Below are 111,890 nucleotides of genomic sequence, written 5' to 3'. Positions count from 1 at the left end.
CTGCGCGCGCAGGTCGTCGTATCCACCATCCGATCGCTGATATCCCAAGGAAGTCTCCATGAAGACCGACATCCACCCCGAGTACAACGCCATCGTCTTCCGCGACCTCGCTTCGGGTGCCACGTTCCTGACCCGCTCGACCGCGACGAGCGACAAGACGATCGAGCTCGACGGTGAGACCTACCCGGTCATCGACGTCGAGATCTCGTCCGAGTCGCACCCGTTCTACACGGGCAAGCAGCGCATCATGGACTCGGCCGGCCGCGTCGAGAAGTTCAACCAGCGCTTCAAGAACTTCGGCAAGTAGTTCCTGCCACACGGAGGGCGGGCGACTTCGGTCGCCCGCCCTTCGTTGCGTCCGCAGTACATGACCACCTTGCCCCTGGGGCGCTCCTCTGCGTTGGGGTGCCCCCAAAGTTCGCGTGTCGATCGCGAACACGGTGGCGTGGGCGGGGCAGAGCGGATGCCGCGAACTGCGGGTCGAGTCAGCGCACGGGCCAGGCGCCCGAGGTCGTGAACTCGGGCTCGCCGTTGGCGCGGCGCCACGCCTGGTAGCTCTCGGCCTGCTCGCGGCACCAGTCGACCTGGCGTGCATGCAGGTCGGCGACGGCGATGGCCGCGAGCTGGGGATGGGCGCGCGCGATGGCCTGCGCGACGCGACCCGCCGCGACCGCATCGGCGCCGGCATCGTGCGCGTTGGGCAGTGCCACGCCGTAGTGCTCGGCAGTCGCGGTGAGGGTGCGCTTGCCGCGCCGGTAGCGATCGACGGCCTTGTCGATGACGAGCGGGTCGATGACCGGCCCGGGGCCGGGCAGCGGAGCGATGCTGTAGCGGACGGCCTCGCGTTCGAGCAGGGTGAGGTCGTATGACGCGTTGTACGCGACGATCGGCAGGCCCCGCATCGCGACGTCGGCGAGCGCGGCGACGATCTCGGCCACCGCCGTCGGCGCCGGTTGCCCCTCGAGGCGGGCGCGCTCGGTGGTGATGCCATGGATGAGCGACGCGGCGGTGGGAATCTCGACGCCGGGGTCGACGATCCATTCTCTTCGCTCGAGCACCTCGCCCGAGGCACCCAACACCCCGACGTGGGCGGTGACGATGCGACACGAGTCGACATCGATTCCGGTGGTCTCGAGGTCGAAGACGGCGAGGGTGTCGGCCCAGCGGGCGGCGTTCGTGTCATCCATGGCGTCAGGCTACGGTCGCCCACCGTCATGGCCCCGGCGCAGGCACGCGTGTCCGGGGCATCCGTTCGCGAACGCACGCAGGAACCGCCCAAGGCGCGCCCGTAGAATGGCTGGGATGATCGCCTCCCCGTACGCCGAGCAGCTCGCTCGCATCCCCGTTCGGGCGCACCGTGTCGACGTCGAGGGCACCGAGACCGCGTGGTGGGAGTACGGCGAGGCCGACGCCCCGGCGCTCGTGCTGGTGCACGGCTTCCGCGGCGACCACCACGGACTCGAGCCGGTCGTGGCCCAGCTGCCCGGCTACCGCATCATCTCGCCCGACCTGCCGGGCTTCGGCGAATCCGCGACCTTCGCCGCGCGGCCCCACGACATCGACGCCTATGCCGACTGGCTGGCCGCGTTCATCAGCGCCATCGGCCTCGACGGCCACTATGACCTGCTCGGCCACTCGTTCGGGTCGATCGTGTCATCGGCCGCGGTCGCTCGCGGCCTCGCTCCCGAGCGGCTCGTGCTCGTGAACCCCATCGGCGCTCCCGCGCTCGAGGGCCCCCGCGGCATCATGACCCGGCTCGCGGTGCTCTACTACCGCACCGCCGCGGCCCTGCCCGAGCGTGCCGGCTACGCGCTGCTCGCCAACGGTGCGATCGTGCGCGTCATGAGCGTCACGATGGCCAAGACCCGACAGAAATCACTGCGCCGCTGGATCCACGACCAGCACGACCGCTACTTCTCGGCGTTCGGCGACCGCGACGCCGTGCTCGAGGCGTTCCGCGCCTCGGTCAGCCACGACGTCAGCGAGTACGCCGCCGACATCCACGTACCCACGCTGCTCGTCGCCGCCGAGCGCGACGACGTCACCCCGCTCGATGCGCAGCACCGGCTGGCGACCCGGTTCCCCGACGCGAAGCTCGAGGTCATCCCAGAGGTCGGCCACCTCATCCACTACGAGACGCCCGGCGACGCGGCCGCCCGCATCCTGCGGTTCCTGCGCGAAGAGGCGCCCGCGTGAGGATCGTCGTCGACTGCCGCTACACCCGCATCGGGCAGCACGACGGCATCAGCCGATTCACCGCGGGCATCGTCGCCGAGCTCGCGAAGCGGCATCCGCTCACCATGCTCGTCAGCGACCACCGCCAGCTCGACATGCTTCCGCCCTTGCCGTGGCAGCTCGTGACCGGGCCGACGAGCATCCGTGAGCCGCTCGTCGCGCTGCAGGTCAAGAAGCTGCGGCCCGACATCGTGTTCACGCCGATGCAGACCATGGGGTCGTGGGGTCGCGACTACAAGCTGCTACTGACCCTGCACGACCTCATCTACTACGAGAACCGCACTCCACCGCGTGACCTGCCGGCACCGGTGCGACTGCTCTGGCGGCTCTACCACCTCGCCTGGTGGCCCCAGCGGATGCTCCTGAATCGGGCCGACGCCGTCGTCACGGTCTCGCAGACGACCGCCGGGCTCATTCGCGAACACCACCTCACCGACCGGCCGGTGATCGTCGTGCCGAACGCGGCGGACGACCTCGGTGTGGCCGCCCTGCCGCGCGTGCGACCCGCCGGCAACCGGCTCGTGTACATGGGTTCGTACATGCCCTACAAGAACGTCGATACGCTCGTGCGAGCCGTCGCCGCCTTGCCGGACCACGAACTGCACCTGCTGAGTCGCATCGGTCAGGCCGAGCGCGAGCGCCTCACGCGACTCGCACCGCAGGCGCGGCTCGTCTTCCATGACGGCGTGACCGATTCCGCCTACGCCGAGCTGCTCGCCGGTGCCACGGCCCTCGTGCACGCGTCGAAGGCCGAGGGCTTCGGCATCCCGCTCGTCGAGGCGATGCGCCTCGGAACGCCGGTGGTTGTCAGCGACATCCCGATCTTCCGCGAGATCGGCGGGCGTGCGGCGCTGTACTTCGATCCCGACAGCCCCGATTCGCTCGTCTCGGCGCTGGGGTCGCTCGAGCGCGAGGGCGAGTGGGAGCGGCGGTCGGTCGCGTCGGTCGAGACGGCGGCCACGTACAACTGGTCCGCGTCGGCCGACCGCCTGTTCGCGCTCATGCGCGACACCGTGGCCGCGCGCGGGCGTCGAGGCAGCGGGCGACCGTGAGCGGGATCAGGCGGCGCCGCTCACGTGCGGCTGCCTTCGGGCGTGCCGGTGCCGGTGCCGGCCGGGGCGGTGCTCCCGGCCAGCGCGTCGGCGAATGCGATGAGGGTCTGGCTCGCGCCCGCGTCGATCTTCACCGCCGCACGACTGTCGCCCTTGGTGACGCCGCGGTTCACGACGATGATCGGAAGCCTGCGACGCCGCGCCCGCTCGATGAGGCGCATGCCCGAGTTCACGACGAGCGACGAGCCGGCGACGAGCAGCACATCCGACGACGTCACCAGCGCCTCGGCGGCCTGGAACGTCGTCACGGGTACGAACTCCCCGAAGAACACGACATCGGGTTTCAGCACGCCACCGCACACCGTGCACGCGGGAATTTCCATCGCATCGACGTCGTCGACCTCGACATCGCCGTCGGGCGCGGGGCGGATCGCCGTGTCGAGATCGATCGACGGATTGAGCAGCTCGAGCTGCTCGGCGATCGCCTGCCGGGCGTAGCGCTGTCCGCACTGCAGGCACACCACGCGATCCATGCTGCCGTGCAGCTCGACCACGTGACGGCCGCCGGCACGGCGGTGCAGGCCGTCGACGTTCTGCGTGACCACGCCCGCGACGCTGCCCGCCGCTTCGAGCTGTGCGAGCGCCAGATGACCGCGGTTGGGCTGCGCGGCCCCGAAGTTGCGCCAGCCGAGGTGGCTGCCGGCCCAGTAGCGCTTGCGCGCCCGATCGGATGCGAGGAAGGTCTGCACGGTCATGGGCGTGCGCACGGGCGCACCCTCGCCGCGATAGTCGGGGATGCCCGAGTCGGTGCTGACGCCGGCGCCCGTGAGCACCGCGACGCGGGCGTCGCGCATGAGGGCGATCGCCTCGTCGACCAGCGCATCGGTCGCCGTCGGCACCTCGAGTCCGATGTCCACGGTGGTCTCCCTTCGACCGGTACGGCTGAGTCTAGACGCGTCGGTTTTCCGGTTTGTTTCGTCGACTGGCACCCTTGAGAGGAGGAGACCCATGCACATCGAACGAGTCCGCGACGCGGCATCCGATTCCGTCGCCGACTACGCTCGGCTGACCGACGTGGCGCTGCGCAGCGCGCACGAGCCCGAGCGGGGGCTCTACATCGCCGAATCGGCGAAGGTCATCCGCCGCGCGATCGCCGCCGGGCACCGACCGCGGTCGGTGCTGATGGAGGAGAAGTGGCTGACGGGCCTCGAATCGGCGCTCTCGCCGTTCGACGTCCCCGTGCATCTCGCCGACGCCGACCAGCTCGAGGCGATCACCGGATACCGCGTGCATCGGGGTGCCCTCGCCGCGTTCGAGCGGCCCGCTCTGCCCGACCCGGTCGAGCTGCTGACAGGCGCGCGCCGGGTCGTCGTGCTCGAGGACATCGTCGACCACACCAACGTCGGGGCGATCTTCCGTTCGGTCGCGGCGCTCGGCGCCGACGCGGTGCTCGTGAGCCCACGCTGCGCCGACCCCCTCTACCGACGCAGCGTGCGCGTGAGCATGGGCACCGTCTTCCAGGTTCCATGGACGCGGCTTCCGGAATGGCCCGAAGCGCAGCGGATGCTCCGTGGTGCCGGGTTCGACGTTGCAGCGCTCGCTCTCGCCGAGGGCGCGATCTCGTTGCGCGAGCTCGCCGCCGCCCCGCCCGAGCGGCTCGCGCTCGTGTTCGGAGCCGAGGGCGACGGCCTGAGCACGCACGCGCTCGACGCCGCCGACCGCGTGGTGACGATCCCGATGCGACACGGCGTCGACTCCCTCAACGTCGCGGCCGCCGCGGCAGTCGTGCTCTACGCCCTCGCGGTCGAGGCGGAGGACGGCGCATGACCGATCGATCCACGCCCGACGCGCGCAGGCGCGTCTACCAGCGCCGCCGGATCGTGGTGTTCGGTGCCCTCGCCCTCGTCCTCGCGCTGCTCGTGGGGGGCGGCGTGTACACCGCGAATGCGCTGGGCGCGCCGATCCCTGCCGCTGCTCCTGAAGTTTCCGCACCCGAACCTCTGGCCGCCGAGCCGCAGGCACTCGTGCTGCCGGGCTTCGGCGGCTACGCCGTCGGCGCGGTCGGGTTCGATGGGCTGCTCGCCGCGGGCGAGGCCGACCGACCGATGCCGAGTGCGAGCATCACCAAGGTCATCACCGCGCTCGTCATCCTCGACGCCCACGCGATCCCGCCGGGTGAAGCCGGCCCCGAGATCGCCTACACCGAGGCCGACATCGACATCTACTGGGACATGGTCGCCCAGAACGGTTCCGTCGCACCCGTCGCGGCGGGCTCGTCGCTCACGCTTCGCGAGAGTCTCGAGGCGATGCTGCTGCCCTCGGGCAACAACTACGCCATCTCACTCGCCAACTGGGCCTTCGGCTCGGGCGACGAATTCCTCGCCGTGGCCCGTGCGTGGCTCGACGAGCACGGTCTCGTGAATACGCGCATCGCCGATTCGAGCGGGCTCTCGCTCGACAACGTCAGCACGCCGACCGACCTCATCGCGCTCGGCAAGCTCGCCCTGGCCGAGCCCACCCTCGCCGAGATCGTCGCGACGCAGCGCGTCGTCGTACCCGAGCTCGGCCCGCTCGAGAACTCGAACAAGCTCCTCGGCACGCACGGTGTCGACGGCATCAAGACGGGCACGACCGACGACGCGGCGAACCTGCTCTTCTCCGCCGACTTCGCCGTTGGCTCGTCGACCGTGACGATCGTCGGCGTGCTGCTCGGCGGCGAGAACCACGCCGTGCTGCGCAGCGCGATCGCGGCACTGCTCGACAGTGTCGCGCCAGGATTCCACGAGGTCGCGCCGCTCGAAGCCGGGCAGCAGCTCGCCGAGTACGACACGCCATGGGGTGATTCGGCACGGGCGAGAGCCGCCGACGGGGCATCCGTCATCGTCTGGAGCGACACTCCGGTCGAAGTCGAGGTGCACGCCGAACCCGTGGCGCTCGCGTCGAGCGGCGAGCAGGTCGGCACCGCGATCGTGCGTGCGGGCACTCAGGAGCTCACCGTGCCGTTGGTGCTCGACGCCGACATCGACGACCCCGGCACGTGGTGGCGCCTCACGAACCCCGGTGCACTCGACGCCGCTGCGCCTCAGTCGGTGGACGACAGGTAGGGTGCCGCATCGGGTCGCTTCGCGGTGACGAAGTCGCCCGACGACTGGTGGCGGATGCGCCGCAGCACCCACGGCACGAGGTACTCGCGCGCCCAGTTGAGGTCTTCGACGCGTGCCTGCCGCCAGGTGCCGTGGGGGAGTGGCTCGGGCTTCATCGGCTCGAGTGAGTTCTCGACGTTGAGTGCCGCCAGCACCATGCGTGCGACGGTGTGATGGCCGAGCGAATTCAGGTGCAGGCGGTCGGGCGACCACATGCGCTGGTCCTGCACGTCGGTGAGCGCCCACTGGTCGGCCACGATGCAGTCGTAGTTCTGCGCGATCGTGCGCAGGTTCTCGTTGTAGATCGCGACCTTGCCGCGGATACCGCGGAACACCGGCGAGAAGCCCACGTCGACGCCGGTGAAGATCACGATGGTCGCGTGGTCGCGCGAGAGCCGCTCGATCGCGTACTCGAAGCGCGCCGAGATCTCGTCAGGATCGGTGCCGGGCCGGATCACGTCGTTGCCGCCGGCCGAGATCGTGATGAGGTCGGGGCGCAGGGCCAGGGCGGGCTCGAGCTGCTCGTCGATGATCTGCTGGATGAGCTTGCCGCGCACGGCGAGGTTCGCATAGGCGAAGTCCTCGGTGCCCTGCGAGAGCACCTCGGCGACGCGGTCGGCCCAGCCGCGGTGGCCGCCGGGCACCGTGGGCTCGGGGTCGCCGATGCCCTCGGTGAACGAGTCGCCGAGCGCGACGTAGCGAGACCAGGGATGCTGCTGCGCGACCATCCCCCCATTGTGCCAAGGTCATCGATCCGAGGTGGGCGATCGAGGCCGCGGTTCGGGGATGTCGCACGCCTCCGCTACCCTCGAATCCAGTGAGCACCTCGACCCCCTTCGGCCCCCAACCGGGCACGTCGGCAGCCGAACACCTCTCCCCGTCCTTCCCCGAGCGGGCCGCATGGGGCACCGCGTCGAAGCTCCGGGCCTGGCAGGCCGAGGCGCTCGAGCAATACCTCGCCGAGTTGCCGCGCGACTTCCTCGCCGCGGCGACGCCCGGCGCCGGCAAGACGACGTTCGCCCTGCGGCTCGCCTCCGAGCTGCGCGCGCGGCGCATCATCGACCGCATCACCGTCGTCGCACCCACCGACCACTTGAAGCGGCAGTGGGCCGATGCCGCGGCCCGCGCGGGCATTCGACTCGATCCGGGCTTCCGCAACGCCCACGGCCGCAGCGCCCGGCACTTCCACGGGGTCGCGGTCACCTACGCGCAGGTCGCGATGCGCCCCGCGCTGCACCGCGAACTCACCCTGTCGGGCCGCACGCTCGTCATCCTCGACGAGGTGCACCACGGCGGCGACACCCTGTCGTGGGGCGACGCGATCCGCGAGGCGTTCGAGCCGGCCGAGAAGCGGCTCTCGCTCACGGGCACGCCGTTCCGCTCCGATACCGCGCCGATCCCGTTCGTACACTACGAGCCCGACGCGCAGGGTGTGCGTCTCTCGAAGACCGACTACGACTACGGCTACGGCCGGGCGCTGGCCGACGGCGTCGTGCGCCCCGTGATCTTCATGGTCTACGCGGGCCACATGCGCTGGCGCACGAAGGCCGGCGACGAGATGGAAGCCCGGCTCGGCGAAGACAACACGAAAGACATCACCTCATCGGCGTGGCGCACGGCGCTCGAACCCACGGGTGAGTGGATCCCTGCGGTGCTCCGCGCCGCCGACCGGCGCCTCACCGAGGTGCGGCACGGCATCCCCGACGCCGGCGGGCTCGTCATCGCCACCGACCAGTCGATGGCGCGCGCCTACGCGAAGATCCTCGAAGAGGTCAGCGGCGACCCGGTCACCGTCGTGCTCTCCGACGAGAAGGAGGCGAGCTCGCGCATCGAGGAGTTCTCGGCGAACACCCGCCGCTGGATGGTCGCGGTGCGCATGGTCTCCGAAGGTGTCGACGTGCCGCGGCTCGCGGTCGGCGTCTACGCCACGAGCGCGTCGACGCCGCTCTTCTTCGCGCAGGCCATCGGCCGTTTCGTGCGGGCACGGCGCCGGGGCGAGACGGCCTCGGTATTCCTGCCCAACGTGCCCGTGCTCATGAGCCTCGGCTCGCAGCTCGAACTCGAGCGCGATCATGCCCTCGACCGCCGTGGCGGCGATGCCGACGACGACGCGCTCGACGACAGCCTGCTCGAGTCGGCGAATCGTGAGGAACGCGCGTCCGAAGAGCTCGAGCTCGGCACCTGGGAGGCGATCGGTTCCGACGCCTCGTTCGACCGGGTGCTCTACGACGGCACCGAGTTCGGCACGCTCGCCGAGCCCGGAAGCGACGAGGAGTACGACTTCATCGGCATACCCGGCCTGCTCGAGCCCGAGCAGGTGTCAGAGCTGCTGCGACATCGCCAGGCGCGGCAGGCGCGCCGGGCCGGCGATCGACGTCGGCACGCGGCCGAGACCGAGGCCCCCGAGCCGGTGGCCCTCTATCGCACCCTCAAAGAGCAGCGGGCATTGCTCAACAGTCTCGTCGGGCTGTGGGCACGGCACACCGGCGAGGCGCACTCGCAGGTGCACGCTGAACTGCGCCGCGTGTGCGGCGGCCCCGCGGTGGCGCAGGCAACCGTGACCCAGCTGCAGTCCCGCATCGAGTTGCTCAGGCGGCGGCTCGGCAGCAGGTGAGGGTGTCGCGCGCCACGGAGTGCGGCTGAGGCCCGATTTGGATTCGGTTTCTACGGCGTGGAGAAATGGAGCGGATCTGGCGAATCGGATACCAGTAGACGCTCTGAGGAGAAACGTCTACGAGCACCTCTTCGCCGCCATCGCCGAAGACCTGGGCGACGCGGTCACCCCCGAGGTCGCCGAGGCTGGCGGCGTAGGTCGGAGTCCATCGAGGGCGGTGTCGGCGGTGCCGGCGCCGCCCTCGACGCCTGTCGCGTTGCTCTCGCACGCGTCTCAGGCGTCGCACGCGTCTCAGGCGGCGAGAGTCGAGGCCGTGCCGTCCGCAGGCGGCATCGTCATGACGGCGTCGAGCGCTTCCATCATGTCGGCAGTCAGATCGTCGACGTGCTCGAGCCCGATGGCGAGCCGCACGACGCCGGCGCCCGGCTTGGCTTCGCCGGCGACTGGCCGGTGCGTCAGCGATGCCGGGTGCTGCACGAGCGAGTCGACACCGCCGAGTGACACGGCGTGCGTGATGAGCTCGCACGACTCCGTGAACCGGGCGGCTGCGCCGTAGCCGCCGGCGAGCTCGATCGCGATGATCGAACCGGCGCCCTCCATCTGCCGGCCGATGAGGCCTGCAGGATCCTGACCGGGCAGCCCGGGGTAGTGCACGCGGGCGACCGCTGGGTGCGTGAGCAGTCGCTCGGCGATGATCTGTGCGCTCGACTGCTGTGCCCGCACGCGAAGCGGCAGGGTGCGAAGCCCGCGGTGCAGCAGGTACGCGGCCATGGGGTGCAGGAGTCCGCCGGTGAGGGCCCGCACCTGGCGCAGTCGTTCGATCCATTCGCGGTCGGCGGCGACGACCCCGCCCATGACGTCCCCGTGGCCGCCCAGGTACTTCGTGGCGCTGTGCAGCACGAGCGTCGCGCCGTGCTCGACGGGGCGCTGCAGCACGGGCGTGGCGAAGGTGTTGTCGACGAGCAGCGGCACGTCACCCGCCGCATCGGCGATCTCGCGCAGGTCGACGAGTTCGAGCGTGGGGTTCGCGGGCGTCTCGACGATGACGAGACCCGTGTCGGCGCGGATCGCGTTGCGGATCTCCGAGACTTCCGCCCAGGTCACCTCGGTGCCGAGCAGTCCGCTCGCGAGCACGTGGTCGGTGCCACCGTAGAGCGGACGCACCGCGACGATGTGGGGGCGACCGGCCGAGGCGGTCGCGATGAGCGTCGCGGCGAGCGCCGCCATCCCGGAGCCGAAGGCGACCGCGCCCTCGGTGCCCTCGAGTCCGGCGAGCGATTCCTCGAAGCGAGCGACGCCGGGCTGCCAGAGTCGCTGGTACACCGCCGAGCGGCCGTCGCCGAGGTCATGCCCGGTCGCGAGCTCCTCGTAGGAGAGACCGCCGGTCTCGACGGAGCCGAGGGGGTTCGTGGTGGAGAAGTCGATGACGGGCACGTGGGATCCGCTCTCTCGGACTCCGGTCATTCCGCCGTGGACGGCGCGGGTCTCGAGGTGCGACGACGATGTCTGCATGCCTCGAATGAAGCAGATTCTTGCGATCGAAGCAAATGCCCGTGCAGGATCGATGCGATATGATCGAAATCCCGAATGTTCTGCAGAATGAACGCCGAAGGAGCCAGCCCATGGCGCAGAAACCCGAACTCGACCGCGTCGACCGTGCGCTGCTGGCCGCGCTCTCGACGAACGCACGCGCATCGGGTGCCGCCCTCGCCGCCGAGGTCGGCGTCGCCGAGTCGACCGTCTCGTTGAGACTACGCCGACTGCAGTCGCTCGGCACCGTACGCGGCTATCGCGTCGACGTCGATCTCGCTTCGCTCGGAGTCTCGCTGCAGGCGCTCATCGCGATTCGGCTCGTGAAGCACGATCGCGGCGAGATCGACGCATTCCGTGCCGCCGTGCCGCATCTGCCCGGCGTGCTCGGCGTATTCCACATGGCGGGCGCCGAAGACTACTTGCTGCATGTCGCCGCGCGCGACGCCGAAGAGCTTCGCGAGTTCGTGCTCGCCCATCTCACGGGACATCCGGCCGTTGCGCATACCGAGACCAACCTCATCTTCGAGCACGTCGACGGCGACGGATGGAACAAGCTCGTCGGCTGAGGCCGGTCGGTCGCCGCCGGCCGTCGAGCCGGGAACCGAACCGATCAGGCGAGCGTCGTGCCGAAGGCGAGGCCGAGCAGGTACGTCACGGCGGCAGCGCCGAGGCCGATCGCGAGCTGGCGCACCGCACGCTTCAGCGGTGACGCACCCGAGAGCAGGCCGACGATCGCACCGGTCGCGAGCAGGGCGATGCTCACCAGTACCGTTGCGGTGACAACCGCGGCGATGCCGCTCATGCCGAACAGGTAGGGCAGCACGGGGATGAGCGCGCCCGACGCGAAGAAGAAGAAGCTCGAGATCGCCGCGTTGAGTCCGGTGCCGACCGCGTCGTCGTCGTGCTCGGCCACGGTCAGCGCATCGGTGGGCGCGGTGCCGCGCCCGGCGGCCTGCACCCTGGCGACGACGAGGGCTGCGTGCTCGGCGGCATCCTGCTCATTCATGCCGCGCGCGCGATAGACGAGGGCGAGCTCGTTGGCGTCGACGTCGAGGTCGACGAGCGCCTCGCGAGCGGTCGGGTCGGGCGCCGACGCCTCGAGCAACTCGCGTTGCGATCGCACCGACACGTACTCGCCGGCACCCATCGACAGGGCACCCGCGAGGAGGCCTGCGATGCCCGTGAACAACACGACCCCGCTCGAGACGCCGGTCGCGCCGATGCCGAGCACGAGCGCGAGGTTCGAGACCAGGCCGTCGTTGGCGCCGAACACCGCCGCACGGAACGTGCCGGCCAGACGCCGCCGTCCGCGCGCGGCGAGTCCGCGCACCACTTCACCGTGAATGCGCTCATCGGCCGCCATGGCGGGCGTGGCGTCGGGGTCGGTGGCATACGGTGATCGCGCCTCGGCGCGCTGGGCGAGGGCGAGCACGAAGATCGAGCCGAAGCGGCGTGCGAGCGCGCCGAGAATGCGGGTGCGGATGTCGGCACGCGGGGTTCCCGCGCCGTCACCGTCGAGCAGGCGCAGCCAGTGCGCCTCATGGCGCCCCTCGGCTGCGGCGAGCGCCAGCAGGATCTCGCGCTCCTCACCCTCACGGCGTGCGGCGAGCTCGCGGTACACCGCGGCTTCGGCACGCTCGTCGGCGAGATAGCGGCGCCACTTGGCGCGGTCTGCCGCGGTGGCCGTCGGCTCGGTCAAGGTGCTCCATTCGCGAGCGCGCGGCCGGGCGGTGCGCCCGGGGCCTCGCGCTCCGTCACGTCTCCGCCGCATTCGCGGCCGTCAGCCACCATAACCGGCGGTAGTGCGTAGATCGGCGGAATCGCACGGATTTGCAGCATTTCGGAACGCCGAACCGGCGTACTGCGGTCGCCTCCGACGCGGCGCCCCGATCACGTTGCGGGCGTCGTCACGAAGTCGATGAGCTCCTCGACTCGGCCGAGCAGCGCGGGCTCGAGATCGCCGTACCCGCGCACCTGCCCGAGGATGTGCTGCCACGCCCTCGCGATGTCTGCCTGTTCGGCGTGCGGCCAGCCGAACGCCTCGCACACCCCGTGCTTCCATTCGGTGCCGCGCGGGATGACCGGCCAGGCCGACTTTCCGAGTCGTGCGGGCTTCACCGACTGCCAGATGTCGATGAACGGATGTCCCACCACGAGCACGTGCGCGCGGTGAGGGCCGCGGGCCACGGCGTCGGCGATGCGCTGTTCCTTCGACCCCGGAACGAGGTGGTCGACGAGCACGCCCGCCTTGCGCCCGGGACCGGGACGGAATTCGGCGAGCACATCGCCGAGCACGTCGACGCCCTGCAAGTACTCGACCACGACGCCTTCGATGCGCAGGTCGGCGCCCCACACCTTCTCGACCAGCTCGGCGTCGTGCCGTCCCTCGACGAAGATGCGGCTCGGCAACGTGACCCGAGCCGGACTTCGGTCGACGGCGAACGACCCCGAGGCGGTACGCAGTCGACCCTGCGTCGCCCTGGGCTTGGGGGCGACGAGTTGCACGGCCTCGCCGTCGACGAGGAAACCGTGGCCGAGGGGGAACATGCGCTTCGCGCCGAAGCGGTCTTCGAGGGTGACGACGCCCTTCTCGAGACCGACGATCGCACCGCAGAAGCCGCTCTCCGCGAGCTCGACGACGAGGTCGCGTTCGGCGTCGACCGCGGGGATCGCCTTGCGCGTTCGGGCTTTCCAGTCGCCGGCGAGCACATCGCTGCCGTACCGATCGGGGCCGAAGCTGTCATTGGATGTCGCGGGCACCGGTCGAGGTTAACGGATGCGCCGGCTCTGCCGGGCGACGACACGGCTGCTGCACCAGGAGACCACCACTTGTCAGCCCTCAGCACATGCCTCGATCAGTCGTCCCGCTTCTTCAGCTCTCCGGCTTCGTCAGTTCTTCGGCGAGCATCACGAGGATTCCGCTGGGACCGCGGACGTAGGTGAGCTTGTAGACGTCCTGGTAGTTCGCCACGCCGCGCAGCGGGAAGCAGCCATGCTTCGCGGCGATCTCCAGCGCTTCGTCGATGTCGTCGACTGAGAAGGCGACGCGGTCCATGCCGATCTCGTTGGGACGAGTGGGTTCCGATTCGATCGCGTCAGGATGGATGTACTCGAAGAGTTCGAGTCGACCACGACCGTCTGGTGTCTGCAGCATCGCAATGTTGGCGTGATTGCCAGTGAGGCCGACCGCAGTGTCGGTCCACTCCCCACTGACCGTGTCACGGCCGATGACGGCGAGGCCGAGGTCGGTGAAGAAGGCGATTGCTTCCTCGAGGTCGCGAACGGCGATGCCAACGTTCTCAAGAGTGATTGCCATGCGGTGCATGCTAGCGAGGCTGGCCGGTCAGCTCCATCAGCAGAGAGGTCCCAGGCAGAGCATGGACGGATCCTTATCCGCTTGATGACCTACCGGATGGAGGCTCGCCTACCGGGCCGCCGTTCCGCGGTGAGGTTCCGCGAAGGGCCGTTTGAATCTCCCGAATGATCGACCCGAGCATGCCCGACGCGAGAAGTCCTGAGCCGAGAGGACCCGCGGAGTCCTCACCAACCAGCGGCAGCTGCCGAAGCGCGGACCTCGTCTGGTCGGTCATGCGCTCGAGCTGCCAGGAGATCTCGTCGTGGACGGCCTGGTGCCGATCCGGAGCGGCAAGCCCGGCCGCCTTCGCAGCGTAGGCGGCTGCGCCGAGCGCGTGTGCGCCCATGTGAGCGACGCCCGCGGCTTGTGCGGCAGCCCGGGCAGCAGCCACGGCCGCGGGAGAGCTCACTGCGTGCGCGGCCCGACCAGCAACGAATCGTCGGCGTATCTCTCCGGCAGCGTCGAGTTCACCGCGAGCGAATGCCCGCGTTCGAGCGATGGCGTCACGTGGTCGACCATCGGCCGGAGCCTCCGCTTCGAACAAGACCAAGACTCGCTCAGCACACTCTGCCGCCCACCCTGCGACTTGGCGGCGATCGGATTCGCTGAGCGACTGCGGGGAAGGCATATCAGCAGCCTCGCACAACGGCCCGCAGGCCGATCCGTTAAGCGGACCAACCCGCAGAACCTTGTCGCGCGGCACGCGGTCCAGATTCTGTCCCGCACGGCTCACCTCATCGTCACTATCGTGTGAATGACGAAGGCGAGACGATGATGATCATGTCCAAGCAGAACGTTCCAGTCGTTCGCATTGCGTTGGGCGTATTGTTCTTCGTCGCACTGCTGATGCAGTTCTGGCTCGTTCCGACCGCTGCGGCAGAGTATGCAGCCCGATACCCCGAATATGCGGACCTGGCGCGTCCCTACGTCATCGTCATCGGGGTCGCGATCGGACTGTTTGAGCTGGCCCTGCTGGCCGGGTGGCAGGTGCTCTCGGCCGCGGGCGGGAACACCCGAACCCGGCGAAAGAGGTGGTGGGCGATCGCCCTACTTGTGGCTCTCGGTTCGTCGGGCGCAATGTTCGTCGGTGTCTTCGTACATGCCGGATCCGTCGCAGGCGTCGGCGGACCACCGATGCTCTTCGGTCTCCTCGTCTCCCTCGCGGTCGTCATCTGCGCGATCGTCCTGAGACGCAAGGCGTTGGAATTCACACTTGAAGATGGCAACGATTGGGCGCCGCGACCTGCCAATGCTCGGCAATAGCCCCGGCGCTCTCAAGCTCGCCCAATCTTGGCGAGGCCAAGTACGAAGACTGCTACCCCGACGATCGTCGCAAGAATTGCGATCGTCATCACGACTGCATCCAGCGGCAACATCGCACAGGCAGTGGGGGAGTCCTCTCCGGGACAGGTGCGCCACGGCTGTAACAGATAGACGAGAGACACGATTCCACCTACCAGGGCGACGATGCCACCGACCATGCCCAAGTGGGTTGTCTGGCGCTGGCTCATTGGCCCAAGTTACCCCGCCGCCCCAGATCCTCGATCTACCGATCGGGGCTATGGCAACCTGATAGCGAGTCCCTGAGCGCGACAGGTGAGTCGCGTAGGCGGATCGGAAGCCGTCTTGACGGTTCTCTTGGGTTCAGCGTGACCGCGCCGATGAAGTGTTCGAGGAACTGAGTCGCGTACTAGATCGACAGGGCGGGCAGCGCTACCGGTGGACACAACGCCGCCATGGCCGCGCTCGAACTGCTCGCCCGCTGAGGTCGCTCGTGATGCGGGAACCGAGAAGACGCGCGGGCCCGTCTACGGCGCCGGGTAGAGCTCGTCGATGACGGCCTGCGAGAGCACAGCGCCTGTCAGTCGACCGTCGGGACCAGATATCATGTTCGCCCAGGCGATCACGGTGATGTCGCGTTCGGGGTCATACCCCATGAAGCTGTTGTAGCCCGGGACTTCGCCCGTGTGTCCATACAGCTGGCCGTATTTGACGATCGCAAGTCCGTAGGCGGGGCTGTCGGGGTTGTCTGGATCGATCGGTCGGACGCTGTCGAGGCGCAGCTGCTGCATCTCTTCGCTCAGCAGGTCGCCGCCCACGAGAGCCTTCACATAGCGGGCGAGTTCGTCCGTGGTAGAGATCCCGGCAGCGGCGGCCCATCCCGACGACGGGTTGATATCGGTGACGTCGTTGGGGACGAGCGTGCCGGCGCGGGCCTCGGCCACCTGCTCCGGTGAAAGCACGTCGCCGCCTGCCACGAATTCGGCCACTGACCCGAACAGGTAACCACGGGCATGCTGCTCGGGGATGGTGCTCATAGTCGGAGGGGCCAGCAGGGTGCGATCGAGCCCGAGCGAGCCGAAGATCCGCGCCTCGAACGCATCCTCCAGTGACCCGTCGGTGAGGTCCTCGATGATCAGTCCCAACAGCACAGTGTTGGCGTTCGAGTAGAGGAACCCCTCCCCCGGGGGAAAAGCGGGCGGTTGCCCGAACGAGAGCGCAAGGATCTCGTCGGGCGTCCACACTCGATCCGGCGTCTCATCCATCGACTGCGCGAACTCGGGCAGAAAGCTGAAGTCGGCGAGGCCGCTCCGCATGCTCAGCAACTGCTCGATGGTGATGTTCTCGCCGTTGGGAACGTCGTCGCGATACATCGAGACCGGATCGTCGAGGCGAAGCTTGCCTTCCTGCACGAGTTGCAAGATGACCGTCCCGGTCATCGTCTTGGTGTTGCTGGCGATCCGGAACTGGTCGTCGAGGCCGATGGGTTGCTGTTCGTCGAGGCTGCGGGTGCCGAACGAGAGGAAGCAGTCGCCCAGGTCCGGCGAGCGCACGAGCACGACCGCCCCCGGCACGAGCATCCCATCGACCAGATCAGCCAGCGTGGGCTCCATCTCCCGGCAGTAGGCAGGGGCGGTGTCGGCCGAGGGTGTGACCTGGGTCGATTCGGTCGCGTCGGTGACCGCGCATCCCGTCGCGACGATCATCGCGAGCGCGACAACGAACCCCATCCTCGCCGTGCGTAACCTGCTGGGCATGCGTCACCCCGATTCGAGTTGGAGTGTAGTCCTCTGGCGGACCGAGCGACAGCACGAGGGGCGCTGCTTCCAGTGGGCGTCGCCCACCAGGGGGATGCGCGCCACTGCCTCGATGTGCCGTTCTGGTTCGACCACCTGGACGCGGTCGGCGTCCACGTGATCGCCGGGGAGACCGCGGTGTCCTTTTGCGGCGCGAGCGCGCGGGCGGAGTCAGGCGTCGTCGGCCACACGCATTGACGCGGACGGGTAGTCGCTGTAGAAAGACCATTGAAGCGGCAGCAATATGACCGAGACCATCCGCCCAACACGGAACGCCCCAACGACGTACCGACTCGGTCGGTACGTCCGCCGTTCCGTCGTCGCTCTGATCGTTGTCGGCTCACTGGCCCTCTCGGCCTGCGCACCGAGTGGTGACACTGCGACTCCGAGCGGCGGCGCTGCGACGTCGTCACCGAGCGGCACGGCCGACGGGCCGCTCGAGCCGACGACGCTGGCCAAGGTCGAACAGACCGTTCAGACGTTCCAGGAGGTGACTCACACTCCGGGAGTGCTGATCGGCATCTGGAGCCCCAAGGGAACCTTCGTCAGCGCAACCGGCGTCGCCGACCTCGAGACCGGGGCGCCGCTCAGCACCGACATGCAGTTCAAGGTCGGCAGCCAGACCAAGGCCTTCGTCGCCAACCTCGTCCTTCAGCTCGTGGGCGAGGGCGAGGTGTCCCTCGACGACCACATCTCCAAGTGGGTGGCCGATGTTCCCAACGGCGACGCGATCACCATCCGACAGCTGCTGAGCATGAAGAGCGGTCTCGGCGCCGGCTTCCTGGCCCAGGAGGCCAACGCGAACAAGCTGGTCACATCAGGATGCACCGAGGCCGACCGTCTCGCGGCCGGCGCAGCTGAGCCGGCGCTCGCCCCCCCGGGCACCGAGTGGATCTACAGCAACTACGGCTACGACCTGCTCGGACGGGTCGTGGAGCTGGTCACGGGGCAGGACGTGAGCACGGCCATCCACGAGCGCATCGCCGAACCCCTCGGCCTGGACCGCACCCTGCTGCCCACCTCGGGCAACGGCCTGAGCGAGCCCTTCACCCATGGGTACGGCACGGGGGACGTGAAGCCCGCCGAGGCAGCCCAGTCACCAGGTGTCGCCGCGGAGGACGTCACCGCCTTCCACCAGTCGTGCCTCGGGGCAGAGGGAGGCATGGTCTCGACGATGGCAGACCTGCACGTCTGGTCTCGAGCGTTGGCGACTGGTGCACTGCTCGAGCCGTCGGTGTGGGAAGAGGCGCAGGAGGGCGCGTTCCCCTACGCCTTCTCCGACGACTACAACGGTCCCGGCCGCTGGCTCCAGGGACTGGGCTTCGTCGAGTCCGGTGGGTTCATCGGGAAGGAAGGCAGCTTCGCCGGCTACGAGTCGATCACCATGTACTCGCCGACGCTCGACACGACGATCGAGGTCGTGTCCACCAAGCAGCCGAATGCCATCACGCCCACGCGGATGTTCCAGGCCCTCGCCATGGATCTCTACGGCACCGACGTCGACTTCGGGCTCACCCACGAAGAAGCCCTCGCACCCAGCTACACCGGGCTGCCACCCGAGGATTGAGAGCAATGGTCACCGAACCCTCGCCGCCCTCGTCCCGGAAGTGCATGTCGAGTTCCACGTCGTCGCCGGAAACCGGCAAGTTCCACGGCGAGTGCAGTGTCATTCGAGCCTGCTCCGCGCCCGAACCCGATCTACGGCACCGGCACCGACTTCGACCTCGGTCCCGAATTCGCGTACGGCTATCTCACCGTCCCTGAGGATCGTGCCGACCCCGACGGTCCCACCATCAGGCTCGCCATCGCCACGCGCCCGGCAACCTCACCGGACCCCAAGCCCGATCCCATCGTGTTCCTCTCCGGTGGGCCAGGAGGGAGCGGGATCGCAGAAGGGCCGGGGGTCGCGGCGGCGTGGCATCCGGACCGCGACGTGATCTTCGTCGACCAGCGCGGCGCGCTCAAGTCGGAGCCGTTCCTCGCGTGCCCCGAGATCGACGAGTTCATGAGGTCGACCGAAGGGCTGTCGTGGAGCGATCACGCGACCGCCGACCAGAGCGCCGCGGTCCTGAGCGAATGCCGTGACCGCCTGACCGCAGAAGGGTGGAACCTGGGCGCCTCTACGACGCGTGCGCGGCCCAACCGGAATGCCTCGCGGCGTTCCCCGAGGGCATCGACGAGTACGTCCAGGTGGTGAACGACCTCGCCGCGAACCCGCGCACCATTCGCGTCACCGATCCCGGTTCCGGCGAGGACATCGACGTGATCGTCGACGCGTACAAGCTCACCTACACCGTCGGGTTCGCTACTCTCCTCGGCTCAACGCCGAAAGTCCCGTCGATGATCCACAACCTCGCCGTCGGCGACGGCAGCGAGGCCGCCCTTGAGGTGCTCGCCGGACGCTTCCCGCCATCGTTCAACAGCTATGGGCTGCAGTGGGGCGTCGTGTGCAGCGAGATGATCGGGCGCGGCGACCTGGACGTCCTCCAGGAGAACGGCGAGATCGCGTGGCCGGGCTTTCCCACCGCGGTCACCGACATGCCCGCGATGTTCCCCTGGGCCTTCACCGACTGCGCGGCGTGGGACGTGCCCGCCGCTCCTGCGCAGGCGGCGGTAGCCGCCACGAGCGACATACCCGTGCTCCTGACAAGCGGCGCGTTCGACGCGACCGCTCCACCCAGCTACGCCACCCACGCCACCCAGACCCTGTCGAACTCGCAGAACCTCGTGTTCGCCGGCGTCGGCCACTCCACGTCACGCTGGGCGCCGGAGTGCTTCGCGACCGTCATAGCGGAATTCCTCGACAACCCCCTCGACGCCGTCGACCAGAGCTGCGTCGACGCCCTCACCGTCGCCCCGTTCGTCGTCCCCTGAGGGGCTTGGGAGCCGGTTCATCGATCCTGTTGACACGCAGAAGACCGGCCTTGACGGACTATGAGCGGATTTCACACGCTGTGGGCGCAACGGCTGCTGAGGCGCTCATACGGCACCGGATCTACGTGGCCTGGTCCGGACAAGCGGGAGACGGATCGCGATGACCTCCTTGGCTCATTATCTGGCAAGCAGCTCACATGATCGGCCCGGGGCGGAGAGAGGGTCACCGCGGCCGCCCGATGACGGGTCCATCAACGCGCTCAGCACAAGAGTGCGTGAGATCATGACGCCGTGATCGAACCAGTCAGAATCATCGTTGATGGTGAATCGTTTGACGCGGTCAGGCAGGGCAGCTCGATCCAGTGCACATGGGTTAGCGGTCCGGATCCGAGATACGGATTCTCAGTAGGTCGATCGGGAGCGATACCTCTCACCGACGAAGAGGTCCGCTCCGAGATACGAGCGTTTCTGTCTCTGATCGACCCGCGTACCGGCTACCTAGCCGAATGACGGTCCGCCGACGGACGTCCGCAGGCGGATCGGCGGATTCTGGCGGTCATCGCAACAGTAGGTCGCCGATCAATTCGATCGGTTTCTTGAACGCTAGTCGTTTGCGGGGTCGGTCGTTGAGTGCTTGGGCGACCCAGTCGAGGTCTGCGGCGCTGTGGATCGATAGGTCGGTGCCCTTGGGGAAGTACTGGCGGAGCAGGCCGTTGGTGTTCTCGTTCGTGCCTCGCTGCCAGGGTCGGGTTTTGTAGCCGTCGGGCAGGGGCAGCAGCATGCGTACCGATCCTAGAATCGCCACCCAAGCAGGTTCCAGGAGTGGAGGAACCAGACGAACGCGATGGCCGCAAGCGTTACTACGGTGTAGTAAGCGCGGGCGGCAATGCCCCAGTACCTGTTCTTCCACGCGATCGCCGTGAAGCCGGTCGCGCCGATCGTGAGCGCTGCGGACACGACGCCCAGTCCAAGCACGATCTTGAACATGAGGGACACCCCGAACATGGGCCGCGGGTCGCCCCATTGCCAAGTGCCGACAACGAACAGCAAATTCAGGACACTGATCCCAACGAGGGTCCAGAGGGCCGCGCGCGCACCGCCAGGTTGCCTGTGGTGCTCACCGGTCCGTCGGCGGTTGCGGATGGCTCGGATCGACACCATGGGGATCACCGACAGGAATGCCACGACGCACGTCACGAGCAACACGGTGTTGAAACCGGGCTCCTCATACCAACTCAGCTTCTCGAACGCCATCATCGGGGTGTAGTCGGTGAACATGTGGGTGACCCGTCCCTGGTCGTCCTCGCGAAAGGCGATACCGAACGGAGCGTCCACCTGACGGAAATACAGCGGCTCCACTTCGATGAACTGCCACTCCCCCCACGGCGTCGCCAGGATCAACGTGCCGTCGCCGGGATCGCTCACTGCGACAGCGGAACCCATGAGGACGGTGACCTTCTCTTGAGTTGTGTATGAACCGCGGGTCATCTTGTAGGTTCCGGCAAATCGACCCGCCCTCTCCTCGAATCCCGCCGGAGGCATGATGGGGTCGAGGGCTGGCGCGGGAAAGCAGTGGTCGAAGAACGCTCTCTGGAACCCGAGATGCTGGTTGGTCAGGTCCGAACCACCCGAACTGTTGTAGACAACGAAGACTCCAAGCTTCTGTTCGGGTACCAGGAGCAGCAGGCTGCTGATCGGGTCCGCCTCGCCGCTGTGGCCGATCGTTCGTTGCCCGTTCTCGGTGAACTCGAAGAAGCCGTGGGCGGTCCCCAGTAGGCGCGGGTGGTGGGTGAACAACTGACCGTGCATCCGCTGCGTCGTGGATTCCCCCAGGATGCGGGTCTCCGGAGCGTCCGCATCCGAGTAGCGGCCACCCTCGAGGTGCGCGATCATGAAGTGAGAGATGTCCGTTGCGCTGGCAAGCATCCCGCCGGCCGGGGCCATCCCGGGTTGACCCAGATAGTCGGGGAATTCCTTGAACGCCCCGTCCACGTACGTGTACCCGACGGTTTGATTCGCGCGCACGTCCGATGACGCCACAGGCTGCACGGTCGAGTGCGTCATGCCGAGCGGATCCAGAATGCGTTCCTGCACGTATTCGCCGTATGGCTTCCCCGATACGCGAGCAACGATGTAGCCGGCCAGCGACGTACCGTAATTGGAGTAGGCCGCGACATCGCCAGGGGGGCGGACCCGAGCCGGCATGTGCGAGATCAACCAGTCACGCGGGGGCGCCATGTCCTCCGCCGTCAGCACCAGCACCTCCAAGAGCCGTTCTTCGAACCCGTCCGTATGGGTCAAGAGGTTCTTCAGGGTTATGGGTTGTGGGTACGTGTCCGGGACAGGGAAGTCGAGGTACGTGTTGATGTCGGCGTCCAGGTCCAGCTTCCCCTCCTCGACGAGCTGCATTACCGCCGTCCATGTGAAGAGCTTCGTGATGGATGCGATGCGGAAAAGCGTCCGTTCAGGGTCGACGGGGATGCCCTTCTCCAAGTCTGCGTAACCGTAGCCCTTGGCGAGAAGCACCTGACCATCGCTCACCACGGAGACTGCTGCTCCCGCGATGTGCTGCTCGCTCATCTGCGTCGCCAGCAGCCCGTCGAGGAAAGTCTCCAACGCTGCGGAATCGGCCGCGCACTGAGGTGGGAGCGCCACCGCAGACCTGTCGCTGGACTGGGCGCCTTCGGTCTCATCCGCGAAGGTCGGCGTGGCGGCAGGAAGCAGAAGGACCAGGATGATGACCGCTGTGGCGAGTCGCGCCAAGGACCTTGTGATCATTGGAATCACCTTCAAGCCTGCCGAGTGAAGGGTCCGGGACGGTCACACGGTAGCGGAAATGGCGACGCCAGCCAGGGACCTTGGTCCCATCAGCAAGGCCATGACTCGAGGGGATCGCCCATCTCGGAAATGTCAAAGTCCGTAGTCGAGTGCATGAGCCCGGCCCGTGTTGCGCAGGAGGACGGTTCGCTCGGGGTGTACTCGACGAGGGCGCGGCGACACGGGCTTGTCGGATGGTCGTGGCTAGCCGGCTGTGATGGTGATGTCCTTGAGGGTGCCGGTGAATCGGAATGGCGGTTCGTAGGCGGAGGAGAGGGCGGTGCCCCAGTCTTCGCCGACGTCGAAGGTGTCGTCGGTCGAGAAGTAGATCGGCACGGTCTTCTCGATCCGGCCTTCGGCGACCGGCCTGCCGTTGATGGACAGCGTGCCGGTGCCGCCCTTGCCCATGCCTCCGCCGTCGTAGGCGAAATCGAAGCGGATCGTGCTCTCGCCGGCCGGCAACGGCTCGGTGGACGTGATCGTGTACTCCTCCAAGCTGACCCAGTTGTATTGGAAGGTGGGTTTGCCGTCGCGGACGAAGAATGCGAATCCGCCGGTCTCCCCGCCGAGGGTGGCGAGCATGCCTTCGGCGTCCCCGTTCGGGTTGTCGATCTTGGCGATCACGGCGAACGAGCGGTTCTTGATGTCGACGACGGCGTCCTCGGGGAGCCGGATCGTGCCCGGGAGGTAGGTCGCCTCGTCGCCGTCGATGAGTCGCGGTCGTTGGGCGGTGAGCAGTTCGAACGAGTTGTTCACCATGGGGTAGACGTTGTTCGCGCGTGCCTCGCGGTCGAAGAAGGCCTGCATCTCGGCGAGTTTCTCGGGGTGCGTGGCTGCGAGGTCGTTCGCGAGTCCGAAGTCGTTGCGGAGGTCGTAGAGCTCCCAGCGGTCCTGATCGAACGGGACGATCTCCTTGGTGGTCGCCGTCACGCCGTCGAGCCCATGCCGAGTGCCCGCCCACCAGCCGTCGTGGTAGATGGCTCGGCTGCCGGTCAGCTCGAAGTACTGCGTTGTGCGTCGATCCGCAGCGGCGGCGTCATCGAAGGTGTAGGCCATGCTCACCCCGTCCATCGCCTGCTGGTCGATGCCGTTCACGCGCGTCGGCTCGGGCACGCCGACGCTCTCCAGAATGGTCGGCACGACGTCAATGAGGTGGTGGAATTGTCGCCGCATACCGCCTTGGTCGGTGATGCCTGCCGGCCAGCTGACGACGGCCGCGGTGCTGCATCCGCCGCCCGAGGTGACCATCTTGCCGTAGGCGTATGGCGTCGAGGTGGCGTAGGCCCACGCGGCCGGGTAGCAGCCGTGCGAGGTCGGTCCGCCGAACTCGTCCATGCGCGCGGCGAGGTCTTCGAGCGACTCGGTGAGGCCGTTGTAGTAGCTCAGCTTGTTCATGATGCCGTGCAGCCCGCCCTCGGGCGTCGGCCCGTTGTCGCCGGCGAGGTAGACGATCAGGGTGTTCTCCAGCTCACCCATCTCACTGACGGCGTCGATGAGTCGGCCGACCTGGTAGTCGGTGTGCTCGACGGCGCCGCAGAACACTTCCATCCAGCGGGCGCCGACCTTCTTGTCCAGGTCGCTCAGCTCGTCCCAGGAGGGCAACGCTTCGGGCCACACCGAGAGCTGGGTCTCCGGGGGCACGATGCCGAGCTCCTTCTGGCGGGCCAGGATGCGATCACGGAGCTTGTCATAGCCGTCGTCGAACTCGCCCCGGTATTTGTCGATCCATTCCTTCGGCACTCCGACGGGTGGCTTGTGCCCGTTCGGGGCGTAGTACGCGAACCACGGGGCGCCGGGATGGATCGACTTCTCACGACGGATCCACTCGATGGTCTTGTCCGCCATGTCGGCCTCGAGGTGGTAGCCCTCCTCAGGCGTCTTCGGCGCTTCCTTCGGGGTCGTGTTCTCCCAGAGCGGCGGATTCCACTGGCTGACCCCCGGGCCGAAGAAGCCGTAGAAGTACTCCGCCCCCATACCCACTGGCCACCGATCGAACGGGCCCGCCGGTGTGATCTCATGCATCGGGGTCAGATGCGTCTTGCCGATCCATGCCGTGCCGTACCCGTTCTGCCGCAGGATCTCGAACACGGTCGCCGCGCTCCGCGGAATCGACGAGTTGTACCCGGGGAACCCGGCCGATGCTTCCGGCACGCAGCCCATGCCCACCGCGTGCGAATTGCGCCCGGTGAGCAGCGCGGCACGCGAGGCCGCGCACACCGGGGTGGTGTGGAAATTCGTGTAGCTGAGCCCCTGCGCGGCGAGCCGGTCGAACACCGGCGTCCGCGCCGGCCCACCGAACGCGCTCATGTGCCCGAATCCGATGTCGTCTCCCATGATCAGCAGCACGTTCGGTGCGCCCTCCGGTGCAGCGAGCGGCTCAGGGAAATCCGGGGTGGAGTCCTCGAACGACATCGCGATCTCACCACGGAACGACGGGTCGGGCGGGGGCAGTACGGTCCGGTCCACCGATGAACGATCCATTTCCTCAGGCACGGTCCATCTCCTCTGAACGGCCGAGCGGACGGCTCGCGACGCCCCCCGGGTGCGGTCCACCCGGATGCTACCGCGCGCTCAAGAACGCCGCACCATGCACTCGCACGGGCACGGGCACGGGCACGCCAACTGCAGCAGAGCGATGTCAGCGGAAGTCGCGGGAGCGGTGCGGCGCCGACACGGTGAGCGACTCGAATCGGTCGGCGATGAGGTTGGTGACGCCTTCGGCAGTGCGTTCGAGCATGCCCCGCACGACCATGGCCGGCGCCTCGCGGGCCACGCGCCGGTAGCGGTTCCATACCCCGACCCCGGCGATCACGTTGAGCGTGCCCGACTCGTCTTCGAGGTTGAGGAAGGTGATGCCGCTCGCGGTCGCCGGTCGCTGCCGATGCGTGACGACGCCGCCGACCTCGATGCGCCGACCGGTCTCGGCGGTCGCCAACAGATCGATGCGGATCGCCCCTCGGTCGTCGAGCCGCTCGCGCACGTGCCGGATCGGATGGTCGTCGGGGGAGATGCCCGTTGCCCAGAGGTCGTAGATCACCTGCTCGGCGGGCGTGAGCATGGGCAGCAGCGGCGGCTGCACCACGACGATCGAGCCCGCGAGGTACTCCTCGCGATCTTCTGCGGCCTCACCGGCGAGCCACAGCGCCTCACGTCGCTCGAGCCCGAATCCGTCGAAGGCGCCGGCCGCGGCGAGCGCTTCGAGTTGCGTGGCGTCGAGCCCGGCACGCCGTGAGACGTCGGCCATGTCGCGGTAGGGGCCGCGCGCCTCGCGCTCGGCGACGATGCGCTCGGCCACGGCGGTGCCGATCGACGAGACGTCGGCGAGACCCAGCCGCACCGCGAAGGCTCCGTCGCGACGGTGCTCGGCCGAGCGGTCGGGAGCGGCACGGTCGAACGGCCCGATGGGCTCCTGCACCGCGTCGGCGCACGATGCGAGACCGGTCGGGGCGCGACATCCGTCATTCGAATCGATCGAACCGCGATCGGATGCCGCAGCCGCACCGATCGCCTCGAGCCCCGCGTGCACGCCCGAGCGCAGGATGTCGGGCCGGCGCATCTGCACCCCATGCCGCCTCGCGTCGGCGGTGAGCGTGGCGGGCGAGTAGAACCCCATGGGCTGGGCCCGAAGCAGTGCCGCGAGGAATGCCGCGGGGTAGTGCAGCTTCAGCCACGAGCTCGCGTAGACGAGCAGGCCGAAGCTCAGCGCGTGGCTCTCGGCGAAACCGAAGTTCGCGAACGCCTCGATCTTGGCGTAGATCGAGTCGGCGACCTCGGGTTCGATGCCGTTGTCGGCCATGCCCTTGTAGAGCTTCGAGCGCAGCTTCTCGATCTTCTCGACCCCGCGCTTCGACCCCATCGCACGTCGCAGCAGATCGGCGTCGGCCGCGCTGCAGTTGCCGACGGCCACGGCCATCTGCATGAGCTGCTCCTGGAACAGGGGCACGCCGAGCGTGCGCTCGAGCACGGGCTCGAGCTTGGGGTGCAGGTAGCTGACCTGCTCTTCGCCGGTACGCCGCCTGATATAGGGGTGCACCGCGCCGCCCTGCACCGGGCCCGGACGGATGAGCGCGATCTCGACGACGAGGTCGTAGAAGCGCCTGGGCCGAAGCCGGGGGAGCGTGCCCATCTGCGCGCGGCTCTCGACCTGGAACACCCCGATCGAGTCGGCCCGGCACAGCATGTCGTAGACCGCGGCCTCTTCTTTCGGCAGCGACGCGAGCTCCCACACCTCGCCCGTCGACTCGCGCACCAGGTCGAAGGTGTACTGCAGGGCGGCGAGCATGCCGAGCCCGAGCAGGTCGAACTTCACGAGGCCCATCCAGGCGCAGTCGTCTTTGTCCCACTGCAGCACCGTGCGGTTTTCCATGCGGGCGTGCTCGATGGGGCACACCTCGCCGACCGGTCGATCGGTGAGCACCATGCCGCCCGAGTGGATGCCGAGATGCCGGGGAAAGGTGAGCACCTGCTCGGCGAGCTCGACGACGGCGTCGGGGATGTCGTGGTCGTCGGTCTCGACGACGGCACCCCACCGCTCGACCTGGCGGGACCACGCGTCTTGCTGCCCGGTGGAATAGCCGAGCGCCTTGGCCATGTCGCGCACCGCGGCCTTCGGCCGGTAGCTGATGACGTTCGCGACCTGCGCCGCGTTCTGGCGCCCGTACTTGTCGTAGACGTACTGGATGATCTCTTCGCGCCGGTCGGAGTCGAAGTCGACGTCGATGTCGGGCTCTTCGTCGCGCAGCGCCGAGAGGAACCGCTCGAACGGCAGGTCGTAGAAGATCGAGTCGACCGCGGTGATGCGCAGCACGTAGCAGACCGCCGAGTTCGCGGCCGAGCCGCGACCCTGGCACAGGATGCCCCGCCGCCGAGCCTCGTGCACGATGTCGCGCACGATCAGGAAGTAGCCGGGGAAGTCCTTCTGCTCGATGACGTCGAGCTCGCGTGCGAGTCGTTCGCGCACGTGCTCGGGCACGCCCGGGTAGAGCTCGGCGGCGCCCTGCCAAGTGAGCTCGCGCAGCCAGCTCATGGGCGTGTGCCCCTCGGGCACCTGCTGGCGCGGCAGTTTCGGGCGGGCGCTGCGCAGGGTGAAGCCGAGCTCGTCGGCGAGCATCACCGACCGTGCGACCGCCCCGGGGTACCGGGCGAATCGCGCGGCCATCTCGGCGCCGCTGCGCAGGTGCAGCCCGTCGGACGCGGGGAGCCACCCGTCGAGCTCGTCGAGGCTGCGACGCGCGCGCACCGCGGCGAGAGCCGACGCGAGGCGGTGCTCGGGCGGGGTCGCGTAGTGCACGGCGTTCGTCGCGAGCAGTGGCAGCCCCGCCTGCTCGGCGAGGCCGGCGAGCGCGTCGTTGGCCTGCTGGTCGTTCGGATGCCCGTGGTCGAAGAGCTCGACCACGACGTTCTCACGGCCGAAGAGCGCGGCCAGCCGGTCGAGCTCGCGCGCCGCGGCCTCAGGCCCCCCGTCGGCGAGGGCGCGCCGCACGGCGCCCTTGCGACATCCGGTGGGCACGACCCACTCGCCGTCCGCCCGCTCGGCGAGCGCTTCGAGCGAGTACACCGGCCGCCCCTTCTCGCCTCCGGCGAGCTGGCCGGCGGTGATCGCAGCGGCGAGCCGGTGGTAGCCCGCCTCGCGTCGGGCGAGCACGAGCAGGTGCTCGCCCTCGGGGTCGGCGAAGCCGTTCTGCGGGCCACTGAGCCCGAGCGAGAGTTCGGCGCCGAACACGGTCTGCAGGTCGGAGAAGCTCTCGGCCGCCTCGGCGAAGCGAACGATGCCGTAGAAGCCGTCGTGGTCGGTGAGCGCGAGCCCTGAGAGTCCCAGGCGGTGCGCCTCTTCGACGAGCTGCTCGGGCCCGGAGGCGCCGTCGAGGAAGCTGTACGTCGAGTGCGCGTGCAGCTCGGCGTAGGGCACGACGGGACCGGTCGGCGCCTCGAGCCCTTCGGCCGGACGGTAGGGGTGCCGCTTGCGGCTCCACGCCGGGCTGTCGCCGCCGTCGGCGATGAGTTTCGTCGTGCCCGGTCGCCGCCGGTCGGAGAGCTTGCGCTCGAGCTCGGACCAGGGGATCTCGGGGTTGTTCCAGCCCATGGCTCACTCCCGCCGCATGTCAGTCGTACCTCGCCTCGGCCCACCAGCCGTCGCCGTCACGCACGAGCAGCCACGCGCACCCGTCGTGGTCGACGATCTGGAACCGGTGCACGCGCTTGGCGTGCTCGGCGTCCCACCACCGCTCGACCACGGGCCAGGGCCCGGCCCAGGCCCGCACGGGCGATTCGCCGTCGCCGCCGACCGCGAACCGCGCGGGCGGTGTCGAGATCGCCCCGCGATCGTCGATGGCGACGGATGCCCCGTCGTCGCCAACGAGCCGGATGGGCAGCCGTTCGCGGAACACGCTCGCCGGCGCGAGCGCCGGCAGGCTGCCCGGCCACGGCGCCCCCGCTGCCCGGTCTGCCGTGTGCTCGGGCGCCCGGTCGCCCCACGGCACGAGCACCTGCCGGTCGGCGAGCATGCGACCACCGCCGATGGATGCCGTGACGACCCCGTCGTGGCCGAGCATGCTCTGCACCCGGGTGAGGCCGTGGTGCACCCGCTCGTCTGGCCCGCCGCCCCAGAGCCCGGCTTCGTGGTTGCCGGTCGAGTCGATGCGCTCGGGCACGACCCGCAGCCGCACGATCGGCGAGGCGAGCCCCGCATCGGCGGTGCCGGTGCCCTGCAGCTGCCAGCGCACCCGGTCGACCACATCGGCGGGTGTGAACCACTGCGGATGCAGCCAGCTGCGGCTCGAGTGCCCACCCCGTTCGTCGTCGAGCTCGACGCGGATGCCCGTGCAGACGAGCCGTTTCGCCCGCATGCGATCGATGAACTCTTCAGCCCGCACGCGGAACGCGAACGCGAGCTGGTCGATGCGGTCGAGCGGCGGCTCGAACTCCTGGAGCACCTCGAACTCGGGGGGCGGCGTGCGGGCCATGACCCCGGTCTGCTCGCGCCCCGCGGCCCGGTCGTGCGCGAAGGCGCCGGCCGCGCCGAACCGGCGGCGTACATCGGCCTCGGGCAGGGCCGCGAACTCGCCGAGGGTACGCACCCCCAGCCGGTTGAGCAGGGTCGTCGTTCGGGCGTCGGTGACGAGCCCGACGGGCAATGGCGCGATGAATGCGGCGGATGCCCCGACCGCGACGATGCCCACGGCCGTTGCTCGCGCGGCGCGTGCCGCCTGCTCGGCCGCGAACGGCCCGTCGGCGATGCCGACCCTGGCACCCGGTACTCCGAGCCCGGCCATGGTGTCGAGCAGCGCCTGTGCTGCGGCGTCTTCGCCGCCGTAGTAGCGCGCGGGCCCACGAGCCCGCATGGCGAGCATGCCCGGGCGCACGATCTGCACGCCGGGCACCGTCGTCTCGACCTCGCGCACGACGGGTTCGAACAGGCGTACGTCGACCGCCGCGTCGTAGTCGAGCACCGTGAGCGCGGGGGAGCGGTACTGCGCCTCGCGCAGCTTCAGGCCACGGGCGACGCCGTCGTGGCGTGCGGCGGCCGAACAGGCGTAGACGACCCCCGACTCGGTGAGCGCGATCGGCAGCGCGGGGTCGAGCCCCAGCTCGCGGCAGGCCGCGAAGATCGGCCAGTCGGGGCACCAGAGCACGATCGTGCGGGTCGGCACGCTCATGAGGCCGGCCGTTCGTAGTCGTCGAGCCGCACCGGCTCACGCGACGAGCGTGCATCGGTTGTGGTGGCGGCGTCGGCGACCCGGAACCCCAGCGCCCGGTCGGGCAGCCGCAGTCGCGAGCGGGCACGGCGTCCGAACTCGCCACGCCCACCCGCGCTCACGACGACCTCACGATCGCTGAGCTGCCCGTGCCCCGCGCCGAGCCCGTGCCACCGGCTCGACTCGACCCCGAGCCGGGCGTCGCTGCCCGGCCACTCGCCCGTGACGAGCAGCACGCCACCGCGCTGGCGCAGCCGAGCCGACAGCCGTGACGCCTCGGCTGGGGCGACCCGCCCCACCGCACGCGCCGCGACCACGGGGATGACGTCGGCGAGCGCGGCCACCACGGTGAGCCACTGCCGCCCGGGGTCGGGCACGAGCACGAGCCGCTCGAGGTCGATGCCGAACCGGTCGGCGGCCTCGACGCCGAAGTCGGGCATGCCGACCACCGCGACCCAGCGCCCGCTCGCCGACGGGCCGGCGAGCAATGCCATGAGCAGCGTGGTCGAGCCCTCGACCGAGACCACCGTGCCCTCGCGAAGCGTGCCGCCGGGCAGTACCTGCTCGAACACCGGATGCGTGGGCACGGCCTTCGAGTCGAGCCGTGTCGCCTGCATGCCGCGGATGCGGGCCTGCAGCTCGTCGACACGCGAGGGTGACTCGGCGGGAGCGAGGGGAGCGGTCATGGTCACTCATCCAGTTTCGAACACATGTTCGAAAGCCGCAAGTCGGTGTTGCCGACTGTCCCACCAGCTCCACCCTCGAGCCGCGACGTCATGGGGGCTGGCAGGGGAGCCCGCCCAGAGCGACCATAGAGGTGATGACCGACACTTCTGCGCTCCTCGCGCGTGGGGCGGAATGCCTGACACTGGGTGACTACGCCGCCGCCCGGGATGCCTTCGTGCAGGCTGTCACCGCCGCACCCGACGGAGCAAGCCTCGACGGCCTGGCGGAAGCTCTCTGGTGGCTCGGCGACGAGGAGGAGGCCGCCGAGGTGCGCAGCCGGTCCTACGCTGCCCACGCACGCGAACACGACTACGAGTCGGCCGCTCGTGCCGCAGCTTGGGTAGCGCGTGAGAAGCGCGCTCAGAACGGTGAAGGATCCGTTTCCCGCGGATGGCGGGTCCGTGCGCGTGAGGCCGCTGCGCGAGCGCCCCGCACTTCCGCGCTTGGATGGGTGCTTGTGGCCGACGCGGAGTCGAGCCCCGATGTCGTGCGTGCCGCCGCCGAATACGACGATGCGATCGCCGTAGCCCGAGCTTCTGATGACGCAGATCTCGAATGCCTCGCGCTGGCCCGGCGTGGACTGCTCGTCATCGGGCAAGCCGACCCCGACCAGGGAATCCGCGACCTGGATGGCGCGATGGCTGCCGCAGTGAGCGGCGAGGCGCGCGACCGGCGGACGCTGGCTGAGGTCTACTGCGCCTTCATGGACGCGAGCGAACTCCTGGGCGGCAACGAATCTCTGACGCAGTGGAGTGCCGACCTGATGCGGACACAGCAGCTGGATCTCGGTCCGCTGGCTGGAGCCGGCGCGGTCAGCACCCAGGCCACACTCTCGGCGTTCTGCGGATCGTGCTGCGGCGGAGTCTTTCTGGCGATCGGTCGCCTCGACGAGGCCGAGGACGCACTGCTGGCGTCGATCGCGGACCTCGAACGGTCCGGCCTGAGGTCCCGTTGCGTCCACCCTGGTGCGCTTCTCGCCGACCTGCGGATCGTTCAGGGGAGGCTGTCGGAGGCGGCCGCACTGCTCGTCTCCATCGCAGATCTGCCTGAGGCGGTCCGTCCGCTGGCTGCGCTGGATCTGGCCAACGCGGATGCTTCCTCGGCGGTCAGTCGGCTCTCGGAAGCGGCTGGGCAACTGCCGGGCGGTGCCGTCGCATCGTTGCCGCTGCTCACGATGCTGGTGGATGCACTGCTCGCTCAGGGCCACGTCGAGGCCGCGGTCCTGACCGCTGTCCGAATCGCCGGGATCGCGGCACGGACCCGCAGCCCCCGGCATGCGGCGCAGGCGCATCTGGCCGCCGGCAGGACGACCCTGCGAGCGGACCCGGCGTCGGCTGCGGCTGAGCTGCGTGCAGCGATGATCGGATTCAGCGAGGCGTCGATGGCGCTGCCGGCCGCGCGCGCTCGGCTGCTGTACGCACGAGCCGTCGCGCAGTCCGATCGTGGGTCGGCCGTCGCCGAGGCACGCGCCGCCCGCGCCGCCTTTCATCGGATGGGGGCCACGGTCGATATCGACGAGGCCAGCGCGTTCCTGCGAGGCATGGGCGTGCCGACCGGCCCGGGGGCGCGAGATGTCGGGCTCCTGTCATCCAGGGAGAAGGAGGTGATGCGCCTCGTCGCCGAGGGGCTCTCGAACCCCGAGATCGCCCAGCGGCTCTTCATCAGCCGCAAGACCGCCGGCCACCACGTCAGCAGCATCCTGCAGAAGCTCGGCTTGCGCAGCCGGACCGAGGTCGCGGCCTTCGCCGTGGTCAACGCGTCCCAGGTCGAGGCGGGATCAGAGCAGGAATAGGGCACCTTCCCGATGCTGAGCGCCGCTGGCTCTGGAAGCGTGGTCGTTGATGAGAGGAGGCCGACGATGACTGAGATCACGACCACGGTCCAGATCGATCGACCGCGATCCGAGGTGTTCGCCTACCTGACAGATCTTCGCAACGCACCCGAGTGGAGCACGGAACTGCTGCGCAGAACCTTCGATGGAGACGAGGTCGAACTCGGGACCACCGGCGTGGACGAGTTGCGTGCACTCGGGCGCGTCCTCGTCACGCCGTGGCAGGTGACGGAGTACCTGCCGCCCGAGTCGATCGCGATCGAATTCGGCGGCGCACTGAGCGCCACATCCCGCTTCTCGTTCGAGGAGGCCGATTCGGGCGCGAGCACGGTCATGACGTGCGTCACCGATCTGCACCTCAGGGGGGCGATCCTTCGGATGCTCACGCCCCTGGTGGCGATGGATGCCCGCCGGGCCGATGAGGCGCAGTTCCGCCGGGCGAAGGAGATCATCGAGAGCCGGGCCGGCAAGGCCGAGGGCGCGGAGCAGGGACGGCTGAAGTGACCGATTCACGTGAGTCCCATGCCGTCGTCGCTCGCTTCTACGAGGTGATCAACTCCGGAGCGCTCGACGAGCTCGATTCGATCTGCTCGCCTGACCTGCAGGGTCACGGCGGGGCGGGATCGGATCTGGCGGCACTCAAGGCGTCGATCGGCGCCTTCATCGCCGCATTCCCCGACCTGATCATCACGCCGCGCCAGGTCGTGGCCGAGAACGACCTGGTCTCGACCTGGCTGGTGTACGCGGGTCGGCACGGCGGAGAGTTCGCCGGCGTGCCGGCCACGGGAAGGGCCGTGAAGTTCGCCGCATGGGACCTCATGCGAATACGCGACCGACGTGTCGCAGAGATCACCCAGTATTGCGATCTCTTCACGCTGATGAACCAGATCGGTGCCCTGCCGACCACCACACCGGCCTGACCATCGAGACATGGCCCGGCCGTCGCCGCGACGACTCCCTCGACGTCAGAACCCCGCGCACCGGACATCCGCCCGATCGGATGTCGCAGGCCGGCGTTACGCTGACCGCATGTGCGGACGCTTCGTGATCTCAGACACGACACCCGACCTGGTACGCATCTTCGATGTCGACACGGTGGGCGAGGGGCTGCCCGAGCCGTCGTGGAACGTGCGTCCGACCGACCCCATCCCGGTCGTGCTCGAGTCCAAGAAGGAGGGGCCGGTGGTGCGCCGGCTCGAGGCTGCGCGGTGGTCGCTCGTGCCGTCGTTCTCGAAAGAGCTGAAGCTCAAGTACCCCACCTTCAACGCCCGGTCCGAGGGGCTCGCCACGAGTTCGGCGTACCGCGCCTCACTCGCGGGCAAGCGTGCGATCATCCCGGCCGACGGGTACTACGAATGGCACACGGTCGGCAAGCAGAAGACGCCGTACTTCATTCATCGGGGCGACGGGCCGATCGCGTTCGCCGGGCTCTACTCGTGGTGGCGCGACAAGTCGAAGGCCGACGACGACCCTGATCGCTGGGTGCTCACCGCGACGATCATCACGACCGACGCCACCGGTGAACTCGCCGACATCCACGACCGCATCCCGGTCATGCTGCCACCCGAGTTCTGGTCGGTCTGGCTCGATCCCGACGCCACGGGCGACCAGTCGCTCGTCGACCAGGCGGTGGCCGCGTCGCGGCCCATGGTGCCGTCGCTCGCGTTCCACGAGGTCGGCCCCGTCACCGACAACGGGCCCGAACTCATCGAGCCCGTGCAACGCTGACCTGCACGCGGGCGTCGCTGCGACATCCGGCGCTCGACCACACGACGCCGCAAACGCAAGAAGGCCGGATCACATGGATCCGGCCTTCTGCACACAAGCGTGCGCGAGGGGGGACTTGAACCCCCACGCCCGTTAGGGCACTAGCACCTCAAGCTAGCGCGTCTGCCATTTCCGCCACCCGCGCTCGTGTCGGGCTCTTCCGATTGCTCGGTGGCCCGAAAGAAGACATTAGCACGGATTCCGAGGCGCTTCCGCCACGGTGGCCATCGTCGGATGCCCCGGCTAGCGTGAAGGGCATGTCGCTGCCTTCGAACGCCGAGAACCCGACTCCAGAGCTCGACGCGACGGCGATCATCGCACGGGATCTCATCCGGTTCGACACCACGAACTACGGCGGCGGGCGGGCGAAGGGCGAGCGCGAGTCCGCCGAGTACGTCGAGGCACATCTGACCGCACTCGGCCTCGCACCGCAGCTCTTCGAGGCCGCGCCGCGCCGCACGAGCGTCGTCGCACGGGTGGCAGGCCGCAATCCGCGCAAGCCCGGGCTCGTCGTGCACGGCCACCTCGACGTCGTGCCGGCCGACCCGCGCAACTGGAGCGTCGACCCCTTCGCGGGCGAGATCCGCGATGGAATGCTGTGGGGTCGCGGCGCCGTCGACATGAAGGACATGGACGCGATGATGCTCGCCGCGCTCGGCGACATCCTCGGCAGCGGCCGACAACCCGAACGCGACCTCGTGGTGGCGTTCTTCGCCGACGAAGAGGCCGGTGGGGGAGTCGGCGCGGGCTGGCTCGTCGACCATCATCCCGAGCTGTTCGCGGGCGCGACCGAGGCCATCAGCGAGGTCGGCGGGTACTCCATCACGGTCGGGGGCAAGCGGGCCTACCTACTGCAGACCGGCGAGAAGTCGCTGCTCTGGGTGCGGCTCGTCGCTCGCGGCACCGCCGCGCACGGGTCTCGTCTCGTCGGCGACAACGCCATCACCAAGCTCGCCGAGGCGGTCGCGACGCTCGGGCGCACCGAATGGCCGCTGCGGCTCACCGGAACCACCCGTGAACTCCTCGGCAAGATCGCCGAGGTGCTCGGCGTCGACCCCGAGCAGGTCTCGCCCGACGAGCTGGCCCTCGCGACCGGCTCGGCGTCGGGGTTCATCACGGCGACCCTGCGCACCACCACCAACCCCACGGTGCTCGAGGCCGGCTACAAGCACAACGTCATCCCAGATCACGCCGAGGCACTCGTCGACATCCGCACTCTCCCCGGCGAAGAAGAGGCGGTGCTCGCCGAGGTGCAGGCGCTCATCGGCGACGACGTCGAGATCGAGATCGTGCACCGCGACGTCGGGCTCGAGGCGCCGACATCCGGCACTCTCGTCGACGCGGTCACCCACGCGCTCGGCGTGCACGATCCAGGAGCCCCGGTGTTCCCTTACCTGCTCTCGGGCGGCACCGACAACAAGTCGCTCAGCCGGCTCGGCATCGAGGGGTACGGCTTCGCTCCGCTGAAGCTGCCAGAAGGCTTGGACTTCCCGGCGATGTTCCACGGGGTTGACGAGCGAGTGCCGCTCGACGCACTAGTCTTCGGTAGGCATGTCCTACGCGACCTGCTGCTCGAATACTGACCAGTTCAGTCCTCTGACCAGTGCAGTCCTCCGGTCTCCGCGGGGGCGGAAGGCGGATGCCCCAACGTGATCGAAGCGCTCATCCTCGGCTTTGTGCAGGGCCTCACCGAATTCCTCCCGATCTCGTCGAGCGCGCACCTGCGCATCCTCGGCGAGTTCCTGCCGGGGGCGCAGGATCCGGGTGCCGCGTTCACCGCGATCACGCAGCTCGGTACCGAGACGGCGGTCGTGGTGTTCTTCTGGCGCGACATCGTGCGCATCATCTCGCACTGGTTCGGCTCGTTCACGGGCCGCGTGCCGCGCCATGACCCCGACGCGCGCATGGGATGGCTCATCATCATCGGCTCGATCCCGATCGTCGTGCTCGGCCTGTTCTTCCAGGACGAGATCGAGACCGTGCTGCGTTCGCTCTGGATCACCGCCACGATGCTCGTCGTGTTCGGCATCATCCTCGGACTCGCCGACTGGGCCGGCGCGAAGCGGCGCAAGCTCGACCAGATCACCGTGCCGCACGGCATCTACTTCGGACTCGCACAGTCGCTCTCGCTCATCCCGGGCGTCTCACGCTCTGGCGGCACGATCACCATGGGCCTGCTGCTCGGCTACGAGCGCGCGGCCGCCGCGCGCTACGCGTTCCTGCTCGCGATCCCGGCGGTGTTCGGCAGCGGGCTGTTCCAGCTGTTCAAGAGCTTCGGCGAGCCGGCGGTCTACGGCCCCATCGAGACGGCGGCGGCCACGATCGTCGCGTTCGTCGTCGCGATCCTCGTGATCGCGTTCTTCATGAACTACATCTCGAAGCACAGCTTCCTGCCCTTCGTGATCTACCGCATCCTGCTCGGCGGGGTCATCTTCGTGCTCCTCGGCACTGGGACGATCCAGGCGATCTGAGCCGCTCGGCCGCGCCGTCGGCAGGGCCCGGCGTGCATCGACGAGTCGTCGAGTCGCGATTCAGGCCCGAGCGAGTGTCAGCCCGCGGGACGGTTGCCGTCGCCACGCCCGTCGGCGCGACCCTCGGGCCCGTCACCGCGGCGGCGCAGGTAGCGCTCGAACTCCTGGGCGATCGCCTCGCCGCTCGCTTCGGGCGCATCGACCGCGTCGCGCGCCTGCTCGAGCTGGGTGATGTAGCCCGCCATGTCCTCATCGTCGGCCGCGAGGGCGTCGACGCCCGCCTCCCAGGCCTTGGCCTCGGTCTCGAGCGTGCCGCGAGGGATCGACAGGCCCGTGAGCTCCTCGACCTTGCCGAGCAGGGCGAGCACCGCCTTGGGCGAGGGCGCGTTGTGCACGTAGTGCGGCACCGAGGCCCAGAGCGACACGGTGGGGATTCCGGCGCGCTCGGCCTGGTCGGCGATGACGCTGAGAATGCCGACGGGCCCCTCATAGGTCGACCGCTCGACGCCGAGTGCGCTGCGCACCTCGGGGTTCTCGCTCGACGCGAACACCGTGAGCGGTCGCGTGTGCGGGGCGTCGGCGAGCATCGCGCCGAGGAGCACGACGCCGTCGATGTCGGCCGTGAGGGCGGCGTCGATGAGTTCGGCGGCGAATCCCTTCCAGCTGCGGGCTGGTTCGGCGCCGATGAGCACGTGCAGTCCGGATGCCCCGGGGCCGGTCACCGGGTCGTCGAGGTCGCCACGCCGACCAGGGCCGAGGATCGCGGCGCCGGGCCATTCGAGGCGCCGCGCGCCGTCGTCGCCCACCGACACCGTCGGCCGCGTGAACTGGTAGTCGAAGTAGAGCTCGGGGTCGACGGCGGCGATCTCGACGAGCGCGAGCCGTTCGGCGAGGAGCTTCGCCGCCCCGGTCGCCGCCTCGCCGGCGTCGTTCCAACCCTCGAAGGCGACGACGAGCAGTCTTCGACCCTCGAAACCGGCCGGCTGATTCACGCTTGGAGCCCCGCTTCCCGCCCCGGGTTCCCGGGGTCCTCTCCACAATAGGCCGTGCCCGTAGACTTGGGCGTTGTGACCACACGCCTGCCTGCTGCCGTTCTCTGGGACATGGACGGCACCCTCGTCGACACCGAACGCTACTGGATGGCTGCCGAAGAGGAGCTCGTCGAGGCGTTCGACGGCACCTGGACCCACGACGACGCGCTCGCACTCGTGGGCAGCGGCCTCTGGGAGGCCGCCGCCGTGTTCCAGTCGAAGGGCGTCGACCTCGACGCCGACGCCATCGTCGCGCGTCTCACCGCACGGGTCCGCGAGCAGCTGAACGAGCACGGGGTGCCGTGGCGACCCGGGGCTCGCGAGCTGCTCGAGGCGCTTCGCGAGGCATCCGTGCCCACCGCGCTCGTGACCATGTCGATCCGGTCGATGGCCGACGACATCATCGCGGCGATCCCGTTCGCGGCGTTCGACGTGGTCGTCACAGGCGACGCCGTCGAGCACGCGAAGCCGCATCCGCAGCCGTACCTGCTCGCCGCCGAGCAGCTCGGCGTCGAGATCGCCGCCTGCGTCGCGATCGAGGACTCGCCGGCAGGTCTCACGTCGGCCCACTCCGCCGGGGCGATCGCCGTCGGAGTGCCGAACATCCTCTCGCTCGACGACACCCCGTCGACGGCGCTCTGGCCGACGCTCGTCGGCGTGACCGTTGCCGACCTCGCGGCGCTCGTCGGGCCGAACGGATCGGCCTCATGAGCGCGAGCCGGGGTGAGCAGAGCGGCCCGTTCCGTGTCGGCGATCGCGTGCAGCTCACCGGGCCGAAGGGACGCCTGCACACGATCACACTGCAGCCGGGTGCCTACTTCCACTCGCACAAGGGACTGCTCGCGCACGACGACCTGATCGGCCGGCCCGACGGTTCGGTCGTCGCGAACCAGGCGGGCATCGAGTACCTCGCGCTGCGCCCGCTGCTCACCGACTTCGTCATGTCGATGCCGCGCGGCGCGGCGATCGTCTATCCGAAGGACGCCGCGCAGATCCTCGCGCAGGCCGACATCTTCCCGGGTGCCACCGTCGTCGAGGCGGGCGTCGGCTCGGGCGCGCTCTCGCTCTGGCTGCTGCGCGCGATCGGGCCACATGGCCGACTGCACTCGTTCGAGCGGCGCGAGGAGTTCGCCGACGTCGCCCGCGGCAACGTGGCGACCTTCCACGGCGCCGACCCCGAGAACTGGTCGATCACCATCGGCGATCTCGCCGAGGTGCTGCCCGAGACCGTGGGCGAGGCATCCGTCGACCGCGTCGTGCTCGACATGCTCGCGCCGTGGGAATGCATCGACGCCGTTTCCGACGCGCTCAAGCCCGGAGGCGTCCTCCTCTGCTACATCGCCACCGCCACGCAGCTGTCGCGCGTCGCCGAGGCGATCCGCGCGACGGGGGAGTACACCGAGCCGCAGTCGTCCGAGACGATGGTGCGCGGATGGCACGTGCAGGGCCTCGCCGTTCGGCCCGACCATCGCATGATCGCGCACACCGGCTTCCTCATCACCGCACGCCGCCTCGCACCCGAGACGGTGCTGCCCGAGCTCAAGCGGCGCCCCGGAAAGACGGCCTACAGCGACGACGACGTCGAGGCGTGGACGCCCGGCGCGCTCGGCGAGCGACAGGTGAGCGCCAAGAGCCTGCGCAAGCGGGTCCGAGCAGCGGATGCCGCTGCAGAGCGGTCCCGTTCCACAGCCGAGGCCCCCGAGCCCGAACCGACCGGCGAGGCCGGGTAGGCTACGTACGCCCCTCCGCGACCCATCGAAGAATCGAGGATCAGTGCGCTCGTCTCTCGCGCTCATCGCCACCGCCGGCGCCGTCGTCATCGCCCTCACCGGCTGCACCGCCCCGGCACCCGCCCCCGAGTCTTCACCGGGCGACTCGTCCGACGCCGTGGTCGTCTCGGGCGACTTCGGCGAGGCGCCCCGCGTCGAGTTCCCGACTCCGCTCTCTCCATCAGAGACGCAGTGCACCGAGATCATCGCGGGTGAAGGCGACGTGCTCGAAGAAGGGCAGATGTCGCTCATCGGGCTGGCCGTCTACAACGGTGCAAGCGGCGAAGAACTCCAGGTGACCGGCTTCGGCGACGACGAGCCGGTGCCCGTCACGGTGTCGACCTCGACCCTTCCCGGCCTGATGAAGGGCCTCACCTGCGCCCGCGAGGGTTCGCGCGTCGCTGTCGTCGTCCCCGAGGCAGACGGCTTCGGTCCCGACGGCAACCCGTCGCTCGGCGTCCAGCCGGGCGACAGCCTGGTGTTCGTGATCGATGTCGAGCGCGCGTTCCCCAGCCGGGCGACCGGTTCGGTGCGATTGACGCGCGACGGGTTCCCCGCGGTCGTGCTCGCGCCCGACGGCCGCCCCGGCATCACGGTTCCGAAAGCCGACCCGTTCGAGAACACCGAGGTCGAGGTGCTGAAGGCGGGCCCCGGCCCCGTCGTCGAGTCCGGCGACCAGGTCGTCGTGCAGTACACCGGGGTCACCTGGGCCGACAACGAGGTCTTCGACTCGACGTGGGCGAACGGCAGCCCCACCATCGTCACCGTCGCCGACGGAGAGGGATCGCAGGTCATCCCCGGTTTCGCGCAGGCGGTCATCGGGCAGCAGGTCGGCTCGCAGGTCGGCGTCGTCATCCCCCCGGTCGACGGATACGGCGATCAGGCGAGCGGCAGCATTCCGGCGAACTCGACGCTCTTCTTTGTCATCGATATCCTCGGCGTGATCTGACCCGCGATGCCGGCCGAGGGCGGTCCGCAGCCCAGTAAGATCGCTCCTGTGCCCGGACCAGAACGCAGGAGCGAGCCGGCGATCCCGGCCGAAGACCGGTTGTTCAGCCTCGTGCTCGCGTTGCTCGCAACCGAGGCCGGGCTGCTGAAGTCCGAGATCCTCTCGACCGTTCGCGGCTACGCCGAGCGATTCGACCGGTCTGGGTCGAACGTCAACCTCGACCGGCAGTTCGAGCGCGACAAAGACCAGATCCGCGAGCTCGGCATTCCGCTCGAGACGGTCGAATCGCCCGACCGACCCGGCGACAACCAGTCGTTGCGCTATCGAATCCCCAAGGGCCAATACGACCTGCCAGATGAGGTGCGGTTCACGCCCGACGAGCTCACGCTGCTCGGCCTCGCCGCCGAGGTGTGGCGTGAGGCGTCGCTCTCCGAAGACTCGCAGCGAGCTCTGACGAAGCTGCGGGCGCTCGGCATCGAGCCGCGCGAACCGGTCATCGGCTACGCGCCGCGCCTTCGGGTGCGCGACGCCGCGTTCGAGCCGCTCCGCCAAGCGCTCGACCGTCGCCAATCCGTGCGATTCGACTACTTCAAGCCCGGCGAGCGGGCTCCACGCGAGCGCAGGGTGAACCCCCTCGCGGTCGTGATGCACGAGGGTCGCTGGCACCTGCACGCGCACGACCTCGCCGTCGATGCACCGCGCACGTTCCTCCTGTCCCGTATCGTCGGCGACGTGACCCCGATCGCGGGCTCGACCTTCGACGCACCGCCGGCGGGCATCCAAGACCGCGTGATCGCCGATCTCGCCGAACTGCGGTTGCGAAATGCCGCCGACCTCGCGGTCACCGCCGGCAGCGATGCCGAGGTGCGCCTCGGCAGGCGGGCCGTCGAACGTGACGAAGACGCTGGGGTCATCCGGCTTCACTACACCGATGCTGCGGTGTTCGCCGACGAACTGGCTGCCTACGGGCCCGAGGTGCGCGTGCTCTCGCCCGAGACGCTGCGCGTGGCCGTGCGCGAGCGCCTGCACGTCGTAGCCGATGCCCACCGCGAGCCCGAGGCGAGCCGATGAACGCGAACCGGCGCGGGGCCCAGAAGCCACCCAAGGCAACACGCGCACAGAAGGCACCCGACAAGCTCGTCTTCCTGCTGGCGCTCGTTCCCTACCTGCTCGAGCGCCAGGTCGTCGATGTCGCCGAGGCGGCCGCCCACTTCGGCGTCTCCGACGACGCGATCCGCGATGCCGTGAAGCTGATCGCGACCTCGGGCCTGCCCGGCGCGACGGGCACCTACCAGCCGAACGACCTGTTCGACATCGATTGGGACTCGTTCGAAGACGACGACGTCATCGTGATCGTGCACCACGTCGCGATCGACGACGCACCGCGGCTCTCGGCCCGCGAGGCGGCGGCGCTCATCGCCGGACTCAAGTACCTGACGGCGCTGCCCGAGAACGCGAACAGCGCGTCGCTCGCCTCGCTCATGGCCAAGCTCACCGCCGGGGCCTCGGCGATCCCGACGCGCATCGGCGTCGCCGAGACCGAGGCCGACGAGTCGCTCGCACTCATCCGCGAGGCCGTCGCAGGGGGCCGCCAGCTGGAGTTCGACTACCGCAACGCCCTCGGCATCGCCGGCCGCCGGCGCGTCGACCCGATGCGGGTGCTCTCCCAAGACGCCGACTGGTACCTGCAGGGCTACTGCCACACGCGTGAAGACGTACGCAACTTCCGCGTCGACCGCATGAGCGCGCTGGTCGTCTCCGAGGTGCCGATCGACGAGCACCCCGACCGGGTCGTCCCCGAGACCCTCTTCCAGGGTTCCGACTCCGACCTCGACGTCGTCGTCGACGTCGCACCAGCGGCGCTGCCCCTGCTGGCCGACTACCTCGCCGACTCGACGGCCACCGAGGTCGACGGGCACCTGCGGGTCACGCTGCGCCTCGCGCACGTGCACGGCCTGAAGCGGCTCGTGGCCGGACTTCCCGGCCTCGCCACCGTCGTCTCGCCCCCCGAGGCGCGCGCCGCAGTCGCCGGCTGGGCCGAAGCGGGGCTTGCGGGGTACGCTGACGCCGGGTCATCCGTTCGCGATCGTGAACGCACTGACCCCGGCGACAGGTAGACTGTCGTCACCATCCACCGAGAAACGGACGAATTCCTATGTGGCAAGGCTTCACCGGTTGGCACGCGCTGATCATTCTCGTGGTCATCCTGCTGCTCTTCGGCGCTCCCAAGCTCCCGGCCCTCGCCCGCAGCCTCGGGCAGTCGATGAAGATCCTGAAGAGCGAGGTTCGACCCGAAGGCAAGGCCGACGGCGACGCCGCGACGACAGACCCCGCGGCCAAGCCCGAAGAGCCCGACTCCAGCAAGACCTCCTGACCCCGATGACCGCGGTGAAGGATCGCGGAAAGAACCGCGAGAAGCGGATGTCGCTCGGTGCGCATCTGATCGAGTTGCGCAAGCGTCTCTTCATCTCTGCGATCGCGATCGTTCTGGGCATGGTCGCCGGGTGGGTGCTCACCGACCTCTTCGTGTGGGACGCCATCCAGGAGCCGGTGGTTCGCGTCGCCGAGGCGCAGGGCACCGACACCGCGATCGTGTTCCCCACCATCTCGAGCGCGTTCGACCTGCGACTACAGATCGCGTTCACGCTCGGACTTGTGATCTCGGCCCCCGTCTGGCTCTACCAGATCTTCGCGTTCCTCGTGCCCGGACTGAGCACCCGCGAGCGCAAGTTCACGTTCGCCTTCTTCGCGACGGCGATCCCGCTGTTCTTCGCGGGCTGCGCGGCGGGGTGGTTCGTGCTCCCGAACATCGTGAAGCTCATGACGAGCTTCGTGCCGGGCGATGCCCTTTCGCTGCTCACCGCGAAGGAGTACATCGACTTCGTGCTGAAACTCGTGGTCGCGATCGGCATCGCGTTCGTCGTGCCCGTGTTCATCGTGCTGCTGAACTTCGCCGGCGTCATCAGTGCGGCGGCGATCATCAAGTCGTGGCGGGTCGCGATCCTCGTGATCGTCCTGTTCACGGCCATCGCGACGCCCTCGGCCGATGTCATCTCGATGTTCATGCTCGCGATCCCCATGATCGCGCTGTACTTCGCCGCGTGGTTCATCGCGAGCCTGCACGACAAACGCGTCGAACGGCGGAATCGCGAGGAGTTCGGCGCCGCTGTCTAGGCTGGAGGGGTGATGAGCCTCTCCCCGGCCGAGCGCTATGCCCGTTCTCGACAGCAGCGCAGGCAGCCTCGGCTCGCCGAATTCGCCGCCGGGCTGAAGTTCGACCTCGATCCGTTCCAGCGGGCATCGTGCGCGGCGCTCGACGAGGGCCGCAGCGTGCTCGTCGCTGCGCCGACCGGTGCGGGCAAGACGGTGGTCGCCGAGTTCGCGGTGTTCCTCGCCATGCAGGAGCCGGGGGCCAAGGTGTTCTACACCACGCCGATCAAGGCGCTCTCGAACCAGAAGTTCCAGGAGTTCGCCGACGTCTGGGGGGCTGATTCGGTCGGCCTGCTCACGGGCGACACGAACATCAACTCGGGTGCTCGCATCGTCGTGATGACGACCGAGGTGCTGCGCAACATGCTCTACGCCGACTCGCCGTTGCTCGACCGGCTCGCGTACGTGGTCATGGACGAGGTGCACTACCTCGCCGACCGGTTCCGCGGTGCGGTGTGGGAGGAGGTGATCATCCACCTGCCCGAGGAGGTCCGGCTCGTGTCGCTCAGCGCGACCGTCTCGAACGCCGAGGAGTTCGGAGACTGGCTGCAGGCCGTTCGCGGCGACACCGATGTGATCGTCTCCGAAGAACGCCCCGTGCCGCTCGAACAGCACGTGCTGGTCAAGGCGAAGATGCTCGACCTCTTCGACTCGTCGGGTCACGCGGCGACCAACCGGGTGAACCCCGAACTCAAGCAGCTCGCCCGCGTCGGCGGGCGCTCGATCTCGAGTCGGTCGAGCAGGGGGCGGCGCGGTGGCGACCGGGGCCGCTTCCATCAGGGCGGGCAGGGGCAGGGGCGCCTCGATCGCCCCGAGGTGGTCGCGCTCCTGCACGGCAAGAACCTGCTGCCGGCGATCGTGTTCATCTTCTCCCGTGCGGGGTGCGACCAGGCCGTGCGCCAGGTGCTGCGTTCCGGCATCCGGCTCACCGAATCGCACGAACGCACCGAAATCCGCGCCATCGTCGAAGAGCGCGCACGGATGCTGCGTGACGAGGATCTCGCGGTGCTGGGCTACTGGGATTGGCTCGAGGGACTCGAGCGCGGCGTCGCGGCGCACCACGCGGGCATGCTGCCGGCGTTCAAGGAGATCGTCGAGGAGCTCTTCCAGCGGAAGCTGCTGAAGGTCGTGTTCGCGACCGAGACGCTCGCGCTCGGCGTGAACATGCCCGCCCGCTCGGTGGTCCTCGAGAAGCTCGAGAAGTTCAACGGCGAGGCGCGCGTGCCGATCACGCCGGGGGAGTACACCCAGCTCACCGGCCGCGCCGGCCGCCGTGGCATCGATGTCGAGGGGCACTCGGTGATCCAGTGGGTCGACGGGCTCGACCCCGAGTCGGTCGCCGCCCTCGCATCGCGGCGCAGCTATCCGCTGAACTCGAGCTTCCGTCCGACGTACAACATGGCGGTCAACCTCATCGACCAGTTCGGTCGCGATCGCACCCGTCAGATCCTCGAGTTGTCGTTCGCGCAGTTCCAGGCCGACCGTGCCGTGGTCGACCTCGCCAGAACCCTGCGCAAGCAGGAGGAGTCGATGGCCGGGTACGCGCAGGCGATGACCTGCCACCTGGGCGACTTCGCCGAGTACGCGGCACTGCGGCGAAGCATCTCGTCGATCGAGCGCCAGTCCTCGAAGGGCAACTCGACGCACGCGCAGCGCGAGCGCATGCAGCGCGAGCTGACGGCGGCGCGCAAGGCGATGCGCGCGCATCCGTGCCACGGCTGCGCCGAACGCGAGCAGCACGCGCGATGGGCCGAGCGGTGGTGGCGCCTGAAGCAGGAGCACGACCAGCTCTCCCGCCAGATCCACACCCGCACCGGCCAGGTCGCGAAGCGATTCGACCGGGTCGGCGAGGTGCTCGAGACCCTGGGCTACCTCGAACGCGACGTGCAGGGCTCGCTCGTGTCGGCCTCGGCCGGTCGCATCCTGAAGCGCATCTACGGTGAGCGCGACCTGCTCGTGGCCGAATGCCTCAGGCGCGGGCTCTGGGACGGGCTCGACACCGCCGGCATCGCGGCGATGGCGGCGGCGCTCGTCTTCGAACCGCGACGCGACGATCGTGGGGTCGACTACCGGGTGCCTCGCGGCGGGTTCCGGGAGGCCTTCGACCGTACCCTCGACACGTGGAGCGTGCTCGACGACCTCGAACGTGAGCACCGGCTGCCGGGCAGCGACCAGCCGTCGCCGGCGCTCTCGTCGGCCATGCACGCGTGGGCACGGGGTGCCGGCCTCGGCTCCGTGCTCGATGACACCGACTTGGCCGCGGGCGACTTCGTGCGCCTCACGAAGCAGGTGGTCGACCTGCTCGACCAGATCTCGATCGTGGCCGACGCCGAGCTGGGCGCCACCGCGCGGGCGGCGATCGATGATGTGCGGCGCGGCGTCGTCGCCTACGGCACGGTCGCCTGACGCGACATGGGCGGGGCGCCGGCGCGCGGCGACAGCCACGCGCTCGACGTCACCTAGGCTGATCTGGTGCCCGAGAATGATCCGCGTCCGCTGATGCCGCTGTGGGCCGCGGTCGTCGTCGCGATCGCCGGCGGGCTCGTCTACGATCTCGGCTTTCCCGGCGCGAGCATCTGGCCGCTCGCGTTCGCCGGCATCGCGCTCGCACTTCTGAGCCTGATCGGCCGCAGATCATGGGCGGCGGCGCTCGTCGGGTTCGCGTTCGGACTCGCGTTCTACCTTCAGCAGGTCTCGTGGACCGCGCTCTACCTGGGGCCGATCCCGTGGCTCGCGCTCTCGATCCTCGAGTCGTCGTTCGTCGCCGGCGGCGCCGTGCTGATCGCGCTCGCCTACCGTTGGGTGCCCCGCGCGACGTCGTCACAGTGGGTTCGCCTCGTCGGCCTGCCGCTGCTCATCGCCGGTCTCTGGATCGTGCGCGAGGCCGCGACCGGGTCGATCCCGTACGGCGGGTTCCCGTGGGGGAGGGCTGCGCTCAGCCAGTCCGAGAGCCCCTTCGCCGAGGTGGTGTCGTGGGCCGGATCGACGGGGCTCGGGTTCATCATGGTCGCGATCGTCGCGGGTGCGATCGAGTGGGTTCGAGCAAGCGGATGGCGCGACCTGCGCACCGCGATTCCGGTCGTGTCGCTCGCACTCGTCGCCGCGATCCTGCCGGCCTGGTCGACGACGCCCACGGGCGAGCTTCAGGTGGCGAGCGTGCAGGGCAACGGGCCATCCGGCTACTTCGATGTGCGTGAGCCGGGCGACGTGCTCGCCGCCCAGCTCGATGCGACCGAGCCGATCCTCGACGAGACCGGCATCGACGTGCTGCTCTGGCCCGAGGGCGGCTCCGACCTCGACCCCACGCGCAGCCCTGATGTGGCAGACATCTTCGACGACCTCAGCCGACAGCTCGATGCGCCGGTCGTGCTGAACACCGTGACCGTCGACGGGGACGAGTTCTTCAACACCTCGATGCTGTGGCGCGACGGCGAGGGTGCCGTCGACACCTACGACAAGCGCAATCCGGTGCCGTTCGGCGAGTACATACCCGACCGGGCATTCTGGGAGCCGCTGGCGCCCGACCTCATCGGGCTGATCCAGCGCGGGTACTCACCCGGAACGAACCCGCCGGTCTTCGATCTGGGCCAGGCGATCACCGGGCTGGCGATCTGCTTCGACGTGATCTACGACGAGCTCGTCTGGGAGGGCGCGCGCGACGGGGCCGAGCTCTACATGTTCCAGACGAACAACGCCGACTTCCGCGGCACCGACGAGAACGCGCAGCAGCTCGCGATCGCGAGGCTCCGGGCGATCGAGACAGGGCGCTCGGTCGTGAACATCTCGACCGTCGGCGCCAGTCAGGTGATCGACCCGTCGGGTCGCACCATCGACTCGCTGCCGATCGACGAACCGGGTGCGATGGTGACCGCCGTCGAGTTGCGCTCGGGGCTGACGCCGTCGGTCGTGCTCGGGGGAGCGGTGCCGCTCATCATCGTGATCGGTTCGCTCGTGATGCTCGTCGCCGCGGGAGTCATCGCTCGCGAGCGGTCGCGACGGCGGCGCGAAGGCCCCGGCGACGGGGCCGCCGAGCACCGAGGGCATGCCGAAGACTCGGCGTGAAGCCAGACCCTGTGGTCAGACCCTGATGTCAGGCGCCGATCTTCTGCTGGCCGCGACGGGCGCGCAGGTAGGTGAGGCGCTCTTCGAGCAACTCTTCGAGCTCGGCGCGCGTGCGACGCTCGAGCAGCATGTCCCAGTGGGTGCGCGCGACCTTCTCGCCTGAACGGTCGATCTCGACCGGCTTCGAGTCGACGAGCAGCACGGCGGAACCGCCGCAGTGACGGCACTCCCAGGTCTCGGGGAGCTCAGCCTCGGTCGAGAAGGTCATCACCGTCTCGCGGCTGCAGGTCTCACATCGATACGTGTTGTCGGCACGGTCGGCGAACACCACGCCGTCTTCGCTCTGCAGGCTCTGCGCGCCGATTCGCATGCCCCGAAGGCTCCGGTCCGCCATGGCGTACTCCTCTACTAGATCGTCTAACAGTGTCAACGATCAAGCTGGGCGTTCCCTTTCCGCCGCCTGATGTTTACCGGGGAATTCTCAGCTTCGAGCGAAGATGAGCGGCAGTGCGAGATCGACCCGGTCGGTCACGAGGCCGTCGACGCCGAGGTCGAGCAGCCTGGTCATGTCGGCGGGCTCGTTCACGGTCCACACGTGTACTTCGACGCCGATGCGATGCGCCGCATCGACGAATCGCGGGGTGACCAGCCGGAGGATGCCGGCACGCTCGGGCACCTGCAGGGCCCGTGCGCCGCGAAGCGCTCGGATCGCCGCCGACCGCGACCCGAGCGACGCGGCGAGCCTGAATCGCAGCACCCCCGCGCTGCCGACCGAGGTGACGACGTCGGGGAGCCGCGCTGCCACGCGGCGTCTGCGTTGGTCGGAGAAGCTCGTCACGAGCACCCGACCCGCCGCGCGCGTTCGGGTGATCGCGTCGACGACCGGCTCGACGGCGGCATCGTCTTTGACGTCGATGTTGAAGCGCGAGTCGGGAAACGCGTCGAGCGCCTCCTCGAGCGACGCGAATCCCTGTGCCTGCCCGAGGTCGATCCGCCGCAGTTCGGCCATCGTGAGCTGGCCGACGGCGACCTCACGACCCGCCACCCGGTCGAGCGACGGGTCGTGCGAGACCACCGCGACGCCGTCGTGACTCGCGTGCACGTCGGTCTCGAGATACAGGGCCCCGACCGCCATGGCTCTGGCGAACGCCAGGAGGGTGTTCTCAGGAGCGTCGATGGCGAGTCCGCGATGTGCGAGCGCGCGAGGCGCGCGCGGATCGAAGTACGCGGATGCCACGACGCGAGATCAGCCCTGTGGTGCCGGGTTCTCAGGCGCGACGCGGGGGGCGTTGGTGGGCGGTGTCGACGGCGCGGCGCCGGGCTGCTGCGGGGTGAACGCCTTGCCGATGCCCTTCAGCGCCTCGGTCAGCTCGCTCGGGATGACCCACAGCTTGTTGGCGTCGCCCTGCGCGAGCTGCGGCAGCATCTGGATGTACTGGTAGCCGAGCAGCTTGGGGTCGGGGTCGCCTTTGTGGATCGCGTCGAACACCGTGAGGATCGCCTCGGCCTCGCCTTGCGCGCGAAGCACCGCCGCCTTGGCATCACCTTCGGCCTGGAGGATGGCCGCCTGACGTGCGCCCTCGGCAGTGAGGATCTGCGACTGCTTCGTACCCTCGGCCGTGAGGATGAGCGCGCGACGGTCACGCTCGGCGCGCATCTGCTTCTCCATCGAGTCCTGGATGGAGTGGGGCGGGTCGATAGCCTTGAGCTCGACGCGCGAGACGCGGATGCCCCACTTGCCGGTCGCCTCGTCGAGCACGACGCGCAACTGCCCGTTGATGTTGTCGCGCGAGGTGAGGGCCTCTTCGAGGTTGAGCCCGCCGACCACGTTGCGCAGTGTCGTCGTCGTGAGTTGCTCGACCGCACCCAGGTAGTTCGCGATCTCGTATGTGGCCGCGCGAGCATCCGTCACCTGGAAGTAGACGACCGTGTCGATGGAGACGACGAGGTTGTCTTCGGTGATCACCGGCTGTGGTGGGAACGAGACGACCGTCTCGCGCATGTCGACGAGTGGGCGGAGGCGGTCTATGAACGGCACGAGGATGTTCAGGCCTGGCATGAGGGTCTTGTGGTAACGCCCCAGCCGCTCCACCACCCCTGAATACGCCTGCGGAATGATGCGCACCGACCGAGCGATGACGACGATGACGAAGATGACGATCGCGACGACGACGATCGTCGTGATGATGCCCGTGATGTCCATTACTGGGGGGTGTTCCTTTCTACGGGCACGACGACTGCCGTCGCGCCGTCGATGCCGGTGACGAGCACGCGCTCGCCCACGGCGACGTCGGCCTGTTCGGTGATGGGGGAGAGCCGGGCCGTCCAGACGTCCCCGTTCTGCAGGCGAACCTGGCCGCCGGCCGCGTTCACGGTGCGCACGACCGTGCCGTCGGCGCCGATGAGCGCATCGACGTTGCTGCGCGCGGGGTCGCCGCCGCGACGCAGCATGCGCAGCAGCGGTGGGCGAAGGGCCAGGATGAGCGCGACCGAGACGACCGCGGCGATGATGAACTGGGCCCACCACGGAATGCCGAAGAGGCCCGAGAGCAGCCCGGCGACGCTGCCGAGCGCGAGCATCAGGAAGGTCATCTCGAGCGTGAACACCTCGATCGTCGCGAACGCGAGGATCAGCACGAGCCACACGATCCACGCGTACTGGGTCAGCACATCCAAATGAGTCTCCTTCGTACGCGGCCGCTGCTCCGAAACTATCAGTGCCGGGTGCGGTATGGGGGAGTTGATAGTCTCGGTTCGCGCCGTTCCGCCCATCGGCCGATCGGTCCGTCAACAGCTTCGAGGAGTCAAACGTGACCAACCCACTCGCCCCCGGTTCGCTCGCCGGCCGCGTCGCCGTCGTGACCGGCTCGTCGCGCGGCATCGGTGCCGACACGGCCCGCTACCTCGCCGCGGCCGGAGCATCCGTCGTCGTGAACTACCGCAGCAAGGCCCCTCGCGCCGACAAGGTCGTGGCCGAGATCGTCGCAGCGGGCGGCACGGCGATCGCCGTCGGCGCAGACCTCACCGACGCGGCATCCGTCGCCTCGCTGTTCGAGCGCGCCGCGACCGAGCTCGGAAAAGTCGACGTCCTCGTATTGAACGCCTCAGGCGGCATGGAGACCGGCATGGGCGACGACTACGCGATGCGGCTCAACCGCGACGCGCAGGTCAACGTCGTCGAGGGTGCGCTGCCGCACCTCGCCGAGGGCGCGCGCATCGTGTTCGTCACGAGCCACCAGGCGCACTTCATCCGCACCACGCCCACGATGCCCGAGTACGAGCCGGTCGCGCTCTCGAAGCGCGCCGGCGAAGACGCCCTGCGTGCGAAGCTGCCCGAGTTCGAGGCATCCGGCATCGACTTCGTGGTCGTCTCCGGCGACATGATCGAGGGAACGATCACCGCGACCCTGCTCGAGCGCGCCAACCCCGGCGCGATCGATGCCCGAAAGCAGGACGCCGGCCGCCTCTACAACGTCGCCGAATTCGCGGCCGAGGTCGCCGCGGCGGCGGTCGATCCCGTTCCGGCCGACCACACGCGCTACGTGGGCGACGTGTCGGGCTTCGCACCCGATTCGCTTTCCTGACGTGCGGCGCACGGAACGAGGCCGGCCGGAGCAGATGCTCCGGCCGACCTCGTTCTTCGTCTCGGTGATCAGGCAGCGGCAGTGACCCCGCGGCCGAACGTGAACGCGCGCACGATCTGCACGATGCCGAGCACGATGAGCGCGATGCCCGCGATCGTGAAGAGCACCACGGCTCCCCACAGCGGCGAGAACAGCAGCACGATCCCGGCGACGATGCTCAGCAGGCCGAAGAAGATCGCCCAACCCTTCGACGGCGCGTCGCCGAGGTGTGCGAGCGCGACGACGCCCTCGACGATCCAGAGCACGCCGATCAGCACGGCGATGAACACGGCGAGCACCGCGGTCGTCTGCGCGAGGTTCATGAAGGCGATGATCGCGCCGATGATGAACAGGATGCCGACGATGATGTCGAGCGCTCTCGCTCCACCGGAGATCCCGCGCGAGAAGATGCCCATGCCCAGGTAGGCGATGCCGGCGATGACGAGGTAGATCGCGAGGATCGCGGTGAGCACCGATGCAGAGCGCTCGGGCCAGAACGTGATCAGGATGCCGACGATGAGCGCAACGGCACCGCTGATGCCGAGCGTCGTGCGGATCGTGTTGATCGACGACTTCGAGAGTTCTGCGGCGTCGATGGAGAACGAGGCGAAGAGCCCGGTGGGCTGCGGCGAAGACATGACGGTGTCCTTTCTGACGGCGAGACCGTGCGGGGTCAGGCTACGACCGAACGCCTCCTGAGGATCGGATGCACCCCGCGCGTCGCTACATCGGTCCTGGCGCTTCGCCGGTATACATCGCGAACGTCGCGGCCGCCGCTGCGCGCGCGGTCTCGAGGTCGACCCCGTCGGCGGCCTGCGCCTCGGCCCACGCATCGGCCGAGCCGCGCATGAACGCGCGCCCCTCGTCGCTGAGGCTCCAGGCTGCGGGGTCATCGGGTCGCGCGTCGGGGTCGGTGAGGTGCAGCGAGAGGCCGAGCAGCCCCTGGTCCCATCCGATACCGGTGCCGGCCGGCCCGAACTGCTGCCAGATCTCGTCGGGCACGACCGAGGCCGGCGCGACATGCTCGAGCTCGATCCGCGTGCGCTCGGCGCCGACGGACTCGAGATGGACGGTCACCCACGTCTCGCCGCCGCCACCGAACTCCCAGGTGATGCCGAAGTGCGCGCGACCCTCGTGGGGTGGTTCGCACGACTGCACCGTGCCGCCGGCGTTGCCCTCGAGTTGGTACTGACCGCCGAGCCGCAGGTCACCGCTGATCGGCAGGAACCAGCGGGCGATGCGCTCGGCCGAAGTCAGCGCGTCCCACACGTCGTCGATCGGCGACGGATAGGTCTGCACGAGTGTCTGAACGCGTGCGGGCGTTCCGTCGACGTCATCGGTGCGGACGGCGCGCTCGACGGCGTCGAGTTGTGCGGCGATGTCAACCATGTCAGTTCTCCTCGTTGTCGGGATGGTGTACTTCGGTGGGATCGTGCTGTTCCTGGTCGGTTGACGGTTGCTCAGCGGCATCGGATGGGTCGGCCAGGGGTTCGTCGGTCACCGGGTCGGCCCCGGAATCGGCAGCGAGCCGCCGTTGCCGGCGACCCCGAGCGAGTTCAGTGCCGAGTGCGTCGAGTCGCGGCATCCAGAATCGACGGAACGCGTCGAACCACTCGTCGGCCGCCGCCAGCGGCGCCGGATCGATCGCGTAGACGCGCCTCGTGCCCTCTGGATGCACCGTGGCGAAGCCGGCCTCGCGCAATACGCGCAGGTGCTGCGATACGGCAGGCTGCGAGATGCCGAACTCGGCCTGGATCACGCGGCCGAGTTCGCCCGCCGACGATTCGCCGTCGGCGAGCAGCTCGAGGATGCGTCGCCGCACGGGGTCGCCGAGGATGTCGAGCGCGTGCATGTGTTGATGATTGCATCACCGCTTATATAAGTCAAGAGTGAATCATATTCGGATGTCGCTGCGATGGCCCGGGGGAGCGGGCGGGCCCTGCGGCAGGCCCCTCGAAACTGGTTAGATCGATGACTGTGGTCACGACATCAATCACGCTGTCGTCGGTGCACGTCGCCGACCGTCACGAACTGATCCGCGTACAGGGTGCGCGCGAGAACAACCTCAAGGACATCAGCCTCGAGATTCCGAAGCGACGGCTCACGGTGTTCACCGGCGTCTCGGGCTCGGGCAAGAGCTCGCTCGTCTTCGACACGATCGCCGCCGAATCGCAGCGCATGATCAACGAGACGTACAGCACGTTCGTGCAGGGCTTCATGCCGTCGCTCGCGCGGCCCGATGTCGACCTGCTCGAGGGGCTCACGACGGCGATCATCGTCGACCAGGAACGCATGGGGGCGAATTCGCGCTCAACCCTCGGCACCGCGACCGACACGCACGCGATGCTGCGCATCGTCTTCAGCCGGCTCGGACAGCCGCACATCGGTTCACCGAACGCCTTCTCGTTCAACGTGCCGTCGGTGCGGGGGAGCGGTGCCATCACCGTCGAGCGCGGCGCACGCGAGCGCGAGAAGCTCGAGCGCACGTTCACGGTGCTCGGCGGCATGTGCCCGCGATGCGAGGGCATGGGCACGGTGTCCGACTTCGAACTCGCGCAACTGTACGACGACAGCAAGTCGCTCGTCGAGGGCGCGCTCACCATCCCCGGGTACTCCGCCGACGGTTGGATGGTGCGGATCTTCAGCGAGTCGGGCTTCCTCGAGCCGAACAAGCCGATCCGCGATTACACCGAGACCGAACTGCACGACTTCCTGTACAAGGAGCAGACCAAGGTCAAGCTTCAAGGGATCAACATGACCTATGAAGGCCTGATCCCGAAGATCCAGAAATCGTTCCTCTCGAAGGACCGCGAGGCGATGCAGCCGCACATCCGGGCGTTCGTCGACCGGGCGGTGGCGTTCACCGAGTGCCCCGACTGCGACGGCACCCGGCTCGCCGCACCGGCTCGGTCGTCGCGGATCGGCGGGATCAACATCGCCGACGCGTGCGCGATGCAGATCAGCGACCTCGCCGAATGGGTGCGCGCGCTCGACGAGCCGTCAGTGGCGCCGCTGCTGCTCACACTGCAGCAGACGCTCGACTCATTCGTCGAGATCGGACTGGGCTACCTCTCACTCGATCGGCCCTCGGGCACGCTGTCGGGCGGTGAGGCGCAACGTACCAAGATGATCCGCCACCTCGGCTCCTCGCTCACCGATGTCACCTACGTCTTCGACGAGCCGACCATCGGACTGCACCCCCACGACATCCGGCGCATGAACGACCTGCTGCTTCGACTGCGCGACAAGGGCAACACGGTGCTCGTCGTCGAACACAAGCCCGAGAGCATCGCGATCGCCGACCACGTCGTCGATCTCGGCCCAGGCGCCGGAACGGCCGGCGGCACTGTCTGCTTCGAGGGCACGATCGACGGGCTTCGGGCCAGTGGCACCCTCACCGGCCGACACCTCGACGATCGGGCATCGCTCAAGCGCGACGTGCGCACGCCCACCGGCGCGTTGCAGATCCGCGGCGCGACCGCGAACAACCTGCACGACGTCGACGTCGACATCCCGCTCGGCGCGCTCGTCGTCATCACCGGTGTCGCCGGCTCGGGCAAGAGTTCGCTCGTGCACGGCTCGATCCCCGCTGGGGCGGGCGTGGTGTCGATCGACCAGGGCGCGATCCGGGGCTCGCGACGCAGCAATCCGGCGACGTACACCGGGCTGCTCGAGCCGATCCGCAAGGCGTTCGCGAAAGCCAACGGAGTGAAGCCGGCACTCTTCAGTGCCAACTCCGAAGGCGCGTGCCCGACGTGCAACGGCGCGGGCATGATCTACACCGAACTGGGGTTCATGGACACGGTCGCAACGCCGTGCGAGGAGTGCGAGGGCAAGCGATTCCAGGCGTCGGTGCTCGAGTATCGCCTCGGCGACCGCAACATCGCCGAGGTCCTGGCCATGCCGGTCACCGAGGCCGAGGACTTCTTCGCCGCGGGCGAATCGAAGCTCCCTGCTGCGCACAAGATCCTGGCCCGGCTCGCCGACGTGGGGTTGGGGTACGTCAGCCTCGGCCAACCGCTCACGACGCTCTCGGGCGGTGAACGTCAGCGACTCAAGCTGGCCACGCACCTGGGGGAGTCGGGCGGGGTGTACGTGCTCGACGAACCCACCACCGGACTTCACCTCGCCGATGTCGAACAGCTGCTCGGCCTGCTCGACCGCCTCGTCGACTCGGGCAAGTCGGTCATCGTGATCGAGCACCACCAGGCGGTCATGGCGCACGCCGACTGGATCATCGATCTCGGCCCCGGCGCCGGGCACGACGGCGGCCGGGTCGTCTTCGAGGGCACCCCCGCCGAGCTCGTCGCAGCGCGATCCACGCTCACCGGCGAGCACCTCGCGGAGTACGTCGGCGGATGAACCAAGGGCCGCCGAGCCTCGCCATCCGGTGACGGGATCCGTCACCGTCTCATCCGCACAATAGCCGATAATGCACATTATGTCCGAATAACGAGGAGACAAAGGTCAGATTCTGCACTTTGTTGAAGCCGCGCCAATAACGTGATCCCTCGCCTCTTGACGATCGAAACCTCGCCCCGGCCTCGCGCCGCTCCGACGGTGGCCGCGCTCGATGCGGCCCGACGGGCGATTCAGCCGCGCCATCTCGCACGTCCCGGTCGGCTCTCGCTTGCCCGTTGGTCGATCGTTCAGCGACCGACCAACGGCGCGGCGATCCGGACATGACGCCGATCGGCCCGTGCGAGCCTCGCGTCAGCCGCGGGCCGGTGGGACCGTTGCCCGGGGCGAGCTCATTGGGGAACGAGACCACCTCGCCCCCGCCGGCCTGCGCGATCAGCTCGAGCGCGCCATCCAGCGCCTCGCGTGCTGCTCCCGACCGTCGGTGGTCGCGGTCGACGAAGAAGCATGTGATGCGCCACGGTGCCGGCTTGGTCTCGCCCGCGTCGTACTGCTTGCGGTGGTAGATGTTCGGCAGTTCGATCGGACTGCCGTACTCGCACCACGCGATCGCGTCGTCGCCGTCGAAGACGAGCGCGGCGTGCGCGACACCCTCCGCGACGAGTCGCTGTTTGAACGTCGGCCGGTCGTGCTCGTCCTTGATGGTGTGTTCCGTGTCGTTGTGGAAATACGAGCAGTAGCACCCGCCCCAGACCCCATTGTGCTTCTGCGCGAGCGCCAGCCACCGTCTGCCGACTCCCTCCGACTCTTGACAAGGTCGGCACAGCCACCAGGAGCGCCGTAGGCAACCAGACGCGAAAGGTCGCCCCAAATGGGCGGTGCCTCGTGCGTCATCCAAGGGCACATATCAGTGCCGGAGCGGCCGCCGCATCGGCTGCGAGAATCGCTGTCCGGTCATCGGAGCACTGTGATAGAAAGCCGAGATGCACAAGATTCTCACGTTTCCTGACCAGCTGCGGCTGATCAACGAACGGTCGGCCGCCTTCCGCGCTGCGGTCGCCGCGGCACCCAGCCTCGACGTTCAGATGCCGACCCATCCCGAGCGGACGCTGTTCGATCACGTGCAACACGTGGGCATGGGTCGCCGCAAGGCAGCCGCCATCGTCACCGCCGGGCCCGCGGACGCTCCGCCGGAGGAGTCCGCATGGGGAGGCGGCACGAGCGCGCCTCGGGAGCGCGAGGCTCTCCTGGCCTGGTGGGTCGAGTCCGTCGAGCACCTGGCGAGCGTGCTGCGCGAGGCGGGGCCCGATCGCGGCTGCTGGACATGGTGGGGGGACTCGCCGTCACCGCAGACCTCCGGGGCCTGGGCGCGGCGCCAGCTCCACGAGATCGCGGTGCACACCTACGACGTCCAGCTCACCGGGGGTGCCCCGCAGCCGATACCGGAGAAGATCGCCCTCGACGGCTTCGACGACTGCCAGTTCACCCTCTGCGCGACGACGGTCGCCTGGCCACACGACCCCGCGATCGTCGATTACCACGCCACCGAGGGCCACTCCTGGCGCCTCCGGCTGTCCCACAACGGCGCACAGGTCGCCCACCTCACCCCCGCTGCCGGCGAGGACCCCGACACGACCGACGCCTCCGCCCGGGGCACGGCCAGTGACCTGGTCCTGTTCTTCTACGGCCGCATACCGCTGGATTCGCTGAAGTTCGAAGGCGACCGTCGTATCTTCGATCAGCTCGCAGCCTGGGACCCGTCCGTGTGACGAGAGCGAGCTTTGTGGAAAATCGATTAAGGGACTTCACCATCAGACCTTCCACAACTCGCAGGATGCTGCCCCTCATGAGGCGGTGACGTCAGGGGTCGCCCCTATGCAAGAACGCGGTACCGGAGGTGGGTCTCGCTGGCGAATGCCGATGTTTCGACACGCTCCAGCTTGATGGGCTTGCTCAGTCCGGTGAAGAGCGAGATCCCTTCTCCGAGAAGGATCGGCACGACGTGTAGCTGGATCTCATCGACGAGTCCGAGTTCGAGGCACTGTCTCGAGATGCTGCCTCCGAGCAGGCTGACCCACTTGTCCCCTGCCGCCTGTTTGGCGGATTCAACGGCATATGTGATGTCGTCGACGACGAAGGTGTACGTGACGTCGTCCTTCTCGATCGGCTCATGAGCGCTGTGGGTCATCAGGTACACCGGGACCTTGAGCGAGCCCCCGTAGGGAACTTCTCCGTCGTCTATGGTCTGCGACTTGTTGGCGCCTCCGACGACGGCGCCGAGTTCCCGCACAATCCTTCCGATGACGTCTTCGTCGCCAGGGTCCGACGGGAATCCATTCATCCAGTCGACCCCTCCGTCCACGTCGGCCATGAATCCGTCTAGGGTCACGGTCGCATGAATGATCACCTTCGCCATTTGCTCCTCCTTGTTCACCGCTGCTTCAATCGAGTTGAAGGTGAGTCGCTCGACTCGCCTTAAGCAGAGTATCGACCAACCTGTCCTGAGTCAACCGACTCACCTTTAGGTCATACTGGGAGCATGCCACGCGAACTCTCTGCGTACCATCGACAAGTCGCTGCCAACAACCGTGCGGTGATCCTCGAGGCCGCCACCGGACTGTTCCTCGAATTCGGCTACGACCGGACTTCGTTGGCCCGAGTCGCCGACAGCGCTGGCGTTTCGAAGGCGACGCTCTTCAAACAGTTCCCGACGAAGGCGGAACTCTTCGAGGCAACGGTGCTCGCGGCGGGCGACACGCCGGACTCCGAGCCGCTCGAGCCGCCGTCCGGAGGCTTCCATGCAGGCTTGGTCAGTCTTGGCATGGCGTACGCGGAGCTATTGTCCCGACCCCGAATGGCGGACCTGATCCGGGCTGTGATCGCCGAATCCGCGAGGTTCCCAGAGCTGCGCCAGCGGACGTTCGATTTCGGCACGTTGCCCGTACTCAGGGCGCTCAGGAGCTTCTTCCAGGCGGCGAACACTCGGGGAACCGCGAACGTGAACGACCTCGACGTCGCAGCGGCGCAGTTCCTCGGCATGATCGCCACTGTCGTGTTCTGGCCCCGCCTCGTCCATGGCAACTGGTCGCTCACTGATGAGGAGACGCTCCACACCGTCGACGAGGCCGCTCGGACGATCGTGGCCCGCTACGCCACTCCAGATGAGCGCCCGGCAAGCTGAGCCCGCGTGTGCAGCCCCCGGCTGAAGCGGTGTGCGCTCACTGCTCGTCGATGAATATCTCGTCGATCCTCAGCTCGAACAGCCGGGCGAGCCGGAAGGCCACAGGAAGGCTCGGATCGAACTTCCCGGTCTCGATCGCGTTGATCGTCTGCCGGGAAACGCCCACACGCTGTGCCACGTCGGCCTGCGTCCAGGCGCGTGCGGACCGGAGATCCGCCATGCGGTTCCTCATCGGTATCGGATCTTCCCGATGACGAAGGCGGCCAGGAACACGACACCCATGAGCGCCGGGAGGGCCGCGACCTCCACCTCGACGGGAACGAGACCGGCGGCGTCTGCGACGACGTATCCGAACCCGACGACCCACCCCGCCCCGAGAGCGATCGCCAGCGCGTCCTGCACGATCTTGCGCTGCAGATCATCGAGCGCTCGCAGGAAGCGCGTGAACGCGACGATCCATCCGACCCCCACGACCAGATTCGCGACGACCGCTGCCCACGTCACCACCGGGTGCAGGTCCCCCCAGAATCCGGGGCCGAAGCGGGCAAGAGCCAGGGTCGCCGTCCAGGCAAGCGTCCAGGCCACGAGTCCCCCGGTCGCCCTGGTCTCGGCCCGATAGCTGACGGCGTCCTGCGGTGCGTCCACGAGTTCTCCCATGCCGAGTCGAGTCAAGTACACTTGACACGATAGGAGGAGCCGGTCCGGATGTCAAGTACACTTGTCATCACTCCGTCACACTCTCCCTCGCCGTGCCGATACCGTCGAGCCATGGAACTCTTCACGATCTCCGTGGCGGCCGATTTGCTCGATGACCTGCGCGCACGGCTCGCTCGCACGCGATTCACCGCGCCGAGCGCGTCCGGCTGGGACGCCGGCACCGACCCGGCGTACCTGCGGTCGCTCGTGACGTACTGGGCCAACGGTTTCGACTGGCGCGCGGCCGAGGCGCGGCTCAATGCCTACCCGCAGTTCCTCGACCGCGGACAGCACTTCGTGCACGTCCGCCGCGACTCCAGCCGGCCGCCCGTGCTGCTCACCCACGGGTGGCCGAGCAGCTTCGTCGAGATGCTTCCGCTCACCGACCTGCTCGACGTCGACGTGGTCGTGCCCTCCCTACCCGGATTCCTGTACTCGACGCTCCCCGACGGTCCACTGACTCGCGCGGCCATCGCCGAGTCGTTCCACATGCTCATGACCGAGACCCTCGGCTATGACCGATATTTCGCGTTCGGCGGCGACATCGGCGGCGCGGCATCCGGATGGCTCGCCACGATGTATCCGCAGGAGGTGGCCGGCCTCCACGTGATCCACGGCCCCTTCCCGGCCGACTTCGACGCGTCGCCGATCACCGCTGAAGAGCAGGCATTCCTCGACGCTGACGAGGAACGCGACGAGTCCGACTCCGGCTACAGCTGGATCATGAGCACCCGACCCGACACGATCGCGGCCGCCCTGGCAGACTCCCCCGCCGGCCTCGCTGCCTGGGTCATCGACAAGCTCCGTGCCTGGAGTGACTGCAGCGGAGACCTCGAGACCCGGTTCGACCGCGACACCCTCTGCACGATGCTCACGCTCTACTGGACCACGGAGTCGATCGGCTCATCGTTCCGCCAGTACCTCGACTACCCGCACAACACTCCGCGACCGCGCATCACAGTTCCGGTGGCGGTCACGCAGAGCTCCGAGCCGCCGTTCGAACTCTTCCCGCGTTCGATCGCCGACCGCGCTGCGAGCGACATCCGCCACTATTCGGCGCCCCGCCGCGGCGGTCACTTCCTCGCGTTCGAGGAGCCGCAACTCATCGCCGACCAGCTCAGCGCATTCATGCGGTCAGTCGGCTGAACGCGATCGCCCACGGCACTCGGGGCTCACAACTCCCCCGCCGACGCGCCTCGCGGTCGGCCTGAAGGTCTTTCGCTCACTCGCCCCCGTGGCGTTCTTCGTACTTCTCGAGGCGTCGGCCGGAGGCCGGCATCCCGAGTTCTCCGTACGGACCGGCGACCTCATGCTCAGGCAGTCGCTCGTCGGTCGGACAGATCAGTACCGTGTTCGACGTCGACCGATCGAACGAATGTTCGAACATGGCGTGGCCGCAGACCGGGCACGCCTCCTCGCCGGTCGGACCACGCAACGGTTCATCATCGGCCGTGATCGGAGGGGCGCCGAAGATCGGCTCCAGCGCCTCGTCGACCTTTTCGAAGAAGTGCGTGAACGCGTTACCTGTGGGGCGGCTCGCCGCATCGCGTGCCATGGAGCCGATGGTACGCCCAAGTCATCGGGCGAGGCCAGAGGTCACGAGCGGATTGCCGTCGAGATGATCGCGCCGATCACGGCTTCGGGCCGTTCGGACCGCTCTTGGGGTCGATCACCCGCGGTGGACCCTCGGGGTCGGCGGCGCCGCCCTCGTTCACCCAGTCGGCGATCTCGGCGGCATCTTCCGGCGTCACCGGGCGGCGCTTGCGGAATACGGACTTCACCTTCTCCGTGAGCTTCGACATGACCGCACCATACTTGCGATTCGGTGGGGATGCGACCTTCGGCCCCGGCATCACGCACATATGGTGGAACCATGACGGATGCCCCAGCACGGCCGGTCACGATCATCACCGGCGCCAGCCGCGGCATCGGCGCGGCGATCGCCGAGCGACTCGCCGCCGACGGCCACGATCTCGTGCTCACCTACCGCGACCGCGCCGACGACGCGGACGCCGTCGCGCGACGCTGCGCAGCGTCCGGCGCCCGCGTCCTGGTGCTGAAGGTCGACCTCGCCGATCTCGAGGCGGCGGCGACTGTGGTTCCGGCGGCGATCGCCGAGTTCGGGCGGGTCACCGGCCTCGTGAACAACGCGGGCATCACCGGCATCATCGGGGGCTTCCTCGACGCGCCGCTCGGTGAATCCGAAGCGCTGTTCCGGGTCAACGTGCTCGCCCCCATCGTGCTCACCCGCGCGGCGATCGAGCACATGGCGACCGACCGCGGCGGCATCGGCGGCTCGATCGTGAACATCTCCTCGGGCGCAGCCCGAAGCGGGGCACCGAACACGTACATCCCCTATGCGATGAGCAAGGCCGCCCTGAACGCGCTCACGACGGGCGCCGCGAAGGAGTTCGGCCCGGTCGGCGTGCGCGTGAACACCGTTTCGCCCGGCACCACTCGAACCGAGATCCACGCGGCTGCCGGTCGACCCGATGCGCCCGACGAGCGCGCGCCCGGTATCCCGATGCGCCGCCCGGGCGAGCCGCACGAGATCGCGGGCGCGGTCGCGTACCTCTTCTCGCCCGACGCGAGCTACACGTCGGGAGCCGACATCCGCGTCGCCGGCGGCAACTGAACTCAGCCCTCGCCGAAACCCGAGGCCGCGAGCTCGGCGATCGCGTCGACCGCCCTCGCTCCATCGGGGTCGCTCGACGCGATCTCGACGTCGGCTCCCTTCGTCAGGCCGAGCGACATGATGCCGAGGAGGCTCTTGGCGTCGGCCCCGTTCACGGTCACGCGTTGGGGGAAGGTCGCCGCGAGCTTCACGAGTTCTGCCGCCGGCCGCGCGTGCAGGCCGTCGGCGTTCACCAGGGTGACAGTGCGCGAGTGACCGGATGCCGCTCCCGCGCGATCCCCGTCTGACCCGGGCTCCGCTCCCCCGGCTGCCATGGCAGTGCCGACGCCCAATGCGTCCGGAGCACCGCGCGCCGACTCCGCTGCCCTGATGACGGCCTCGACCGGATCCCCGCTCTCGGCGGCGACCGCCGCGGCGACACCGCCCTCGACGAGCGGCGCGTCCACGATGTGCACGCGCGCCCGCGTGTCGTCGTCGAGGAAGTCGAGCGCCGTCTCAGCGGTGAGGATCGCGGAGCCGAGGTCGCAGAGAACAACGACACCGTCGCCGGAGTCGGCCTCGGCGATGCCCGCGCTCACGAGATCGAAGCTCGTGCCGATGCGCCCGTCGTCGGTGCCCCCCGCGGCGACCAGCGCGGCCGTCGGGGCCATCTGGCCGGCGAGGGCGACCAAGCCGCGCGCGATGTCGGCGGAGTGCGAGACGAAGACCAGTCCGACTTTGCCTGGGGTGCCCACCTCACACTCCCGCGGCCGCTTGGGCCACGTCGGCTGCGGCCCGCAACAACAGCGCGCTCGATTCCGCGCCCGGATCGCGGTGGCCGGCCGAACGTTCGCCGAGATAACTCGCCCGGCCCTTCCGCGCGACGAGCGGCTCGGTCGCGACGGCGCCCGCCTCAGCCGCAGCAGCTGCCGCGTCGAGCACGCCGGCGGCGTCGGCGCCCGAGGTCGCCGCATGCGCGGCCGCATCGACCGCGGGGGTCCAGGCATCGATCATCGTCTTGTCGCCGGGCTCGGCCTTGCCGCGGGTGACGACGCCATCGCGCGCAGCCTCGAGGATCTTCGCGATCGCCGGGCCGTCGAGCGAGACCGCGCCGCCCGCTGCGACGGCGCCCTTGAGGTACGCCGTTCCGTAGAGCGGGCCGGCCGCGCCGCCGACGGTCGAGATGAGCGTCGTCGCGACGAGCTTCAGCACATCCCCGGGCGTGGAACCGGCGGGCAGGTCATCGAGTTTCGGCAGCACCGCCTGGAACCCGCGATCCATGTTCTCGCCATGATCGCCATCGCCGATCTCGCGGTCGAGCGTGATCAGCTCGACACGATGCTCTGCGATGACGTCTGCGCTGCGCCTGACCCAATCGACTGCCCAGGTGATGTCGAGTCCCACCGAGTCTCCTCCTCGCTCCGGCCTACCGGCCCCACCGCAGTGCAGCCGTCTGCACCGGGGCATCCCAGAGTTCGATCATCTCGTCGTCGACCTTCAGCAGGGTGATCGACATGCCCTGCATCTCGAGCGACGTGATGTAGTTGCCCACGAGCGACCGAGCGACCTCGATGCCGCGGTCGGCGAGCACGGCAGCGGCGTGACCGTACGCGAGGTAGAGCTCGACGAGGGGCGTTCCGCCCATTCCGTTCACGAACAGCAGCGTGCGTTCACCGGACGTGTACGGAAGGTCTTCGAGGATGGGATCGAGGAGACGTTCGACCAACCGGTCTGCCGGCTCGAGCGCAACGCGCTCGCGGCCGGGCTCGCCGTGGATGCCGATGCCGATCTCGATCTCGTCTTCAGCGAGGGTGAAGCTCGGCTCGCCGGCGTGCGGCACGATGCACGGTGTCAGCGCCAGGCCCATCGAGCGGGCGTTCGCGTTCACCCGCTCCGCGACGGCCGCAACCTCGTCGAGCGAGTCGCCCCTCTCGGCGGCTGCACCGGCGATCTTCTCGACGAGCACCGTGCCGGCGACGCCACGTCGCCCCGCCGTGTAGAGGGAGTCCTTCACCGCGACATCGTCATTGGTCACGACGGCGCGCACCTCGATGCCGTCGGCCGCCGCCAGGTCGGCCGCCGTCTCGAAGTTCAGCACGTCCCCGGTGTAGTTCTTGACGATGTGCAGCACGCCCGCCCCGCCGTCGACGGCCTTCGTCGCCGCCAGGATGGGGTCGGGGGTCGGCGAGGTGAACACGGCGCCCGGTACTGCGGCATCGAGCATCCCGAGCCCGACGAATCCCGCGTGCAGCGGCTCGTGACCGCTGCCACCGCCGCTCACGAGGCCGACCTTTCCGGCGATCGGCGCGTCGGCTCGCACGACGTGGATCGGGTCGAACTCGACACGCACGATATCGGCGTGGGCCCGACCGAATCCGGCGACCGACTCGTCGACGACCCGCTTCGGATCGTTGATGATCTTCTTCACGGACATCCCTTTCGCTCGGCTGCCGGATGCCGTGCCTCCGTGCATCGACCCCGACGCAGCACTCCCAGTCAACCTACGCCCGCGCGACAGTCGAGCGTAAGTGCGTATCGCGAAATCCCGCGCGCCCGTTCCCCTGTGGGTCCGCCGTGAGTATCGTGAGCAGTGTTCCGCCCCTGGGCGAGGCCCACCGGGCTCAGCGATAAGGATGGAAGGTCAACGTGGACAATCTCGGAGTGTTGTTCCTGAGCGAGCTCGTCGGTACGGCGATGCTGGTGCTCCTCGGCTGCGGCGTGGTGGCGAACGTCGCCCTTGCGAAGACGAAGGGCTTCAACGGCGGGTTCCTCATGGTGACGTTCGGCTGGGGCTTCGCGGTCTTCGCCGGTGTCATCGTCGCCTACGCGTCGGGCGCGCACATCAACCCCGCCGTCACGCTCGGTCTCGTCGCGAACGGCGCCACCGAGTTCGGCAACGCGGCGGTCGGGCTGACGGTTCCGGTCGAAGCGCTCTCGGTGCTCGCGTACATCGGCGCCCAGCTCATCGGTGCCATCATCGGCGCGGTCATCGTGTGGCTCGCGTACAAGCAGCACTTCGACGCCGAACCCGAGCCGGCACCCAAGCTCGGCACGTTCTCGACGGGCCCCGGCATCCGCAACTACGCGTGGAACCTCGTCACCGAGATCATCGGCACCTTCGTGCTGGTGTTCGTCGTGATCGGCTTCGGCCGCCAGGGCGACGCCTCCGGACTCGCGTCGCTCGGCGCGCTGCCGGTCGCCCTTCTCGTCGTTGGAATCGGTGTGTCCCTCGGCGGTCCGACCGGGTACGCGATCAACCCTGCCCGCGACCTCGGGCCCCGCATCGCCCACGCGATCCTTCCGATCAAGGGCAAGGGCAGCAGCGACTGGTCGTACTCGTGGGTTCCGGTCGTCGGCCCGATCATCGGCGGCCTGCTCGCCGGATGGGTGGCACTCTGGCTGCTGCCGGTCATCACCTGAGCCACCGACGGGGCTGGTCCGAGAGGACCGGCCCCGATTCATTCCCGCACGAATCAGTGCGCTCGCCGGCACGGATGCCGGCGGGACATCCGCAAGATTGAGAGGAAGTCATGGCCGACTACGTACTCGCCATCGACCAGGGAACGACCAGTTCGCGCGCGATCATCTTCGACAAGGGCGGGTCGATCATCTCGACCGGCCAGCTCGAGCACGAGCAGATCTTCCCGAAGCCCGGCTGGGTCGAGCACGATCCGCTCGAGATCTGGCACAACGTCAGTGAGGTGATCGGGCAGGCACTCGGCAAAGCGCACCTGACCAGGCACGACATCGCTGCGATCGGCATCACCAATCAGCGTGAGACCGCTGTGGTGTGGGACAAGAACACCGGCCAGCCGATCTACAACGCGATCGTCTGGCAGGACACCCGTACCCAGCCCATCGTCGATCGGCTCGCCGCAGACGGCGGCGTCGAGCGGTTCAAGCAGAAGGTCGGCCTGCCGCTGGCGACCTATTTCTCGGGGACGAAGATCGTCTGGATCCTCGAGAACGTCGAGGGCGCACGCGAGAAGGCTGAGGCCGGCGACCTGATCTTCGGCAACACCGACACGTGGGTGCTCTGGAACCTCACGGGCGGCGTCGACGGCGGCGTGCACGCCACCGACGTCACGAACGCCAGTCGCACGATGTTCATGGACCTCGAGACACTCTCGTGGGACGACGACATCCTCGCCGCGTTCGATGTGCCCAAGTCGATGCTGCCCGAGATCAAGCCCTCGTCGGGTGTATTCGGCGTCGCCCATTCCTCGAGCCTCGTGCGCGAGGTTCCGATCGCCGGCGACCTGGGCGATCAGCAGGCCGCCACCTTCGGCCAGGCCGCATACGATCCGGGCGAGTCGAAGAACACCTACGGCACGGGCAACTTCCTCATCTTCAACACCGGTGAAGAGATCGTGCACTCCAAGAATGGGCTCCTCACCACGCTCGGATACCAGATCGGCGACGAGAAGCCGCACTATGCGCTCGAGGGATCGATCGCGGTCACGGGTTCGCTCGTGCAGTGGCTGCGCGACAACCTCGGCCTCATCGCCAGCGCGCCCGAGATCGAGGAGCTCGCCAAGACGGTCGACGACAACGGCGGTGCGTATTTCGTGCCGGCGTTCTCGGGTCTGTTCGCGCCGTACTGGCGGTCAGACGCCCGAGGTGCGCTCGTGGGCCTCACGCGTTACGTCAACAAGGGGCACATCGCTCGCGCGGCGCTCGAGGCGACCGCGTTCCAGACGCGCGAGGTGCTCGACGCGGTCAACGCCGACTCCGGTGTCGACCTGACCGAGCTGAAGGTCGACGGCGGCATGATCGCGAACAACACGCTCATGCAGTTCCAGGCCGACATCCTCGGGGTTCCGGTCGTGCGACCGGTCGTCGCCGAGACGACCGCGCTCGGCGCCGCGTACGCAGCCGGACTCGCCGTCGGCTTCTGGAGCGACCTCGACGACCTCCGCAAGAACTGGCAGGAGGACTCCCGCTGGGAGCCCCAGATGGACGACGCGGAACGCGAGCGCCAGCTGCGCAACTGGAAGAAGGCCGTCACGAAGACCTTCGACTGGGTCGACGACGACGTGTCGCACGAGTGACCTGAGCGAGACGAACGGCCCCGCGGCGATCCGCGGGGCCGTTCGCGTTTCCCGACGAGCCGGCCTTCGGGAGCCGGAAGGCCTCCGTCAGAGCCTGGTTGCCGCGATCCACTGATCGAGCTTCTGCGCGGCGGCGCCGCTGTCGATCGTCGCCTCGGCGACCGCCATCTTCTCGCGGAAACGTTCGAGGATCGGCCGCTGGAACTGGCCGGGGTCCTTCGCGAGCTCGAACGAGACGAGCCCGGCCGCGGCGTTGAGCACGACGATGTCCCGAACCGGTCCGGGGGTGCCCGCAAGCACCTCGTGCACGATCGCCGCGTTGTGAGCCGCGTCGCCGCCCTTCAGCTGGTCGATCGTTGAACGGGCGATGCCGAGTTCGCGAGGATCGAGGTCGTGCTCCTTCACCGTGCCGCCCGAGATCTCCCAGACGTGGCTGTGGCCCGTGGTGGTGAGCTCGTCGAGGCCGTCGTCGCCGCGGAAGACCAGCGCGGTCGCCCCACGTGTCTGGAACACTCCGACGATCAGTGGCACGCGGTCGAGGTGGGCAACGCCGACGGCGGATGCCTCGGGGCGAGCCGGATTGCAGAGCGGGCCGAGGTAATTGAACACGGTGGGCACGCCGAGCTGTGCTCGCACGGCGCCCGCGTGCCGGAAGCCGGGGTGAAAGGCGGCAGCGTAGGCGAAGGTGATGCCGGCTTCTTCGAGCACGGCGCCGACGCGCTCGGCCGGCATCGAGAGATCGAGGCCGAGCGCGGCGAGCACGTCGGATGACCCCGATGCCGAGCTCGCGGCCTTGTTGCCGTGCTTGATGACGGGGACGCCCGATGCCGCTGCCACGATCGAGGCCATCGTCGAGACGTTCACCGTGCCGAAGCGGTCGCCACCGGTGCCCACGATGTCGAGCGCCATTGGATCGACGTTCAGCGCGACCGCGTGCTCGAGCACCGCGTCGCGGAACCCCACGATCTCGTCGACCGTCTCTCCCTTGACCCGCAGCATCACGAGGAAGGCCGCGAGCTGCGCCTCGGTCACGGCACCCGTCATCACCTGCTCCATGCACCACGCGGCATCCGACACGCTCAGGTCTTCGCCCTCGAGGAGGGCGTTGAGGATCTCGGGCCAATTCTGGTGCGCAGGCATGATCCGATACTAATGTTCGGAATTCACGGCGGATTCGCGGGCATCGCGCAGGCTCGTTTAGGGTTCCCTTACCTCTCGACGGCGACACGATCGCCTGTGATGACGAAAACTCGGGCCTGTTTTCAGCCATAATGGGGAGCGTGACGAGCACCTCAATGACTTATCAGGCGAGCGCGCCGGTGATCAATCGACCCAACACCGTTGCGGTGGGCACGATCGTCTGGCTGGGTAGCGAGGTCATGTTCTTCGCCGGCCTCTTCGCGATCTACTTCACGCTTCGCTCGACGTCGCCTGAACTGTGGACGTTCGAGGCCGGCCGGCTGAACGTCCCCTTCGCGCTGATCAACACGATCATCCTCGTGCTCTCCTCGGTCACCTGCCAGTTCGGCGTCTTCGCTGCCGAGCGGCTGCAGCCGTATGCGACCGGCTGGAAGCCGTCGCAGTGGGGCGTCACCGAGTGGTTCTTCCTCACGTACGGCATGGGCGCCGTCTTCGTGGCGGGACAGGTCTGGGAGTACGCGACGTTGGTCTCCGAGGGCATCGCGATCGACTCGAACGCCTATGGTTCGGCGTTCTACCTCACCACGGGCTTCCACGCGCTGCACGTGACCGGTGGGCTCATCGCGTTCCTCTTCGTGATCGGCAGAGTGTTCGCCGTCAAGAACTTCGGCCACCGCGAGGCGACGAGCGCCATCGCCATCTCGTACTACTGGCACTTCGTCGATGTCGTCTGGATCGGCCTCTTCCTCGTCATCTACGTCCTCAAGTAAGTACGCCGACCTCCAACGTCAACATCGCATGCCCGTGAATAGGAAGAACCAAATGACCCGCACGAAGCGACGCGCCGGACGCCGGCATCCGCTCGCCACCGTCGCGCTGCTCGCGCTCGGCCTCGTCTTCACCGGGGGCGCATACGCGGCACTCAGTTCCGGCACTGTCGCACAGGCCGAGATCGACCCGAACTCGCAGCAGACGATCGAAGAGGGCAAGAAGCTCTTCCAGGCGAACTGCGCGACGTGCCACGGTCTCGAGGCGCAGGGCACCGCCAACGGGCCGAGCCTCATCGGGGTGGGTGCGGCATCGGTCGACTTCCAGGTCGGAACGGGCCGCATGCCCATGCAGATGCAGGGTCCGCAGGCGCAAGAGAAGCCCGTGCAGTTCACCGACGACCAGGTCAAGCAGCTCGCGTACTACGTCGCGTCGCTCGGCCCCGGCCCCGACATCCCCGCCGATCACCTCGTCAACGGCGGTGGCGATGCGGCGAACGGCGCCGAGCTCTTCCGAATCAACTGCGCGATGTGCCACAACGTCGCCGGTGCCGGCGGCGCTCTCACCGAGGGCAAGTTCGCACCCCCGCTGACCGACGTCTCCGGCGTGCACATCTATGAAGCCATGGTGACCGGTCCGCAGAACATGCCGGTGTTCAACGACCTCAACATCACGCCCGAAGACAAGCGCGACGTCATCACCTACCTCAAGTACCTGCAGGACAACCGCTCCCCCGGCGGTTTCGAACTCGGCTCGTTGGGGCCGGTTGCGGAGGGCCTGTTCATCTGGATCTTCGGTCTCGGCGCGATCGTCGCGATCACCGTGTGGATCACAGCGAAGTCCAACTAGCGCCCGCCCGGCACCGAAGCACCTAAGAAGGAGAACCATGGCCCAGGACGACCACAGCGGCACTGAGCTCGCCGCTGCCGACTCGTCGCTCGCCGCGCAGGAGTTCGCCGGCTCGACCGGTACGGCGGTCATCCCCCACGACGCGTTCGAGAATCCCGGATTCGAGCCGCACCGCCCCCGCGTCACCGACGAAGACGCCGGCCGCGAGAAGCGTGCGCAGCGCACCGTCTACACGCTCTTCTACCTCTCGATTCTCGGGAGCGTCTGGGCGATCGCCGCGTACATGCTCTTCCCGATCGAGTCGAACGACGTCGGCGCAGTGCGCCTGAACAACATGTTCATCGGTCTCGGCGTAACCCTCGCGCTGCTCGGCATCGGCTTCGGCGCCGTGCACTGGGGAAAGACGCTCATGACATCGGCGGAGTCCATCGACGTCCGTCACCCGATCGGCGGAAGCGAAGCGACTCAGCAGGGCGCGGTCGAGGTGTTCCGCCAGGCCGATGAGGAATCGGGCTTCTCCCGCCGCACCGTCATCCGCAACAGTCTCATCGGTGCGCTCCTCGTGTTCCCGCTCCCGGCCGTTGTGCTCTTCCGCGGTCTCGCTCCGCAAGACCAGATCCCCGTCGAGTTGCTCAGCCACACGATGTGGGCCAAGGGCACGCGTCTCGCGCTCGACCCGTCGGGCGTCCCCATCCGGGCCGCCGACGTCACCATCGGCAGCGCCTTCCACGTCATCCCCGAAGGACTCGTCGACCTCGAGCACGGCAGGCTCGAAGAGAAGGCCAAGGCCGCGGTCCTCCTCATGCGTCTCGACCCGAGCGAGCTGAACGAGGCGCCCGATCGCGAATCCTGGTCATACGACGGCATCGTCGCGTACTCGAAGATCTGCACGCACGTCGGTTGCCCCGTCGCGCTCTACGAGCAGCACACGCACCACCTGCTCTGCCCCTGCCACCAGTCGCAGTTCGACGTGGCCAACCACTGCGAGGTCATCTTCGGACCGGCCAAGCGCCCGCTGCCGCAGCTGCCGATCGCCGTCGATGACGAGGGCTACCTCATCGCGCAGAGCGACTTCACCGAACCTGTCGGCCCGAGCTTCTGGGAGCGTCATTGAGCACCGCAACCACACGATCGACAACGCCAGCCAAGCGCTCGTTCACCGCCGGCGCGTCCGAGTACATCAACGACCGCACCGGTCTTGCGGTCGCGATCAAGGGCCTCGGTCGTAAGGCATTCCCCGACCACTGGTCGTTCCTCCTGGGCGAGGTCGCCCTCTTCAGCTTCATCGTCGTCTTGGTCTCCGGAACGTTCCTGACGTTCTTCTTCCAAGCATCCATGGCCGAAGTGCACTACGAGGGTTCCTACGTGCCGCTCAAGGGCGTAGAGATGTCCGTGGCGATGGCGTCGACCCTCGACATCTCGTTCGACATCCGCGGCGGTCTCTTCGTGCGCCAGATGCACCACTGGGCAGCTCTGCTGTTCGTGGCCGCCATCGGCCTGCACATGCTGCGTGTGTTCTTCACCGGCGCGTTCCGCAAGCCGCGCGAGATCAACTGGGTGTTCGGCTTCACGCTCTTCATCCTCGCGATGGCCGAGGGCTTCACCGGCTACTCACTCCCCGACGACCTGCTTTCGGGCAACGGCCTCCGCATCATCGACGGCATGGTCAAGGGAATCCCGCTGATCGGCACGTGGACCTCATTCCTCATCTTCGGCGGTGAGTTCCCCGGAACCGATATCGTCGGTCGTCTCTACACGCTCCACATCCTCCTGCTGCCGGCGCTCGTGGTCGCGCTCATCGCGGTCCACGTGGGCTATGTGTTCATCCACAAGCACACACAGTTCGCCGGTCCCGGGCGTGAGCCCACGAACTCCGTCGGTCCGCCCATCCTGCCGATCTACGCGGCGAAAGCCGGCGGATTCCTGTTCCTCATCTGGGGTGTGATCGCCCTCATCGCGGCGCTCTTCACGATCAACCCGATCTGGAACTACGGCCCATACGACCCATCCCCGGTGTCAGCCGGAACCCAACCCGACTGGTACATCGGCTTCGCCGACGGCGCCCTGCGCCTCATTCCGCCGGGCTGGGAGTTCGTGTGGCTCGACCGCACCTGGTCGTTCAACATTCTCGTTCCGCTCATCGCCATCGGCATCTTCATCGTGCTCGTGCTGATCTATCCCTTCATCGAGGCGTGGATCAAGGGCGACAAGCGCGAGCACCACATCGCCGACCGTCCGCGCAACGCCCCCACCCGCACCGCGATCGGTGCCGCGGGTGTCACGTTCTACGCCGGGCTCTGGGCCGCGGCGAGCTCCGACATCCTGGCAACGCACTTCTCGCTCACGATGGAGGGCGTGATCCACGCGCTGCAGGCGACCGTGATCGTCGGTCCGTTCATCGCGTACTTCATCACGAAGCGCGTCTGCCTCGCGCTGCAGAAGAAGGACCGAGAGATCGTCCTGCACGGCTACGAGTCGGGTCGTATCGTCAAGCTTCCCGGTGGCGAGTTCATCGAGGTGCACCAGCCTCTCGACGAGTACGAGCGCTGGCGCCTCGTGAGCTACGAGAGCTACCAGCCGCTCATGATCCGTCCGAACGCGCGTGGCAAGATCACGGTCGGCCAGCGCGTGCGGGCAGGGTTCTCTCGTTGGTTCTTCGAGGACCGCATCGCTCCGGTGAGCAAGGGTGAGCTCGAGTCCGGCCACGACGGCCACCACTGACCATAGCCGCACGCGAGTTCGGGCACCGAGTCATGTCGATCGATTCGACCTGGCTTCGGTGCCCGAACTGCTTCCTCGACCTCACAGAGATCGACGAGCGTGTGTTCGGATGTGCATCGGGTCACCGCTACGACCGCGCCAAGCACGGGTATCTCACGCTGCTTCCACCGAAAGCGCCTCGCACCGTCGGCGACGATCGCGAGATGCTCGAGGCACGCACCGCACTGCTCGACAGCGGCGCCTACTCGCCGATCGCAGCGGCGATCTCCGATGCCGTGTTGGCGCAGCAGGCGGCCGCAGGCGGCGATGCACTTCGGATCGCCGATCTCGGTTGCGGCACCGGCTACTACTCGACCGTGCTCTCACACCGAGTCCCCGAGGCCGCATTCCTGCTCGCCGATCGGTCGCCCGATGCCGTTCGCATGAGCCTACGTGCGATCCCGGCGGCGACGGGCGTGGTGCTCGACCTCTGGCGCCCACTCCCCCTCCGCGACGGTGTCGTCGATGTCGTCCTCAACGTCTTCGCGCCCCGCAACGCGGTTGAATACGCACGCGTCCTCAAGCCGGGTGGCGTGTTGATCGTGGTCGTTCCGACAGCTGCCCACCTCCAGGAGATCCGACGCACCGGTACGCTCCTCGACGTGCCCGCAGGCAAGTCCGACCGGGTCGCCGAGCAGCTCTCTGAATCGGGTCTCGTGCTCCGGTCGACCACGTCACCCGAGTACACGTTCAGCGCGGAAGCCGCGACCCGCGCCCTTCTTGCGAACATGGGGCCGTCGGCACACCATGGTGACCGACTGGCTCGTCACGATCTGCGCGATGGGGCATCAGTCGAGGTCACTGTTTCGGTCGAGGTCTTGACCTTCGAGCGCTCACCTGAGGTTCCGGCTTAGATCTTCGCGACGGGTTGCCGCCGGTGATCCCAGGATCGGGCACTCCCATGCGCTCCGACGGGTTGCATACTGATGCCATGGACGATTGCTGCGCGGCGCCGGGTGCCGAGAGGTACGAGGAGGTCTTCGATGACCGATTCGCTCGCAAGACAGCCCGTCGCTATCGACGAAAGGGGCTCACCCTGCCAGAGCGGCGCATCGTCAGCTTCCTCTCGTCGACCGGCGTCCACGATGCCACAGTCCTCGAGGTCGGCGGCGGAGTCGGTGAGATTCAGCTCGAGCTGCTTGCTCGGGGTGCGGCACGCACCGTCAATCTCGAACTCTCCGGAGCATACGAGGCCGAGGCCTCCCGCCTGATCGACGAAGCAGGGGTCACGGGTCGGATCAGGCGGCTGCTCGGCATCGATCTCGCCGCGACGCCTGGACGAGTCGACGTCGCCGACATCGTCGTGCTGCACCGGGTGGTCTGCTGCTACCCCGATGTCGAGCACCTGCTTGGCGCAGCTGCGGATCGAGCACGCCACACGATCGTCTTCAGCCACCCACCGCGCACACTCGCACGCCGGGCCGTTCTCGTCGTCGGTAACCTCATGCTGCGACTTTCGCGCAAAACCTACCGAGGATTCATCCACGAGCCCGGGGCGATGATCGACACACTCCGACGTCACGGATTCGAGCCGCGCTATCGTCACAGCGACAGATCATGGTGCATCGTCGGGGCTGTGCGCGCGTGACGCGTGCACGTACTGCGCTGCCGGCACGATCACGAAAGCCCCGGCGCGAAGCGTCGGGGCTTTCTCTGGAGCGCAACGCCCTATCGGGCGAAGTTTCCGCGGTAGTACTCGTACACCCAGCCGACGAGCGCAACGATCGCGAGCGGCACGGCGACGAACGTGATCCAAGGGCCGATCGCCAGTCCGAGGAACGCGAGCGCGGCGGCGGCCGCGAGGGTGACCGGCCACCAGCTCCACGGGCTGAAGAAGCCCAACTCGGCGTCGCCGTCGTCGATGTTCGCATCCAGTCGGTCCTCGGGGAGCTCCGCTCCCTGCGCCTTGTGCACGCGGCCGAGATAGAACGCGATGAACGCCGAAAGCACGCCGGCCAAGGAGACGGCGATGGTGCCCGCCCACTCGATGCCGGGGTCTCCTTCATCGGCCGCCGTCCAGAATCCGTAGGCAACCGCGGTGATCCCGAAGAATCCCGTGAGGATCCAGAAGAGGTTGACGTTGGCGCGCATTACTTGATCTCCTCGGTGGCCGCGTCGTACGTCGGCGATTGGGGAGCGTCCTTCGCGGGGCCGATGCCGACGGGGATCCCCGCTTCAGGGTGGTTGAGGTCGAACGCCGGGCGCTCCGAACGGATGCGCGGGATCGAGGTGAAGTTGTGGCGCGGCGGCGGGCAGCTCGTGGCCCACTCGAGCGAACCGCCGTAGCCCCAGGGGTCGTTCACGGTGACCTTCGGTGCGCGACGTGCCGTGATGTAGACGTTCAGGAAGAACGGGATCAACGAGACTGCGAGGATGCCCGCGCCGAAGGTCGAGAGCTGGTTCATCCAAGTGATGTTGTCTTCGGGCAGGTACGAGTAGTACCGACGCGGCATCGCGACGACACCGAGCCAGTGCTGCACGAGGAATGTCGTGTGGAAGCCGATGAACAGCAGCCAGAAGTGCCACTTGCCGAGCCGTTCGTTGAGCAGCTTGCCGGTCCACTTCGGCCACCAGAAGTAGAAGCCGGCGAACATCGCGAACACGACCGTTCCGAACACGACGTAGTGGAAGTGAGCCACGACGAAGTAGGTGTCGGAGACGTGGAAGTCGAGTGGTGGAGACGCGAGGATGACACCGGTCAGGCCGCCGAAGACGAACGTGACGAGGAAGCCGAGCGACCAGAGCAATGGCGTCTCGAACGTGATCGAGCCACGCCACATCGTGCCGATCCAGTTGAAGATCTTCACTCCGGTCGGTACAGCGATGAGCATCGTCATGAGCGCGAAGAACGGCAGCAGCACCGACCCCGTCACGTACATGTGGTGCGCCCAGACGGTGACCGACAGTGCGGCGATCGCGATCGTCGCGTAGATCAAGGTCTTGTAGCCGAAGATCGGCTTGCGGCTGAAGACAGGGAAGATCTCGGACACGATGCCGAAGAACGGCAGCGCGATGATGTAGACCTCTGGATGCCCGAAGAACCAGAACAGGTGCTGCCAGAGGATGACACCACCGTTGGCTGGATCGTAGATGTGGGCGCCGAACACGCGGTCGGCTGCAGCAGCGAGCAGCGCGGCCGCGAGCACCGGGAAAGCCATGAGGACCAGGATCGACGTGACGAGCGTGTTCCAGGTGAAGATCGGCATGCGGAACATCGTCATGCCCGGCGCGCGCATCGTGATGATGGTCGTGATGAAGTTCACACCACCGAGGATGGTTCCGAATCCCGAGAGACCGAGGCCGAGCATCCAGAGGTTGCCGCCGACTCCTGGCGAGAATGTCGTCGACGCGAGTGGCTGATACGCGAACCAGCCGAACGAGGCGGCACCCTGCGGTGTGAAGAATCCGGCCACGGCCATGAGCGAACCGAAGTTGAAGAACCAGTACGAGAGCGCGTTGAGCCTCGGGAACGCCACATCGGGCGCGCCGATCTGCAGCGGCATCAGCGTGTTCGCAAAACCGAAGAACAGCGGGGTGGCGAACATCAGCAGCATGATCGTGCCGTGCATGGTGAACAGCTGGTTGTACTGCTCACGCGTCTGCACGATCTCGAGGCCGGGCTCGAAGAGCTGGGCACGGATGATCAGCGCCATCACGCCGCCGACGCAGAAGTAGACGAACGAGGTGATCAGGTACATGTACCCGATGACCTTGTGGTCGGTGGAGGTTACCCACCGGACGAGGATGTTGCCCTTGCGCTCGACCTTGGAGGCGCCGAACGGGACGCTGCTCGACTGCGGCCGAGCCGGTGCGGTCGTGGTGCTCATTCGGCTTACTGCTCCTCTTGAAGTTCGGGCTCGCCCGTGCCGGGCAGGTTCTGATTGCGGTCGTACTCACTCGACAGTTGGCCCTCTTGACCGAGGTCGCGGAGCGAGTCGATGTAGTCGTCGTATTCGGTCTGCGACACCACTTCGACGTTGAAGAGCATCAACGAGTGGTACTCGCCGCAGAGTTCGGCGCACTTTCCGGCGTAGGTTCCCTCGCGCTCGGGGATGAATGACATGTAGTTGGTCTTGCCGGGGAACATGTCTTTCTTGTAGAGGAAGTCGACGACCCAGAACGAGTGGATCACGTCACGCGACTGGAGCTCGATCTCGACGTTCGCCCCGACCGGAAGCACCAAGGTGGGAAGTTCGGACTGGACGAGCGATCCCTTGGGGCCCTCATCGGCGAGCTGCCCCTGGATGCCGGGTGAATAGACGTCTTCCTTGACGTAGTTGAAGTCCCATGCCCACTGCTTGGCGATGACCTCGACCTGGACGTCGACCTCGTCTTCGGCGAATCGCTGCTCGATGGCCGCCTGATCGCGGGCGGTGAAGGCGAAGAAACCGAGCACCAGGATCAGCGGGATCACCGTGTAGAAGATCTCGATCGGCATGTTGTAGCGCATCTGCACCGGGAGGCCCGTCTGGCCCTTGCGGCGACGATATGCGATGACGGCCCAGATCGTGAGTCCCCAGGTGATGATGCCGACGATGAGCAGCACGATCCACGACGTGACCCACAGGCCCGAGACCCGCTCGGTGTGGTTCGTGACCGGCGACTCACCCTCGACGAAACCGGGGAGGAATCCGTTCAGCTGAGCCTGCGTGCACCCAGCGAGCACGAGACTGAGAGACGCTGCAATCGGAATAGCAGCCCATCGGAGACGGCGATTGTGGCGCACCAGTGACCTTTCGGGAGACTCGAAGGCGCTTCACAGTGAAGCGCGGCGATCGACATCAGCCTACTCCGCCTCGGCCCCCGTGGTGTGCACCGAGCCACGGTGTCGGGCGTGGCGGCGTGCCGCTGAGCGCTCCGACCGGCGGAAACGCCGAAGGGAGGCCGCGATTCGCGGCCTCCCTTCGGAGAAGTGGTGTATGGCTCAGTGGAACGAGTCACCACACGCGCAGCTGCCCTCCGCGTTTGGGTTGTCGATCGTGAAGCCCTGCTTCTGGATCGTGTCCTCGAAATCGATGGACGCCCCGTCGAGGTAGGGGACGCTCATCTTGTCGACGACGACCTCGACGCCCGAGTAGTCGACGACGGCATCGCCGTCGAGCAGACGCTCGTCGAAGTAGAGCTGGTAGATCAGCCCCGAGCAACCACCGGGCTGGACGGCGACACGCAGACGCAGGTCGTCGCGCCCCTCTTGTTCGAGGAGGCTGCGCACCTTGTCGGCGGCGGGGTCGCTCAGCTTCACGCCGTGCTTGGTCTCGGTGATCGTGTCGCTCATGTCTCTCCTCGGTGCGTCAGGAACGCGGGATTCGCTGTATCAATGGTAACCGCCGAATCCGTGCGCGCGCCCGGCTCGCGTTCAGGAATCCGACGCACGTGCGTCGAGCCGTGCGAGGAACAGCGTCTCGGCGAGCAGCGCGCGCTTGAATACGCCGAGGTGCAGCGACTCGTTGGGGCTGTGCGCACGCGATTCGGGATCTTCGACGCCGGTCACGAGAATCTGCGCATGGGGGAACTCGTCGACCAGTTCGGCGATGAACGGGATCGACCCGCCGATGCCGATCTCGATGGGCGCCTTGCCCCACGCGTCGGCCATGGCAGCCCGCGTCTCGGCGACGGCCCAGCCGCTCGTGTCGACGAGGAACGGCTGACCCGTGTCGACGTCCTCGAACGTCAGGCGGGCACCGAACGGCGCGTTCGCCTCGAGGTGGGCCCGGATCTCGGCGAAGGCTTCGGCGGCGTCCTGCCCTGGCGCGATCCGTGCACTGACCCGCACTCGCGTACCCGGGATCAGCGTGTTCGAGGCGTTCGCGATGTCGGGCGCGTCGATGCCGGTGATGGTGATGGCCGGTTGGGCCCAGATCCGCGAGAGGATCGAGCCGCGACCGATGGGCGAGACGCCGTCGAGCAGCCCGGCCTCGGCACGCAACTGCGCCTCGTCGTAGTCGGGCGTCACGAGGCTTGCGGCGGTGAGCCCCTCGACGGCGACCGAACCGTCTTCGTTCCACAGCGAATCGAGCAGCCGGATGGTTGCGAGCATCGCATCGGGCACCGCTCCCCCGAACATGCCCGAGTGCGAGGCGTGCGCGAGCGTCTCGACGCGCAGGTTGAAGGCCACCGCGCCGCGGAGCGCCACGGTGATCGCCGGCGTCTCGAGGTCCCAGTTCGACGAGTCCGCGACGATGATCGCGTCGGCCGCCAGGAGTTCGCGGTTCTCGCGCAGGAAGTTCGCGAACGACTGCGACAGGTACTCCTCTTCGCCCTCGATGAACAGCGAGATGCCGAGGTCGAAGTCGGCTCCGAGCACCTCGGTCAGGGCTCGGATCGCGCCGATGTGCGCCATGACGCCGGCCTTGTCGTCGGCCGCGCCGCGACCGTAGAGCCGGTCGCCTCGCTGGGTGGGCTCGAACGGCGCCGAATCCCAGTCCTCCTCGCGCCCGGGGGGCTGCACGTCGTGGTGGGCGTACAACAGCACGGTGGGACGCCCGTTGCGGGCCGCGCGGTGCGCGACGACTGCAGGCAGCCCCAACTCCGGGTCATCCGATCGCTCCTCGCTGTCGGCGACGGGCGCACGGCGCACGTCGACGAGGTCGAAGACGCCGAGCGCGCGCACCAGCGCTGCGACGGCGTCGGCCGAGCGCTGCACGTTCGCGGGATCGAAGGCCGGCCAGGAGACCGAGGGGATCTTCACGAGGTGGGCGAGGTCGGCGATGGTCACGGGGAATCCGGCCTCGACGGCAGTGCGGAACGCCTCGAGACGGAGGTCGACTTCATCGGATCCGGGTTCGGTGAGGAGGGGGTCGGTCATGCCGGTAATCTTAAGGGGAACCGATTCGAGGAATCCCGTGGCCAAGCAACCCGACAGCACAGAACAACCGAGCGCCGAGTCGCTCGATGAGACTCAGGCCCGCCTGAAGAACGGCACCAAGGGTGCTCCCACCCCCAGCCGTGCAGCGCAGGAAGCCGCTCGCAAGCGTCCGCTCGTGCCGAACGACCGCAAAGAGGCGGCCAAGCAGGCCCGTGCCAAGGCCGCCGAATCCCGCGAGAAGGCCCGCGTCGGCATGGCGATGGGCGACGAGCGGTACCTTCCCATGCGCGACCGCGGCCCGCAGAAGAAGTATGTGCGCGACTACGTCGACGCCCGCTTCAGCATCGGCGAGGTCCTGATCCCCGTCATGTTCGCGGTCATCGTGCTCACCTTCATCCCGTCGCCCGAGGTGCAGTACGCCGGCATTCTGGCGCTCTGGGCGTTCTTCGTGATCGCCGTCATCGACGTCGTCATCCTCGGCTTCATCCTCAACAAGAAGCTGTCGGCGAAGTTCGGGGCCGACAAGGTCGAGCGGGTGCGTTGGTATGCCGCGATGCGCGCACTCCAGCTGCGCCCGCTGCGCCTGCCGAAGCCGCAGGTGAAGCGCGGTCAGTACCCCTCCTGATCGGCGGCGCGGCGACCGATCCACGATGCTGCCGAGTCGAACCGCGAACCGGATGTCTCGCGGCCGCGATTCAGCGTCGCGCGTACGCCCCCGCTCGGATGAGCGGCACGCGGGTCTCGTCGTCGCTCAGTGACCCGTGCTGGCCGATCATCGACTCGGCCTGCCGATTGGGCTCGCGGCGGTCGTAGTAGGCCACGCCCGCCCGCGCCGACACGATCACGTCGCCGATGCGTGAACGCACCTCGGCCTCGACCGGGCCGTAGAGTCCGGCGGCGATCGCCTCGTCGCGCGTGAGCACCCACGCCCGATCGCCCTCGGCGACACGCCACCGATCGACGAGATCGGCCCGCCCGGCCGAGTCGAGACCGGGTTCGAGATACAGGGAGAGACATCGCGGCTCGCCGCCGACGTGGCGCACGCCGTCGACGAGGGCGGGTTGCGCGTCGATGAAGCGGTGCCGGTGCGCCGGCACGTCGATGACCCCGTGGTCGGCGGTCACGAGCAGGCCGGAGCCACGGGGCATCCGCTCATCGAGCGCCGCGATCTCGGCATCGAGCACTTCGAGGAAGCCGAGCCATCGATCGGACTGCCAGCCGTGCGCGTGGGCCGCCTGATCGAGCTCGGGCACGTACAGGTAGACGAGCGCGGGATCTGCCGACTGCAGCACGTGGAGCGCCTCGGCGAACCGGTCGGCGATCGTGGCGCCGGCGCGATACTCGGCACCCCGAAGGACCGCGCGCGTGAACCCCGAGTCGGCATAGCGCGGCGCCCCGATGGCGAACGTGGCGATGCCGCGCTCGCCGGCCTGCTCGAAGAGCGTCGGCAGCCGCTGCCACGTTTCGGGTCGCATGCCGTCGTCCCAGCCGCTCAGCTGGTTCACGAGGCGGTCGCCGGCCGCATCGAGCACGCGATAGCCCACGAGCCCGTGCTCGCCGGGCATGCGACCGGTCGTGAGGCTCGCGAGCGCCGCCGCCGTCGTCGACGGGAAGACGGTACGGATGACATCGCGCTTGGCGAGTCGCGACGCGAGGTAGCGCGCATGGCCAGCGCGTTGCTGGATGTTGGCGGCGCCGAGACCGTCGGCGAGTACGACGACGGTGCTGCGCGCCGGCGGCAGTGCGAGCACGTTGGGCTCTGCGGCGATGCTTGCGAGCGAACTGTCGAGCACCGCGGCAAGCCGCCCGGCGCTGTCGGCGGGCACCGGTAGCATTGCAGGCATCGCGCCCAGTCTGGCACAGGCCGGGCGCGCCCCAGTTCCACCGCGTGCAACGCACGCCCCGCAGCAGAGAACACGGATGACCCGAGCCAAGAACCCGCCCGCCGACGAACCGATCGTCGAACGCATCGAAGACGTCGACGTCGCCACCGAGATGCAGGGCTCGTTTCTCGAGTACGCCTATTCGGTCATCTACTCGCGGGCACTGCCCGACGCGCGCGACGGCCTCAAACCCGTTCAGCGGCGCATCGTCTACCAGATGACCGAAATGGGCCTGCGGCCCGATCGCGGGCACGTGAAGTCGGCGCGCGTCGTCGGCGAGGTCATGGGCAAGCTGCATCCCCACGGCGACACCGCAATCTACGACGCGCTCGTGCGCATGGCGCAGGCGTTCACGCTGCGCGTGCCGCTCATCGACGGTCACGGCAACTTCGGCTCCCTCGACGACGGCCCCGCCGCCGCGCGCTACACCGAGGCACGCCTGGCCCCGCCCGCGCTCGCGATGAGCGAGGGACTCGACGAAGACGTCGTCGACTTCGTGCCGAACTACGACAACCAGCTCACCCAGCCCGAAGTGCTTCCCGCGGCCTACCCGAACCTGCTCGTGAACGGCGCAAGCGGCATCGCCGTCGGCATGGCCACGAACATGGCCCCCCACAACCTCATCGAGGTCGTCGGCGCTGCACGGCATCTCATCGCCCACCCGAACGCGACGCTCGACGAACTCATGGAGTTCGTGCCCGGGCCCGACCTGCCCACCGGTGGCACGATCGTGGGGCTCGCCGGCATCAAAGACGCCTATGCCACCGGCCGCGGAGCCTTCAAGACGCGGGCCAAGGTGCGCGTCGAGGCCATCACGGCCCGCAAGACGGGGCTCGTCGTCACCGAGCTCCCCTACCTCGTCGGCCCCGAGAAGGTCATCGAGAAGATCAAAGACGGCGTCAACGCCAAGAAGATCAGCGGCATCTCCGACGTCACCGATCTGACTGACCGCACCAACGGGCTGCGACTCGTCATCGGTATCAAGACCGGCTTCAGCCCCGACGCCGTGCTCGAACAGCTCTACCGGCTGACCCCGCTCGAAGACTCCTTCAACATCAACAACGTCGCGCTCGTCGGCGGCGGCCCGCAGACCCTTGGGCTGCGCGAACTGCTGCAGGTCTATGTCGCCCATCGCATCGCCGTCGTCACGCGCCGGTCCCAATACCGGCTCGCCCGTCGTAAAGAGCGCCTGCACCTCGTCGAGGGCCTGCTCATCGCCATCCTCGACATCGACGAGGTCATCCAGCTCATCCGATCGAGCGACGACACGGCGGCGGCGCGCTCGCGGCTCATCGAGGTGTTCGACCTCAGCCAGGTGCAGGCCGAGTACATCCTCGAACTGCAACTGCGCCGGCTCACGAAGTTCTCACGCCTCGAACTCGAGGCCGAGCGCGACAAGCTGCGCGCCGAGATCGACGAGCTCGAGGCGCTGCTCGCCAGTCGTCATCGCATCGAGGCACTCGTCTCCGATGAGCTCGCCGAGGTCGCCGAACGCTACGGCACGCCGCGCCGTACCCTGCTGACCGATGCGCGACCTTCGGTCGCCGGGGCCGCGGCCAAACGGGCGGCTGCCGCCGCTCTCGAGGTGGCGGATGTCCCGTGTCGCGTGTTCCTCTCGGTCACGGGCCGCATCGCCCGTGTCGATCTTCCCGAAGGACCCGACGGCGCACCGAGCATCACGTCGCCCGCGCGCCGCAGCAAGCACGATGCCATCAGGTCGGTGCTCGACACCACCAGCCGGGCCGAGATCGGGGCGGTGACGAGCCTCGGGCGACTCATCAGGTTCACTCCCGTCGACCTGCCGATGCTCCCGCCCACGTCGGTGCAACTCGGTGCCGGCGTGCGCATCGGCGACTACCTCGCGCTCCCCAACCGCGACGAGAAGGTGCTCGCGCTCGTCTCGCTCACGAGCGACCGGTCGATCGTGCTCGGCACCAAGCAGGGGGTCGTCAAGCGGGTCTCCACCGGCGCCTACCCGAACAAGCCCGAGTTCGAGGTCATCGGCCTGAAAGCCGGCGACGAGGTCGTCGGCGCCGTTCAGGGCGACGAGACCGATGAGCTCGTGTTCGTCGCCTCAGATGCGCAGTTGCTGCGATTCCCGGCCGCGTCGGTTCGTCCGCAGGGGTGTCCGGCCGGTGGAATGGCCGGACTCAATCTCGGCGGCGGCGCGCACGTCATCCACTTCGCGAGCGTGCCACGCGACGACGCCGGCGAGGCGGTCGTCGTCACGATCGCGGCGAGCAGCGACACCCTGCTCGGCACCGACGCCGGCAGCGCGAAGGTCAGTGAGTTCGCGGAGTTCCCGGCCAAGGGGCGCGCTACGGGCGGTGTGCGTGCCCAGCGATTCCTGAGGGGTGAAGACGCGCTGCACCTCGCGTGGGTCGGGCGTTCCCCCGCACTCGCGGTCGCCAGCGACGGCTCGGCTCGGCAACTGCCCGATGTCGGCGCGAAGCGTGACGCATCTGGTCAGGCCCTCGACGCGGTGATCACGGCGGTCGGCGCCCAGATCAGGTGATCAGCTGATCAGCTGATCTGCGGGCCCGCCGGCCTGGCGGTGAGGCTTCGCCTCTTGACGCCGAAGCGATCGACGGCCATATTCGGCGGTGGCCGGACGGCGGGTCGACCCGAACCGCGACCGAGTCCGCCCCGACGGAGGGATCGGCCGATGACGACGACCCTGCGAGCGACGGTCCTGGGGCGGGTGCTGGAGCCGGGCGACGACGAGTACGATTCGGCGCGGTCGGTCTGGAACGCGATGGTCGACCGACGGCCTCGGTACATCGTGCAATGCTCTCGAACTGCCGACGTCGTCGAAGCCGTGCGATTCGCGACCGATCATGGGCTCGAGATCGGGATCCGATGCGGGGGCCACGGCATCGTCGGCCATGCCGTGCCCGACGGCGGGCTGATGATCGACCTTCGTCCGATGGGCGCGGTCTCGGTCGACCCCCGCACGCGTCGCGCGCGCGTCCAAGGCGGGGCGCTGCTCGGGGCGCTCGACGACGCGGCCCGAACCCACGGCCTCGCGACGACCGCCGGCAATGTGTCGCACACCGGCGTCGGAGGCCTGACGCTCGGTGGCGGCATGGGTTGGCTCGCGCGCCGGCACGGCCTCGCCTGCGACAATGCGGTTTCGTTCGAGGTGGTCACGGCGTCCGGTGACACGGTGCGCGCGAGCGCCGATTCGCACCCCGAACTGTACTGGGCGCTGCGCGGCGGCGGCGGGAACTTCGGCGTCGTCACCGAGTTCGAACTTCAGCGAGCTCGGCGACGACGTCATCGACGCCGTGCTCGCGCGCGACGCTGATGACCTGCCGAATGTGAGCCTGCAGGCGTACGGAGGCGCGATCGCGGAGGTCGACGACGAGGAGACGGCATTCTCGGGCCGCGACACCGCGTTCGAGTTCGTCGCCGCGTCGCGATGGCAGGACGCCTCGGAAGATGATCGGCGCATCGCGGCCGCCCGTCGCTATGCGGCCACCATGGAACGATTCGCGAGCGGCGTCTACGTGAACGCGCTCGCCGACGAAGGCGTCGCCGGTGTTCGCCGCGCGTACTCCGACGCCAAGCTCGTGCGGCTCGCCGCCGTCAAGGCGGTCTACGATCCCGGGAACGTGTTCGACCTCAACCAGAACATCCGACCGTCGGCCGGCTGACGATCAGGCGTCGATGCGGTCGCGCTCGAGGGTGTCGGAACTCTCGATGATGAATTCCTTGCGCGGGGCGACCTCGTTGCCCATCAACAGCTCGAACACACGCCCAGCGCCCTCGGCGTCCCCGATGCCGACTCGGCGCAGGGTTCGCTGCCGACGATCCATCGTGGTCGTTGCGAGTTGGTCGGCGTCCATCTCACCGAGACCCTTGTACCGCTGGATCGGATCCTGGTAGCGCTTCTTCTGACGATCGAGCGCGGTGAGCACGCCGTGAAGCTCAGCCTCGGAGTAGGTGTAGATCGTCTCGTTCGGCTTCGAGCCCGGGTTCATCACCACCACGCGGTGCAGCGGCGGCACCGCAGCGAACACCCGGCCCTCTTCGATCATCGGGCGCATGTACCGGAAGAACAGCGTGAGCAGCAGGGTGCGGATATGCGCGCCGTCGACGTCTGCGTCGGCCATGAGGATGACCTTGCCATAGCGAGCCTGCGAGATGTCGAAGCTGCGGCCCGAGCCCGCCCCGATGACCTGGATGATGGAGGCGCACTCTGCGTTGCCGAGCATGTCGGCCACACTCGCCTTCTGCACGTTGAGGATCTTGCCGCGAATGGGCAGCAGCGCCTGGTGCTCGCTGTCACGGGCGAGCTTCGCCGTGCCCAGCGCGGAATCGCCTTCGACGATGAAGAGCTCGCTATGGGCGACGTCGTTCGACCGGCAGTCGACGAGCTTCGCGGGCAGCGATGAACTCTCGAGCGCGTTCTTGCGCCGTTGAGTCTCTTTGTGGGCGCGCGCAGAGATGCGCGATTTCATCTCGGCGACGACCTTGTCGAGCAGCAGCGACGACTGCGCCTTGTCGTCGCGCTTCGTCGAGGTGAAGCGCGCACTGAGCTCTTTGGTGAGCACGTTCGACACGATGTTGCGCACGGCCGGCGTGCCGAGCACTTCTTTCGTCTGGCCCTCGAACTGCGGTTCGGGCAGCCGCACCGTGATGACTGCCGTGAGGCCCGCGAGCACGTCGTCCTTCTCGAGCTTGTCGTTCCCGGCCTTCAGCCGACGAGAGTTCTGCTCGACCTGCTGGCGCAGGAATTTCAGCAGCCCCTGGTCGAACCCGGTTTGGTGGGTTCCGCCCTTGGGCGTGGCGATGATGTTCACGAACGAGCGCACGACCGTGTCGTAGCCGGTGCCCCACCGCAACGCGATGTCGACCTGGCATTCGCGCGACAGCTCGGTGGGAACCATTGCGCCGCCGTCAGTGAGCACCGGCACCGTCTCGGTGAACGTGCCGGTGCCGGTGAGCCGCCAGATGTCGGTGATCGGCGCGTCGGTCGCGAGATGCTCGGCGAACTCCGAGATGCCGCCTTCGAACTGGAACGAGGTCGTGTGCGCCACCGTGCCGCGCTCGTCGGTGACGTCGATCGCGAGTCCGGGTACGAGGAATGCCGTCTGTCGCGCTCGGCCGAGCAGTTCGTCGGTCTGAAACTCGGCACCCTTCGTGAAGATCTGGCGATCGGCCCAGTACCTGATGCGCGTGCCGGTGACCCCCTTCGCGACCTTGCCGACGACGCGGAGCTCGCTGCGCTCTTCGAACGGGGTGAACGGCGCGTCGGGCGACGGAGCGCCGGAGTCGGCGAACACACCCGGCTCACCCCGGTGGAACGACATCGCCCACGTCTTGCCGTTGCGGTCGACTTCGACGTCGAGGCGCTCGGAGAGCGCGTTGACGACGGATGCCCCGACACCGTGCAGTCCGCCGGAGGCCGCATATGAACCCGAGCCGAACTTGCCGCCCGCGTGCAGCTTCGTGAACACGACTTCGACACCCGAGAGCCCTGTCTTCGGCTCGATGTCCACTGGGATGCCACGCGCGCGGTCGCGCACCTCGACGCTGCCGTCGGGGTGCAGGGTCACCCCGATCTCGCCGCCGTGGCCGGCGAGCGCCTCATCGACCGAGTTGTCGATGATCTCCCAGAGGCAGTGCATGAGGCCGCGGGAGTCGGTCGAACCGATGTACATGCCGGGCCGCTTGCGCACGGCCTCGAGGCCCTCGAGCACGGAGAGATGGCGGGCGGAATAGTCGGAGCTCACGTCGGTAAAGCCTAGTTCGCGCGAGCGGCACCGGCGCGCAGGCGCTACGCGCTGAGCGAAATGCCCGGCCCGCAGGAAGGTCTCGGCTCCTGTCCGTGTTTACATTGATGAACGGACGTCGAGCTGAGCACGAAGGAGGAGCCCATGACCCAGTCCACCGAGACCACCGGTGCGGTCGATGAACTCGAGACCCCTTACGAGCTCACTGCCCTCGATCGGTGCGACGCCTGCGGCGCGCAGGCCTACATCCGTGTGGTCGTCGCGAGCGGCGAGTTGCTGTTCTGCGCCCACCACGGTCGCAAGCACCAGGAGAAGCTCTCGCAGATCGCGCACAGCTGGCACGACGAATCGAGTCGTCTGCTCTCCGACAGCCGCGACTGACGACCCCATCGACCACTGAGTGAACGCCCCTGGGATTCCCGGGGGCGTTCGTCGTGAGGCAAAGCCCGCGGTCATCCAGCCGCCCGTTTTGCGGCCTGCGGGCGATCACCTCTACGCTGCTGACAATGACGCTCGCACATGACATCGCCGGCGACGGGCCGTGCGTGATCCTGCTCCACTCCTCGGTCTGCGATCGCCGGATGTGGGACCCGCAATGGCACGTCCTCGTCGACGCGGGGTTCCGGGTCATCCGGCCCGACTTCCGCGGGTACGGCGAGACACCGGCACCGATGTCGGACTACGACGAGGCTCGCGACATCCGTGATCTCCTCGACCTGCTCGGAATCGAACGCGCCGCCTTCGTCGGATCGTCGTTCGGCGGGCGCGTCGCGCAGGAGTTCGCGGCGCGCTGGCCGTCGCGTGTGACACGTCTCGTCCTCCTGTGCCCGGCGACCCGGCTGCTCGCGCCCACCGACGATCTGCGGGCATTCGGCGCCGCGGAGGATGCGTTGCTCGAGGCCGGTGACATCGACGGTGCGGTCGACCTGAACGTGCGCACCTGGGTCGGTCCTAGGGCGGGCGATTCCGTCCGGGATTCCGTGGCACGGATGCAGCGGCGTGCGTTCGACGTGCAGCTGGCTGCGCCGGATGCCGCCGCCGATCGCGACGATTTCGACCTGCGACAGGTGAGCGCTCCGACGATGGTGATCTCAGGCGGGCACGATCTCGATGGCATGCAGAGGGCTGCCGAGTTCCTCACCGCGCGCATCGAGGGGGCCGTGCAACGGCAGCTCGACTGGGCCGGCCATCTGCCGAGCCTCGAGGACCCCGAGCGAGTGAACCCGCTGCTGATCGACTTCCTGGGTGCGCCGGCGTCGATCTGAGATCGATCGAGGCCTGACGTCGCGACGATCAGCCGATCGGTTCCGCGGCGGATGCCGCGACGCGCGCTGCGGCGAGTTGCGCCTCGCGGGCGGCGTCGGCATACCCGTCGACGACCGCCGCGCGCTCCCCCGGCTGGTACGCGAGGCCCGCGCGGTCGGCTGCGATGCCGAGCAACGCATCGGCGAATGCCGGATTCTTCGCCAGCACGGGCCCGTGGAGGTGCGTGCCCATGACCGATCCCATGACGACGCCCTCTTGGCCCGAGTCGCGGCCGTTGCCGCTGCCGGCGCGAACGCGACCGAGAGGGGAGCCCTCGGCGCCGACGTAGTCGCGCGCGTGGTTCTCGAACCCGACGAGGGTGCCGAACCGAGCGGTGGCGACCACGAGGTCGCCGGTCATTCGCGAAGCACGGGGCACCGCTCGGCCGGGAAGGATGCCGAGGCCCTCGACGACAGGCCCGCCACGGCGCTCGACGCCCCAGCTGAGGAGCTCCCACCCGGTGCCGACCGCCAGGATCGGCACGCCATCGGTGCCCCACGTTCGCAGATCGTCGTGGAACTCCATGAGCGCAGCACGCGCCGCATCGAGTGACGAGTCGTCACCGGACCCGAGCACGATGGCGTCGACCCGCGCGGGCAGATCGCTGCGACGCTCGACGGGAACGACCGCGGCATCGAGCCCGGCCCATCGGGCACGGGCCGCGAGCACGGCGGCGTTCTCGGCGTCGCCGTTGGTGTTCTGCAGGCTGGGCAGCAGCGAGACGATGGTGAGGGTCATTCCGCTCCAGTGAGTCCGAGGTGCGCTCGAGTGCGTCGCATCGAGTCGGCGGAGAACACGATGGTCTTCACACCCGATACGGGTGCGGGCGCTGCCAGGAAGTCGTCGAGCGCCCGACCGAGGTCGGGTTCGACCCGATCGATCTCGACACCGTCGTACGCGAGCATGAGCGCCGCCTCGGCAGCCTTGGAACCGCTGACGATCGAGACGCGACCGAGCGTCGAGGCATCGGTGGGCCAGAAGTACGAAGGGTCGCGAACGTCGGCGCCGATCGCGAAGAGGATCTGCTCGGTGCCCGGCGCGATCGAATCGACGTTGAGCTGGTAGCTCGCGGGGTTCTGCACAAGCACGAACTCGACGTCGTGTCCTCTCACGGCCACTCGCTCGCCGCGCCCGAAGACCGCCGGGATCTCGCTCAGCGCGCGCGCCGCGGCCGTTGGCGAGAAGCGCTGCCCCAGGACGGCTCGAGCCGTCGAGTACGCGGCGGCGGCATCGAGGGCGTAGTGGGTTCCGCGCGCCGGCAGGCCGATCGAGACGGATGTCCCGCCGTCGTCGAGCACCGCCTCGGCGCCGTCGACCGTGGTCACGCGAACGCCGGTGCCGTCGGCGAGACGTTCGGGCGACGTCTCGGTGTAGCCGAGACCTCGGGGAGAGGCGTCGAGCACGGCCTGCGAGACGCCGAAACGGTGCACCGCGACATCCGATCGCAGTTGTGCGGCGAGGCGTTCGAGGTTGGCATCGTCGGCGTTCACGACCACGGCCTCGTGGGCTTGCACGGCGATGCGTGCGAGCATTCCCGCGACCATGTCGGAGTCGTGGAACCGGTCGATCTGGTCGACCATCACGTTCGTGAGCGCGACGACGCGAGCGTCGACGCCCTGCATGACCAGGGCACCGTGTCCTTCGTCCATCTCGAGGACGGCGACATCGCCGGGCACGCGCCCCTGCCAGTCGGCGCGTTCGAGGAGCGCCGAGGTGAGGCCCTGGCTGATGTTCGCCGTCGACGGGTTCGTGAACACGTCGATGCCGTGGGCACGCAGGACGGCGACCAGCATCTTCGTGGTCGTCGACTTGCCACTCGACCCCGAGACCACGACGAGACCCTGCGGGAAGCCCGACAGGGTGCGCTTGAGGTACCCGGGCGCGATCCGGTTGACGATGAGGCCGGGAATCGCGGATCCGCCGCCGGGCTTGCGCAGCCGGGCGGCGAATCTGACGAACCTGCCGACGAGGATCGCCGGCGCGTAACGCACCTGCGGCCTACTCGAGGTAGTCGCGCAGCGACTGCGATCGGGACGGGTGGCGGAGCTTCGCCATCGTCTTGGACTCGATCTGGCGGATCCGCTCGCGGGTCACCCCGAAGGTGTCACCGATCTGGTCGAGCGTCTTCGGCATGCCGTCGCCGAGGCCGAACCGCATGCGGATGACGCCTGCCTCGCGTTCGCTCAGTGAGTCGAGCAGCGACTCGAGCTGCTTCTGCAGCATCGTGAAGCCCACCGCGTCGGCCGGAACGACCGCCTCGGTGTCTTCGATCAGGTCACCGAACTCGCTGTCGCCGTCTTCACCGAGCGGAGTGTGCAGCGAAATCGGCTCGCGGCCGTACTTCTGCACCTCGATGACCTTCTCGGGGGTCATGTCGAGTTCGCGGCTCAGCTCTTCGGGCGTGGGCTCGCGACCGAGGTCCTGCAGCATCTGGCGCTGCACTCGGGCGAGCTTGTTGATGACCTCGACCATGTGCACCGGGATGCGGATGGTGCGAGCCTGGTCGGCCATGGCGCGGGTGATCGCCTGCCGGATCCACCACGTCGCGTAGGTCGAGAACTTGAACCCCTTGGTGTAGTCGAACTTCTCGACCGCACGGATGAGGCCCAGGTTGCCCTCTTGGATGAGGTCGAGGAACTGCATGCCGCGACCGGTGTAGCGCTTCGCGAGCGAGACCACGAGGCGCAGGTTCGCGCCGAGCAGGTGGCTCTTGGCACGCTGGCCGTCTTTCGCGACCCACTGCAGCTCGCGACCGAGCTGCGACCGCTTCTCTGCGTCGGACATCGCCGACAGCTTCTCCTCGGCGAAGAGACCCGCCTCGATGCGCATCGCGAGTTCGACTTCTTCGGCTGCGTTCAGCAGCGCGACCTTGCCGATCTGCTTGAGGTAGTCCTTGACCGGGTCGGCAGTGGCACCGGTGATCGCCGCCGAGTAGACCGGCACTTCGTCTTCGTCGTCGACGGCGCGCAGCACGAGCGCGCCGGTCGGGTGCGGCTCGACCGGGATCGGCTTGGTGTGGTCGTCGTCGGAGGCTGCGTCGTTTGCCGCATCTGCGGCGTCGACAGCGACCTCTTCGACCGCGACCTCCTCGAGCTCTGCCGGGTCGACCTCATCGCCGTCTTCGTCGGACCCGGACTTGCCTGCGGCCTTCGTGCGCGGCTTCGCAGCGCCCTTCGCCGTACCCGTGCGCGGCGCCTTCGCTGCGGGGGTGGCCTTCGCAGGCGTGGTCTTCGCCGTCGACTTGGCGGTCGTCGCCTTCGCAGGCGCCTTGGGTGCCGTCGACTTCGGGGCGGCCGACTTCGCGGCAGTCGGGCGCTTCGCGGCAGGCTTCTCAGCCTCGCTTGCCGTCTGCGCCTGCGCCTTCGTCGTTGCCATTCGTTGAACCTCTCCTACCGTCGCGCGGCGTTCGCCCTCTCGGGCGGCGGCTCATGCGGTCGGTCCGTCGTTTTCGGACACTATGAGGACCCATGTCAAGTCCGCGAGATCGGTGCGATGATGTTCGCACCCGCGAACCCGAACGGGTCCTGGCCTCCAGTATACAGCCCCGGACCCCCGTGAGCGCACGTCAGACGCCGCGTCGCCTCAGGTATTGACAACGCAGGAACGGCGACGGCCATTCCCGTGGCGGATCGGCCCGTGCCGGATCAGCCCTTCGGCCCTTCGTCGTCGCGCGTGCGACGGAAGGCGAGGAACTTCTCGAGCTCGGCGGCGATCTCATCGGCCGACGGCAGTTCACCATCTTCATCGGTGAGCGGCGACCGCAGCGTCGTGCCCTCCATGTAGGCGTCGTGGCGCTCCTCGAGCGTGTGCACGAGTTTCGCGAGCTCGCCGTTCTCGGCGACCTGTTCGTCGATGCGCGCCACGAAATCGCGACCCTGTTCACGCAGCGCATCCGTGGGGAAGATGCGCCCCGTCGACGCACTGATCGCCTCGAGTGCCGCGACCGCGGCCGAGGGGAACTCGGCATCGTTGAGGTAGTGCGGGATCAGCAGGACGAACCCGGTGGTCGACTGGCCGAGCTCGTGCAGCCGGAACTCCAGCAGGTGCAGCACGTTCGACGGCACCTGCGTGGTCGGCCGCCAGACCGACATCTGCTCGATGAGCTCGTGGCGGTTGCCGCTCACCGTCACGCTGATCGGCCGGGTGTGCGGAACCGGCATCGGGATCGCATTGATCCAGGTCGTCGACGAGACCTGGAGCTCTTCGACGAGGGCCAGCACGGCCGAGGTGAACTGCTCCCACCGGAAGTCGGGCTCGAACCCGGTCAGCAGCAGGAACGGCTGCCCCAGTTCGTCGCGCGCGAGGTCGAGCGCGAGTCGCGGGGGCGTGTACTCGGTGAGGTGGTCTCCCTCGAACAGGATGATCGGACGCCGAGCGCGATAGTCGAGGAGTTCGTCGACGTCGAACGTGGCGACCACCGTCGTGTCGAGCGTCGCACGAAGGTACTCGGTCGTCTGCGCGACCGCACCGCCGGCGTCGGCGAATCCCGTGAGTCCGGCGACGAGCGGAAGGCCGGGCGGCACCGAGACATCCGGATTCAGCTCGTAGAGGGAACGGGAATCGCGCATGATTCCAGCCTAGTGACGCTGGATCCCGCGACCGGCGGCACCGGGGGCGGCACGATGATGCCGAGAGCGAACACGTACGATCGCAGTCATGACCGTTCCCTCGCTCACCGTCACCCCATCCCCCGCCGCCGAGTCCGACGCAGACGTCGTCCTGCTCGCCGCGCGGAAGGGCGCAGACGGGCCCGAACTGCTCGCCGCCGACGGATTCGAGTGGATTGCGCCGCACCTCGCGACGTTGGGCGCCACGGGTGCCGCCGAGGAACTCACCCGCCTGCCCGGCACCGGAAGCGGACCGCGCGTCGTCGCCGTCGCCGGCGTCGGAGAGCGAGCGGATGTCGCGAGCCTCCGTGTCGCCGCAGGAGCCGCGGTGCGGCGATTCACCGACACCGCGTCCGTCGCGATCGCCGTGCCGACCGACGATGTCGAGGCTGCGGCCGCGCTGCTCGAGGGCGCCGCGCTCGGAGCGTACGCCTATGACGAGTACCGCACCGACCCGAAGCCGTCGGTGACCCGCATCGACCTGCACACCGACTTCACGACCGACCGCGTCGGACTCGAGCGGGTTCGTGCCGTCGTGGCCGCCGTCGCGCGGACGAAGGACCTCGTCAATGCGTCACCCGCGGAACTGTTCCCCGAGAGCTTCGCCGACATCGCCGTGAAGCTCGCCACCGCGGCCGGTGCGACGACCCGGGTCTGGGACGAAGCTGCACTCGAGGCCGACGGATTCGGCGGCATCCTCGGAGTGGGGCAGGGCTCGAGTCGTGGACCGCGGCTCGTGCGCCTCGAATGGGCGCCGGAGGGGGCATCCGTGCACCTCGCGCTCATCGGAAAGGGGATCACCTTCGATTCCGGCGGACTGTCGCTGAAGCCGATGGCATCGATGGTCGGGATGAAGACCGACATGGCGGGCGCGGCGGCGGTGCTCGCGACGATCGTCGCGCTGGCCGAGCTCGGGGTACCCATTCGGGTCTCAGGGTGGCTCTGCCTCGCCGAGAACATGCCGTCGGGCACGGCGACCCGCCCGAACGACGTGCTTCGCATCCGCGGCGGCAAGACCGTCGAGGTCGTCAACACCGACGCCGAGGGCCGGCTCGTCCTCGCCGACGCCCTCGTCGCCGCGAGCGAGGAGCAGCCCGACGCGATCATCGACGTGGCGACCCTCACAGGCGCCCAGGTCGTCGCGCTCGGTCACCGCATCGCCGGGGTCATGGGCGAAGATGAGCTGGTTGCCGAAGTGCGCGCCGCGGCCGACGCCGTCGATGAAGCGACCTGGCCGATGCCGTTGCCCGGCAACCTGCTGCCCCTCCTCAAGTCCGATGTCGCCGACTTCGCGAACACGAAGCTCGGCATGACCGTGCCCGGCATGCTGCTCGCAGGGGTCTTCCTGCAGCAGTTCGTCGGCACCCGCGAGGGCGCCGACACGCGCATCCCGTGGGCGCACATCGACATCGCAGGCCCGGCCCACAACTCGGGCGCGGGCTGGGGATTCACGGGGTCGGGGGCCACCGGCGCCGCGGTGCGCACCCTCGTTCGCCTGGGCGAGCAGCTCGCCGCAGGGTAGTAAGGTCATATGGGCGAGAACGTCGCCCATACGCCTGCCGCGGCAACGAGCCGCCGGCAGTCCGTGTCGCTGATCAGGTGCGCAAGGGAGATTGCGGTTGTCCGAGCAGAACTTTGACATTGTCGTCCTGGGCGGCGGAAGCGCGGGTTATGCCGCGGCCATCCGCGCCGTCGAACTCGGCCTCACGGCCGTGGTGATCGAGAAGGACAAGCTGGGCGGCACGTGTCTGCACCGAGGCTGCATCCCGACCAAGGCGCTGCTGCATGCCGCCGAGGTCGCCGAGGTCTCGAAGGACGCTGCGAAGTACGGCATCAAGGCCGCGTTCGAGGGCATCGACATGAACGCCGTCTCCGCCTACCGCGAGGGCATCGTCGCGAGCAAGTGGAAGGGCCTGCAGGGTCTGCTGAAGGCGCGCGGCATCCCCGTCGTGGAAGGCGAGGGCCGACTCGTCGCCGCGAACACCGTGCAGGTCGGCGACGACCGCTACGTCGGCAAGAACGTCGTGCTCGCCACGGGCTCCTACTCCAAGTCCCTTCCCGGTCTCGAGATCGGCGGACGCGTGATCACGAGCGAGCAGGCACTCGAGCTCGACTTCGTGCCCAAGAAGGTCGCTGTACTCGGCGGCGGCGTCATCGGCGTCGAGTTCGCGAGCGTCTGGCGCTCATTCGGGGCAGAGGTGACCATCATCGAGGCGCTCCCCCACCTGGTCCCGAACGAAGAGGAGTCGATCTCCAAGCAGCTCGAGCGCGCCTTCCGCAAGCGCGGCATCGACTTCTCGCTCGGTGTGCGGTTCCAGAGCGTCAGCCAGAACGACCAGGGCGTCGTCGTGACCCTCGAGAACGGCCAGACCCACGAGGCCGAGCTGCTGCTCGTCGCGGTCGGCCGCGGCCCGGTCACGCAGAACCTCGGTTATGAAGAGGCCGGCGTGACCCTCGACCGAGGCTTCGTGCCCACCAACGAGCGTCTCCAGACGAACCTGCCCGGCGTCTATGCCGTCGGCGACATCGTCCCCGGCCTGCAGCTCGCGCACCGCAGCTACCAGCAGGGCATCTTCGTCGCCGAAGAGATCGCCGGACTCAACCCGATCATCGTCGAAGACGTCAACATCCCGAAGATCACCTATTGCGAGCCCGAGATCGCGTCGGTCGGCTACACCGAGGCGAAGGCCGCCGAGAAGTTCGGCGCCGACCAGGTCAGCGCTTACGACTACAACCTCGCCGGCAACGGCAAGAGCAGCATCCTCGGAACGAGCGGATCGATCAAGGTGGTCCGAGTCAACGACGGTCCGATCGTCGGCGTGCACATCATCGCCGGGCGTGCGGGCGAGCTCATCGCCGAGGCGCAGCTCGCGGTCAACTGGGAGGCCTACCCCGAAGACATCGCCCCCTTCATCCACGCTCACCCGACCCAGGGCGAGGCGTTCGGTGAGGCCGTGTTGAAGCTCGCCGGCAAGCCACTCCACGCGATCTGATCCACCGCCCCCCAACCATGACTGCAATAAGCTAGAACGCGTTCCACGCTGTGAAGGAGACAAGCGCATGAGCGAATCCGTCAGCCTCCCGGCACTCGGTGAGAGTGTCACTGAAGGCACGGTCACCCGCTGGCTGAAGAATGTCGGCGACCGTGTCGAGGTCGACGAGCCGCTGCTCGAGGTCTCGACCGACAAGGTCGACACCGAGATCCCGTCGCCGGTTGCGGGGGTCATCGAGGCGATCCTCGTCCAAGAGGACGAGACTGTCGAAGTCGGCACCGCCCTCGTGACGATCGGTGACGGCTCCGGAGCCGCTGCCGCGCCCGAGGCTGCACCACAGGCCGAGGCTGCGCCCGCTGCACCCGCTCCCGAGGCCGCCGCGCCAACTGAACCTGCTCCCGAGCCTGTCGCCGCACCCGCTCCCGAGCCTGTCGCCGCACCCGCTCCCGAGCCTGTCGCCGCACCCGCTCCCGCTGCTGCCCCGGCCGCTCCCGCACCTGAGCCGGCTGCGGCACCCGCTGCCGCACCTGCTCCTGCTGCCGCACCTGCTCCTGCTGCCGCACCTGCTCCTGCTGCCGCACCTGCTCCTGCTGCCGCACCTGCTCCTGCTGCCGCACCTGCTCCTGCTGCCGCGTCCGGCTCGCACGCCGGGCCCTCGGGATACGTCACCCCGATCGTTCGCAAGCTCGCGAACGAGCAGGGCATCGACCTCGCGAGTGTCACCGGCACGGGTGTCGGCGGTCGCATCCGCAAGCAGGACGTCATCTCGGCCCAGTCCGCTCCCGCGGCGGCCGCTCCGGCCGCGCGTCAGCCGCTCGAGCCGTCGCCGCTGCGCGGCACGACGGTGCCGATGACGCGTCTGCGCAAGGTCGTGGCAGAGCGCGCCGTCGTCTCGATGACCTCGACCGCACAGCTGACGACCGTCGTCGAAGTCGATGTCACCCGTGTCGCTCGCCTTCGCGACACCGTGAAGGCGGACTTCCTCGCCAAGACCGGCAACAAGCTCTCGTTCCTGCCGTTCTTCGCGATGGCCGCTGCCGAGGCGCTGCAGGCGTATCCGATCATCAATTCGACGGTCGACGGCGACAGCATCGTCTACCCGGCAAGCGAGAACATGAGCATCGCGGTCGACACCGAGCGCGGTCTGCTGACGCCGGTCATCCGCAACTCGGCCGAGCTCGACCTCGCTGGCCTCGCGGCGCAGATCGCCGACTTGGCCGATCGCACGCGGAACAACCAGCTCAAGCCCGATGAGCTCTCGGGCGGAACGTTCACGCTCACGAACACCGGTTCGCGCGGCGCGCTCTTCGACACACCGGTCGTGTTCCTGCCGCAGTCGGCCATCCTCGGTACCGGAACCGTCGTCAAGCGGGCGGTCGTCGTCAGCCAGGACGGCTCCGACGCGATCGCCGTGCGTTCGATGGTCTACCTCGCGCTGTCGTACGACCACCGCATCATCGACGGTGCCGACGCGGCCCGCTTCCTGACGGCGGTCAAGGAGCGCCTCGAAGAGGGCGCGTTCGAAGGCGACCTCGGCATCTAGTCGAACAGCTCGCGCAATCGCCAGCCGGCCTCGCTCCTCATCACGAGGAGCGAGGCCGGTTCGCGTTGGGCGTCAGCGTACGGAACGGTGAGCAGCACCGCCGAACCCATCTCGGCGCTGACGGCGACCGCATCGAGCGCGAATGCATCGAGGGGCACCGCTGAACCCGACCGCGCCTGCGCCAACAGGTCGAGATCGGCACGCTCCATCGCCGAATCGGGTTGCACCACCTGCGCAAGACAGGCCTGGTCGAGCGTTGCAAGGCAACTGGCGCGCAGCTCGAGCAGATGCACCGCCGCGCTCACCACGTCGAGATCGGGTTCCGCTTCGGCGTCGTCGGGCGTCGTCGGCTCGTCGGTCGCAGCCGAAGGCTGCGGAGTCGTCGAGGGAACCGGAACCACGGGATCGGAGTGCGCCGTCGTCTCCCGTTCAGCTGCGGTACCGTCGCCGGCCGGAGCCGGCGGAACGAGCGTGAGCAGGAGGACGAGCGCGGAAGCGCCGACCAGTCCGCCGATGAACAGGGGGCGACGACTGCCGGTCAGTCGTCTCCTCAGCCGCCCGACGAGGGTCGCCGCGTGGTCGTGATCGGCCATCTCGGCGACGCGGTCGACGGACGGCACCGACAGCGGCAGTTGGGCGATCTCGGCGAGGCCGGCGAGCATCCCTCGCCGGCCGCGCCGAGGTCCGGCATCGTCGGTATCTGCTTCGGCGACCGGCATCTGCGGTGCCGTCATTCGGCCCGGGAGCGCCGTCGGTCGCTGACGCACCGACACGCCGGCGATCGGGGTCGGTGTCGCGGCGTCGAAGAGCGCCCGTTCGACCGCACGCTCGCAAGGCACGAAAGGTCGCGTCGCGAGCGCCGCCCCGAGGATCTCGAGCGCGTCATCGAAGACTCCCGCCGGCTTCGTCGCCTGCACCACGACGCCGATGAGTTCGGCGAGCACCTCGTGGCCCGTGCGCAGCAGGTCGGTGCGTGAGGCCTGGTGCGCGTGTTGCGGCATCCGCTGCAGCGCACCGAGTCCGATGAGGCGCGGACGCCCCGTGCCGTCGATGATCACGTCGTTGGCCGACAGCCGCGTGTGCACGAAACCGGACTCGGCGAGTTCTGCAACGGCGACGACGATGGGAGCGAGGATCGTCACCGCCTCGCCGGGATCGAGCGATCGCCCCACGAGCAGGCTCGCCAGCGTCGGCCCCGGCATCCGCTCGACGGCAAGGCAGCAGCGGCCGTCGTCGAGCGCAGCGACGTCGTAGAGTGCTGGCAGCGACGGCGAGGTGGCGGCGGCCATCGCTTCGATCTCGATGGCGACCGACTCCCCCGGCACGCTCGACGCGTAGACCCGAACGGCGACGAGCGACGCGACCTCAGCGTCGTCGTTCTCGGAGCGGTCGACGGTGGCGAGGTAGACGTCGGCTCGATCACCGGTGGCGATGCGCCGCAGGAGCCGGTAGCCCGCCACGCTCCGCTCCATCGTGGTCGTGGTCGCCGACTGCTCGGGCGTGGCGTGGTTCGCCTCGGCCGCAGCAGCCGCAGCAGGTCGGTTCGTTCGGCGCATGGTCCGATCCTGCGGCTCGAGCGGCCGCCACGGTCTCACCCTCGATCGCCATGTGGAGGTACCGACGACGTGCACGAGTGGGGAGGACGAGTCACCTAGACTGGCCGAATGCTCGACATCGTCGTCACGGGGCTAAGCGCCAACTCCGTGCCGTATATCGAGGGTCTCGACCTTCAGCGCGCCGTCCATCGCGCGGTCGTCGCGGGCGAACGCCCCGACACCGTACTCCTCCTGGAGCACCACTCCGTCTACACCGCCGGCAAGCGCACTGCGCCCGACGAGCGGCCGACCGACGGAACCCCGGTCATCGACGTCGACCGCGGCGGCAAGATCACCTGGCACGGTCCCGGCCAATTGGTCGGTTACCCGATCCTCCGTCTGCCTGAGCCCGTCGACGTCGTCGGCTACGTGCGTCGACTCGAGGGCATCCTCATCGACGTGCTCGCCGAGGTCGGTGTCGACGGGCGAAGGGTCGACGGTCGATCCGGTGTGTGGGTGGGGAGTCCGGGCTTCGAGAACAAGATCGCCGCGATCGGCATCCGCGTCGCCGACGGCGTCACGATGCACGGCTTCGCACTCAACTGCAGCAACTCGCTCGAACCCTACGACAGGATCGTCGCCTGCGGTATTCGCGACGCCGGAATCACGACGATCAGTCGCGAGGTCGGCCGCGAGGTGACTCCCGAAGACCTCGTCGATCCGATCACGCGCCGATTCCGCGCCGCGGCCGACGACGCGGTCGCCGCATGAGCACCGCACCCGAGGGGCGCCGCATGCTTCGCCTCGAAGTCCGCAATGCCCAGACGCCTATCGAACGCAAGCCGGAGTGGATCAAGACCCGGGCGAGGATGGGTCCCGAGTACCGTGCCCTGCAGTCGCTCGTGAAGAGCGAAGAACTGCATACGGTCTGCCAAGAGGCCGGATGTCCCAACATCTACGAGTGCTGGGAGGACCGCGAGGCGACGTTCCTCATCGGCGGCTCGCAGTGCACGCGCCGCTGCGACTTCTGCCAGATCGACACCGGCAAGCCGGCCGACTACGACGTCGACGAGCCGCGGCGGGTCGCGGAGTCGGTCGCGCGCATGCAGCTGCGGTACTCGACGGTCACGGGCGTCGCCCGCGACGACCTGCCCGACGAGGGCGCGTGGCTGTACGCCGAGACGATCCGAGAGATCCACCGGCAATCGCCCGGTACCGGAGTGGAGATCCTGGTCCCCGACTTCTCGGGAAATCCCGACCACCTCGCGGAGGTCTTCTCCGCGCGACCCGAGGTCTTCGCGCACAACGTCGAGACGGTGCCTCGCATCTTCAAGCGCATCCGTCCTGCGTTCCGCTACGAGCGCTCGCTCGACGTGCTCACGCAGGGCCGCGATTCGGGGCTGATCACGAAGTCGAACCTCATCCTCGGGATGGGCGAGGAGCGCGCCGAGATCTCGCAGGCGCTGCGTGACCTGCATGGAGCCGGCACCGACATCATCACCATCACCCAGTACCTTCGGCCGAGCCCACGACACCTCCCCGTCGACCGTTGGGTGCACCCCGAGGAGTTCGTGGAACTCAAGGCCGAGGCCGAGGAGATCGGCTTCCTGGGCGTGCTCGCCGGCCCGCTCGTTCGTTCGTCCTATCGCGCGGGCCGGCTTTGGGCGCAATCGATGCAGGCCAAGGGACGCCAGCTCCCCGACGAGCTCGCGCACCTCGCCGACGCCTCGCTGGGGTTCGCGCAGGCCGTCGGCTGAACCCCGCCCCGGTCGGCTCGGATCGCGTGCGCTCACACGTTCCGAGCCGGCCTCGCTCGCCGGTATCCTAGACACCATGGCACGTACGAAGGACGCATCGAAGGCTCAGAAGGAGCCCGGCCGCTTCAAGCAGATGTGGCAGGTCTTCCAGATGACCCGCCGATACGATCCGAGGGCGCAATGGCTCATGCTCGCCGTCTTCCTCGCACCCGTGCTCGTCGGTGTGGGACTCGGAATCTGGTTCGGCGAGGGCAACGGCTTCACGATCGCACTCTGGGTGATCGCCGGCGTGCTCGCGGGTCTGCTCCTGGCCCTCGTGGTGCTCGGCCGACGGGCCGAGCGTGCCGCGTACTCGCAGATCGAGGGTCAGCCCGGCGCCGTCGGTGCGGTGCTGCGCAGCGGCCTGCGGGGCGGCTGGGTCGGCAACGAGATGCCGATCGCCGTGAACGGCAAGACGCAAGACGCGGTGTATCGCGCAGTGGGTCGTGGCGGTGTCGCCCTCATCAGCGAGGGTCCCGTCTCACGCACGCAGCGAATGCTCGACGACGAGATGCGCAAGGTCCAGCGCGTGCTGCCGAACGTGCCGATCTCGCTCATCTCGGTCGGAACCGACGAAGGTTCGATCGAGCTCCACCGACTCCCCCGCGCACTGCGCTCCACGAAGAAGGCGCTGACGAAGCCCGAGGTGCTGGCAGTGTCGAACCGCCTCAACTCACTGCAGACGCAGCTTCCGATCCCGAAGGGCATCGACCCGATGAAGGTCCGCCCCCAGCGCGGCAAGGCCCGCTGATCCGAATCGTCCCGCACGCGGCATCCGTCTTCGAATTCGATCGACGGACGCCGCGTCGCCGTCTACGCGCGGATCAGCACCGTGCCGGCGAGCTTGTCGTGGAACCCGCGCTGGTCGGAGTCCCACACGAGGGCGGGCACGACGAGCACCAGCAGCACCGTGCGCACGATGGGCCGCCACGGTCCGACCCAGCCGCCGGTGACCGGCACGACGTGCATGCCGAGCAACCGGTGGCCGATGCTGCCGCCGATGGTCGGGATGAACACGATCTGCAGCACGGCGAAGACGAGCGGCGTCACCCAGGTGTAGGCGGCCGACTCGTAGGGGGTGAACAGGAGGGCGATGAGCATCGCGCTCGCCCAGTCGATGAGCAGCGCGGCGATGCGTCGCCCTGCACGCGCGACCGAGCCGGTGCCCTGATCGGGCAGCCCGAGTCGCTCGCCCGGATATCGACTCGGCTCGAGATCTCCAGACGTCTGGGCGGTGGATCGAGGCATCCGACGAGTCTATCGACTCGCACCGGGCGTAACATTGCCGAAACATTCCGGTCATGGTCGGGAAACGGCGTGAGGATAGCGTCGCTCGTGGCTGTGAACGTCCGTTCGGCCCACCCGCCTGCCCCGATGGAGATTTCGTCACATGTTCAGTGATTCGTCCGAAGTGCTCAAGTTCATCAAGGAGACGGATGTCAAGTTCCTCGACATCCGCTTCACCGACCTCCCGGGCGTGCAGCAGCACTTCAACATCCCGGCGTCGACGGTCGACGAAGAGTTCTTCACCGTCGGCCAGCTCTTCGACGGCTCGTCGATCCGCGGCTTCGCCAACATCCACGAATCCGACATGCAGCTCATCCCCGACGTGTCCACGGCGTACGTCGACCCGTTCCGCGCCGAACGCACGTTGATCATGGTCTTCGACATCTACAATCCGCGCAATGGCGAGATCTACTCGAAGGACCCGCGACAGGTCGCGAAGAAGGCCGAGAAGTACCTCGCCTCGACCGGCATCGCCGACACCGCGTTCTTCGCCCCCGAGGCCGAGTTCTACATCTTCGACGACGTCCGCTACGAGGTGAACCAGCACTCGAGCTTCTACACCGTCGACTCCGAAGAGGGCGCCTGGAACTCGGGCCGCGCCGAAGAGGGCGGCAACCTCGGCAACAAGACCCCCTACAAGGGCGGCTACTTCCCCGTCTCGCCCGTCGACAAGCAGGCCGACCTGCGCGACGACATCTCGCTGAAGCTCATCGACGCCGGCCTCATCCTCGAGCGCGCGCACCACGAGGTGGGCACCGGCGGCCAGGCCGAGATCAACTATCGCTTCGACACGATGGTCTCCGCAGCCGACGACATCCTGAAGTTCAAGTACATCGTCAAGAACACGGCCGACCAGTGGGGCAAGACGGCCACGTTCATGCCGAAGCCGCTGTTCGGCGACAACGGATCGGGCATGCACACGCACCAGTCGCTGTGGAACGAGGGCAAGCCGCTGTTCTACGACGAGGCCGGCTACGGCGGACTGTCGGACGTCGCGCGCTGGTACATCGGCGGCCTGCTCAAGCACGCTCCCGCAGTGCTCGCGTTCACGAACCCCACCGTCAACTCGTACCACCGCCTCGTGCCCGGCTTCGAGGCCCCGGTGAACCTGGTCTACTCGGCGGGCAACCGTTCGGCGTCGATCCGCATCCCGATCACCGGCACGAACCCCAAGGCCAAGCGCATCGAGTTCCGGGCCCCCGACGCTTCGGGCAACCCGTACCTCGCGTTCGCCGCCCAGCTGATGGCGGGCATCGACGGCATCCGCAACCGCATCGAGCCGCACGAGCCGGTCGACAAGGACCTCTACGAGCTTCCGCCCGAGGAGGCCAAGTCGATCCCGCAGGTGCCCGGATCGCTCGGCGAGGCACTCGAGGCCCTCGAGGCCGACCACGACTTCCTCCTCGAGGGCGGCGTGTTCACCAAGGAGCTCATCGAAACCTGGATCGACTACAAGCGCGAGAAGGAGCTGAAGCCCCTCGCTCAGCGTCCGCACCCGTTCGAGTTCGAGCTCTACTACGGAGTCTGACCCCGAGCCCTGCAGTCCCCCGCTGCAGTTCCCCAGACGGGCCCGCACCGCTTCGGCGGGCGGGCCCGTTCTGTGCGTCAGCCGGTCGTCGGCGTGCGCTGCGGTTCGAGGCCGTAGAAGCCGCGCTCGAACACCGCTCGCGCCCGCCGCGTGACCTGCAGGTAGTCGTGCTCGAGCTGTGCGGCCGAGCCCGGCGGGTACCCCATGATGCGGGCGACGCCCTCGAGCTGCGAACGCTCGACCGGGAGCACGTCGGTGGTGCGGTCGAGCCAGAGCGTCAGAGCCGATCGGGCACGCGAGGTGAACACCCACGCCGCGCGAAGCACCTCTGCGTCAGACGGGTCGACGAGCCCGTGCGCGGCAGCTGCCTGCAGCGCGTCGAGCGTCGATGTCGTGCGCAGGTCGGCGACGGATGCACCGTGCTTCAGTTGCTCGAGCTGCACGAACCATTCGACGTCGGAGAGCGAGCCTCGACCGAGCTTCAGGTGTCGGGTCGGGTCGGCTGCTTGCGGCAGCCGCTCGTTCTCGACACGGGCCTTGATTCGCTTGACCTCGCGCACGTCCTGGTCGGAGATGCGCTCGGGGTAGCGCACGGAGTCGGCAAGCTCGGTGAAGTCGGCGATGAGCGCGGGGTCGCCTGCGATGGCGCGCGCGCGCAGCAGGGCCTGCGCCTCCCAGGTGAGCGACCAGCGAGCGTAGTAGGCACGGTAGGCGTCGAGCGACCGGGCGACGACGCCGTTGCGGCCCTCGGGGCGAAGGTCGGCGTCGAGTTCGAACGGGAGCCGCGCGTCTTCGCTCAGTCGCACGAGTTCGGCGACGATCTTCAGTGCACGGCGATGCGCGGCATCGGCATCGGCGTCGGCATCGGCATCGATCGGACGGTAGACGTAGATGATGTCGGCGTCCGAGCCGATGCCGAGCTCGCGGCCGCCGAGCCGCCCCATGCCGACGACGGCGAACTCGATGCCGTCGGGCTCGTCGCCGCGGATCGCCTCGACCAGAGCGGCGATGTGGTTCGCCGTGAGGTCGCTGAGCCCGTGGCCGAGTTCTTCGACCGTGCAGACGTCGAGGATCGCGGCCAGCGACAGCCGCAACACCTCTCGTCGCCGCATCGCGCGGAAGATCTTCGCGGCATCATCAGCGTCACCGTGTCGACTGAGCACGGCACGCGACTCGTCTTCGAGCGAGGAGAGCGATCTCGGCCGCAGCTCGTCGACATCTTCGAGCCAAGCCACCGCCTCGGGCGCGCGCTCGAGCAGGGCTGCCGCGAACCGTGAACCCGAGAGCACGCGCGTGAGCCGAAGCGCCGCGTCGGATGAGTCGCGCAGGAGGCGCAGGTACCAGTGCGTGGTGCCGAGCGTGTCGCTCAGCCGACGGAAGGACAGCAGGCCGAAGTCGGGGTCGGTGCCGTCGGCGAACCACGAGATCAGCACGGGCATGAGGTGTCGCTGGATCGCCGCGCGCCGGGTCACCCCGGCGGTCAGCGCGGCGATGTGCGCGAGGGCGCCGCGGGGGTCCCGGAAACCGATCGCCGCGAGCCGCGCCTCGGCCTGCTCGCTCGTGAGTTCGAGGCCCGACGCGGGGAGGGCGGCGACCGCCGACAGCAGGGGCCGATAGAACAGCCGCTCGTGCAACCCGCGCACTCGTTGACGGGTCGTCTGCCAGGCGGCTTGAAGCTCACCGGCGTTGCGCCCGAGGCCTGACGACCTGGCGAGGACGCGAAGGCTGCGCTCATCACGCGGCATGAGGTGCGTACGGCGGAGCCGGTCGAGTTGCATGCGATGTTCGAGCACTCGGAGGACGCGATAGTCGCGCGCGAACTCGGCGGCCTCTTCACGGCCGACGTAGCTGCGCTCGGCGAGTGCCGAGAGCGCGGCGAGCGTGCCAGGCTGGTGGATCGCGTCATCGGACGCCCCGTGGACCAGCTGCAGCAGTTGCACCGTGAACTCGATGTCGCGAAGCCCTCCGGGCCCGAGCTTGATCTGCACGTCGACCTCGTCGGCGGGGATGTGCGCGGTGACCCGCTCACGCATGCGCTGCACCGACTCGACGAAGCCCTCGCGACTCGAGCTCGACCACACCTTCGGCGCCACGCCGGCCGCGTAGCGTGCTCCGAGCTCCTGATCGCCGGCGAGGGGGCGTGCCTTGAGCAGCGCCTGGAACTCCCAGCTCTTCGCCCACCGGTCGTAGTACTGCAGGTGCGACTCGAGGGTGCGCACGAGCGCACCGTCTTTGCCCTCAGGCCGCAGGTTCGGATCGACTTCCCAGAGCGGCGGCTCGATGCCGGCCTCGGCGATGAGCCGCATCGTCGTCATCGCGAGCCGCGTGGCGATGTCGAGGGCCCGGGGTGTGCCGACGACGTCCTCGTCGGCTGATTCCGCCACGAAGATGACGTCGACGTCGCTGACGTAGTTGAGCTCGCGTGCGCCGGCCTTGCCCATGCCGATGATCGCGAGTCGGGTGGCCGCGACCTCATCGGCCGGGAAGGTGGCATGGGTGGCCGGGGTGCCGTCGGCCCGGCCGACCACTCGGCGGGCAGCGATGAGCGCCGCATCGAGGGCGGCGCCCGCGAGGTCGGCGAGTCCGGAGCCGATCGTGTCGACGACGTCGACCGCGTCGGCACGCGTGAGGTCGTACAACGCGATGCCGGCGAGGAGCCGCCGATAGCGTACGCGGATGCGGGTCGCCGCATCGGCGGGATCGAGCGCGCCGGGCTCGCCGTCATCGTCGAGCGATGCCAGGAGCGCGACGCGGGCGTCATCGACGCCGAGCGGCGGGGCCGGCACCTCTTGGAAGAGCGCGACCTGCGAGGGATGACGCAGCAGGAAGTCGCCCAGTCCACGCGAAGCCCCCAGGAGGCGGGACATCCGCTGGGCCGACGCATCGTGCGCGAGCACGGCGGCGACCTCGGCCGGAGCCCGGTCGTGCAGGCGCTGCACGGCGATGAGCGCCTCATCGGGGTCGGCCGCGACACTGAACGCCTCGAGGAGCCACTCGGGCGCGAGGCCCGTGCCGGCGGTGAGCGCCTCGATGCCGGCCGCGGCCCGATCGAGTTCATCGAACCCCGCCCGGGCCAGGCGGGCGAGGGTCGGAGCCTTTCGGGTCATCGCCGCGCGGTCAGAGGATCTCGAGGTTCCGCTGCAACTCGAACGGCGTCACCTGCGATCGGTAGTCGCGCCACTCGGCCCGCTTGTTCGCGAGCACGTAGTTGAACACCTGCTCGCCGAGCGTTTCGGCCACCAGTTCTGAGGTCTCCATGTACTCGATCGCGTGGTCGAGACTCGCCGGGAGCGGGCTGTAGCCGAGGGCGCGGCGCTCGCTGTCGGTCAGCGCCCACACGTCGTCTTCGGCCTCGGGCGGCAGCTCGTAGCCCTCTTCGATGCCCTTCATTCCCGCGGCGAGCAGCAGCGAGAACGCGAGATACGGGTTCGCGGCCGAGTCGATCGCGCGATACTCGACCCGAGCGCTCTGGCCCTTGTTGGGCTTGTAGAGCGGCACGCGCACGAGGGCCGAGCGGTTGTTGTGACCCCAGCAGATGAAGCTCGGCGCCTCGTCGCCACCCCACAGCCGCTTGTAGGAGTTCACGAACTGGTTCGTGACCGCCGAGATCTCGTTGGCGTGCCTCAGCAGGCCTGCGATGAACTGTCGGCCGATCTTCGACAGCTGGTACTGGGCCCCCGGCTCGTAGAACGCGTTCGCGTCGCCCTCGAAGAGGGACAGGTGGGTGTGCATGCCGCTGCCCGGGTATTGCGAGAAGGGCTTCGGCATGAACGTCGCGTAGACGCCCTGCTCGATCGCAACCTCTTTCACCACCGTTCGGAACGTCATGATGTTGTCGGCAGTGGTGAGGGCGTCAGCATATCGCAGATCGATCTCGTTCTGGCCCGGACCTGCCTCGTGGTGGCTGAACTCCACCGAGATTCCGAGGTCTTCGAGCATGCGCACCGATCGGCGGCGGAAATCGTGCGCCGTACCGCCCGGGACGTTGTCGAAGTAGCCGGCCGAGTCGACCGGCTGGGGCCCGTCTTCACCGTACTTCGACGAGCGCAGCAGGTAGAACTCGATCTCGGGGTGCGTGTAGAAGGTGAACCCGCGATCGGCCGCGCGCGCGAGGGTGCGCTTGAGCACGTTGCGGGGATCGGCGACCGCAGGCACACCGTCGGGCGTGGTGATGTCGCAGAACATGCGCCCCGTGGGGTCGATGTCGCCGCGCCAGGGCAGCGTCTGGAAAGTCGACGGGTCGGGGAAGGCGAGCAGGTCGGACTCGAAGGTTCGGCTGAGTCCTTCGATCGCCGACCCGTCGAAGCCGATGCCCTCGGTGAACGCGCCCTCGACCTCGGCCGGCGCGATCGCCACCGATTTCAGGGTGCCGACGACATCGGTGAACCAGAGCCTGACGAACTTCACGCTCCGCTCCTCGATCGTGCGAAGAACGAAGTCACGCTGCTTATCCATCCACACCCTCTCTCGCAGTTCTCAGCGTACTGGCTCGGGCAGGCCCGCAGTGCCGAGCACGGGTGCCCCGTATGCAAGGATTGGCCCCATGTCAGGCGAGCCCCAGACCGCAGCATCCGACAGTTCCTCCGGAGCCGAGCAGAACCCCTACGGCGGCGCCTCGGCGCCGGGTGGCCCGAAGCGCGTGCGAACAAGGCACTTCCAGAATGCGAAGCGCGACGGCATCAAGATCACGGGGCTGACGAGCTACGACCAGCTCACGGCGCGCATCTTCGACGACGCGGGCATCGACTTCCTGCTCGTCGGCGATTCCGCAGGCAACAACGTGTTCGGCCATGAGACGACGCTTCCGGTGACCGTCGACGAGCTCATCCCGCTCGCTCGAGCGGTCGCGGGCGCGGTCACGCGTGCATTCGTCATCGCCGACATGCCGTTCGGGTCGTACGAGAACGGGCCCGAGGACGCGTTGCACACCGCGGTGCGGTTCATGAAGGAGACCGGTGCGCACGCGGTCAAGCTCGAGGGCGGCGAACGCTCCTTCAAGCAGATCCGCCGCATCGTCCAGGCCGGCATCCCGGTGATGGCGCACATCGGCTACACCCCGCAGAGCGAGCACGGGCTCGGCGGTCACGTCATCCAGGGACGTGGCGAGGGCGTGCAGCAGCTGCTCGCAGATGCCAAGGCCGTACAAGACGCCGGCGCGTTCGCCGTCGTGCTCGAGATGGTGCCGGCCGACGCCGCACGCCAGGTCACCGAGCTGCTCGACATCCCCACCATCAGCGTCGGAGCCGGCCCTCACACCGACGGGCAACTGCTCGTATGGACCGACTGGGCAGGTCTCACGATCGGCCGGGTGCCGAAATTCGTGAAGCAGTACGCGAACCTGGCGGGAATCCTCAGCAACGCCGCGAAGGAGTGGCGCGCCGACGTCGAGGCCGGCAGCTACCCGAACTCCGAGCACAGCTACGAGTAGACCTCAGTTCTCGGACGCGTCCTCCTCGGCCCACTTCGCGCTGTTGGCCCGCAGTATCTCGAGGGCCCGCTCGGCTTCGGCTCGCGTCTCGAATGGACCGACCCGGTCGACCGACGGCGAGACGAAACCCTGTTCGACCTCACCGGTGTTCATGTTGTACCAGTACATGTGCTCGATGTCCTCGGCCATAGGCTGATCCTATGCCCAAGGATTCCGCCGGCCGCCTGGTCCCCGGACGACTCTCGCCGACCCGATCCGTGCCCGCCGCCATCGACCGGCCCGAATACGTCGGCAAGCGGGCGCCGTCGCCGTACACGGGCGGCGACTGGTACGCCCCCGACGAGGTCGAGCGCATTCGGGTCGCCGGGCGCATCGCCGCTCGCGCGATCGAGGCCGCGGCTGCAGCCATCCGCCCCGGCGTCACCACCGACGAGCTCGACCGCATCGCGCACGAGTACGTCATCGCCCACGGCGCCTACCCCTCGACGCTCGGCTACCGCGGCTACCCGAAGTCGAGCTGCACGTCGGTCAACGAGGTGATCTGCCACGGCATCCCCGACGACACCGTGCTCGCCGACGGCGACCTCGTGAACATCGACGTCACCGCCTATCTCGACGGATTCCACGGCGACCTCAACCACACCTTCCTCGTCGGCGAGGCGGGCGACGAGGCGACCCTGCTCGTCGAGCGCACGCGCGAGGCGCTTGCGCGAGGCATCCGTGCCGTCGCACCCGGCCGACAGATCAACGTGATCGGCCGGGCCATCGAGGCGTACGCGAAACGTTTCGGATACGGTGTCGTGCGCGACTACACGGGTCACGGCGTCGGCCGCGCGTTCCACTCGGGGCTGGTCATCCCCCACTACGACTCGCCCGAGTTCGACACGGTCATGGAGCCCGGCATGGTGTTCACGATCGAGCCGATGCTCACCCTCGGTGCGATCGAGTGGGATGTGTGGGCCGATGACTGGACCGTCGTCACGCGCGACCGCTCGCTGACGGCGCAGTTCGAGCACACCCTCGTGGTGACCGATCGAGGTGCCGAGATCCTGACCCAGCCGTGACTGATGCGCGCCGCCCGCCCGCGCCAGAGCGGCGTGCGTCCGCGCGATAGTCTGGCGCCATGGCGACTGAGCAGGCGATCGGCATCGACATCGGCGGCACGGGCATCAAGGGGGCGATCGTCGATCTCGCGACCGGCGAGCTCGCTTCGGAGCGCACCAAGGTGCGCACGCCCAAGGGCGGCCGACCCGCCGACATCCTCGATGCCACGCGCGATCTGCTCGACCAGCTCGACGAGCGCGGCCGCACGAAGCTCCCGCTCGGTGTCTGCTTCCCCGCCGTCGTGAAGCACGGTCGCACGCTGTCGGCCGCGAACATCTCGGAGGAGTGGATCGGCCTGCCCGCCGAAGAGCTGTTCGAGCAGGAGCTCGGACGCGAGATCCACTTCATCAACGACGCCGATGCCGCAGGGTACGCCGAATCGCGGTACGGCGCGGCCGTGGGCGCCGAGGGCCTCGTGATCCTCACGACACTGGGCACCGGCATCGGGTCGGCATTCCTCTACGACGGCGTGCTGGTGCCGAACACCGAGCTCGGCCACATGGAGGTCGACGGTGTCGGCGCCGAGACGCGCGCGGCGTACTCGGCGATGGAGCGCGAGGAACTCGGCTGGGACGAGTGGGCGACACGCCTGCAGCGGTTCTACGCGATGGTGGAGTTCCTGTTCTCCCCCGACCTCTTCGTGGTCGGCGGCGGCGTATCGAAGCACCACGAGCACTTCCTGCCCCTGCTCGACCTGAAGACCCCGATCGTGCCCGCCGTGCACCGCAACAATGCCGGCATCCTCGGCGCCGCGTCACTCGCCGCCCACTGAGCACGGCACGTCGATCGGTGGGCTCCCCCATCTGCGGCCGAGTCGTTCGGTGCGGCCCTGTGGTTCGGTGCGAGCGGGCCGGCTGATACGCCGGGTTCTGTTCACCGGGCGCTTGCGCGACACCGGCTGGACGGCCATCTCTCTCGGAGCCACGTTGCCGTGACCCTCCAGCGGCCTACCCGGGAACGGGACGGGCAGCCCCATCGTTCCCTGTCTGGCCTTGCTCCGGACGAGGTTTACCGAGCCGACCGCGTCACCGCGGCCGCTGGTGGGCTCTTACCCCACCGTTTCACCCTTACCTCCGGCTTGCGCCGA

Annotated in this window: 106 protein-coding genes, 1 tRNA gene, 1 other RNA gene and 1 pseudogene (1 of these 109 cut by a window edge); 56 read left to right on the top strand and 53 right to left on the bottom strand. The window is 68.3% G+C overall.

What is annotated here, in order from left to right; translation table 11 throughout:
* Positions 1-58: 58 nt before the first annotated feature.
* A complete protein-coding gene (locus LSF15_RS03695) occupies positions 59-307 on the top strand; it encodes a type B 50S ribosomal protein L31 (protein ID WP_108595350.1) in 249 nt (82 codons plus the stop codon).
* Positions 308-485: 178 nt separating this feature from the next.
* On the opposite strand, the gene LSF15_RS03690 is transcribed toward LSF15_RS03695, so the two are convergent.
* Complete coding sequence (locus tag LSF15_RS03690; protein ID WP_232497175.1) at positions 486-1,187, bottom strand: exonuclease domain-containing protein; 702 nt, start codon at positions 1,185-1,187, stop codon at positions 486-488.
* A gap of 115 nt (positions 1,188-1,302) precedes the next feature.
* Here LSF15_RS03690 and LSF15_RS03685 point away from each other — a divergent pair, with 115 nt between their 5' ends.
* Together LSF15_RS03685 and LSF15_RS03680 are read left to right on the top strand one after the other, a co-directional pair.
* Positions 1,303-2,196, top strand: coding sequence for an alpha/beta fold hydrolase (locus tag LSF15_RS03685; protein ID WP_232497174.1), 894 nt, complete (start codon positions 1,303-1,305; stop codon positions 2,194-2,196).
* Positions 2,193-3,287 carry a glycosyltransferase family 4 protein gene (locus LSF15_RS03680; RefSeq protein ID WP_232497173.1) on the top strand — a complete coding sequence of 365 codons (1,095 nt, stop codon included), beginning with the start codon at positions 2,193-2,195 and terminating at the stop codon, positions 3,285-3,287. The genes LSF15_RS03685 and LSF15_RS03680 overlap by 4 nt, the downstream gene beginning before the upstream one ends.
* A 20-nt stretch (positions 3,288-3,307) precedes the next feature.
* Here the strand turns inward: LSF15_RS03680 and LSF15_RS03675 are convergent, their stop codons facing one another.
* Positions 3,308-4,141, bottom strand: coding sequence for a Sir2 family NAD-dependent protein deacetylase (locus tag LSF15_RS03675; protein WP_232497470.1), 834 nt, complete (start codon positions 4,139-4,141; stop codon positions 3,308-3,310).
* A gap of 154 nt (positions 4,142-4,295) precedes the next feature.
* On the opposite strand from LSF15_RS03675, the gene LSF15_RS03670 reads away from it, so the two are divergent.
* Complete coding sequence (locus LSF15_RS03670) at positions 4,296-5,114, top strand: TrmH family RNA methyltransferase (protein ID WP_232497172.1); 819 nt, start codon at positions 4,296-4,298, stop codon at positions 5,112-5,114.
* Positions 5,111-6,391: a D-alanyl-D-alanine carboxypeptidase family protein gene (locus LSF15_RS03665; RefSeq protein ID WP_232497171.1), complete on the top strand. Its 1,281-nt coding sequence runs from the start codon at positions 5,111-5,113 to the stop codon at positions 6,389-6,391. Before LSF15_RS03670 ends, LSF15_RS03665 begins: the two co-directional genes overlap by 4 nt.
* Here the strand turns inward: LSF15_RS03665 and LSF15_RS03660 are convergent.
* On the bottom strand, positions 6,370-7,158 hold the full coding sequence (locus tag LSF15_RS03660) for an SGNH/GDSL hydrolase family protein (protein ID WP_232497170.1): 789 nt from the start codon (positions 7,156-7,158) through the stop codon (positions 6,370-6,372). The two genes, LSF15_RS03665 and LSF15_RS03660, sit on opposite strands and share 22 nt — an antisense overlap.
* An 89-nt stretch (positions 7,159-7,247) precedes the next feature.
* On the opposite strand from LSF15_RS03660, the gene LSF15_RS03655 reads away from it, so the two are divergent.
* On the top strand, positions 7,248-9,044 hold the full coding sequence (locus LSF15_RS03655) for a DEAD/DEAH box helicase (RefSeq protein WP_232497169.1): 1,797 nt from the start codon (positions 7,248-7,250) through the stop codon (positions 9,042-9,044).
* 291 nt (positions 9,045-9,335) lie between these two features.
* Here LSF15_RS03655 and LSF15_RS03650 read toward each other — a convergent pair whose 3' ends face one another.
* Positions 9,336-10,556 (bottom strand): trans-sulfuration enzyme family protein, encoded by a 1,221-nt coding sequence (locus LSF15_RS03650; protein WP_232497168.1) that lies wholly within the window; start codon positions 10,554-10,556, stop codon positions 9,336-9,338.
* 110 nt (positions 10,557-10,666) lie between these two features.
* Between LSF15_RS03650 and LSF15_RS03645 the strand changes: the two genes are divergently transcribed.
* Positions 10,667-11,143 (top strand): Lrp/AsnC family transcriptional regulator, encoded by a 477-nt coding sequence (locus LSF15_RS03645; RefSeq protein ID WP_232497167.1) that lies wholly within the window; start codon positions 10,667-10,669, stop codon positions 11,141-11,143.
* A gap of 44 nt (positions 11,144-11,187) precedes the next feature.
* On the opposite strand, the gene LSF15_RS03640 is transcribed toward LSF15_RS03645, so the two are convergent.
* The 4 genes from LSF15_RS03640 to LSF15_RS19160 all read right to left on the bottom strand — a co-directional run bounded on the left by LSF15_RS03640 (position 11,188) and on the right by LSF15_RS19160 (position 14,560).
* On the bottom strand, positions 11,188-12,276 hold the full coding sequence (locus LSF15_RS03640; protein WP_232497166.1) for a VIT1/CCC1 transporter family protein: 1,089 nt from the start codon (positions 12,274-12,276) through the stop codon (positions 11,188-11,190).
* Between the two features lie 191 nt (positions 12,277-12,467).
* On the bottom strand, positions 12,468-13,337 hold the full coding sequence (locus LSF15_RS03635; RefSeq protein WP_232497165.1) for a DUF3097 domain-containing protein: 870 nt from the start codon (positions 13,335-13,337) through the stop codon (positions 12,468-12,470).
* Between the two features lie 112 nt (positions 13,338-13,449).
* Positions 13,450-13,893 carry a VOC family protein gene (locus LSF15_RS03630; protein WP_232497164.1) on the bottom strand — a complete coding sequence of 148 codons (444 nt, stop codon included), beginning with the start codon at positions 13,891-13,893 and terminating at the stop codon, positions 13,450-13,452.
* 73 nt (positions 13,894-13,966) lie between these two features.
* Positions 13,967-14,560, bottom strand: coding sequence for a putative immunity protein (locus tag LSF15_RS19160; protein WP_232497163.1), 594 nt, complete (start codon positions 14,558-14,560; stop codon positions 13,967-13,969).
* A 152-nt stretch (positions 14,561-14,712) separates the two neighbouring features.
* Between LSF15_RS19160 and LSF15_RS03620 the strand changes: the two genes are divergently transcribed.
* Positions 14,713-15,195 (top strand): DUF2975 domain-containing protein, encoded by a 483-nt coding sequence (locus LSF15_RS03620; protein WP_232497162.1) that lies wholly within the window; start codon positions 14,713-14,715, stop codon positions 15,193-15,195.
* Between the two features lie 11 nt (positions 15,196-15,206).
* Here the strand turns inward: LSF15_RS03620 and LSF15_RS03615 are convergent, their stop codons facing one another.
* Both LSF15_RS03615 and LSF15_RS03610 read right to left on the bottom strand, forming a co-directional pair.
* Positions 15,207-15,443, bottom strand: coding sequence for a hypothetical protein (locus LSF15_RS03615; RefSeq protein ID WP_232497161.1), 237 nt, complete (start codon positions 15,441-15,443; stop codon positions 15,207-15,209).
* Positions 15,444-15,740: 297 nt separating this feature from the next.
* A complete protein-coding gene (locus tag LSF15_RS03610; protein ID WP_232497160.1) occupies positions 15,741-16,919 on the bottom strand; it encodes a serine hydrolase domain-containing protein in 1,179 nt (392 codons plus the stop codon).
* A 123-nt stretch (positions 16,920-17,042) separates the two neighbouring features.
* Here LSF15_RS03610 and LSF15_RS03605 point away from each other — a divergent pair, with 123 nt between their 5' ends.
* From LSF15_RS03605 to LSF15_RS18995, 4 genes are all read left to right on the top strand, one after another.
* Positions 17,043-17,207 carry a hypothetical protein gene (locus LSF15_RS03605; protein ID WP_232497159.1) on the top strand — a complete coding sequence of 55 codons (165 nt, stop codon included), beginning with the start codon at positions 17,043-17,045 and terminating at the stop codon, positions 17,205-17,207.
* Between the two features lie 46 nt (positions 17,208-17,253).
* A complete protein-coding gene (locus LSF15_RS03600) occupies positions 17,254-18,576 on the top strand; it encodes a serine hydrolase domain-containing protein (protein ID WP_269756154.1) in 1,323 nt (440 codons plus the stop codon).
* Positions 18,577-18,672: 96 nt separating this feature from the next.
* Entirely contained in the window at positions 18,673-19,206 is a 534-nt protein-coding gene (locus tag LSF15_RS03595; RefSeq protein ID WP_232497157.1) for a hypothetical protein, read from the top strand.
* Positions 19,113-19,883 carry an alpha/beta hydrolase gene (locus tag LSF15_RS18995; protein ID WP_232497156.1) on the top strand — a complete coding sequence of 257 codons (771 nt, stop codon included), beginning with the start codon at positions 19,113-19,115 and terminating at the stop codon, positions 19,881-19,883. The genes LSF15_RS03595 and LSF15_RS18995 overlap by 94 nt, the downstream gene beginning before the upstream one ends.
* Positions 19,884-20,439: 556 nt before the next feature.
* Here the strand turns inward: LSF15_RS18995 and LSF15_RS03585 are convergent.
* From LSF15_RS03585 to imuA', 6 genes and pseudogenes are all read right to left on the bottom strand, one after another.
* Positions 20,440-20,628 (bottom strand): annotated as a pseudogene (locus tag LSF15_RS03585) (transposase); the annotation flags it as partial.
* A 47-nt stretch (positions 20,629-20,675) separates the two neighbouring features.
* The gene (locus LSF15_RS03580) at positions 20,676-22,646 is read right to left on the bottom strand and encodes a serine hydrolase domain-containing protein (RefSeq protein ID WP_232497155.1); all 1,971 of its coding nucleotides are present in this window, start codon (positions 22,644-22,646) and stop codon (positions 20,676-20,678) included.
* A 258-nt stretch (positions 22,647-22,904) separates the two neighbouring features.
* The gene (locus tag LSF15_RS03575) at positions 22,905-25,166 is read right to left on the bottom strand and encodes an arylsulfatase (RefSeq protein WP_232497154.1); all 2,262 of its coding nucleotides are present in this window, start codon (positions 25,164-25,166) and stop codon (positions 22,905-22,907) included.
* Positions 25,167-25,338: 172 nt separating this feature from the next.
* Positions 25,339-28,782, bottom strand: a complete 3,444-nt coding sequence (locus LSF15_RS03570) for an error-prone DNA polymerase (RefSeq protein WP_232497153.1) — start codon at positions 28,780-28,782, stop codon at positions 25,339-25,341.
* A gap of 19 nt (positions 28,783-28,801) precedes the next feature.
* Positions 28,802-30,355 carry a DNA polymerase Y family protein gene (locus LSF15_RS03565; RefSeq protein WP_232497152.1) on the bottom strand — a complete coding sequence of 518 codons (1,554 nt, stop codon included), beginning with the start codon at positions 30,353-30,355 and terminating at the stop codon, positions 28,802-28,804.
* Positions 30,352-31,080, bottom strand: a complete 729-nt coding sequence (gene imuA', locus LSF15_RS03560; RefSeq protein WP_232497151.1) for a DnaE2-dependent mutagenesis accessory factor ImuA' — start codon at positions 31,078-31,080, stop codon at positions 30,352-30,354. Before imuA' ends, LSF15_RS03565 begins: the two co-directional genes overlap by 4 nt.
* A gap of 134 nt (positions 31,081-31,214) precedes the next feature.
* Here imuA' and LSF15_RS03555 point away from each other — a divergent pair, with 134 nt between their 5' ends.
* The 4 genes from LSF15_RS03555 (at position 31,215) to LSF15_RS03540 (ending at position 34,679) form a co-directional block, all read left to right on the top strand.
* The gene (locus tag LSF15_RS03555) at positions 31,215-32,912 is read left to right on the top strand and encodes a response regulator transcription factor (protein ID WP_232497150.1); all 1,698 of its coding nucleotides are present in this window, start codon (positions 31,215-31,217) and stop codon (positions 32,910-32,912) included.
* Positions 32,913-32,978: 66 nt separating this feature from the next.
* On the top strand, positions 32,979-33,455 hold the full coding sequence (locus LSF15_RS03550; protein ID WP_232497149.1) for an SRPBCC family protein: 477 nt from the start codon (positions 32,979-32,981) through the stop codon (positions 33,453-33,455).
* Positions 33,452-33,871 (top strand): ester cyclase, encoded by a 420-nt coding sequence (locus LSF15_RS03545; protein WP_232497148.1) that lies wholly within the window; start codon positions 33,452-33,454, stop codon positions 33,869-33,871. The genes LSF15_RS03550 and LSF15_RS03545 overlap by 4 nt, the downstream gene beginning before the upstream one ends.
* Positions 33,872-33,980: 109 nt before the next feature.
* The gene (locus tag LSF15_RS03540) at positions 33,981-34,679 is read left to right on the top strand and encodes an SOS response-associated peptidase (RefSeq protein WP_232497147.1); all 699 of its coding nucleotides are present in this window, start codon (positions 33,981-33,983) and stop codon (positions 34,677-34,679) included.
* Between the two features lie 100 nt (positions 34,680-34,779).
* On the opposite strand, the gene LSF15_RS03535 is transcribed toward LSF15_RS03540, so the two are convergent.
* Positions 34,780-34,863 (bottom strand) — tRNA-Leu (locus tag LSF15_RS03535).
* 112 nt (positions 34,864-34,975) lie between these two features.
* Between LSF15_RS03535 and LSF15_RS03530 the strand changes: the two genes are divergently transcribed.
* Positions 34,976-36,301 (top strand): M20/M25/M40 family metallo-hydrolase, encoded by a 1,326-nt coding sequence (locus LSF15_RS03530; RefSeq protein ID WP_232497146.1) that lies wholly within the window; start codon positions 34,976-34,978, stop codon positions 36,299-36,301.
* A 66-nt stretch (positions 36,302-36,367) separates the two neighbouring features.
* Positions 36,368-37,189 carry an undecaprenyl-diphosphate phosphatase gene (locus tag LSF15_RS03525; RefSeq protein ID WP_232497145.1) on the top strand — a complete coding sequence of 274 codons (822 nt, stop codon included), beginning with the start codon at positions 36,368-36,370 and terminating at the stop codon, positions 37,187-37,189.
* Positions 37,190-37,266: 77 nt separating this feature from the next.
* Here LSF15_RS03525 and LSF15_RS03520 read toward each other — a convergent pair whose 3' ends face one another.
* A complete protein-coding gene (locus tag LSF15_RS03520) occupies positions 37,267-38,181 on the bottom strand; it encodes a PAC2 family protein (RefSeq protein WP_232497144.1) in 915 nt (304 codons plus the stop codon).
* Positions 38,182-38,256: 75 nt separating this feature from the next.
* Here LSF15_RS03520 and LSF15_RS03515 point away from each other — a divergent pair, with 75 nt between their 5' ends.
* The 9 genes from LSF15_RS03515 to lnt all read left to right on the top strand — a co-directional run bounded on the left by LSF15_RS03515 (position 38,257) and on the right by lnt (position 48,210).
* A complete protein-coding gene (locus tag LSF15_RS03515; protein ID WP_232497143.1) occupies positions 38,257-38,931 on the top strand; it encodes an HAD family hydrolase in 675 nt (224 codons plus the stop codon).
* Positions 38,928-39,950 carry a tRNA (adenine-N1)-methyltransferase gene (locus LSF15_RS03510; RefSeq protein WP_232497142.1) on the top strand — a complete coding sequence of 341 codons (1,023 nt, stop codon included), beginning with the start codon at positions 38,928-38,930 and terminating at the stop codon, positions 39,948-39,950. The genes LSF15_RS03515 and LSF15_RS03510 overlap by 4 nt, the downstream gene beginning before the upstream one ends.
* 43 nt (positions 39,951-39,993) lie before the next feature.
* The gene (locus tag LSF15_RS18990; protein ID WP_232497141.1) at positions 39,994-40,938 is read left to right on the top strand and encodes an FKBP-type peptidyl-prolyl cis-trans isomerase; all 945 of its coding nucleotides are present in this window, start codon (positions 39,994-39,996) and stop codon (positions 40,936-40,938) included.
* A gap of 48 nt (positions 40,939-40,986) precedes the next feature.
* Positions 40,987-42,009, top strand: coding sequence for a helix-turn-helix transcriptional regulator (locus LSF15_RS03500; protein ID WP_232497140.1), 1,023 nt, complete (start codon positions 40,987-40,989; stop codon positions 42,007-42,009).
* A complete protein-coding gene (locus LSF15_RS03495) occupies positions 42,006-43,055 on the top strand; it encodes a helix-turn-helix transcriptional regulator (protein ID WP_232497139.1) in 1,050 nt (349 codons plus the stop codon). Before LSF15_RS03500 ends, LSF15_RS03495 begins: the two co-directional genes overlap by 4 nt.
* Positions 43,056-43,093: 38 nt before the next feature.
* Positions 43,094-43,312 carry a twin-arginine translocase TatA/TatE family subunit gene (gene tatA, locus LSF15_RS03490; RefSeq protein ID WP_232497138.1) on the top strand — a complete coding sequence of 73 codons (219 nt, stop codon included), beginning with the start codon at positions 43,094-43,096 and terminating at the stop codon, positions 43,310-43,312.
* A 47-nt stretch (positions 43,313-43,359) separates the two neighbouring features.
* A complete protein-coding gene (gene tatC / locus LSF15_RS03485) occupies positions 43,360-44,112 on the top strand; it encodes a twin-arginine translocase subunit TatC (RefSeq protein WP_232497469.1) in 753 nt (250 codons plus the stop codon).
* A gap of 12 nt (positions 44,113-44,124) precedes the next feature.
* Positions 44,125-46,554: a DEAD/DEAH box helicase gene (locus tag LSF15_RS03480; RefSeq protein ID WP_232497137.1), complete on the top strand. Its 2,430-nt coding sequence runs from the start codon at positions 44,125-44,127 to the stop codon at positions 46,552-46,554.
* Between the two features lie 66 nt (positions 46,555-46,620).
* Positions 46,621-48,210 carry an apolipoprotein N-acyltransferase gene (lnt, locus tag LSF15_RS03475; RefSeq protein WP_308188416.1) on the top strand — a complete coding sequence of 530 codons (1,590 nt, stop codon included), beginning with the start codon at positions 46,621-46,623 and terminating at the stop codon, positions 48,208-48,210.
* Between the two features lie 28 nt (positions 48,211-48,238).
* Here the strand turns inward: lnt and LSF15_RS03470 are convergent, their stop codons facing one another.
* From LSF15_RS03470 to LSF15_RS03455, 4 genes are all read right to left on the bottom strand, one after another.
* Entirely contained in the window at positions 48,239-48,604 is a 366-nt protein-coding gene (locus LSF15_RS03470; protein ID WP_232497136.1) for an RNA polymerase-binding protein RbpA, read from the bottom strand.
* Between the two features lie 87 nt (positions 48,605-48,691).
* Positions 48,692-49,447, bottom strand: coding sequence for a glycerophosphodiester phosphodiesterase family protein (locus LSF15_RS03465; RefSeq protein ID WP_232497135.1), 756 nt, complete (start codon positions 49,445-49,447; stop codon positions 48,692-48,694).
* A gap of 9 nt (positions 49,448-49,456) precedes the next feature.
* Positions 49,457-50,413 (bottom strand): SPFH domain-containing protein, encoded by a 957-nt coding sequence (locus LSF15_RS03460; protein ID WP_232497134.1) that lies wholly within the window; start codon positions 50,411-50,413, stop codon positions 49,457-49,459.
* Positions 50,413-50,880: an NfeD family protein gene (locus tag LSF15_RS03455; protein ID WP_232497467.1), complete on the bottom strand. Its 468-nt coding sequence runs from the start codon at positions 50,878-50,880 to the stop codon at positions 50,413-50,415. The genes LSF15_RS03460 and LSF15_RS03455 overlap by 1 nt, the downstream gene beginning before the upstream one ends.
* Positions 50,881-51,020: 140 nt before the next feature.
* On the opposite strand from LSF15_RS03455, the gene LSF15_RS03450 reads away from it, so the two are divergent.
* Positions 51,021-51,794 carry an SDR family oxidoreductase gene (locus LSF15_RS03450; protein WP_232497133.1) on the top strand — a complete coding sequence of 258 codons (774 nt, stop codon included), beginning with the start codon at positions 51,021-51,023 and terminating at the stop codon, positions 51,792-51,794.
* A 68-nt stretch (positions 51,795-51,862) separates the two neighbouring features.
* On the opposite strand, the gene LSF15_RS03445 is transcribed toward LSF15_RS03450, so the two are convergent.
* The 3 genes from LSF15_RS03445 to LSF15_RS03435 form a co-directional block, all read right to left on the bottom strand.
* A complete protein-coding gene (locus LSF15_RS03445) occupies positions 51,863-52,471 on the bottom strand; it encodes an HdeD family acid-resistance protein (protein ID WP_232497132.1) in 609 nt (202 codons plus the stop codon).
* A gap of 85 nt (positions 52,472-52,556) precedes the next feature.
* Positions 52,557-53,222 (bottom strand): SRPBCC family protein, encoded by a 666-nt coding sequence (locus LSF15_RS03440; RefSeq protein WP_232497131.1) that lies wholly within the window; start codon positions 53,220-53,222, stop codon positions 52,557-52,559.
* A 1-nt stretch (position 53,223) separates the two neighbouring features.
* On the bottom strand, positions 53,224-53,685 hold the full coding sequence (locus LSF15_RS03435) for an ArsR/SmtB family transcription factor (protein WP_232497130.1): 462 nt from the start codon (positions 53,683-53,685) through the stop codon (positions 53,224-53,226).
* A gap of 119 nt (positions 53,686-53,804) precedes the next feature.
* Here LSF15_RS03435 and LSF15_RS03430 point away from each other — a divergent pair, with 119 nt between their 5' ends.
* Entirely contained in the window at positions 53,805-56,195 is a 2,391-nt protein-coding gene (locus LSF15_RS03430) for an ATP-binding cassette domain-containing protein (protein ID WP_232497129.1), read from the top strand.
* 49 nt (positions 56,196-56,244) lie between these two features.
* On the opposite strand, the gene LSF15_RS03425 is transcribed toward LSF15_RS03430, so the two are convergent.
* On the bottom strand, positions 56,245-57,090 hold the full coding sequence (locus tag LSF15_RS03425; RefSeq protein WP_232497128.1) for a hypothetical protein: 846 nt from the start codon (positions 57,088-57,090) through the stop codon (positions 56,245-56,247).
* An 85-nt stretch (positions 57,091-57,175) separates the two neighbouring features.
* Between LSF15_RS03425 and LSF15_RS03420 the strand changes: the two genes are divergently transcribed.
* Positions 57,176-57,961 (top strand): maleylpyruvate isomerase N-terminal domain-containing protein, encoded by a 786-nt coding sequence (locus tag LSF15_RS03420; protein ID WP_232497127.1) that lies wholly within the window; start codon positions 57,176-57,178, stop codon positions 57,959-57,961.
* Positions 57,962-58,065: 104 nt separating this feature from the next.
* Here the strand turns inward: LSF15_RS03420 and LSF15_RS03415 are convergent, their stop codons facing one another.
* Entirely contained in the window at positions 58,066-58,608 is a 543-nt protein-coding gene (locus LSF15_RS03415) for a dihydrofolate reductase family protein (RefSeq protein WP_232497126.1), read from the bottom strand.
* 123 nt (positions 58,609-58,731) lie between these two features.
* Here LSF15_RS03415 and LSF15_RS03410 point away from each other — a divergent pair, with 123 nt between their 5' ends.
* A complete protein-coding gene (locus LSF15_RS03410; RefSeq protein WP_232497125.1) occupies positions 58,732-59,373 on the top strand; it encodes a TetR/AcrR family transcriptional regulator in 642 nt (213 codons plus the stop codon).
* 37 nt (positions 59,374-59,410) lie between these two features.
* Here LSF15_RS03410 and LSF15_RS03405 read toward each other — a convergent pair whose 3' ends face one another.
* Complete coding sequence (locus LSF15_RS03405) at positions 59,411-59,593, bottom strand: helix-turn-helix transcriptional regulator (RefSeq protein ID WP_232497124.1); 183 nt, start codon at positions 59,591-59,593, stop codon at positions 59,411-59,413.
* Positions 59,594-59,601: 8 nt separating this feature from the next.
* Complete coding sequence (locus tag LSF15_RS03400; protein WP_232497123.1) at positions 59,602-60,030, bottom strand: hypothetical protein; 429 nt, start codon at positions 60,028-60,030, stop codon at positions 59,602-59,604.
* Positions 60,031-60,141: 111 nt separating this feature from the next.
* Between LSF15_RS03400 and LSF15_RS03395 the strand changes: the two genes are divergently transcribed.
* A complete protein-coding gene (locus LSF15_RS03395; RefSeq protein WP_232497122.1) occupies positions 60,142-61,215 on the top strand; it encodes an epoxide hydrolase family protein in 1,074 nt (357 codons plus the stop codon).
* A 76-nt stretch (positions 61,216-61,291) separates the two neighbouring features.
* Here LSF15_RS03395 and LSF15_RS03390 read toward each other — a convergent pair whose 3' ends face one another.
* Complete coding sequence (locus LSF15_RS03390; RefSeq protein ID WP_232497121.1) at positions 61,292-61,624, bottom strand: hypothetical protein; 333 nt, start codon at positions 61,622-61,624, stop codon at positions 61,292-61,294.
* Positions 61,625-61,700: 76 nt separating this feature from the next.
* Complete coding sequence (locus LSF15_RS03385; protein ID WP_232497120.1) at positions 61,701-61,871, bottom strand: hypothetical protein; 171 nt, start codon at positions 61,869-61,871, stop codon at positions 61,701-61,703.
* Positions 61,872-61,942: 71 nt separating this feature from the next.
* Here LSF15_RS03385 and LSF15_RS03380 point away from each other — a divergent pair, with 71 nt between their 5' ends.
* A complete protein-coding gene (locus LSF15_RS03380; protein ID WP_232497119.1) occupies positions 61,943-62,704 on the top strand; it encodes an SDR family NAD(P)-dependent oxidoreductase in 762 nt (253 codons plus the stop codon).
* Positions 62,705-62,706: 2 nt separating this feature from the next.
* On the opposite strand, the gene dhaM is transcribed toward LSF15_RS03380, so the two are convergent.
* From dhaM to dhaK, 3 genes are read right to left on the bottom strand one after another with little or no spacing between them, the layout of a single operon-like run.
* Positions 62,707-63,438 (bottom strand): dihydroxyacetone kinase phosphoryl donor subunit DhaM, encoded by a 732-nt coding sequence (gene dhaM / locus LSF15_RS03375; RefSeq protein WP_232497118.1) that lies wholly within the window; start codon positions 63,436-63,438, stop codon positions 62,707-62,709.
* A 1-nt stretch (position 63,439) separates the two neighbouring features.
* The gene (gene dhaL, locus LSF15_RS03370; RefSeq protein ID WP_232497117.1) at positions 63,440-64,087 is read right to left on the bottom strand and encodes a dihydroxyacetone kinase subunit DhaL; all 648 of its coding nucleotides are present in this window, start codon (positions 64,085-64,087) and stop codon (positions 63,440-63,442) included.
* Positions 64,088-64,109: 22 nt separating this feature from the next.
* Positions 64,110-65,111: a dihydroxyacetone kinase subunit DhaK gene (gene dhaK / locus LSF15_RS03365; RefSeq protein ID WP_232497116.1), complete on the bottom strand. Its 1,002-nt coding sequence runs from the start codon at positions 65,109-65,111 to the stop codon at positions 64,110-64,112.
* 218 nt (positions 65,112-65,329) lie between these two features.
* Here dhaK and LSF15_RS03360 point away from each other — a divergent pair, with 218 nt between their 5' ends.
* Together LSF15_RS03360 and glpK are read left to right on the top strand one after the other, a co-directional pair.
* On the top strand, positions 65,330-66,103 hold the full coding sequence (locus tag LSF15_RS03360) for an MIP/aquaporin family protein (protein WP_308188415.1): 774 nt from the start codon (positions 65,330-65,332) through the stop codon (positions 66,101-66,103).
* A 110-nt stretch (positions 66,104-66,213) separates the two neighbouring features.
* Positions 66,214-67,734: a glycerol kinase GlpK gene (glpK, locus tag LSF15_RS03355; protein WP_232497115.1), complete on the top strand. Its 1,521-nt coding sequence runs from the start codon at positions 66,214-66,216 to the stop codon at positions 67,732-67,734.
* A gap of 87 nt (positions 67,735-67,821) precedes the next feature.
* On the opposite strand, the gene trpD is transcribed toward glpK, so the two are convergent.
* Positions 67,822-68,874 carry an anthranilate phosphoribosyltransferase gene (gene trpD, locus LSF15_RS03350; RefSeq protein WP_232497114.1) on the bottom strand — a complete coding sequence of 351 codons (1,053 nt, stop codon included), beginning with the start codon at positions 68,872-68,874 and terminating at the stop codon, positions 67,822-67,824.
* Positions 68,875-69,005: 131 nt separating this feature from the next.
* Between trpD and ctaE the strand changes: the two genes are divergently transcribed.
* The 5 genes from ctaE to LSF15_RS03325 are packed head-to-tail and all read left to right on the top strand — an operon-like array spanning position 69,006 to position 74,105.
* A complete protein-coding gene (gene ctaE, locus LSF15_RS03345; RefSeq protein WP_232497113.1) occupies positions 69,006-69,644 on the top strand; it encodes an aa3-type cytochrome oxidase subunit III in 639 nt (212 codons plus the stop codon).
* A gap of 52 nt (positions 69,645-69,696) precedes the next feature.
* Positions 69,697-70,491, top strand: coding sequence for a cytochrome bc1 complex diheme cytochrome c subunit (qcrC, locus tag LSF15_RS03340; protein WP_232497112.1), 795 nt, complete (start codon positions 69,697-69,699; stop codon positions 70,489-70,491).
* Between the two features lie 37 nt (positions 70,492-70,528).
* Entirely contained in the window at positions 70,529-71,605 is a 1,077-nt protein-coding gene (qcrA, locus tag LSF15_RS03335; protein WP_232497111.1) for a cytochrome bc1 complex Rieske iron-sulfur subunit, read from the top strand.
* Positions 71,602-73,212, top strand: a complete 1,611-nt coding sequence (qcrB, locus tag LSF15_RS03330; protein WP_232497110.1) for a cytochrome bc1 complex cytochrome b subunit — start codon at positions 71,602-71,604, stop codon at positions 73,210-73,212. The genes qcrA and qcrB overlap by 4 nt, the downstream gene beginning before the upstream one ends.
* A gap of 32 nt (positions 73,213-73,244) precedes the next feature.
* Positions 73,245-74,105: a methyltransferase domain-containing protein gene (locus tag LSF15_RS03325; RefSeq protein ID WP_232497109.1), complete on the top strand. Its 861-nt coding sequence runs from the start codon at positions 73,245-73,247 to the stop codon at positions 74,103-74,105.
* Here the strand turns inward: LSF15_RS03325 and LSF15_RS18985 are convergent.
* From LSF15_RS18985 to LSF15_RS03295, 6 genes are all read right to left on the bottom strand, one after another.
* A complete protein-coding gene (locus LSF15_RS18985; protein ID WP_308188414.1) occupies positions 74,102-74,737 on the bottom strand; it encodes a hypothetical protein in 636 nt (211 codons plus the stop codon). The genes LSF15_RS03325 and LSF15_RS18985 overlap by 4 nt on opposite strands.
* A gap of 182 nt (positions 74,738-74,919) precedes the next feature.
* Positions 74,920-75,342 (bottom strand): cytochrome c oxidase subunit 4, encoded by a 423-nt coding sequence (locus LSF15_RS03315; protein WP_232497107.1) that lies wholly within the window; start codon positions 75,340-75,342, stop codon positions 74,920-74,922.
* Entirely contained in the window at positions 75,342-77,078 is a 1,737-nt protein-coding gene (gene ctaD / locus LSF15_RS03310) for an aa3-type cytochrome oxidase subunit I (protein WP_232497106.1), read from the bottom strand. Before ctaD ends, LSF15_RS03315 begins: the two co-directional genes overlap by 1 nt.
* Before the next feature lie 5 nt (positions 77,079-77,083).
* Positions 77,084-77,977, bottom strand: coding sequence for an aa3-type cytochrome oxidase subunit II (ctaC, locus tag LSF15_RS03305; RefSeq protein ID WP_232497105.1), 894 nt, complete (start codon positions 77,975-77,977; stop codon positions 77,084-77,086).
* 198 nt (positions 77,978-78,175) lie between these two features.
* Positions 78,176-78,526, bottom strand: a complete 351-nt coding sequence (gene erpA, locus LSF15_RS03300; RefSeq protein WP_232497104.1) for an iron-sulfur cluster insertion protein ErpA — start codon at positions 78,524-78,526, stop codon at positions 78,176-78,178.
* An 81-nt stretch (positions 78,527-78,607) separates the two neighbouring features.
* A complete protein-coding gene (locus LSF15_RS03295) occupies positions 78,608-80,056 on the bottom strand; it encodes a dipeptidase (protein WP_232497103.1) in 1,449 nt (482 codons plus the stop codon).
* A 37-nt stretch (positions 80,057-80,093) separates the two neighbouring features.
* On the opposite strand from LSF15_RS03295, the gene LSF15_RS03290 reads away from it, so the two are divergent.
* The gene (locus LSF15_RS03290) at positions 80,094-80,681 is read left to right on the top strand and encodes a DUF3043 domain-containing protein (protein WP_232497102.1); all 588 of its coding nucleotides are present in this window, start codon (positions 80,094-80,096) and stop codon (positions 80,679-80,681) included.
* Positions 80,682-80,751: 70 nt separating this feature from the next.
* Here the strand turns inward: LSF15_RS03290 and LSF15_RS03285 are convergent, their stop codons facing one another.
* Positions 80,752-81,900, bottom strand: coding sequence for an alkaline phosphatase family protein (locus LSF15_RS03285; RefSeq protein ID WP_232497101.1), 1,149 nt, complete (start codon positions 81,898-81,900; stop codon positions 80,752-80,754).
* Between the two features lie 76 nt (positions 81,901-81,976).
* Between LSF15_RS03285 and LSF15_RS03280 the strand changes: the two genes are divergently transcribed.
* The 3 genes from LSF15_RS03280 to LSF15_RS18980 all read left to right on the top strand — a co-directional run bounded on the left by LSF15_RS03280 (position 81,977) and on the right by LSF15_RS18980 (position 85,595).
* Positions 81,977-84,454: a DNA gyrase/topoisomerase IV subunit A gene (locus tag LSF15_RS03280; RefSeq protein ID WP_232497100.1), complete on the top strand. Its 2,478-nt coding sequence runs from the start codon at positions 81,977-81,979 to the stop codon at positions 84,452-84,454.
* A 150-nt stretch (positions 84,455-84,604) separates the two neighbouring features.
* Positions 84,605-85,246 carry an FAD-binding oxidoreductase gene (locus LSF15_RS03275; protein WP_232497099.1) on the top strand — a complete coding sequence of 214 codons (642 nt, stop codon included), beginning with the start codon at positions 84,605-84,607 and terminating at the stop codon, positions 85,244-85,246.
* Entirely contained in the window at positions 85,227-85,595 is a 369-nt protein-coding gene (locus tag LSF15_RS18980; RefSeq protein ID WP_232497098.1) for a BBE domain-containing protein, read from the top strand. Before LSF15_RS03275 ends, LSF15_RS18980 begins: the two co-directional genes overlap by 20 nt.
* A 3-nt stretch (positions 85,596-85,598) precedes the next feature.
* On the opposite strand, the gene LSF15_RS03265 is transcribed toward LSF15_RS18980, so the two are convergent.
* Positions 85,599-87,677 (bottom strand): DNA gyrase/topoisomerase IV subunit B, encoded by a 2,079-nt coding sequence (locus LSF15_RS03265; protein ID WP_232497097.1) that lies wholly within the window; start codon positions 87,675-87,677, stop codon positions 85,599-85,601.
* A gap of 144 nt (positions 87,678-87,821) precedes the next feature.
* Between LSF15_RS03265 and LSF15_RS03260 the strand changes: the two genes are divergently transcribed.
* Both LSF15_RS03260 and LSF15_RS03255 read left to right on the top strand, forming a co-directional pair.
* On the top strand, positions 87,822-88,058 hold the full coding sequence (locus LSF15_RS03260) for a DUF7455 domain-containing protein (RefSeq protein WP_232497096.1): 237 nt from the start codon (positions 87,822-87,824) through the stop codon (positions 88,056-88,058).
* Between the two features lie 125 nt (positions 88,059-88,183).
* Positions 88,184-88,942, top strand: coding sequence for an alpha/beta fold hydrolase (locus tag LSF15_RS03255; protein WP_232497095.1), 759 nt, complete (start codon positions 88,184-88,186; stop codon positions 88,940-88,942).
* A 28-nt stretch (positions 88,943-88,970) separates the two neighbouring features.
* Here LSF15_RS03255 and LSF15_RS03250 read toward each other — a convergent pair whose 3' ends face one another.
* From LSF15_RS03250 to LSF15_RS03235, 4 genes are all read right to left on the bottom strand, one after another.
* Positions 88,971-89,720, bottom strand: coding sequence for a type 1 glutamine amidotransferase (locus LSF15_RS03250; protein WP_232497094.1), 750 nt, complete (start codon positions 89,718-89,720; stop codon positions 88,971-88,973).
* Positions 89,717-90,973 carry a Mur ligase family protein gene (locus tag LSF15_RS03245; protein WP_232497093.1) on the bottom strand — a complete coding sequence of 419 codons (1,257 nt, stop codon included), beginning with the start codon at positions 90,971-90,973 and terminating at the stop codon, positions 89,717-89,719. Before LSF15_RS03245 ends, LSF15_RS03250 begins: the two co-directional genes overlap by 4 nt.
* Positions 90,974-90,980: 7 nt before the next feature.
* A complete protein-coding gene (locus LSF15_RS03240) occupies positions 90,981-92,357 on the bottom strand; it encodes an RNA polymerase sigma factor (protein ID WP_232497092.1) in 1,377 nt (458 codons plus the stop codon).
* A gap of 269 nt (positions 92,358-92,626) precedes the next feature.
* Positions 92,627-93,550 carry a proteasome assembly chaperone family protein gene (locus LSF15_RS03235; RefSeq protein ID WP_232497091.1) on the bottom strand — a complete coding sequence of 308 codons (924 nt, stop codon included), beginning with the start codon at positions 93,548-93,550 and terminating at the stop codon, positions 92,627-92,629.
* Positions 93,551-93,638: 88 nt separating this feature from the next.
* On the opposite strand from LSF15_RS03235, the gene LSF15_RS03230 reads away from it, so the two are divergent.
* The 3 genes from LSF15_RS03230 to sucB all read left to right on the top strand — a co-directional run bounded on the left by LSF15_RS03230 (position 93,639) and on the right by sucB (position 98,125).
* Positions 93,639-95,111 carry a leucyl aminopeptidase gene (locus LSF15_RS03230; RefSeq protein WP_232497090.1) on the top strand — a complete coding sequence of 491 codons (1,473 nt, stop codon included), beginning with the start codon at positions 93,639-93,641 and terminating at the stop codon, positions 95,109-95,111.
* Between the two features lie 97 nt (positions 95,112-95,208).
* Positions 95,209-96,582 carry a dihydrolipoyl dehydrogenase gene (gene lpdA, locus LSF15_RS03225; RefSeq protein WP_232497089.1) on the top strand — a complete coding sequence of 458 codons (1,374 nt, stop codon included), beginning with the start codon at positions 95,209-95,211 and terminating at the stop codon, positions 96,580-96,582.
* Between the two features lie 67 nt (positions 96,583-96,649).
* Entirely contained in the window at positions 96,650-98,125 is a 1,476-nt protein-coding gene (gene sucB / locus LSF15_RS03220; RefSeq protein WP_232497088.1) for a 2-oxoglutarate dehydrogenase, E2 component, dihydrolipoamide succinyltransferase, read from the top strand.
* Here sucB and LSF15_RS03215 read toward each other — a convergent pair.
* The gene (locus LSF15_RS03215) at positions 98,122-99,681 is read right to left on the bottom strand and encodes a protein kinase (RefSeq protein ID WP_232497087.1); all 1,560 of its coding nucleotides are present in this window, start codon (positions 99,679-99,681) and stop codon (positions 98,122-98,124) included. The genes sucB and LSF15_RS03215 overlap by 4 nt on opposite strands.
* Positions 99,682-99,789: 108 nt before the next feature.
* On the opposite strand from LSF15_RS03215, the gene lipB reads away from it, so the two are divergent.
* The 3 genes from lipB to LSF15_RS03200 all read left to right on the top strand — a co-directional run bounded on the left by lipB (position 99,790) and on the right by LSF15_RS03200 (position 102,207).
* Complete coding sequence (gene lipB, locus LSF15_RS03210; RefSeq protein ID WP_232497086.1) at positions 99,790-100,431, top strand: lipoyl(octanoyl) transferase LipB; 642 nt, start codon at positions 99,790-99,792, stop codon at positions 100,429-100,431.
* Positions 100,428-101,417 carry a lipoyl synthase gene (gene lipA / locus LSF15_RS03205; protein ID WP_232497085.1) on the top strand — a complete coding sequence of 330 codons (990 nt, stop codon included), beginning with the start codon at positions 100,428-100,430 and terminating at the stop codon, positions 101,415-101,417. The genes lipB and lipA overlap by 4 nt, the downstream gene beginning before the upstream one ends.
* A gap of 76 nt (positions 101,418-101,493) precedes the next feature.
* Positions 101,494-102,207: a DUF4191 domain-containing protein gene (locus tag LSF15_RS03200; protein WP_232497084.1), complete on the top strand. Its 714-nt coding sequence runs from the start codon at positions 101,494-101,496 to the stop codon at positions 102,205-102,207.
* Between the two features lie 62 nt (positions 102,208-102,269).
* On the opposite strand, the gene LSF15_RS03195 is transcribed toward LSF15_RS03200, so the two are convergent.
* Positions 102,270-102,704: an RDD family protein gene (locus tag LSF15_RS03195; protein WP_232497083.1), complete on the bottom strand. Its 435-nt coding sequence runs from the start codon at positions 102,702-102,704 to the stop codon at positions 102,270-102,272.
* 142 nt (positions 102,705-102,846) lie between these two features.
* Here LSF15_RS03195 and glnA point away from each other — a divergent pair, with 142 nt between their 5' ends.
* Positions 102,847-104,271 carry a type I glutamate--ammonia ligase gene (glnA, locus tag LSF15_RS03190; RefSeq protein WP_232497082.1) on the top strand — a complete coding sequence of 475 codons (1,425 nt, stop codon included), beginning with the start codon at positions 102,847-102,849 and terminating at the stop codon, positions 104,269-104,271.
* 77 nt (positions 104,272-104,348) lie between these two features.
* Here glnA and LSF15_RS03185 read toward each other — a convergent pair whose 3' ends face one another.
* Entirely contained in the window at positions 104,349-107,378 is a 3,030-nt protein-coding gene (locus LSF15_RS03185; protein WP_232497081.1) for a bifunctional [glutamine synthetase] adenylyltransferase/[glutamine synthetase]-adenylyl-L-tyrosine phosphorylase, read from the bottom strand.
* A gap of 10 nt (positions 107,379-107,388) precedes the next feature.
* Positions 107,389-108,726 (bottom strand): glutamine synthetase family protein, encoded by a 1,338-nt coding sequence (locus LSF15_RS03180; RefSeq protein WP_232497080.1) that lies wholly within the window; start codon positions 108,724-108,726, stop codon positions 107,389-107,391.
* 88 nt (positions 108,727-108,814) lie between these two features.
* Between LSF15_RS03180 and panB the strand changes: the two genes are divergently transcribed.
* The gene (gene panB / locus LSF15_RS03175) at positions 108,815-109,699 is read left to right on the top strand and encodes a 3-methyl-2-oxobutanoate hydroxymethyltransferase (RefSeq protein ID WP_232497079.1); all 885 of its coding nucleotides are present in this window, start codon (positions 108,815-108,817) and stop codon (positions 109,697-109,699) included.
* Positions 109,700-109,702: 3 nt separating this feature from the next.
* Here panB and LSF15_RS03170 read toward each other — a convergent pair whose 3' ends face one another.
* On the bottom strand, positions 109,703-109,888 hold the full coding sequence (locus tag LSF15_RS03170; protein ID WP_232497078.1) for an SPOR domain-containing protein: 186 nt from the start codon (positions 109,886-109,888) through the stop codon (positions 109,703-109,705).
* A gap of 11 nt (positions 109,889-109,899) precedes the next feature.
* Between LSF15_RS03170 and map the strand changes: the two genes are divergently transcribed.
* Both map and ppgK read left to right on the top strand, forming a co-directional pair.
* Entirely contained in the window at positions 109,900-110,763 is an 864-nt protein-coding gene (gene map, locus LSF15_RS03165; RefSeq protein WP_232497077.1) for a type I methionyl aminopeptidase, read from the top strand.
* Between the two features lie 59 nt (positions 110,764-110,822).
* Positions 110,823-111,575 (top strand): polyphosphate--glucose phosphotransferase, encoded by a 753-nt coding sequence (gene ppgK, locus LSF15_RS03160; protein WP_232497076.1) that lies wholly within the window; start codon positions 110,823-110,825, stop codon positions 111,573-111,575.
* 70 nt (positions 111,576-111,645) lie between these two features.
* Here the strand turns inward: ppgK and rnpB are convergent.
* An RNA gene (gene rnpB / locus LSF15_RS03155) (RNase P RNA component class A) lies at positions 111,646-111,890 on the bottom strand; it runs 133 nt beyond the window's last position.

Source organism: Agromyces humatus, from assembly GCF_021228295.1.
GTDB lineage: Bacteria > Actinomycetota > Actinomycetes > Actinomycetales > Microbacteriaceae > Agromyces > Agromyces humatus.
The sequence above is the reverse complement of the archived record's forward strand: the minus strand, read 5'-3'. Positions and strand labels throughout refer to the sequence as shown.

What these genes read in the sequence shown, in the direction of transcription:
- LSF15_RS03420 (WP_232497127.1), top strand. Translation starts at nt 57,176, where the DNA reads ATGCACAAGATTCTCACGTTTCCTGACCAGCTGCGGCTGATCAACGAA.
- tatC (WP_232497469.1), top strand. Translation starts at nt 43,360, where the DNA reads ATGTCGCTCGGTGCGCATCTGATCGAGTTGCGCAAGCGTCTCTTCATC.
- LSF15_RS03435 (WP_232497130.1), bottom strand. Translation starts at nt 53,685, where the DNA reads ATGCACGCGCTCGACATCCTCGGCGACCCCGTGCGGCGACGCATCCTC.
- LSF15_RS03440 (WP_232497131.1), bottom strand. Translation starts at nt 53,222, where the DNA reads ATGGTTGACATCGCCGCACAACTCGACGCCGTCGAGCGCGCCGTCCGC.
- lipB (WP_232497086.1), top strand. Translation starts at nt 99,790, where the DNA reads ATGCTCGACATCGTCGTCACGGGGCTAAGCGCCAACTCCGTGCCGTAT.
- LSF15_RS03390 (WP_232497121.1), bottom strand. Translation starts at nt 61,624, where the DNA reads ATGGCACGCGATGCGGCGAGCCGCCCCACAGGTAACGCGTTCACGCAC.
- LSF15_RS03685 (WP_232497174.1), top strand. Translation starts at nt 1,303, where the DNA reads ATGATCGCCTCCCCGTACGCCGAGCAGCTCGCTCGCATCCCCGTTCGG.
- glpK (WP_232497115.1), top strand. Translation starts at nt 66,214, where the DNA reads ATGGCCGACTACGTACTCGCCATCGACCAGGGAACGACCAGTTCGCGC.
- LSF15_RS03385 (WP_232497120.1), bottom strand. Translation starts at nt 61,871, where the DNA reads ATGTCGAAGCTCACGGAGAAGGTGAAGTCCGTATTCCGCAAGCGCCGC.
- LSF15_RS03600 (WP_269756154.1), top strand. Translation starts at nt 17,254, where the DNA reads ATGACCGAGACCATCCGCCCAACACGGAACGCCCCAACGACGTACCGA.
- LSF15_RS03660 (WP_232497170.1), bottom strand. Translation starts at nt 7,158, where the DNA reads ATGGTCGCGCAGCAGCATCCCTGGTCTCGCTACGTCGCGCTCGGCGAC.
- LSF15_RS03495 (WP_232497139.1), top strand. Translation starts at nt 42,006, where the DNA reads ATGAACGCGAACCGGCGCGGGGCCCAGAAGCCACCCAAGGCAACACGC.
- LSF15_RS03570 (WP_232497153.1), bottom strand. Translation starts at nt 28,782, where the DNA reads ATGGGCTGGAACAACCCCGAGATCCCCTGGTCCGAGCTCGAGCGCAAG.
- LSF15_RS03285 (WP_232497101.1), bottom strand. Translation starts at nt 81,900, where the DNA reads ATGCCTGCAATGCTACCGGTGCCCGCCGACAGCGCCGGGCGGCTTGCC.
- ctaD (WP_232497106.1), bottom strand. Translation starts at nt 77,078, where the DNA reads ATGAGCACCACGACCGCACCGGCTCGGCCGCAGTCGAGCAGCGTCCCG.
- LSF15_RS03690 (WP_232497175.1), bottom strand. Translation starts at nt 1,187, where the DNA reads ATGGATGACACGAACGCCGCCCGCTGGGCCGACACCCTCGCCGTCTTC.
- LSF15_RS03620 (WP_232497162.1), top strand. Translation starts at nt 14,713, where the DNA reads ATGTCCAAGCAGAACGTTCCAGTCGTTCGCATTGCGTTGGGCGTATTG.
- LSF15_RS03260 (WP_232497096.1), top strand. Translation starts at nt 87,822, where the DNA reads ATGACCCAGTCCACCGAGACCACCGGTGCGGTCGATGAACTCGAGACC.
- LSF15_RS03400 (WP_232497123.1), bottom strand. Translation starts at nt 60,030, where the DNA reads ATGGGAGAACTCGTGGACGCACCGCAGGACGCCGTCAGCTATCGGGCC.
- LSF15_RS03510 (WP_232497142.1), top strand. Translation starts at nt 38,928, where the DNA reads ATGAGCGCGAGCCGGGGTGAGCAGAGCGGCCCGTTCCGTGTCGGCGAT.
- trpD (WP_232497114.1), bottom strand. Translation starts at nt 68,874, where the DNA reads ATGCCTGCGCACCAGAATTGGCCCGAGATCCTCAACGCCCTCCTCGAG.
- LSF15_RS03470 (WP_232497136.1), bottom strand. Translation starts at nt 48,604, where the DNA reads ATGGCGGACCGGAGCCTTCGGGGCATGCGAATCGGCGCGCAGAGCCTG.
- sucB (WP_232497088.1), top strand. Translation starts at nt 96,650, where the DNA reads ATGAGCGAATCCGTCAGCCTCCCGGCACTCGGTGAGAGTGTCACTGAA.
- LSF15_RS03215 (WP_232497087.1), bottom strand. Translation starts at nt 99,681, where the DNA reads ATGCGCCGAACGAACCGACCTGCTGCGGCTGCTGCGGCCGAGGCGAAC.
- LSF15_RS03665 (WP_232497171.1), top strand. Translation starts at nt 5,111, where the DNA reads ATGACCGATCGATCCACGCCCGACGCGCGCAGGCGCGTCTACCAGCGC.
- LSF15_RS03550 (WP_232497149.1), top strand. Translation starts at nt 32,979, where the DNA reads ATGACTGAGATCACGACCACGGTCCAGATCGATCGACCGCGATCCGAG.
- LSF15_RS03540 (WP_232497147.1), top strand. Translation starts at nt 33,981, where the DNA reads ATGTGCGGACGCTTCGTGATCTCAGACACGACACCCGACCTGGTACGC.
- LSF15_RS03670 (WP_232497172.1), top strand. Translation starts at nt 4,296, where the DNA reads ATGCACATCGAACGAGTCCGCGACGCGGCATCCGATTCCGTCGCCGAC.
- lipA (WP_232497085.1), top strand. Translation starts at nt 100,428, where the DNA reads ATGAGCACCGCACCCGAGGGGCGCCGCATGCTTCGCCTCGAAGTCCGC.
- LSF15_RS03200 (WP_232497084.1), top strand. Translation starts at nt 101,494, where the DNA reads ATGGCACGTACGAAGGACGCATCGAAGGCTCAGAAGGAGCCCGGCCGC.
- map (WP_232497077.1), top strand. Translation starts at nt 109,900, where the DNA reads ATGCCCAAGGATTCCGCCGGCCGCCTGGTCCCCGGACGACTCTCGCCG.
- glnA (WP_232497082.1), top strand. Translation starts at nt 102,847, where the DNA reads ATGTTCAGTGATTCGTCCGAAGTGCTCAAGTTCATCAAGGAGACGGAT.
- LSF15_RS03630 (WP_232497164.1), bottom strand. Translation starts at nt 13,893, where the DNA reads ATGGCAATCACTCTTGAGAACGTTGGCATCGCCGTTCGCGACCTCGAG.
- LSF15_RS03295 (WP_232497103.1), bottom strand. Translation starts at nt 80,056, where the DNA reads ATGACCGACCCCCTCCTCACCGAACCCGGATCCGATGAAGTCGACCTC.
- LSF15_RS03530 (WP_232497146.1), top strand. Translation starts at nt 34,976, where the DNA reads ATGTCGCTGCCTTCGAACGCCGAGAACCCGACTCCAGAGCTCGACGCG.
- LSF15_RS03675 (WP_232497470.1), bottom strand. Translation starts at nt 4,141, where the DNA reads ATGCGCGACGCCCGCGTCGCGGTGCTCACGGGCGCCGGCGTCAGCACC.
- LSF15_RS03325 (WP_232497109.1), top strand. Translation starts at nt 73,245, where the DNA reads ATGTCGATCGATTCGACCTGGCTTCGGTGCCCGAACTGCTTCCTCGAC.
- LSF15_RS03480 (WP_232497137.1), top strand. Translation starts at nt 44,125, where the DNA reads ATGAGCCTCTCCCCGGCCGAGCGCTATGCCCGTTCTCGACAGCAGCGC.
- LSF15_RS03195 (WP_232497083.1), bottom strand. Translation starts at nt 102,704, where the DNA reads ATGCCTCGATCCACCGCCCAGACGTCTGGAGATCTCGAGCCGAGTCGA.
- qcrA (WP_232497111.1), top strand. Translation starts at nt 70,529, where the DNA reads ATGGCCCAGGACGACCACAGCGGCACTGAGCTCGCCGCTGCCGACTCG.
- LSF15_RS03565 (WP_232497152.1), bottom strand. Translation starts at nt 30,355, where the DNA reads ATGAGCGTGCCGACCCGCACGATCGTGCTCTGGTGCCCCGACTGGCCG.
- LSF15_RS03695 (WP_108595350.1), top strand. Translation starts at nt 59, where the DNA reads ATGAAGACCGACATCCACCCCGAGTACAACGCCATCGTCTTCCGCGAC.
- LSF15_RS03255 (WP_232497095.1), top strand. Translation starts at nt 88,184, where the DNA reads ATGACGCTCGCACATGACATCGCCGGCGACGGGCCGTGCGTGATCCTG.
- LSF15_RS03315 (WP_232497107.1), bottom strand. Translation starts at nt 75,342, where the DNA reads ATGCGCGCCAACGTCAACCTCTTCTGGATCCTCACGGGATTCTTCGGG.
- LSF15_RS03275 (WP_232497099.1), top strand. Translation starts at nt 84,605, where the DNA reads ATGACGACGACCCTGCGAGCGACGGTCCTGGGGCGGGTGCTGGAGCCG.
- LSF15_RS03280 (WP_232497100.1), top strand. Translation starts at nt 81,977, where the DNA reads ATGACCCGAGCCAAGAACCCGCCCGCCGACGAACCGATCGTCGAACGC.
- panB (WP_232497079.1), top strand. Translation starts at nt 108,815, where the DNA reads ATGTCAGGCGAGCCCCAGACCGCAGCATCCGACAGTTCCTCCGGAGCC.
- LSF15_RS03445 (WP_232497132.1), bottom strand. Translation starts at nt 52,471, where the DNA reads ATGTCTTCGCCGCAGCCCACCGGGCTCTTCGCCTCGTTCTCCATCGAC.
- LSF15_RS03610 (WP_232497160.1), bottom strand. Translation starts at nt 16,919, where the DNA reads ATGATCGTCGCGACGGGATGCGCGGTCACCGACGCGACCGAATCGACC.
- LSF15_RS03185 (WP_232497081.1), bottom strand. Translation starts at nt 107,378, where the DNA reads ATGACCCGAAAGGCTCCGACCCTCGCCCGCCTGGCCCGGGCGGGGTTC.
- LSF15_RS03615 (WP_232497161.1), bottom strand. Translation starts at nt 15,443, where the DNA reads ATGAGCCAGCGCCAGACAACCCACTTGGGCATGGTCGGTGGCATCGTC.
- tatA (WP_232497138.1), top strand. Translation starts at nt 43,094, where the DNA reads ATGTGGCAAGGCTTCACCGGTTGGCACGCGCTGATCATTCTCGTGGTC.
- LSF15_RS03645 (WP_232497167.1), top strand. Translation starts at nt 10,667, where the DNA reads ATGGCGCAGAAACCCGAACTCGACCGCGTCGACCGTGCGCTGCTGGCC.
- LSF15_RS03250 (WP_232497094.1), bottom strand. Translation starts at nt 89,720, where the DNA reads ATGACCCTCACCATCGTCTCGCTGCTGCCCAGCCTGCAGAACACCAAC.
- LSF15_RS03650 (WP_232497168.1), bottom strand. Translation starts at nt 10,556, where the DNA reads ATGCAGACATCGTCGTCGCACCTCGAGACCCGCGCCGTCCACGGCGGA.
- LSF15_RS03235 (WP_232497091.1), bottom strand. Translation starts at nt 93,550, where the DNA reads ATGCGCGATTCCCGTTCCCTCTACGAGCTGAATCCGGATGTCTCGGTG.
- LSF15_RS03555 (WP_232497150.1), top strand. Translation starts at nt 31,215, where the DNA reads ATGACCGACACTTCTGCGCTCCTCGCGCGTGGGGCGGAATGCCTGACA.
- LSF15_RS03230 (WP_232497090.1), top strand. Translation starts at nt 93,639, where the DNA reads ATGACCGTTCCCTCGCTCACCGTCACCCCATCCCCCGCCGCCGAGTCC.
- imuA' (WP_232497151.1), bottom strand. Translation starts at nt 31,080, where the DNA reads ATGACCGCTCCCCTCGCTCCCGCCGAGTCACCCTCGCGTGTCGACGAG.
- ppgK (WP_232497076.1), top strand. Translation starts at nt 110,823, where the DNA reads ATGGCGACTGAGCAGGCGATCGGCATCGACATCGGCGGCACGGGCATC.
- LSF15_RS03460 (WP_232497134.1), bottom strand. Translation starts at nt 50,413, where the DNA reads ATGGACATCACGGGCATCATCACGACGATCGTCGTCGTCGCGATCGTC.
- LSF15_RS19160 (WP_232497163.1), bottom strand. Translation starts at nt 14,560, where the DNA reads ATGCCTTCCCCGCAGTCGCTCAGCGAATCCGATCGCCGCCAAGTCGCA.
- qcrC (WP_232497112.1), top strand. Translation starts at nt 69,697, where the DNA reads ATGACCCGCACGAAGCGACGCGCCGGACGCCGGCATCCGCTCGCCACC.
- LSF15_RS03405 (WP_232497124.1), bottom strand. Translation starts at nt 59,593, where the DNA reads ATGGCGGATCTCCGGTCCGCACGCGCCTGGACGCAGGCCGACGTGGCA.
- LSF15_RS03380 (WP_232497119.1), top strand. Translation starts at nt 61,943, where the DNA reads ATGACGGATGCCCCAGCACGGCCGGTCACGATCATCACCGGCGCCAGC.
- LSF15_RS03410 (WP_232497125.1), top strand. Translation starts at nt 58,732, where the DNA reads ATGCCACGCGAACTCTCTGCGTACCATCGACAAGTCGCTGCCAACAAC.
- ctaE (WP_232497113.1), top strand. Translation starts at nt 69,006, where the DNA reads ATGGGGAGCGTGACGAGCACCTCAATGACTTATCAGGCGAGCGCGCCG.
- LSF15_RS03395 (WP_232497122.1), top strand. Translation starts at nt 60,142, where the DNA reads ATGGAACTCTTCACGATCTCCGTGGCGGCCGATTTGCTCGATGACCTG.
- LSF15_RS03180 (WP_232497080.1), bottom strand. Translation starts at nt 108,726, where the DNA reads ATGGATAAGCAGCGTGACTTCGTTCTTCGCACGATCGAGGAGCGGAGC.
- erpA (WP_232497104.1), bottom strand. Translation starts at nt 78,526, where the DNA reads ATGAGCGACACGATCACCGAGACCAAGCACGGCGTGAAGCTGAGCGAC.
- LSF15_RS03170 (WP_232497078.1), bottom strand. Translation starts at nt 109,888, where the DNA reads ATGGCCGAGGACATCGAGCACATGTACTGGTACAACATGAACACCGGT.
- LSF15_RS03415 (WP_232497126.1), bottom strand. Translation starts at nt 58,608, where the DNA reads ATGGCGAAGGTGATCATTCATGCGACCGTGACCCTAGACGGATTCATG.
- LSF15_RS03430 (WP_232497129.1), top strand. Translation starts at nt 53,805, where the DNA reads ATGACTGTGGTCACGACATCAATCACGCTGTCGTCGGTGCACGTCGCC.
- LSF15_RS03240 (WP_232497092.1), bottom strand. Translation starts at nt 92,357, where the DNA reads ATGGCAACGACGAAGGCGCAGGCGCAGACGGCAAGCGAGGCTGAGAAG.